At 69.5% G+C, this 94,254-nt stretch carries 88 protein-coding genes and 7 pseudogenes (1 of these 95 cut by a window edge); 49 read left to right on the forward strand and 46 right to left on the reverse strand.

The features are described 5' to 3' along the window. Nucleotides 1-380: the beginning of a LacI family DNA-binding transcriptional regulator gene (locus ACZ7M3_RS12985; protein WP_452973141.1), read on the reverse strand. Its footprint begins 658 nt before the window's first position; only the first 380 of its 1,038 coding nucleotides appear in the window; the start codon lies at nucleotides 378-380; the stop codon falls past the left edge of the window. Between the two features lie 150 nt (nucleotides 381-530). Here ACZ7M3_RS12985 and ACZ7M3_RS12990 point away from each other — a divergent pair, with 150 nt between their 5' ends. After that, complete coding sequence (locus ACZ7M3_RS12990; protein ID WP_472062952.1) at nucleotides 531-1,433, forward strand: hypothetical protein; 903 nt, start codon at nucleotides 531-533, stop codon at nucleotides 1,431-1,433. Nucleotides 1,434-1,528: 95 nt separating this feature from the next. After that, nucleotides 1,529-3,625 carry a HEAT repeat domain-containing protein gene (locus tag ACZ7M3_RS12995; protein ID WP_472062953.1) on the forward strand — a complete coding sequence of 699 codons (2,097 nt, stop codon included), beginning with the start codon at nucleotides 1,529-1,531 and terminating at the stop codon, nucleotides 3,623-3,625. A gap of 75 nt (nucleotides 3,626-3,700) precedes the next feature. Here ACZ7M3_RS12995 and ligD read toward each other — a convergent pair whose 3' ends face one another. After that, entirely contained in the window at nucleotides 3,701-4,717 is a 1,017-nt protein-coding gene (gene ligD / locus ACZ7M3_RS13000; protein WP_067361434.1) for a non-homologous end-joining DNA ligase, read from the reverse strand. A 74-nt stretch (nucleotides 4,718-4,791) separates the two neighbouring features. On the opposite strand from ligD, the gene ACZ7M3_RS13005 reads away from it, so the two are divergent. Together ACZ7M3_RS13005 and ACZ7M3_RS13010 are read left to right on the forward strand one after the other, a co-directional pair. Further along, nucleotides 4,792-5,862, forward strand: a complete 1,071-nt coding sequence (locus ACZ7M3_RS13005) for an ATP-dependent DNA ligase (protein ID WP_472062954.1) — start codon at nucleotides 4,792-4,794, stop codon at nucleotides 5,860-5,862. Between the two features lie 155 nt (nucleotides 5,863-6,017). Continuing rightward, entirely contained in the window at nucleotides 6,018-7,019 is a 1,002-nt protein-coding gene (locus tag ACZ7M3_RS13010; protein WP_472062956.1) for a DUF3048 domain-containing protein, read from the forward strand. A gap of 73 nt (nucleotides 7,020-7,092) precedes the next feature. On the opposite strand, the gene ACZ7M3_RS13015 is transcribed toward ACZ7M3_RS13010, so the two are convergent. The 4 genes from ACZ7M3_RS13015 to ACZ7M3_RS13030 form a co-directional block, all read right to left on the reverse strand. After that, complete coding sequence (locus ACZ7M3_RS13015) at nucleotides 7,093-8,331, reverse strand: vWA domain-containing protein (RefSeq protein ID WP_472062958.1); 1,239 nt, start codon at nucleotides 8,329-8,331, stop codon at nucleotides 7,093-7,095. Then, the gene (locus tag ACZ7M3_RS13020) at nucleotides 8,328-9,590 is read right to left on the reverse strand and encodes an AAA family ATPase (RefSeq protein WP_472062960.1); all 1,263 of its coding nucleotides are present in this window, start codon (nucleotides 9,588-9,590) and stop codon (nucleotides 8,328-8,330) included. The genes ACZ7M3_RS13015 and ACZ7M3_RS13020 overlap by 4 nt, the downstream gene beginning before the upstream one ends. 131 nt (nucleotides 9,591-9,721) lie before the next feature. After that, a complete protein-coding gene (locus ACZ7M3_RS13025) occupies nucleotides 9,722-11,221 on the reverse strand; it encodes a hypothetical protein (RefSeq protein WP_472062962.1) in 1,500 nt (499 codons plus the stop codon). An 89-nt stretch (nucleotides 11,222-11,310) separates the two neighbouring features. Continuing rightward, nucleotides 11,311-11,814: a MarR family winged helix-turn-helix transcriptional regulator gene (locus ACZ7M3_RS13030; protein WP_472062964.1), complete on the reverse strand. Its 504-nt coding sequence runs from the start codon at nucleotides 11,812-11,814 to the stop codon at nucleotides 11,311-11,313. A gap of 221 nt (nucleotides 11,815-12,035) precedes the next feature. Here ACZ7M3_RS13030 and ACZ7M3_RS13035 point away from each other — a divergent pair, with 221 nt between their 5' ends. Genes ACZ7M3_RS13035 through pcaDC form a run of 7 tightly spaced genes read left to right on the forward strand, consistent with a single transcriptional unit; the run spans nucleotide 12,036 to nucleotide 18,469 of the window. Continuing rightward, a complete protein-coding gene (locus ACZ7M3_RS13035; protein WP_472062966.1) occupies nucleotides 12,036-12,791 on the forward strand; it encodes a CoA transferase subunit A in 756 nt (251 codons plus the stop codon). Next, nucleotides 12,791-13,450: a CoA transferase subunit B gene (locus ACZ7M3_RS13040; RefSeq protein WP_472062968.1), complete on the forward strand. Its 660-nt coding sequence runs from the start codon at nucleotides 12,791-12,793 to the stop codon at nucleotides 13,448-13,450. Before ACZ7M3_RS13035 ends, ACZ7M3_RS13040 begins: the two co-directional genes overlap by 1 nt. Next, nucleotides 13,447-14,649, forward strand: a complete 1,203-nt coding sequence (locus ACZ7M3_RS13045; protein ID WP_472062970.1) for a thiolase family protein — start codon at nucleotides 13,447-13,449, stop codon at nucleotides 14,647-14,649. Before ACZ7M3_RS13040 ends, ACZ7M3_RS13045 begins: the two co-directional genes overlap by 4 nt. A 10-nt stretch (nucleotides 14,650-14,659) precedes the next feature. Beyond that, the gene (gene pcaH / locus ACZ7M3_RS13050) at nucleotides 14,660-15,430 is read left to right on the forward strand and encodes a protocatechuate 3,4-dioxygenase subunit beta (protein ID WP_472062972.1); all 771 of its coding nucleotides are present in this window, start codon (nucleotides 14,660-14,662) and stop codon (nucleotides 15,428-15,430) included. Between the two features lie 2 nt (nucleotides 15,431-15,432). Next, complete coding sequence (pcaG, locus tag ACZ7M3_RS13055; RefSeq protein WP_472062974.1) at nucleotides 15,433-15,996, forward strand: protocatechuate 3,4-dioxygenase subunit alpha; 564 nt, start codon at nucleotides 15,433-15,435, stop codon at nucleotides 15,994-15,996. Continuing rightward, nucleotides 15,993-17,336 (forward strand): 3-carboxy-cis,cis-muconate cycloisomerase, encoded by a 1,344-nt coding sequence (gene pcaB / locus ACZ7M3_RS13060; RefSeq protein WP_472062976.1) that lies wholly within the window; start codon nucleotides 15,993-15,995, stop codon nucleotides 17,334-17,336. The genes pcaG and pcaB overlap by 4 nt, the downstream gene beginning before the upstream one ends. Further along, the gene (pcaDC, locus tag ACZ7M3_RS13065) at nucleotides 17,333-18,469 is read left to right on the forward strand and encodes a bifunctional 3-oxoadipate enol-lactonase/4-carboxymuconolactone decarboxylase PcaDC (RefSeq protein WP_472062978.1); all 1,137 of its coding nucleotides are present in this window, start codon (nucleotides 17,333-17,335) and stop codon (nucleotides 18,467-18,469) included. Before pcaB ends, pcaDC begins: the two co-directional genes overlap by 4 nt. 48 nt (nucleotides 18,470-18,517) lie before the next feature. Here the strand turns inward: pcaDC and ACZ7M3_RS13070 are convergent, their stop codons facing one another. Further along, nucleotides 18,518-21,199 carry an ATP-binding protein gene (locus ACZ7M3_RS13070; RefSeq protein WP_472062979.1) on the reverse strand — a complete coding sequence of 894 codons (2,682 nt, stop codon included), beginning with the start codon at nucleotides 21,197-21,199 and terminating at the stop codon, nucleotides 18,518-18,520. A gap of 235 nt (nucleotides 21,200-21,434) precedes the next feature. Here ACZ7M3_RS13070 and ACZ7M3_RS13075 point away from each other — a divergent pair, with 235 nt between their 5' ends. The 3 genes from ACZ7M3_RS13075 to ACZ7M3_RS13085 all read left to right on the forward strand — a co-directional run bounded on the left by ACZ7M3_RS13075 (nucleotide 21,435) and on the right by ACZ7M3_RS13085 (nucleotide 25,000). Beyond that, on the forward strand, nucleotides 21,435-22,727 hold the full coding sequence (locus tag ACZ7M3_RS13075) for an MFS transporter (RefSeq protein ID WP_472062981.1): 1,293 nt from the start codon (nucleotides 21,435-21,437) through the stop codon (nucleotides 22,725-22,727). Nucleotides 22,728-22,731: 4 nt separating this feature from the next. After that, nucleotides 22,732-23,886: an anhydro-N-acetylmuramic acid kinase gene (locus tag ACZ7M3_RS13080; RefSeq protein WP_472062983.1), complete on the forward strand. Its 1,155-nt coding sequence runs from the start codon at nucleotides 22,732-22,734 to the stop codon at nucleotides 23,884-23,886. A gap of 109 nt (nucleotides 23,887-23,995) precedes the next feature. After that, nucleotides 23,996-25,000: a DUF2510 domain-containing protein gene (locus ACZ7M3_RS13085; RefSeq protein ID WP_472062985.1), complete on the forward strand. Its 1,005-nt coding sequence runs from the start codon at nucleotides 23,996-23,998 to the stop codon at nucleotides 24,998-25,000. Between the two features lie 245 nt (nucleotides 25,001-25,245). On the opposite strand, the gene ACZ7M3_RS13090 is transcribed toward ACZ7M3_RS13085, so the two are convergent. Beyond that, entirely contained in the window at nucleotides 25,246-25,860 is a 615-nt protein-coding gene (locus ACZ7M3_RS13090) for a TetR/AcrR family transcriptional regulator (RefSeq protein WP_075030422.1), read from the reverse strand. A 259-nt stretch (nucleotides 25,861-26,119) separates the two neighbouring features. Here ACZ7M3_RS13090 and ACZ7M3_RS13095 point away from each other — a divergent pair, with 259 nt between their 5' ends. Together ACZ7M3_RS13095 and ACZ7M3_RS13100 are read left to right on the forward strand one after the other, a co-directional pair. Beyond that, nucleotides 26,120-27,019, forward strand: a complete 900-nt coding sequence (locus ACZ7M3_RS13095; RefSeq protein ID WP_472062987.1) for a phosphatase PAP2 family protein — start codon at nucleotides 26,120-26,122, stop codon at nucleotides 27,017-27,019. Then, nucleotides 27,016-27,975: a DMT family transporter gene (locus ACZ7M3_RS13100; protein WP_472062989.1), complete on the forward strand. Its 960-nt coding sequence runs from the start codon at nucleotides 27,016-27,018 to the stop codon at nucleotides 27,973-27,975. The genes ACZ7M3_RS13095 and ACZ7M3_RS13100 overlap by 4 nt, the downstream gene beginning before the upstream one ends. 97 nt (nucleotides 27,976-28,072) lie before the next feature. Here the strand turns inward: ACZ7M3_RS13100 and ACZ7M3_RS13105 are convergent, their stop codons facing one another. The 4 genes from ACZ7M3_RS13105 to ACZ7M3_RS13120 all read right to left on the reverse strand — a co-directional run bounded on the left by ACZ7M3_RS13105 (nucleotide 28,073) and on the right by ACZ7M3_RS13120 (nucleotide 32,502). After that, complete coding sequence (locus tag ACZ7M3_RS13105; protein ID WP_472062991.1) at nucleotides 28,073-28,918, reverse strand: LURP-one-related family protein; 846 nt, start codon at nucleotides 28,916-28,918, stop codon at nucleotides 28,073-28,075. Nucleotides 28,919-28,970: 52 nt separating this feature from the next. After that, entirely contained in the window at nucleotides 28,971-31,022 is a 2,052-nt protein-coding gene (locus ACZ7M3_RS13110; RefSeq protein ID WP_472062993.1) for a phosphocholine-specific phospholipase C, read from the reverse strand. 164 nt (nucleotides 31,023-31,186) lie between these two features. Then, nucleotides 31,187-32,095: a hypothetical protein gene (locus ACZ7M3_RS13115; protein WP_472062995.1), complete on the reverse strand. Its 909-nt coding sequence runs from the start codon at nucleotides 32,093-32,095 to the stop codon at nucleotides 31,187-31,189. After that, nucleotides 32,092-32,502, reverse strand: a complete 411-nt coding sequence (locus tag ACZ7M3_RS13120; RefSeq protein ID WP_472062997.1) for a hypothetical protein — start codon at nucleotides 32,500-32,502, stop codon at nucleotides 32,092-32,094. The genes ACZ7M3_RS13115 and ACZ7M3_RS13120 overlap by 4 nt, the downstream gene beginning before the upstream one ends. A 154-nt stretch (nucleotides 32,503-32,656) precedes the next feature. On the opposite strand from ACZ7M3_RS13120, the gene ACZ7M3_RS13125 reads away from it, so the two are divergent. Beyond that, nucleotides 32,657-32,968, forward strand: a complete 312-nt coding sequence (locus ACZ7M3_RS13125; protein WP_351299013.1) for a hypothetical protein — start codon at nucleotides 32,657-32,659, stop codon at nucleotides 32,966-32,968. Next, nucleotides 32,968-35,826 (forward strand): CHAT domain-containing protein, encoded by a 2,859-nt coding sequence (locus tag ACZ7M3_RS13130; protein ID WP_472062999.1) that lies wholly within the window; start codon nucleotides 32,968-32,970, stop codon nucleotides 35,824-35,826. The genes ACZ7M3_RS13125 and ACZ7M3_RS13130 overlap by 1 nt, the downstream gene beginning before the upstream one ends. Before the next feature lie 30 nt (nucleotides 35,827-35,856). Here ACZ7M3_RS13130 and ACZ7M3_RS13135 read toward each other — a convergent pair whose 3' ends face one another. The 4 genes from ACZ7M3_RS13135 to ACZ7M3_RS13150 form a co-directional block, all read right to left on the reverse strand. Beyond that, nucleotides 35,857-36,261: a hypothetical protein gene (locus tag ACZ7M3_RS13135; protein WP_472063001.1), complete on the reverse strand. Its 405-nt coding sequence runs from the start codon at nucleotides 36,259-36,261 to the stop codon at nucleotides 35,857-35,859. Between the two features lie 76 nt (nucleotides 36,262-36,337). Beyond that, complete coding sequence (locus ACZ7M3_RS13140; protein WP_261685201.1) at nucleotides 36,338-36,772, reverse strand: ATP-binding protein; 435 nt, start codon at nucleotides 36,770-36,772, stop codon at nucleotides 36,338-36,340. A 390-nt stretch (nucleotides 36,773-37,162) separates the two neighbouring features. Then, nucleotides 37,163-37,957, reverse strand: a complete 795-nt coding sequence (locus tag ACZ7M3_RS13145) for an anti-sigma factor (RefSeq protein ID WP_472063003.1) — start codon at nucleotides 37,955-37,957, stop codon at nucleotides 37,163-37,165. Nucleotides 37,958-37,982: 25 nt separating this feature from the next. After that, nucleotides 37,983-38,585: a sigma-70 family RNA polymerase sigma factor gene (locus ACZ7M3_RS13150; RefSeq protein ID WP_099944490.1), complete on the reverse strand. Its 603-nt coding sequence runs from the start codon at nucleotides 38,583-38,585 to the stop codon at nucleotides 37,983-37,985. Between the two features lie 629 nt (nucleotides 38,586-39,214). On the opposite strand from ACZ7M3_RS13150, the gene ACZ7M3_RS13155 reads away from it, so the two are divergent. The 4 genes and pseudogenes from ACZ7M3_RS13155 to ACZ7M3_RS13170 form a co-directional block, all read left to right on the forward strand. Further along, on the forward strand, nucleotides 39,215-39,511 hold the full coding sequence (locus ACZ7M3_RS13155) for a plastocyanin/azurin family copper-binding protein (protein WP_472063005.1): 297 nt from the start codon (nucleotides 39,215-39,217) through the stop codon (nucleotides 39,509-39,511). Beyond that, a complete protein-coding gene (locus ACZ7M3_RS13160) occupies nucleotides 39,508-40,509 on the forward strand; it encodes a metallophosphoesterase family protein (RefSeq protein ID WP_472063007.1) in 1,002 nt (333 codons plus the stop codon). The genes ACZ7M3_RS13155 and ACZ7M3_RS13160 overlap by 4 nt, the downstream gene beginning before the upstream one ends. Then, nucleotides 40,506-40,955 (forward strand): hypothetical protein, encoded by a 450-nt coding sequence (locus ACZ7M3_RS13165; RefSeq protein WP_472063009.1) that lies wholly within the window; start codon nucleotides 40,506-40,508, stop codon nucleotides 40,953-40,955. Before ACZ7M3_RS13160 ends, ACZ7M3_RS13165 begins: the two co-directional genes overlap by 4 nt. Nucleotides 40,956-41,035: 80 nt before the next feature. Beyond that, nucleotides 41,036-41,155: pseudogene (locus tag ACZ7M3_RS13170) on the forward strand (hypothetical protein); the annotation flags it as partial. Here the strand turns inward: ACZ7M3_RS13170 and ACZ7M3_RS13175 are convergent. Both ACZ7M3_RS13175 and ACZ7M3_RS13180 read right to left on the reverse strand, forming a co-directional pair. Further along, nucleotides 41,141-41,668 (reverse strand): glycoside hydrolase N-terminal domain-containing protein, encoded by a 528-nt coding sequence (locus tag ACZ7M3_RS13175; protein WP_472063011.1) that lies wholly within the window; start codon nucleotides 41,666-41,668, stop codon nucleotides 41,141-41,143. The pseudogene ACZ7M3_RS13170 and the gene ACZ7M3_RS13175 sit on opposite strands and share 15 nt — an antisense overlap. Nucleotides 41,669-41,779: 111 nt before the next feature. Beyond that, the gene (locus tag ACZ7M3_RS13180) at nucleotides 41,780-44,122 is read right to left on the reverse strand and encodes an alpha-L-fucosidase (protein WP_472063013.1); all 2,343 of its coding nucleotides are present in this window, start codon (nucleotides 44,120-44,122) and stop codon (nucleotides 41,780-41,782) included. 352 nt (nucleotides 44,123-44,474) lie between these two features. Between ACZ7M3_RS13180 and ACZ7M3_RS13185 the strand changes: the two genes are divergently transcribed. Then, nucleotides 44,475-45,914: an RICIN domain-containing protein gene (locus tag ACZ7M3_RS13185; protein WP_472063015.1), complete on the forward strand. Its 1,440-nt coding sequence runs from the start codon at nucleotides 44,475-44,477 to the stop codon at nucleotides 45,912-45,914. Here the strand turns inward: ACZ7M3_RS13185 and ACZ7M3_RS13190 are convergent. Beyond that, entirely contained in the window at nucleotides 45,856-46,131 is a 276-nt protein-coding gene (locus ACZ7M3_RS13190; RefSeq protein WP_472063017.1) for a CocE/NonD family hydrolase, read from the reverse strand. The genes ACZ7M3_RS13185 and ACZ7M3_RS13190 overlap by 59 nt on opposite strands. 99 nt (nucleotides 46,132-46,230) lie before the next feature. Here ACZ7M3_RS13190 and ACZ7M3_RS13195 point away from each other — a divergent pair. Continuing rightward, nucleotides 46,231-47,039 (forward strand): IS5 family transposase gene (locus ACZ7M3_RS13195; protein WP_472063130.1). Its coding sequence is split into 2 segments (ribosomal slippage): nucleotides 46,231-46,545 and nucleotides 46,548-47,039, totalling 807 coding nucleotides; the frame shifts between segments, so codons are not numbered across the junction. Between the two features lie 20 nt (nucleotides 47,040-47,059). Here ACZ7M3_RS13195 and ACZ7M3_RS13200 read toward each other — a convergent pair. From ACZ7M3_RS13200 to ACZ7M3_RS13210, 3 genes and pseudogenes are all read right to left on the reverse strand, one after another. Further along, the gene (locus ACZ7M3_RS13200) at nucleotides 47,060-47,836 is read right to left on the reverse strand and encodes an alpha/beta fold hydrolase (RefSeq protein ID WP_472063019.1); all 777 of its coding nucleotides are present in this window, start codon (nucleotides 47,834-47,836) and stop codon (nucleotides 47,060-47,062) included. A 348-nt stretch (nucleotides 47,837-48,184) separates the two neighbouring features. Next, nucleotides 48,185-50,698: an ATP-binding SpoIIE family protein phosphatase gene (locus ACZ7M3_RS13205; protein WP_472063021.1), complete on the reverse strand. Its 2,514-nt coding sequence runs from the start codon at nucleotides 50,696-50,698 to the stop codon at nucleotides 48,185-48,187. A gap of 156 nt (nucleotides 50,699-50,854) precedes the next feature. After that, nucleotides 50,855-51,219 (reverse strand): annotated as a pseudogene (locus ACZ7M3_RS13210) (alpha/beta hydrolase fold domain-containing protein); the annotation flags it as partial. A 163-nt stretch (nucleotides 51,220-51,382) separates the two neighbouring features. Between ACZ7M3_RS13210 and ACZ7M3_RS13215 the strand changes: the two are divergent. Then, nucleotides 51,383-51,571, forward strand: coding sequence for a hypothetical protein (locus ACZ7M3_RS13215; RefSeq protein WP_472063023.1), 189 nt, complete (start codon nucleotides 51,383-51,385; stop codon nucleotides 51,569-51,571). Here the strand turns inward: ACZ7M3_RS13215 and ACZ7M3_RS13220 are convergent. Further along, nucleotides 51,561-51,896: a winged helix-turn-helix transcriptional regulator gene (locus ACZ7M3_RS13220; RefSeq protein ID WP_472063025.1), complete on the reverse strand. Its 336-nt coding sequence runs from the start codon at nucleotides 51,894-51,896 to the stop codon at nucleotides 51,561-51,563. The two genes, ACZ7M3_RS13215 and ACZ7M3_RS13220, sit on opposite strands and share 11 nt — an antisense overlap. Nucleotides 51,897-51,960: 64 nt before the next feature. On the opposite strand from ACZ7M3_RS13220, the gene ACZ7M3_RS13225 reads away from it, so the two are divergent. Together ACZ7M3_RS13225 and ACZ7M3_RS13230 are read left to right on the forward strand one after the other, a co-directional pair. Further along, on the forward strand, nucleotides 51,961-52,806 hold the full coding sequence (locus ACZ7M3_RS13225) for an SDR family oxidoreductase (protein ID WP_472063027.1): 846 nt from the start codon (nucleotides 51,961-51,963) through the stop codon (nucleotides 52,804-52,806). A 434-nt stretch (nucleotides 52,807-53,240) separates the two neighbouring features. Further along, nucleotides 53,241-53,633 carry a hypothetical protein gene (locus ACZ7M3_RS13230; protein ID WP_472063029.1) on the forward strand — a complete coding sequence of 131 codons (393 nt, stop codon included), beginning with the start codon at nucleotides 53,241-53,243 and terminating at the stop codon, nucleotides 53,631-53,633. Nucleotides 53,634-53,971: 338 nt separating this feature from the next. On the opposite strand, the gene ACZ7M3_RS13235 is transcribed toward ACZ7M3_RS13230, so the two are convergent. Further along, nucleotides 53,972-54,493 (reverse strand): nucleoside deaminase, encoded by a 522-nt coding sequence (locus tag ACZ7M3_RS13235; RefSeq protein ID WP_472063031.1) that lies wholly within the window; start codon nucleotides 54,491-54,493, stop codon nucleotides 53,972-53,974. 339 nt (nucleotides 54,494-54,832) lie between these two features. On the opposite strand from ACZ7M3_RS13235, the gene ACZ7M3_RS13240 reads away from it, so the two are divergent. Genes ACZ7M3_RS13240 through ACZ7M3_RS13250 form a run of 3 tightly spaced genes read left to right on the forward strand, consistent with a single transcriptional unit; the run spans nucleotide 54,833 to nucleotide 57,227 of the window. Continuing rightward, on the forward strand, nucleotides 54,833-55,483 hold the full coding sequence (locus ACZ7M3_RS13240; RefSeq protein WP_472063033.1) for a DsbA family protein: 651 nt from the start codon (nucleotides 54,833-54,835) through the stop codon (nucleotides 55,481-55,483). 44 nt (nucleotides 55,484-55,527) lie between these two features. Beyond that, entirely contained in the window at nucleotides 55,528-56,340 is an 813-nt protein-coding gene (locus tag ACZ7M3_RS13245) for an MBL fold metallo-hydrolase (RefSeq protein WP_472063035.1), read from the forward strand. Nucleotides 56,341-56,342: 2 nt separating this feature from the next. Then, a complete protein-coding gene (locus tag ACZ7M3_RS13250; RefSeq protein ID WP_472063037.1) occupies nucleotides 56,343-57,227 on the forward strand; it encodes an MIP/aquaporin family protein in 885 nt (294 codons plus the stop codon). On the opposite strand, the gene ACZ7M3_RS13255 is transcribed toward ACZ7M3_RS13250, so the two are convergent. From ACZ7M3_RS13255 to ACZ7M3_RS13265, 3 genes are all read right to left on the reverse strand, one after another. Next, nucleotides 57,118-58,059 (reverse strand): helix-turn-helix domain-containing protein, encoded by a 942-nt coding sequence (locus tag ACZ7M3_RS13255; RefSeq protein ID WP_472063039.1) that lies wholly within the window; start codon nucleotides 58,057-58,059, stop codon nucleotides 57,118-57,120. The genes ACZ7M3_RS13250 and ACZ7M3_RS13255 overlap by 110 nt on opposite strands. 132 nt (nucleotides 58,060-58,191) lie before the next feature. Then, entirely contained in the window at nucleotides 58,192-59,073 is an 882-nt protein-coding gene (locus tag ACZ7M3_RS13260; RefSeq protein ID WP_472063041.1) for a M20/M25/M40 family metallo-hydrolase, read from the reverse strand. Nucleotides 59,074-59,134: 61 nt separating this feature from the next. Continuing rightward, nucleotides 59,135-59,923, reverse strand: a complete 789-nt coding sequence (locus ACZ7M3_RS13265) for an amidohydrolase family protein (RefSeq protein WP_472063043.1) — start codon at nucleotides 59,921-59,923, stop codon at nucleotides 59,135-59,137. A 696-nt stretch (nucleotides 59,924-60,619) separates the two neighbouring features. Here ACZ7M3_RS13265 and ACZ7M3_RS13270 point away from each other — a divergent pair. From ACZ7M3_RS13270 to ACZ7M3_RS13290, 5 genes are all read left to right on the forward strand, one after another. Further along, nucleotides 60,620-62,116, forward strand: a complete 1,497-nt coding sequence (locus ACZ7M3_RS13270) for a MarR family transcriptional regulator (protein ID WP_472063045.1) — start codon at nucleotides 60,620-60,622, stop codon at nucleotides 62,114-62,116. Beyond that, on the forward strand, nucleotides 62,113-62,685 hold the full coding sequence (locus ACZ7M3_RS13275) for a helix-turn-helix domain-containing protein (protein WP_472063047.1): 573 nt from the start codon (nucleotides 62,113-62,115) through the stop codon (nucleotides 62,683-62,685). Before ACZ7M3_RS13270 ends, ACZ7M3_RS13275 begins: the two co-directional genes overlap by 4 nt. A gap of 182 nt (nucleotides 62,686-62,867) precedes the next feature. After that, nucleotides 62,868-63,581 carry a ParA family protein gene (locus ACZ7M3_RS13280; RefSeq protein ID WP_472063049.1) on the forward strand — a complete coding sequence of 238 codons (714 nt, stop codon included), beginning with the start codon at nucleotides 62,868-62,870 and terminating at the stop codon, nucleotides 63,579-63,581. Beyond that, entirely contained in the window at nucleotides 63,578-64,351 is a 774-nt protein-coding gene (locus ACZ7M3_RS13285; RefSeq protein WP_472063051.1) for a hypothetical protein, read from the forward strand. Before ACZ7M3_RS13280 ends, ACZ7M3_RS13285 begins: the two co-directional genes overlap by 4 nt. 125 nt (nucleotides 64,352-64,476) lie before the next feature. Then, entirely contained in the window at nucleotides 64,477-64,788 is a 312-nt protein-coding gene (locus ACZ7M3_RS13290; protein WP_472063053.1) for a hypothetical protein, read from the forward strand. A gap of 199 nt (nucleotides 64,789-64,987) precedes the next feature. On the opposite strand, the gene ACZ7M3_RS13295 is transcribed toward ACZ7M3_RS13290, so the two are convergent. Both ACZ7M3_RS13295 and ACZ7M3_RS13300 read right to left on the reverse strand, forming a co-directional pair. Then, nucleotides 64,988-65,611, reverse strand: a complete 624-nt coding sequence (locus ACZ7M3_RS13295) for a hypothetical protein (RefSeq protein ID WP_472063055.1) — start codon at nucleotides 65,609-65,611, stop codon at nucleotides 64,988-64,990. 59 nt (nucleotides 65,612-65,670) lie between these two features. After that, complete coding sequence (locus ACZ7M3_RS13300) at nucleotides 65,671-66,585, reverse strand: SpoIIE family protein phosphatase (RefSeq protein ID WP_472063057.1); 915 nt, start codon at nucleotides 66,583-66,585, stop codon at nucleotides 65,671-65,673. 139 nt (nucleotides 66,586-66,724) lie between these two features. Between ACZ7M3_RS13300 and ACZ7M3_RS13305 the strand changes: the two genes are divergently transcribed. The 3 genes from ACZ7M3_RS13305 to ACZ7M3_RS13315 all read left to right on the forward strand — a co-directional run bounded on the left by ACZ7M3_RS13305 (nucleotide 66,725) and on the right by ACZ7M3_RS13315 (nucleotide 68,169). Then, nucleotides 66,725-66,856, forward strand: a complete 132-nt coding sequence (locus tag ACZ7M3_RS13305; protein ID WP_382028823.1) for a hypothetical protein — start codon at nucleotides 66,725-66,727, stop codon at nucleotides 66,854-66,856. A 417-nt stretch (nucleotides 66,857-67,273) separates the two neighbouring features. After that, nucleotides 67,274-67,645, forward strand: a complete 372-nt coding sequence (locus ACZ7M3_RS13310; RefSeq protein WP_472063059.1) for a phage holin family protein — start codon at nucleotides 67,274-67,276, stop codon at nucleotides 67,643-67,645. Then, entirely contained in the window at nucleotides 67,642-68,169 is a 528-nt protein-coding gene (locus ACZ7M3_RS13315; protein WP_472063061.1) for a DUF3618 domain-containing protein, read from the forward strand. Before ACZ7M3_RS13310 ends, ACZ7M3_RS13315 begins: the two co-directional genes overlap by 4 nt. A gap of 323 nt (nucleotides 68,170-68,492) precedes the next feature. On the opposite strand, the gene ACZ7M3_RS13320 is transcribed toward ACZ7M3_RS13315, so the two are convergent. Beyond that, entirely contained in the window at nucleotides 68,493-69,242 is a 750-nt protein-coding gene (locus tag ACZ7M3_RS13320) for a TetR/AcrR family transcriptional regulator (RefSeq protein WP_472063063.1), read from the reverse strand. A gap of 248 nt (nucleotides 69,243-69,490) precedes the next feature. Between ACZ7M3_RS13320 and ACZ7M3_RS13325 the strand changes: the two genes are divergently transcribed. The 4 genes and pseudogenes from ACZ7M3_RS13325 to ACZ7M3_RS13340 form a co-directional block, all read left to right on the forward strand. Then, nucleotides 69,491-71,731, forward strand: coding sequence for an MMPL family transporter (locus tag ACZ7M3_RS13325; protein WP_472063065.1), 2,241 nt, complete (start codon nucleotides 69,491-69,493; stop codon nucleotides 71,729-71,731). A gap of 199 nt (nucleotides 71,732-71,930) precedes the next feature. Then, nucleotides 71,931-72,353 carry a Dabb family protein gene (locus ACZ7M3_RS13330; protein ID WP_472063067.1) on the forward strand — a complete coding sequence of 141 codons (423 nt, stop codon included), beginning with the start codon at nucleotides 71,931-71,933 and terminating at the stop codon, nucleotides 72,351-72,353. A 114-nt stretch (nucleotides 72,354-72,467) separates the two neighbouring features. Then, nucleotides 72,468-72,839 (forward strand): nuclear transport factor 2 family protein, encoded by a 372-nt coding sequence (locus ACZ7M3_RS13335; protein ID WP_472063069.1) that lies wholly within the window; start codon nucleotides 72,468-72,470, stop codon nucleotides 72,837-72,839. A 304-nt stretch (nucleotides 72,840-73,143) separates the two neighbouring features. Next, a pseudogene (locus tag ACZ7M3_RS13340) lies at nucleotides 73,144-73,722 on the forward strand (winged helix-turn-helix domain-containing protein); the annotation flags it as partial. A 46-nt stretch (nucleotides 73,723-73,768) separates the two neighbouring features. Here ACZ7M3_RS13340 and ACZ7M3_RS13345 read toward each other — a convergent pair. Continuing rightward, nucleotides 73,769-74,464: an ISL3 family transposase gene (locus ACZ7M3_RS13345; RefSeq protein ID WP_472063071.1), complete on the reverse strand. Its 696-nt coding sequence runs from the start codon at nucleotides 74,462-74,464 to the stop codon at nucleotides 73,769-73,771. 197 nt (nucleotides 74,465-74,661) lie between these two features. Then, nucleotides 74,662-75,249: pseudogene (locus ACZ7M3_RS13350) on the reverse strand (ISL3 family transposase); the annotation flags it as partial. A 173-nt stretch (nucleotides 75,250-75,422) separates the two neighbouring features. Between ACZ7M3_RS13350 and ACZ7M3_RS13355 the strand changes: the two are divergent. Continuing rightward, nucleotides 75,423-75,977: pseudogene (locus ACZ7M3_RS13355) on the forward strand (transposase); the annotation flags it as partial. Between the two features lie 184 nt (nucleotides 75,978-76,161). Next, complete coding sequence (locus tag ACZ7M3_RS13360; protein WP_472063073.1) at nucleotides 76,162-77,046, forward strand: transposase; 885 nt, start codon at nucleotides 76,162-76,164, stop codon at nucleotides 77,044-77,046. 119 nt (nucleotides 77,047-77,165) lie between these two features. On the opposite strand, the gene ACZ7M3_RS13365 is transcribed toward ACZ7M3_RS13360, so the two are convergent. The 4 genes from ACZ7M3_RS13365 to ACZ7M3_RS13380 form a co-directional block, all read right to left on the reverse strand. Then, complete coding sequence (locus ACZ7M3_RS13365; RefSeq protein ID WP_472063132.1) at nucleotides 77,166-77,690, reverse strand: recombinase family protein; 525 nt, start codon at nucleotides 77,688-77,690, stop codon at nucleotides 77,166-77,168. Nucleotides 77,691-77,706: 16 nt separating this feature from the next. Continuing rightward, nucleotides 77,707-78,390: a hypothetical protein gene (locus tag ACZ7M3_RS13370; RefSeq protein ID WP_472063075.1), complete on the reverse strand. Its 684-nt coding sequence runs from the start codon at nucleotides 78,388-78,390 to the stop codon at nucleotides 77,707-77,709. 104 nt (nucleotides 78,391-78,494) lie between these two features. After that, nucleotides 78,495-78,752: a hypothetical protein gene (locus tag ACZ7M3_RS13375; protein WP_472063077.1), complete on the reverse strand. Its 258-nt coding sequence runs from the start codon at nucleotides 78,750-78,752 to the stop codon at nucleotides 78,495-78,497. 420 nt (nucleotides 78,753-79,172) lie between these two features. Continuing rightward, a complete protein-coding gene (locus ACZ7M3_RS13380; protein WP_453276756.1) occupies nucleotides 79,173-79,787 on the reverse strand; it encodes a TetR/AcrR family transcriptional regulator in 615 nt (204 codons plus the stop codon). A 92-nt stretch (nucleotides 79,788-79,879) separates the two neighbouring features. Between ACZ7M3_RS13380 and ACZ7M3_RS13385 the strand changes: the two genes are divergently transcribed. Beyond that, nucleotides 79,880-80,599, forward strand: coding sequence for an SDR family NAD(P)-dependent oxidoreductase (locus tag ACZ7M3_RS13385; protein WP_472063079.1), 720 nt, complete (start codon nucleotides 79,880-79,882; stop codon nucleotides 80,597-80,599). On the opposite strand, the gene ACZ7M3_RS13390 is transcribed toward ACZ7M3_RS13385, so the two are convergent. Beyond that, entirely contained in the window at nucleotides 80,487-81,227 is a 741-nt protein-coding gene (locus tag ACZ7M3_RS13390) for a transposase (RefSeq protein WP_472063081.1), read from the reverse strand. The genes ACZ7M3_RS13385 and ACZ7M3_RS13390 overlap by 113 nt on opposite strands. On the opposite strand from ACZ7M3_RS13390, the gene ACZ7M3_RS13395 reads away from it, so the two are divergent. Next, nucleotides 81,112-81,555, forward strand: coding sequence for a TetR/AcrR family transcriptional regulator (locus ACZ7M3_RS13395; protein ID WP_472063137.1), 444 nt, complete (start codon nucleotides 81,112-81,114; stop codon nucleotides 81,553-81,555). The two genes, ACZ7M3_RS13390 and ACZ7M3_RS13395, sit on opposite strands and share 116 nt — an antisense overlap. Nucleotides 81,556-82,070: 515 nt before the next feature. Here the strand turns inward: ACZ7M3_RS13395 and pntB are convergent. From pntB to ACZ7M3_RS13415, 4 genes and pseudogenes are all read right to left on the reverse strand, one after another. Beyond that, on the reverse strand, nucleotides 82,071-83,462 hold the full coding sequence (gene pntB, locus ACZ7M3_RS13400; protein WP_472063083.1) for a Re/Si-specific NAD(P)(+) transhydrogenase subunit beta: 1,392 nt from the start codon (nucleotides 83,460-83,462) through the stop codon (nucleotides 82,071-82,073). Between the two features lie 8 nt (nucleotides 83,463-83,470). Then, a complete protein-coding gene (locus tag ACZ7M3_RS13405) occupies nucleotides 83,471-85,000 on the reverse strand; it encodes a Re/Si-specific NAD(P)(+) transhydrogenase subunit alpha (RefSeq protein ID WP_472063085.1) in 1,530 nt (509 codons plus the stop codon). 584 nt (nucleotides 85,001-85,584) lie between these two features. Further along, nucleotides 85,585-86,701 (reverse strand): annotated as a pseudogene (locus ACZ7M3_RS13410) (IS630 family transposase). Between the two features lie 106 nt (nucleotides 86,702-86,807). Beyond that, on the reverse strand, nucleotides 86,808-87,494 hold the full coding sequence (locus ACZ7M3_RS13415) for an SDR family NAD(P)-dependent oxidoreductase (RefSeq protein ID WP_472063087.1): 687 nt from the start codon (nucleotides 87,492-87,494) through the stop codon (nucleotides 86,808-86,810). Nucleotides 87,495-88,493: 999 nt separating this feature from the next. On the opposite strand from ACZ7M3_RS13415, the gene ACZ7M3_RS13420 reads away from it, so the two are divergent. After that, on the forward strand, nucleotides 88,494-88,889 hold the full coding sequence (locus ACZ7M3_RS13420; protein WP_450489245.1) for an ester cyclase: 396 nt from the start codon (nucleotides 88,494-88,496) through the stop codon (nucleotides 88,887-88,889). Nucleotides 88,890-89,359: 470 nt separating this feature from the next. Here ACZ7M3_RS13420 and ACZ7M3_RS13425 read toward each other — a convergent pair whose 3' ends face one another. From ACZ7M3_RS13425 to ACZ7M3_RS13445, 5 genes and pseudogenes are all read right to left on the reverse strand, one after another. Continuing rightward, nucleotides 89,360-89,824, reverse strand: coding sequence for a nuclear transport factor 2 family protein (locus tag ACZ7M3_RS13425; protein ID WP_450489247.1), 465 nt, complete (start codon nucleotides 89,822-89,824; stop codon nucleotides 89,360-89,362). Between the two features lie 240 nt (nucleotides 89,825-90,064). Then, the gene (locus ACZ7M3_RS13430) at nucleotides 90,065-90,748 is read right to left on the reverse strand and encodes an SDR family NAD(P)-dependent oxidoreductase (protein ID WP_472063090.1); all 684 of its coding nucleotides are present in this window, start codon (nucleotides 90,746-90,748) and stop codon (nucleotides 90,065-90,067) included. A gap of 379 nt (nucleotides 90,749-91,127) precedes the next feature. Next, on the reverse strand, nucleotides 91,128-91,826 hold the full coding sequence (locus ACZ7M3_RS13435) for an NADPH-dependent F420 reductase (RefSeq protein ID WP_472063092.1): 699 nt from the start codon (nucleotides 91,824-91,826) through the stop codon (nucleotides 91,128-91,130). A gap of 110 nt (nucleotides 91,827-91,936) precedes the next feature. Continuing rightward, complete coding sequence (locus tag ACZ7M3_RS13440) at nucleotides 91,937-92,806, reverse strand: helix-turn-helix domain-containing protein (protein ID WP_472063094.1); 870 nt, start codon at nucleotides 92,804-92,806, stop codon at nucleotides 91,937-91,939. Between the two features lie 188 nt (nucleotides 92,807-92,994). Beyond that, nucleotides 92,995-93,102 (reverse strand): annotated as a pseudogene (locus ACZ7M3_RS13445) (SDR family oxidoreductase); the annotation flags it as partial. Between the two features lie 220 nt (nucleotides 93,103-93,322). Between ACZ7M3_RS13445 and ACZ7M3_RS13450 the strand changes: the two are divergent. After that, nucleotides 93,323-93,994: a helix-turn-helix transcriptional regulator gene (locus tag ACZ7M3_RS13450; RefSeq protein WP_472063096.1), complete on the forward strand. Its 672-nt coding sequence runs from the start codon at nucleotides 93,323-93,325 to the stop codon at nucleotides 93,992-93,994. An 84-nt stretch (nucleotides 93,995-94,078) separates the two neighbouring features. Continuing rightward, nucleotides 94,079-94,254: transposase family protein (locus ACZ7M3_RS13455; protein WP_472063134.1), on the forward strand; the 176-nt coding region annotated here is incomplete at its 3' end.

Here is a 94,254-nt window from a genome sequence, read left to right on the forward strand (position 1 = left end):
TCGACATGGCCGCCGGCGAGATACCGGCCGACGCGCGCGTGGTCGTCGCGGCCCTCGGTGAGCAGCAGGACGAGCTGCGAGTCGTGCGCGGTCAGCTCCTTGCTGATGCCGCGGAGCTGGAGGGCGAAGAAGGGGTCGGCGAAGACCCTGGTCTCCGGTTCGGCGATGACGACGGCGACGGCGTCGTGGCGCCGGGTGACCAGGCTTCGGGCGGCCTGGTTGGGGACGTAGCCGAGCTCCTCGACGGCCCGTCTGACCCGCTCGACGAGCGGTTCGCGCACTCCGTCGCCGCCGTTGACGACGCGCGAGGCGGTGGCCCGTGAGACCCCGGCTCGCGCGGCCACGGCCTCCAGCGTGGGGCGCGACACTGTCTCGGTCACCTCAGGGCTCCTCCTCGGCGGTTGCCAAGAAGGATAGCCCCGGGCAGCACGCGTTGAGAGCGCTCCCCGACCGACGTCCACGCCGCCGAAAGTGCGTTGCGCGGGCAGTTCCCCCTGGCGAGGATCACGCCATGACCATGAGAAAGGCCCATGTCGCCTGACCGCCCGGCCACCCGCTTGGCTCCGTACGCCCGTCTCCCGCGTGTCTACCGGGACCGGCATGTCCTGTACAGCACGGTCGACGCCTACGGACGCGTCCACTGGCCGCTCACCGAGCGACCGCCCGACCCCCTCCGCGAGAATCCGTACGACGCGCTCGTCGTCACGGTCGAGGAGGGCGGGCGGCCGTACGAGACACAACTCAGTGCGGTGCGAGCACGGTTCGCCCGGTTCGACGCGCTGCCCGACGGCGTCTTCGTCCTCGCGAACGCCCGCAGTCGGCGCGGTGAGGAGCATGTCCAGGTGTTCGACGTCCTGGGTCGCACCTCGCACACCTTCCGCGTGGGCGACGCCATCGAGGATCTCCTGGTCGACGAGGCCGGTGACATCTGGGTCGGCTACTTCGACGAAGGCGTCTTCGGTGACGACGAGTTGAACCGACCGTGCCTGCGACGCTGGAGCAGCGCCGGCGAACCGCTCTGGGCGTACAAGCCCGGTCCCGACCACGACGAGATCTGCGACTGCTACGCCCTGAACGTCGGCACCCGGGCCGTCTGTGCCTGTCCCTACACCGACTTCCCTCTCCTGGAGATCCGCGACAACCACGTGGTGCGCGCCCGCGCGAACCCGGTGCGGGGCGCGCACGCGTTCGCCGTCCATGCCGACCGCGCTGGTGTTCCTCGGCCCGTACGGCGAACCCGACCGGATCGTCGGCTGCCGTCTGACCGAGAAGACACCGAGAAGACGGTGGAACAGGTCGCACACGGCCGCCTGCTCCGTCCCGACGGCGGTGGCCTCGGCAGCCACCACCGGATCGTCTGCCGGGGCCCGCGTCTCTACGTGCGGAACGAGTCCTCCAGCGACTGGGCGGTGCTGGACATCAGCGTCATCTGAAGCGCCCTCCCGATTCCGCGGGACCCGTTGTCAGTGGCGTGCGGCATGCTGTGATCAGTGGCAGCCGTACGCCATCGACCACGGGGGAGGTTCATGTGTTCACGGGGATCGAGGATGTCGACTGGGCGTCGATGGGACACGCCTATACGGACTCGGCGACGGACGTCCCGGAGCTGCTGTGGGGTCTCGCCTCGGACGACCCTGCCCGGCGGGACATCGCGCTGGACGGGATGTACGGGGCGGTGCACCACCAGGGGGATGTGTACGACAGCACGGTCGCGTGCGTGCCGTTCCTCTTCGAGCTGGTCGCCACACCGACGGTGGCCGACCGGGGCTCGATCGTCGGACTGCTGCGCAGCATCGCGGGAGAGAAGGAGCCGGACCCAAAGGAGTTGGGCGGCGTCTTCGAGGACGAGGAGGAGGACGCCGCGTGGATCCGGCCCTTCATCGAGGCGTCGGAGCTGATCCGCGGGCGCGCCGGTTTCTTCCTCGAACTGCTGGACGACCCCGATCCGCAGTTGCGTGCGGCGCTTCCGGGCGCGCTGGCGCATCTGCACTCCGACCCGGTGCGGGTGTTCGCGGCGCTGCGCGGGCGGCTGCCCGTCGAGGGGAACCCCGAGGCCGCACGCTGCCTGGCTCGCGCGCTCGGCAGACTGTCCGTCGATCACGCGAGGACGCTCGGCGCCGAGGCGGGACCGGTGCTGCGGGACCTCGTGGACCGCACGTCCGATCCCGAGCTACGCATGACCGCCTTGGCCCAACTGGCGCTCTGCGCACCGGACTCGCTGCCGCGGAACACCACGGAGCTGGCGTTGGAGGTGATGCGGCTGGCCTGCGAGGCCAAGCACGGCCCCGACGGGGACGCGGAAACGGAGGCGGAGCCGGAGCGGCCGCGTACGGACACGATGGTGTCGTATCTGCGGGAGCTGGAGGCCGGGCATCGCGAGAGCATCGACGCCGATGTCGCCGACGATCTCCTGGAGGACCTGCACCGGGCACTCGGCGACCGCACGGAGACACGCTTCGAGCTGCTCAACAAGCAGTTGTGCAGCCAGGACTGGGGCCAGCGCATGGCGGCCGTCCGGATGGGCGGAATGCTGCTGACGGGCTGGCGCGCGCCGAACGATCTTCCGGTGTTCCTGCTCGCGCGCCAGGTCATCGAGGAGGACGACCGCCTCTCGAAGAGCGCGCTGAGCGAGCTGGGGTACGTGGCGCCGATCGCCCAGGTCGTCGGGGACATGCTCGCGGCGTGCGCAGAGGTGTGGGCCGACGAGTGGGAGCCCGTGGGGTGGCAGTGGACGCTCTTCGGCAGGACGCTCGAGGCATTGGCCCGGCAGGGGGATGCGCGGGCCGTTCCGGCGCTGGTCGAGGTGCTGGAGGAGGGCGGCGACGTCCCGGAGTATCTGGCCGGATGGATCGAGGCGATCGGTTCCGACACGGCGGCAGCACTGGGGCCGGTGCTGCATCGCAGGCTGTCCGCTCTGCCGCCCGGTGAGTGGAGCCGTGAGAAGGACCGTCTGATCGACGCGCTGCGTGTGCTCGCGCCGCCCGAGGCGTTGCCGCTCTTCCTCGGAATGCTGGAAGTGGAGTCGGGCCGCACGACACACTGGCGAGCTCTACGTGTTCTCGCGCGGTACGGACGGTCGGCTGCCGGAGCGACTCCGCGCATACGGGAGTTGGTGACTGACGCCGCCCTCCCGGCCGACGCCCGGCTGGACGCGGCGGAGGCGCTCTGGGCGGTGAGCGGCGAATCCGGACCCGTGCTGCCCGTCGTACGCGAGGGACTCGACTTGGACTGGTGGTCCGGGAGGTCCGCGGCGCTGCGGATCATAGCCGCGCTCGGCCCGGCGGCCGCCCCGCTGGCGCCGCGCTTGCGGGAGCTGATGGCAGCCGGTGCCGGCGGTGCCCCTGCGGCCGTCGCCCTGTGGAGAGTGACCGGCGACGCCGACGAAGTGCTACCGGTGCTGATCGAGGCATGGACGGCGACCCCTGCCGGCCGCCCGGAAACGGCGGCCTGCCTGGTCGAGATGGGTCCGGCCGCGGCACCGGCACTGCCCCTCATACGCCGGGAGTTGGCATCGCCGCGCCGCCACCGCAACGACAACACCCAAGGGAACATGCGCTACGACGTCGCCTCCGACGAGGCCCTGCTGAGGGACTGCCGCCGGCTGGTGGCGGCGCTCGACGGGTGACACGGCGCCACCACGCCCAGCCATCGACCGCCCCCGAGGCGGGTGACGATCCGGCGGACAGGCCCTAGCCGTGCCCTAGCCGTCCTCGCGCTTGGCTCGGCTCGGCTGTACCCGTTTGGGCTCGCCCGGCATCTTCGGGTACTCGGGGGGATACGGCAGGTCCCCGAGACCGTGGTCGTGTTCGTCGCGGCTGGCCAGCTCCAGGAGCGCTTCGAGGGAGAAGGCGTGGTCGTCCATGTCGGCGTGCACATCGCCGAGTTCGGCGAAGCGCTTGGGCATGGTCGCCAGGTCGAAGTCCCGAGGACGCGCTTCGGCCACCTCGTCCCAGCGCAGGGGCGCGGAGACGGGGGCGTGCGGGCGGGGCCGTACCGAATAGGCGGAGGCGATCGTGCGGTCCCGCGCGGTCTGGTTGTAGTCGACGAAAATCTTCTCGCCGCGTTCCTCCTTCCACCAGGCGGTGGTCACCTGGTCGGGCATCCGGCGTTCGAGTTCGCGCCCGGCGGCGATCGCGGCCCGGCGGACCTGGGTGAAGGTCCAGCGCGGCGCGATCGGGACGAAGACATGCAGCCCTCGGCCGCCGGAGGTCTTGGGCCAGCCGCGCAGGTCGCCGTACTCGTGCAGGACCTCGCGCAGCTCATGGGCGGCGCGCACGGCGTCCTCGTAGTCCGTGCCGGGCTGCGGGTCGAGGTCGATGCGGAGCTCGTCGGGGTGGTCGACGTCGTCGCGGCGCACCGGCCACGGGTGGAAGGTGAGGGTGCCGTACTGCGCGGCCCACACCACGGCCGCGACCTCGGTGGGGCACATCTCGTCGGCGGTGCGCCCGCTGGGGAAGGTGATGTGCGCGGTCGGGATCCAGTCGGGCATGTTCTTGGGCGCCCGCTTCTGGAAGAAGCTCTCGCCCGTGACGCCCTCCGGGTACCGCTCCAGGGTGGTGGGGCGGTTGCGCAGGGCGCGCAGGATGCCCTCGCCGACGGACAGGTAGTACTGGGCGAGGTCCAGCTTCGTGAAGCCGCGCTCCGGAAAGAAGATCCTGCCCGGGCTGGACAGACGTACGGTCCTCCCGGCTGCGTCGAGTTCCACCGCATCGGCCATGCGAGCCACGGTAGGCCCAGCCCGCACAGCTCGCACACCGGGCGAAAGGCATCGTGTCGCCGCAGAATCGAAGCATGGATCTGCCGGTGATGCCGCCCGTGAAGCCGATGCTCGCCAAATCCGTGGCGAAGATCCCGCCGGACATGCAGTACGAGGCGAAGTGGGACGGGTTCCGCGCGATCGTGTTCCGCGACGGCGACGAGGTCGAGCTCGGCAGTCGTACCGGCAAGACGCTGACCAGGTACTTCCCCGAGCTGGTGGCGGCGTTGCGGGAGCGGCTGCCGGAGCGGTGTGTGATGGACGGCGAGATCGTGATCGCCAGGGAGGGCCGGCTCGACTTCGACGCGCTCACCGAGCGCATCCATCCCGCGGACTCCCGGGTGCGGATGCTGGCGGAGAAGACTCCCGCCTCCTTCGTGGCCTTCGATCTGCTGGCACTGGCCGACGAGTCGCTGCTCGACGTGGCCCTCGGCGACCGGCGGGCCCTGCTGACGATGGCGCTGTCCGGGGTGACGGCCCCGGTTCACGTGGCACCGGCGACCACGGACCGCGAGGTGGCGGAGCGGTGGTTCGAGCAGTACGAGGGCGCGGGCCTCGACGGGGTCATCGCCAAGCCGCTCAACCTGCGCTACCGGCAGGACGAGCGGGCCATGTTCAAGATCAAGCACGAGCGCACCGCGGACGTCGTCGTCGCGGGGTACCGCCTCCACAAGAGCGGGCCCGTCGTCGGTTCCCTGCTGCTCGGTCTGTACGACGACGGGGGCACCCTCCAGCACGTGGGGGTGAGCGCCGCCTTCCCGATGAAACAGCGGGCACAGCTGGTGGAGGAGCTGGAGCCGCTGCGCATGGAGGACGTCGAGCGGCATCCCTGGGCGGCCTGGTCGCAGGAGTCGGCGCACGAGTCCGCGCGACTGCCGAGCGCGCCCAGCCGGTGGTCGACGAAGAAGGACTTCTCCTGGGTGCCGCTGCGGCCCGAGCGCGTGGCGGAGGTGGCGTACGACCACATGGAGAACGGCGTGCGGTTCCGGCACACGGCCCGCTTCCGCCGCTGGCGCCCGGACCGGACCGCGGAGAGCTGCACGTACAGCCAGTTGGACGAGCCCGTCGGGTACGACCTCGCGGAGATCCTCGGCCCGCAGAACTGACGCTGTCACCCGCACAACCGACCCGCGGCCCGATCGGTCCAATAAGTGGGCTGATCGGCCCAACTCGACGCGCGCGAACAGAAGTGAGCGGGTATGGCCACCGATGAACCTATGAGCGCACAATCGATGGCATTGGACGGGGTGGCACGTTGAGCATGCGACAGATGGCGCGGACGCGGTGCGGCGCGATGACGGCGGCGCTGCTGACCGTCGCCGCGGCGGGCTCTCTGATGACGGGCTGCTCCTCGGGCAGTAGCGCCACCGACGACGGACGCGCCCCGGCGCCGAGCTTCAGCCAAGGGCAGGAGACGGGGCCGGCCCAGAGCCCCTCCAGTACCGCCGACGCCGGTCCCGTACTCGCCGTGAAGATCGACAATGTGAGCGCGGCGCGCCCTCAGACGGGTCTCGACGCGGCGGACGTCGTCTACGCGGAGCAGGTCGAGGGCGGTCTGAGCCGGCTGATGGCCATCTACGCAAGCAAGCTGCCCACGGCCGTCGGACCGGTGCGCAGTGCGCGCGAGTCGGACCTGGAGCTGCTGCGCCAGTTCGACAAGCCGACGCTCGCCTTCTCGGGTGCCCAGCACAAACTGCTGCCGGTCATCGCCAAGGCACCCCTGCACGCGGTGTCGGCCGATCAGGGCTCCAGCGCGTATTACCGCAGTGCCTCCAAGATCGCCCCCCACAACCTCTTCCTGCACCCGAAGCAGCTCATGCGTTCCGCGCCGGGGGCCGCCGCCCTCACCACCGGGTTCCACTTCGGTGCCGCCCCGGCGGGCGGCAGCCCGGAGACCTCGCGCACGGTGCGCTTCCCCGCGGCCCGCTTCACCTTCGCCTGGTCGGCGAGCAAGCACCGCTGGCTGGTGTCGATGGACGGGACACCGACGGTGACGACGGACGGGAAGCGGGTGGCGCCCGCGACCGTGGTCGTGCAGTACGTGAAGGTGCACAACTCCAAGTACCACGACGTCCTCGGCAACAACACGCCGTACACGGAGACGGTGGGCTCGGGGACGGCGAAGGTGCTGCGCGACGGCAAGGTCTTCGACGTCGACTGGAAGCGCCCGACCGCCGGCGACGGCACGGAGTTCACGACCACCGACGGTGCGCCGATGAACTTCGCGAAGGGGCAGGTGTGGGTGGTCTTCGCCAAGGCATGACGACGTGGCCGTGACGACGAAGCCGTGACCGCGGCGGGCGACGCGACGTGTCGGGCTCATCGGGCGGCGGGGGCTACCCGATGGCCACCACCCGTGCCCACGCGGGCGGTGCGTCCGGTGTGTAGTCGGGATCGTCCTCGCCCCCCGACCCTGCCGCCGGTTCCCGGGGGAACAGACCCACCACCGTCCGGCACGGCGGCCGGTCCGGCCACGGTGTCTGCCCGTCCGTCAGGACCACGACGACGTCCGGTCGGGGCTGTGCCCGGAGCGCCTTGGCGAAGCCCGTGCGCAGGTCCGTACCCCCGCCGCCCATCAGCGGTATTCCCTCGGCACGGCACAGCGAATGCGCGATCGGGGCCGCGGCGTCGCACGGCACCACGGTGACCAGGTCGCTGCGGCCGCCCACGGCGCGGGAGATGGCGGTGACCTCGAGGAGCGCGCTGCCCAGTTCGGCGTCACTGACCGACCCGGAGGTGTCGATGACCACGCAGACCCGCGGCGGCCTGCGCCGCAGGCTCGGCAGCACGACGCCGGGCACCCCGGCCGAGCGCCGCGACGGCCGTCCGTACGTGTAGTCCTCCCCCACGCCGGAGGCCGAGGCCGCCGAGCGGACCGCCGCGCCCAGCAACTCGCGCCAGGGCTGCGGCGGGTGGAACGCTTCGTCCGCCCACCGCCGCCACCCGTTCGGGGTGTCTCCCGGACGGGCGGTGATGCCCTGCGCCACCCGGAACCGGACGGCGTCCCGTTCCTGCGGGCTGAGGCCGTGGGCGCCGTCCGGGCCGAGGTCCCACTCCCGTTCGAGTCCGTCGGCGCCGCTTCCGCAGTCCAGCCAGGCCAGGTTCCGGGTGAGCGTCCCGAGGCGGAACTGGCGCAGGTAGTCCTCCATGAGCTGTCCCTCGGGCAGCTGCAAGAACCGTGGCGTGACGGCGCCTTCGGGCCGGAGCAGTCCGTCGCCGAACGCGTCGTCGTTGATCTCGCAGTCCGCGGCGATGTTCATGCGCAGCCGTTCCCCCGGGCCGGTCAGTCCACGCTCCCGCGCGACCCTGTCCCCGCGTCCGTGGTGGTCGCGCAGGAGGTGCGACACCTCGTGCACCCACACCCCGGCCAGTTCCTCCACCGGGGTCCGGTCCACGAACGCCGGCGAGGCGTAGCAGCGCCAGTGCCGGTCGACGGCCATCGTCGGCACGCGCCGCGACTCCACGGTGTGCAGGGCGAACAGCGCCGTGGCCAGGTAGGGCCGGACCCGGGCGGCGTGCAGCCGGGCGGCGAAGAGCTTGTCGAGGTCCAGTGTCCCCGGTGCGGGCGCGGTCATCGTCGGGCCTTCGTGGCGGCGGCGGTGCGGACCGCCGCCCGGTCCGCCCGCCGGGACAGGGACACCGCGCCGGCCAGCCGCTCGATCGCCGCCGGAACGTCCCAGTCCTCCTGGCGCAGCGAGGCGAGTGTGGTCGCCGGGACGACCACCAGGTCCGGGGCCCCGGTCTCCAGCGCCCGCACCAGGAGCGCCCACGCCGCGTCCCAACGGGACTTCTCCGGACGCCCACGGACCGCGGCCACCACACCGTCGAGCACGGCTTGGCGGAGGTCCCCCCGCTCGGGCAGGTCGGCACCCGCCGGGTCGGCGAGCAGCGTCTCGGGGTCCGGGAGGTCCATCCGGTCCAGGCTTGCCAGCAGTTCCAGCCCGGGACCGTCCCCCACCGTGCCCCTGACCAGCAGGGAAAGCACTTCCCGGGAGGAGCCGGCCGCGGTGGCGAAGGCGACGAGGCCCAGGGTCATCTCCCAGCTTCGGGGCGACGGCCAGGGACCGCCCCGGCGCGTCTCGCTGCTGGGCAGCCGGTGCACGAGCCCGGGGCGGGCGGAGAGGAGCCCGCACACCGCGCGGCGGGCGAAGTCCACGGCCTCCGGCAACCGCTCCGGGTCGAGCCGGGGCAGTGTCGCCCGCGGCCATGTCCCCCCGAGGCCGCGCACCACGACCTCGTGGTCGTGGGTCCACTGAAGGTGCACGAACCGGTTGGCCAGCGGCGGGCTCAGCTCCCAGCCGTCGGCGGCCGAGGACCGCGGATTGGCGGCAGCCACGATCCGGACCTCGGGCGGCAGTTGAAGGGCGCCGATCCGCCGCTCCAGGACGAGGCGGAGCAGGGCGGCCTGGACGGCCGGTGGCGCGGTGGACAGCTCGTCCAGGAACAGCAGCCCGCGGCCCGCCCGTACCAGTCGCACCGCCCAGTCCGGCGGAGCCATCGGGACGCCCTGCTGCGCGGGGTCGTCGCCGACGATGGGCAGTCCCGAGAAGTCGGACGGCTCGTGCACGCTGGCGATCACGGTGGTCAGCGGAAGGTCCAGGGCCGCGGCGAGCTGGGTCAGGGCCGCGGTCTTGCCGATCCCCGGCTCACCCCACAGGAGCACGGGCAGGTCGGCGGCCACGGCCAGCGTCAGTGCCTCCAGCTGGATGTCGGGGCGCGGTTCGGTGCCGGCGTCACGCAGCAGCGCCAGCAACGCGCCGGCTACGTCGATCTGGGAGGCGGGGGCCGGGTCGGCAGGAGTGTCGGTCGCAACGAACGGGGTACATGTGGGCATATTTCATCACCTTCGGGTCGTGGTGGAACGAGTGGGTGGGCGCTCGGTGGATGTGCTTGGTGGGGTGCTCGGTGGGTGTGCTCGGTGGGTGTGCTTGGTGGCCTGGTGGGCGCAGGGCGGAGATCCCCGGGTCAGCGAGCGGCCGTGTGGCGCGGGTGCGCTCGGAGCCAACGGGGGCGGTCGAGGCCTGGGAGCAGGCGGCCGGATCCGGGGGCGGGGCCGGTCATGCCCGCTCTGAACAGGCCGTACGTGATCCGCCGTAGCGCGGCCGCCTCGAGCTCGTCCCGTAGCGGGCCGCTGCGCAGCACCGCGTCCGGACCCAGCAGGCCCTCGACGACATCCAGCGCACCGGCGGTGTCGCCATGGATCAGGCGTTCGCGGACCCCGGTGAGGCAGTCCGGACGACGGTGCGCCTCGTCGATGGCCCGCAGGCAGGGAAGCGGTGTGCCGGTCAGCGCGACCAGCAGTTCCTCCCGACGGATCTCGGCCGGGTCGTGGTCCAGCGCCGCCAGCACCCCGTCGACCAGACCGATACGGTGCCGGGCTCCCCGGCAGTCCACGAGGCGTGGCTGTCCGGCCCAGCCCGGCGTCCGGGAGGGACCGGCCGGGGCGCGCTCCAGCGCCCGGGAGGAAGCGGTCGGCGAGTGATCCGGTACCAGCGCCGAGGCGACCAGCGGATGCAGCCGCTCGACCTCGATCGAACCGGTACGTATCAGTTCCAGGTCGGGCGGCAGCCAGGTGGCCGCGTCGGGCAGGACGGGCAGCGCGGAGACGCTGCCGTCCGTGGGCGCCGTCGCGATCCGCACACCCGGCGGCCCGACGCCGTCCCTGTCCGCGACCACCTCCAGGACCAGCCGGTCCCGGGCCCCGAGCCGCACGGCGACGGTACCGGTCGTCCGCCCCTGGGACTGGAGCAGAATCCCCGCCTCGGCCGCCCAGCGATCCACGGCACACCCGCGCCCCCGCAGCGCGATTCCCGGCGGATCCGGGTTCTCGGGGCGGCCGTCGGCGGGCGCCAGGTCGGCCCCGGACCGCACGCGCAGCTCATCGGTCCTGCGCGCGTCCCACAGATGGCGGTGCAGGTCGAGGCGGAAGCGGCGACTGGGACGGGGGTGCGGATGCCGGCGGACACCGGCCTCGAAGTGGGAGCGGTCGTGCGGTCCGTCGTGAGATCCCACGCGGGGTCCGTCGCGGGGTCCGGCATGCGGTGCGGCCCACACGGCGAGGCTGATCCGCTGACCGCCGTCCGCCCAGGCCGGTGGAGTCCGCACGACGAGGTGCACCGGGCCTACGCCGTCGCACCCTTGGGTGTCGTACCGGGCCAGGGCGATGGTCAGGCCCGGGCGCAGCAGCCCGTGCGGAGCGATCCTCGGCATGTGCCAGCGCAGCAGGTCGGGAGCCAGATGGCGGAGATCGGCCCGGACCCGAGCGGCGAGGTCGTGGCCGTAAGTACGGGCCACGGAACGCAGGTTGAGATCGACATCGATGCCTGCGGCGGCGCATGCCCCCGCCCAGTCCCCGGCACGGCGGCGGGCGGTCGCAGTCTCGATCATGGTGGGCGGCACGGCGAACTGTCGCACGGGCAGCCAGAAGGAAAGGCGGGAATCCCCATTCGCGGTCTGAGTGAGCATCAGCACTCACCTTGCGCGGACGGGACCCCCATTCTGCCGACAGAGTGAGTCATCATCGCGGGGAGCCTAGCGCTCCTGACCGTGATCTGTCAGATGTTTTCGCCTGGCGTCGCCTGCTGAAGGACCGCCCGGCGTTGCGGGGTGAGGGGTTCCGTCGGGTTGCGCAGCCCTTCCGCGGCGTCCGAGACACGCTGGATGAGGTCGAAGAAGACGGTCTGCTCCTCGGCGGAGAGCGGGGCCAGGAAGACCTGGTTCATACGCGCCGTGCGCACGGTGAGCTTGCGGTGCGTACGCGTCCCCTCGTCGGTGAGGCGCAGCAGGAAGCGGCGGCCGTCCTGCGGATCGCGCACTTTGTCGAGCAGGCCCCGGCGGCTGAGCCGGCTGATGACCTCGGCGATGGTCGACCGGTCCAGGCCCACCCGCTCCCCCACCGTGCGCTGATCCAGTCCCGGCTCCGCGACCAGCGCGTTCAGGACCGCGAACTGCGGTGAGGTGATCTCCTCGGAGACCATCGTGTTCCACAGCAGATAGTGGGCCTGCTGGAGTCGCCGGGCGAGGTGCCCGGGGTGGGTGGTGAGGTCCACCGCGGCCATGTGCGCTCCCCCTGAGTGAGTCCGTCATTTCGTTGGTGCACTGAACGATACCGCGCATCACCGGGGTGCGTACCAGCGCGCTCGCGGCCGTACACCCGCTGATCTCATGGAAGTCTTGACGACATGGGCCGCTGGTGGCAGCGTGAGGGAAACCTCGCAGAAATAATCAGTGCCCTGAGTAATTGAAGGTCTGGACGCTTGGAAGAGATGGGGCTTCACGGATGGACAAGGTGGTCGCCACAGCCCTGGAGGCGGTGGCCGATGTGCCGGACGGCGCGACCCTGGCGGTCGGCGGTTTCGGGCTGAGCGGTGTGCCGAACGTGCTGATCGAGGCGCTGTACGAGCGCGGAGTCGGCGGTCTGGGCGTGGTGTCCAACAACTGCGGGGCGATGGAGTCCGGGCTCGCGGTGCTGCTGTCCGCCGGGCGGATCGCGCGGGTGACCGGCTCCTACATCGGGGCGAACAAGGAGTTCGCGCGGCAGTATCTGGCGGGTGAGCTGGAGGTGGAGATGATCCCGCAGGGCACGCTCGCGGAGCGGTTGCGTGCGGGTGGTGCGGGGATCCCCGCCTTCTACACCCCGGCCGGGGTCGGCACCCAGGTCGCTGACGGCGGCCTGCCCTGGCGCTACGACGGCTCCGGAGGGGTGGCGCTGGCGTCGCCGCCGAAGGAGGTGCGCGAGTTCGACGGCACCGAGTACGTGCTGGAGCGCGGCATCCGCACCGACTTCGCGCTGGTCAGGGCCGCGAAGGGCGACCGGCACGGCAACCTCGTCTTCAACAGGTCCACCCGGAACTTCAACCCCCTCGCGGCGATGGCGGGCAGGGTGACGATCGCCGAGGTGGAGGAGCTGGTCGAGCCCGGCGCGATCGACCCGGACGCGGTGCATCTGCCGGGGATCTTCGTGCAGCGGGTGGTGGCCCTCACCGCCGAACAGGCCGCCGCGAAGATGATCGAGAAGCGGACGGTGAGCGGCTGATGGCGTGGACACGCGAGGAGATGGCGGCCCGTGCGGCACGCGAACTCCAGGACGGGCAGTACGTCAATCTCGGCATCGGGCTGCCGACGCTGATCCCCAACCACCTCCCGGCCGACGTCGAGGTGATCCTGGAGTCGGAGAACGGGATCCTCGGTACCGGCCCCTACCCCACCGAGGACCAGGTCGACCCGGACCTCATCAACGCCGGCAAGGAGACCGTGACGGTCCTGCCGGGCGCCTCCTTCTTCGACTCGGCGCTGTCGTTCTCGATGATCCGGGGCGGGCACATCGACGTGGCCGTGCTCGGCGCGATGCAGGTGTCCGCGGGCGGTGACCTGGCGAACTGGGCCGTCCCGGGAAAGATGATCACCGGGATCGGCGGCGCGATGGACCTGGTCCACGGCGCCCGCACCGTCATCGTCGTCATGACCCACACCGCCAAGGACGGCACCGCGAAGATCCTTCGGGAGTGCGCGCTGCCACTCACCGGCAAGGCGTGCGTCAACCGGATCATCACCGACCTCGGCGTCCTCGACGTCACCGACGAGGGGCTGGTGCTCATCGAGACCGCGCCCGGCGTCACGGTCGCAGAGATCGTGGCCAAGACCGCCGCGCAGGTCCGTGTCGCAGCCGAACTCACCGAGGAGACCCAACCGTGAAGGACGTCTACGTCGTCGATGCGGTCCGCACCCCCATCGGCAAGTACAACGGAGGCCTCGCGTCCGTCCGCCCGGACGACCTCGCCGCCCACGCCATCCGGGAACTCCTGGCCCGCACCCCGGACCTGGACCCCGCCCGGATCGAGGACGTCTACCTCGGCAACGCCAACGGCGCCGGTGAGGAGAACCGCAACGTCGCCCGCATGGCCGCCCTGCTCGCCGGCCTGCCCACCTCGGTGCCCGGGGTGAGCGTCAACCGGTTGTGCGCCTCCGGACTCGAAGCCGTCATCCAGGCCGCCCGCGCGATCGCCGTCGGCGACGCCCACATCGCCGTGGCAGGCGGCGTGGAGTCCATGACCCGCGCCCCCTACGTCCTGCCCAAGAACGACCGGCCCTTCCCCGCCGGACACACCGAGCTGTACTCCACCACCCTCGGCTGGCGCATGGTCAACCCGAAGATGGACCCCCAGTGGACCATCCCGCTCGGCGAGTCCGCCGAACTCATCGCCGACAAACACAAGATCAGCCGCGAGCAGCAGGACGCATACGCCCTCGCCTCGCACCGCAAGGCCGCCACCGCGCGGGCGAACGGCCTGTTCGACGGCGAGATCGCCCCGGTCCCCGTCCCGCAGCGCACGGGCGACCCGGTCGTCCTCACGGCCGACGAATCCGTCCGCCCCGACGCCTCCCCCACCGCCATGGCCAAGCTCAAGCCGTCCTTCCGCACCACCGACGGCACGGTCACCGCGGGCAACGCCTCGCCCCTCAACGACGGCGCCGCCGCCCTCCTCCTGACCGACGAGGAAGGCCTCAAGGCCACCGGTCGTGAACCTCTCGCCCGCGTCCGAGCCACCGGCGTCTCCGCGACCGACCCCCAGTACTTCGGCCTCGCCCCCGTCGAGGCCGTCACCCGCGCCCTGGCCAGAGCCGGCAAGACCTTCGCGGACCTGTCCGTCCTCGAACTGAACGAGGCCTTCGCCGCCCAGGTCCTCGGGTGCCTCGCCGAATGGCCCGAGTTCGACCCCGCGATCCTCAACCCCCAGGGCGGCGCGATCGCCCTCGGCCACCCCCTCGGCGCCTCCGGCGCCCGCCTCGCCGGCACCGTCGCCCACCAACTCGCCCGTCAGGGCACCGGCACCGGCATCGCCACCCTCTGCATCGGCGTCGGCCAGGGCCTCGCCCTCGTCCTCGAACGATAGGAAGTCGACCATGGCCTTCACCCAGTCGGACGTCGACGTCGAGATCAAGGATCTCCAGGACGTCTACGGCAAGGCGGTCGCCGGCGGAGCGCCGGTGCGCAACCACCCGTCGCGCGACTACCCCCCGTACCGCAGCTCTTTGCTGCGCCACCCCAAGCAGCCGCTGGTCGCCGTCGACGGCGGTGACCCGGAGACGGTCGAGCTGTCGGGTCCGGTGTTCGGCGTCACCGACATCACCGAGCACGACAGCGACCTGACCATCCAGCATCGGGGCGAGCCGATCGGCGAGCGCATGACCGTCTCGGGCCGGCTGCTCGACCGCGACGGGCGTCCCGTGCGCGGTCAGCTCATCGAGGTCTGGCAGGCCAACGCCGCCGGCCGTTACGCCCATCTGCGCGAGCAGCACCCGGCGCCGCTGGACCCCAACTTCACGGGTGTCGGGCGCACCCTGACGGATGATCAGGGCCGGTACCGGTTCACCACGATCAAGCCGGGCCCCTACCCGTGGGGCAACCACACGAACGCGTGGCGGCCCGCGCACATCCACTTCTCGGTCTTCGGCACGGCGTTCACCCAGCGGCTGATCACCCAGATGTACTTCCCGAGCGACCCGCTGTTCCGCTACGACCCGATCCTGCAGTCCGTGACGGACCAGGCGGCCCGCGACCGTCTGATCGCCACCTACCAGCACGATCTCTCCCAGCCCGAGTTCTCCCTGGGCTACGCGTGGGACATCGTCCTCGACGGTCCCTCCGCCACCTGGATCGAGGAAGGCCGTTGACCATGACCGAGCGGTTGCTCCCCACCCCGTCCCACACCATCGGCCCCTTCTACGGCCACGCGCTGCCCTTTCCCGACGGCGGCCAGGTCGCGCCGCAGGGCCACCCCGAGGCGATCACCCTGCACGGATCCGTGCTCGACGGCACGGGCGAGGTGATCCCGGACGCCCTCCTGGACTTCTGGCAGGCGGCTCCCGACGGCTCCCTCAAGGGCGCCCCCGGTTCGATGCGCCGCGACCCGTCGACGGGCGGCTTCCTCGGCCGGAGCGGCGTCGACTTCACGGGCTTCGGCCGGGTCGCCACGGACGCCGACGGTCGGTACGCGCTGCACACCCTGGCGCCGGGCAACGCCGGGCTTCCGTACATCAGCGTGTGTGTCTTCGCGCGCGGTCTGGTGCACCACCTCTTCACCCGCGCGTACCTCGCCGACGGCGCCGACCCGCTGCTCGACTCGCTCCCTGCCGACCGGCGCGCCACGCTGATCGCGGCCGAGGGCGCGAACCGGACGTACCGTTTCGACATCCGCCTTCAGGGCGAAGGCGAAACGGTCTTCCTGGAGTTCCAGTGACAGCTGCCGGCCCGGTCCGCTCCGAGTCCGAAGCCGATGCCGGACTGCTCGCCCCCGGGTGGGCGGGCTCCCCGGCGGCGTCCGCGACCTCGGACAGCGCGTTTCTGGGGGCGCTCCTCGACGCGGAGGCGGCGCTGACCCGCGCTCAGGCGGGACTCGGGCTCGCGCCGGACGCGGCGGCGTCGGCGGTGTCCGCCGTGGCCGCGGCGGACCTCGACGTCAGGTCGATCGCGCTGCGCGCCCGAGGCGGCGGCAATCCGGTGATTCCGCTGGTCGCGGATCTGACAGCGGCGGTCGGCCAGGAGTACGGGCCCTACGTCCACCGGGGTGCGACCAGCCAGGACATCCTGGACACGGCGATGATGCTGGTCGCCCGTCGCACGCTGGACCTGGTCCTGGCGGATCTGGAGCGGACGGCGCGGGCCCTGGGCCGACTCGCCGCCGCGCACCGGGACACGGTGATGCCGGGGCGGACCCTCACGCAGCACGCCGTACCGACGACCTTCGGGCTGAAGGCGGCGGGGTGGCGGTCGCTCCTGCTGGACGCGCGGGACCGGCTCGCGGGTCTCCGGCTCCCGGCCCAACTGGGCGGCGCCGCCGGGACGTTGGCCGCCTTCGCGGCCTTCGGCGCCGAGGATCCGAGCGCGCTCGTGGCGGCGTACGCCGGTGAACTCGACCTCGCGGAACCGGCGTTGCCCTGGCACACCCTGCGGACACCGATCGCCGACCTGGCCGGCGGCCTGGCCTTCACGGCCGGGGCCCTCGGCAAGACGGCGGCCGATGTGCTCACCCTCTCCCGCACGGAGATCGCCGAGGTCGCGGAGGGGAGCGGTGGCGGGTCGTCCGCGATGCCGCACAAGGCCAACCCGGTGGCGGCCACCGTGATCGCCGCCTCCGCGCGGCGCGCGCCGGGGCTCGCCGCCACGCTCTACGGGTCGATGGTCGCCGAGGACGAGCGGCCGGCCGGTGCCTGGCACGCCGAGTGGGAGCCGTTGCGCGAACTGCTGAGGCTGGTCGCCGGCGCCGCCCACCACGCCGCCGAGCTGGTCGAGGGGCTTCGGGTGAACGCGGACGCCATGCGCGATCACCTCGCTCTCACCCATGGGTTGATCGTCTCCGAGCGCCTGGCCGTCGCGCTCGCCCCGGTGCTCGGGCGGGCCCGCGCCAAGGAGCTGCTGACCCGGGCCGCCGAGCGGGCCGTGGCGAAGAACCGGCCCCTCGTGGACGTACTCGTCGAGGAGCCGGAGCTCAAGGAGCTCGACCTCGTGGAACTCACCGAACCCACCCGCTACACGGGCTCCGCGGGAGCCCTCACCGACCGTGCTCTGGAGCGAACGTGACCCGCACCCTGCTCAACCACCGCGCCGAGGGCCCCGAGACCGCTCCCCCCTTGCTCCTCGGGCCCTCGCTCGGCACCTCCCACGCCCTGTGGGACAAGGTCGCGCCCGAGCTGTCCACCACCCACCGGGTGGTTCGCTGGGATCTGCCGGGGCACGGAGGGTCGGCGCCGGACCTGATCGGGCCGGGAGCCACCGTCGGCGACCTCGCCGCCCTGGTCCTCGGCCTCGCCGACTCGCTAGGCATCGAACGCTTCGCCTACGCGGGCGTCTCGCTCGGCGGCGCGGTCGGTCTGCACCTCGCCGTCCACCACCCGGAGCGTGTGTCGTCCCTCGCCGTCCTCTGCTCCTCGGCGCACTTCAACGGCTCCAAGCCGTGGGAGGAGCGTGCGGAGCTGGTACGCCGGGAGGGGCTGGCCTCGCTCGCCGAGAACGCGAACTCCCGCTGGTTCACGCCCGGTTTCACCGTGCCGCGGTTGATCGAGGACCACCGGAACGCGGACCCGGAGGCGTACGCCGCCTGCTGTGACGCGCTGGCCGCCTTCGACCTGCGCGACCGGCTCCCCGAGATCTCCGTGCCCACCCTGCTGATCGCGGGCCGCCAGGACCCGGCGACGCCGCCCGCCCACCTGCGGGAGATCGCCGACGCGGTGGCGAGCGCCACGCTCGTCGAGCTCCCGGGAGCCTCTCACCTGGCGCCCGCGCAGTGTCCCGCGGCGGTCCTGACGGCACTGCGGGCCCACTTCGACGGAGGCGCCGAGCGGGGCATGGAGGTGCGGCGTGAGGTGCTGGGCGACACCCATGTGGACCGGGCACAGGCCCGGCAAACCCCCTTCACCGCCCGCTTCCAGGACTTCATCTCGCGCTACGCCTGGGGCGAGATCTGGACCGACCCGACGCTCTCGCGCCGCGAGCGCAGCATGATCACCCTGACCGCGCTGGTCGCACACGGTCACTACGACGAGCTGGCCATGCACGTCCGGGCGGCGCGCCGCAACGGGCTGACCCCGGAGGAGATCGGCGCCGTACTGCTGCAGACGGCCGTGTACTGCGGTGTCCCGGCGGCGAACTCGGCGTTCGCGACGGCTCAGCGGGTGCTCGCCGAGGAGGAGGGCGACGACAGCGCCACAGGGTGACCCTGCCCGTCCGCTGCGGACATCTCGTCCTCGCGCACGGCCTGGCGGCTACCTCAGCCCTCTCCCCGTCGCCAGGACCTCTTCCGCCCTCGCCACCAGCCCGTCCGCCCCGCACGAGCGCGCCAGCGTCAGGCCCTTGCCGAGCTCCGAGACGGAGCGCGCCGCGATGCCGTACTCGACGCGGGCCGCCGCGTGTTCGTACTGGCAGGGTGAGGCCTCCAGGTAGGTGACGGCCTGGGCGGCCAGGCGTACCGCACGCTGGCCCGATTCGAGGGCCGCCGCGCAGCGCAGTGCCTCACCGATCGCGGTGTCCGTGCCGAAGCGCTCGGCCTGGCGGCGGGCGTCGGAGGCCAGTGCGGCGGCGCGGGCCGGGTCGTCCGAGGCGAGCGCGCGGGCGAGGTCGAGCGCCCAGGGCGCCATCACCGTGTTGTGGTGGCCGCGCGCCGCGGCGGCCTTCTCGGCGGCCTCGAGTTCGTTGATACCGTCCTTGACACGCCCGACGGCGAGCAGCAGCCGTCCGCGTACGGAACGGGTGTCGGGCAGCACGATGGTGGACGGGTACGGCGGTGCGAAGCCGTACTGCTCGGCGATCGCCCAGGCCTCCTGGACATCACCGCGGGCGAGCAGTGTGTCGACAAGACCGCAGGTGGCGGACCAGTACAGGGGCAACCCGCGCCCGACCCGCTCGGCGATGCGCAGCGACTCGCGCAGGGTGGTCTCGGCGTCCCTGAGGCGGCCCCGCCTGCGGTGGGCGAGACCGAGGAAGGCGTGCGCCAGGGCGAGGTGGCCGCCGCTCCATCCGGCGCTCGTGTAGGAGCGCAGCGCCTCGGAGAAGAGGCTCTCGGCCCGGTCGAGCCGGTCCGCGTAGGCGTACGAACTGCCCAGCATCATGAGGAGTTCGATGCCCCACTCGGTGTCGGTCCAGCCGAGTCCGGGCGCGAGGCGGCCGTTGACGAGGGCGCGGTCGCAGAGTTCCACGACCTCCTCCGCGCTCTCGCCGCGGGTCATCGCGTCGAAGCCGCGCAGTATCAGCAGGGCGCGCTCGGAGTTGTCGCGTCCGGTGCAGGTCTTGACGAGTTCGGCGAGACTTCGTGAGCGTCCCGGAACGTGGTCCTCACCCGCGTGGATGCCCTCCCACATGTAGTGGACGGCCTGAAGCCGCATCCGGGCGGGGCCCGCGTCGAGCCGGGCGGCCTCCGCGTCGACCGTGCGGACGGCCTCGTCCAGCTGGTCGTTGTGGACCAGGGCCTGGGAGAGGCGGAAGACGGCGTCCACCCGCAGATCTCCGTCGAGGCCGGACTGGTCGAGCGCGGTGCGCAGATGGCTGATCGTGGTGGCGGGAGCGGTCAGGAGGGTGGCACAGCCCAGTTCGTAGAGCACGCGCGCCTGGACCTCCGGAAGCGGGGGTTCCGCCAGGGCGCGCTCCAGACAGCGCCTGGCCGCGTCGGGCGCGCCGACGGCGAGGTGCTCGCGGGCGGCCTCGCGCATCTGCTCGACGAGTTCGGGGTCGTCGTCCGGGTGCACTTCGAGGAGGTGGCGGGAGGCGGCAGCGGCTCCGCGACCCGATTCGGTGACCGCCCAGGCGGCCTGGCCGTGCATCGCGGTGCGCAGCGCGTCGGGGATCGAGCGGTAGACGGCGCTGGCGATGAGGGGGTGTACGAACTCCAGGTCACCGTCGGTCAGTTCACGGCTCGCGGATTCGGTCGGGGTGAGGATGCGGGCCGCGCCGAGCAGTTCGGCGCAGCGCGCGGCCTCGTCGCGCTGCATCCCGGCGAGCTGGGCGGCGAGGTCGAGAGAGATCCCGGTGCCGAGGATCGCGGCCGCCCAGGCGAAGCGGGTGGCGTCGATGCCGAGTCCTTCGAGGCGGGCGACGAGTCCGCGCCCGCGTGCCGAGCGGTTCAGGGCACGCAGTTCGGCGGCCGAGGCCTCGACCGGTTCCAGCTCGCTGTCCTGCACCTTGGCGAGCAGTTCGACGGTCTCGTACGGGTTGCCGCCGGTGACCGCCCACACCTCGCGGCAGAACGGGGCGTCCGCGTGCTCCCCGAGCGTGGCGCGGGTCAGTCCGGCGGTGGCGTCGGGTGTCAGCGCGCTGAGCGTGACGATCGGTCGGGCCGCGGCGGCGACGGCCTCCAGCTGACGGGCCCGCTCACCGCTGACGTCACCCGGCCTGCGGGCGACCACGACGAGGACGGGCAGGTCGTCGAGGCGCTCGGCGAACGCGACCAACCAGTGCAGGGTCTCCTGGTCGGCCCAGTGCGCGTCGTCGAGGATCAGGACGAGGGGCCACTCGCGCTTGGCCAGCCGCCGCGCCGCCGCGACCAGTCCGTCGCACACGCCCTGCGGGTCGGCCTGGCGGTCGCCCGGTTCGGCGATGCCGAGCGCGGGTCCGGCGATGTCGTACCAGTCGCCCAGGTATTCGCGGGCCTCTTCGGGCATCAGCGAGACGATGGCGGGCTGGAGGAGTTGCCGTATGACGTTGAAGGGAACGGAGGTGACGGTCTCACCGCCGCGGGCCGACCACACCGTGCAGCCGTGGGCCTCCGCGATCCGGCGCGCCTCGGCGAGCAGCGCGGTCTTGCCGATGCCCGCCTCGCCGCTGAACACCAGCAGACTGCCGGAGGACGAGGCGTCCGCCCGCAAGGCCTTGACGGCCTCCACCACGTCGGCGATCTCCGCCTCGCGCTCCCACAGGGAGGACGAGGCGGCGGGTCCCGGCCGTGCCTCCGTCATGCCGCTGCCTCCCCAGGTCGCCCGTACGACGTACAGACATCGAGCCTAGCCGTCCAGAAGCCGATGTGGATGCCGGTAGGCGCACCTGTTGCCGGGACGGGTGACGGGAGGTGTCCGCAGGCGACGCGAGGGGGCGCCGACCAGCCGTGGTGAAAGTTATCGGCAGTCAAAAGACCTGAAAATGGCGCTAATTTTCCCAGGAACAGCGAGAAGGAACAACGAGGAGGAGGGACTCATGAGCGATGCCCGCGTGCACGACTCCGTCCCGCACACCGCCGGACGCCCGCGCCCGCGGCGCGGGGCCCTGCTGGCGGGCTCGGTCGGCAACTTCGTCGAGTGGTACGAGTTCGGGGTCTACGGCTACTTCGCGACCGTCATCGCGGCCCGGTTCTTCACCCCGGAGGGCGGCAGCGAGACCGAGGGGCTGGTGAGGACGTACGCGTCCTTCGCGCTGGCGTTCTTCTTCCGGCCGGTGGGCGCGGCGCTGTTCGGACGGCTCGGCGACCGGATCGGGCGCCGTCCGGTACTGATCCTGGTGATCGCGCTGATGACGGGCGCCACGACGCTCATCGGCGTGCTGCCGACCTACGCCACGGTCGGTGCCCTCGCGCCGTGGCTGCTGACCTTCCTGCGGGTGGTCCAAGGGCTGTCCGCGGGCGGGGAGTTCGGGGGCGCGGTCTCGGTCATGACGGAGTTTGCGCCGCCGGGCAGAAGGGGGCTGTACGGGTCGTGGCAGTCGTTCACGGTGGCGCTGGGGTTGCTCGGTGGTGCGGGTGTGGCGGCGCTGCTGGCGACGGTGCTGACCGAGGGGCAGTTGAGCGACTGGGGCTGGCGACTGCCGTTCCTGCTGACGCTGCCGCTGGGGCTGGTCGCGCTGTGGCTGCGGCTGCGACTGGAGGAGACGCCCGCCTTCCGGCACGAGGGAAGACAGGAGCGCCCGCCCGGGCGCGAGGTCGCGCGGGCCGTCGTCCTCGGAGCGGGACGCGTGATGGGCTGGTCGGCGGCCGGATACACCTTCCTGGTCGTGCTCCCCTCGTACCTCCAGAACACCCTCCACACCGGCTTCCGGCAGGCGCTGCTCGCCACGGTCCTCGCCAACCTGGGCTTCGCGGCCACGATCGTCCCGGCGGGTCTGCTCAGCGACCGGATCGGGCGGCGCCCCGTGCTGCTCACCGGCGCCGGCCTGGTCGTGGTCCTGTCCGTCCCGCTGCTCAACCTCCTTCAGAGCAGCGGGACTTCAGACGCCTTGAAGGGTCTCGCCGTGTGCGGGGCGGGTGCCGTCGTCGGGTTGATGGCCGGCCCGGGGCCCGCCATGCTCTCCGAGATGTTCCCCACGAGCGTCCGCCACACCGGCCTGGGACTCGCCTACGCCCTGTCCAATGCCGTGTTCTCGGGCTGCGCGGGCCTCATCATCACCGAGACGATGAAGCGGACCGGAAGCGTGGACATCCCCGCGTACTACGCGGCGGCGACGTGCGCCGTCAGTGCGCTCGCCCTGGCCACGCTCCCCGACAACCGAGGGAGTTGAGCACGTGCGGGTGATCGGCCTGATGTCCGGGACGTCGTACGACGCGATCGACGCGGCGGCGGCCGAACTGACCCTCGAAGGTGAGGACCTCACGCTGCGGCCGCTCGGGATGGTCGGTGAGGCGTACGACGGCGCGCTGCGCGAGGCGCTCGCGGCGGCGCTGCCCCCGGCGGCCACCACGCTGGCCGAGGTGTGCCGCCTGGACACCCTGATCGGGCAGGCGTTCGCCGCGGCGGCGGTCCGGGCCGACCGTGAACTGTGCGGCGGCGGAGCCGAGTTGGTCGCCTCGCACGGGCAGACCGTCTACCACTGGGTCGAGGACGGGCGGGCGCACGGGACGCTCCAGCTCGGTCAGCCGGCCTGGATCGCCGAGGCGACCGGGCTGCCGGTGGTCGCCGACTTCCGCCCCAGGGACATCGCCGCCGGCGGTCAGGGCGCGCCCCTGGTGAGCCTGGTCGACCTGCTGTGGCTGCGCGGCAGGGCGGGGACTCCGGTGGCGCTGAACCTCGGCGGCATCGCCAACCTCACCGCGCCGGACGGCACCGCCTTCGACTCCGGGCCCGGGTGCGCCCTCGTCGACGCGGCCGTGCGGGGGTTGACCGGGGGACGTCTGCACTACGACGTGGACGGCGCCCTCGCCGCCCGCGGCACCGTGCACGAACCGTTGCTGGACCGGCTGCTCGCGGAGCCGTACTACGCGCTGCCCGCGCCCAAGACCACCGGCAAGGAGCTCTTCCACCTCGGCCATCTGCGCGACGCGCTGACCGGGTTCGGCACGCTCACCGCCGAGGACGTCATCGCGACCCTCACCCGGCTCACCGCCCGTACGGTCGCCGACGCGGTGCGCTCGGTGGGTGCCACGGAGGTGATCGCGTCCGGCGGCGGCACCCGCAATCCGGCGCTGATGGCGATGCTGGGCGTGGAGTTGCCGGGAGTACCCGTACGCACGTCCGACGCTCTGGGTCTGCCGGCGGCGGCCAAGGAGGCGTACGCCTTCGCCGTGCTGGGATTCCTGACGCTGCACGGCCTCTCGGGCACCGATCCGGTGAGCACCGGGGCCCGGCATCCGAGTGTGCTCGGCTCGATCACGCCGGGGCGCGGCGGGCTGCGGCTGCCGCCGAGGGCGGTGGCGGCGCCGGTGCGGCTGGTCCTGGCATGACACCCGCTGGTCGTGACAAGGCATCCGGCGGCGCTTCCGGGGCGTTCTTGAAACGAATCTTCCGGATCCCTCTCATCCGCCTTTCACCCACGGCTCATACGGTGGGTCCATGACGCAGGTGACTCCTCCCGGTTGGTATCCCGACCCGGGGCAGACAAATGACAGTCCCGCCACCGAACGCTGGTGGGACGGCAAGACATGGACGGACCAGACCCGCCCCGTCGGGTCCGCCGCCGCGTGGGGTCCCCCGACGCACCCGCCGGCCGCCGGACCGTATCCGGCGCTCGCTCCGGGCGCCCCGCGGCGCGGACTGCGTACCGGCATAGCCGTCGCCGCGGCGATCGCGGTCCTCGCGGGCATCGGGGGCGGGGTGTACGCCCTGACCAAGAGCGACGGCGACGGCGGGAACAGCGCCACTTCCCAGGCCCCCGGCGGACAGAACGGCGGCCAGGGCGGATTCGGCGGCCAGGGCGGCGGCAACGGAGGCCTGGAGGGCGGAGCGGGCGGCGGCTCCGGGGGCTCGGGCGGTTCCGGGGGCCAGACCCCGGCACCGGGCGAGTCCGGGCAGCCGCAGCTCGAGGACGGCTACGCCACCGACCTGATCAGCGGCATCAGCGTGCCGGTGCCCGACAACTGGACCGGCGGGAGCACCACGACGGGTGCCGTGCTGTCGACCAAGGACACCTACAAGTGCCCCGGCGACACCTCGCAGGACTGCCAGCGGGGCGGAGCGTACTCGGCAACCGCCGCGGAACAGAAACTGAAGTCCACCACGGCGGAGGCCGCGGCCAAGGAGGACATCTCCAAGAACGCCACCGAGTCGTACGGCAAGGGCTACGGCACGATCACCTCGCACACGGAGCTCGCCTCCAAGGCGGTCACCGTGGCCGGCGAGAAGGGCTACCTCGTCCGCTGGAAGGTCGTCACCAGCAAGGGTGACGACGGTTACGTCGAGTCGCTCGTCTTCCCGTCCCCCGTCGACTCCAAGTCACTGATCGTCGTCCGCTTCGGCATCGACGTCAGCTCCAAGGCGCCCAAGGAGTCCGTGATCGACGACATCACCAAGGGCATCAAGGTGGCGTCGGGAGTGAGCGGCAACGGGCAGAACGCCTAGGTCCTGTCCGGCGGATCAGGTCGCAGGAAACGGGCGGTGCCTCATCGACGCTGCACCGCGTCTGCGGCATGACCCGCCGGACAGGACCTAGCCCGTAAATCCGTCCCCCGGACATGGATCGGCCGGGTGGGGTGCCCCTCCGCTCAAGAGGAACCCCACCCGGCCGGGGTGCGCGCCGCCCCCGTCCCCACGGTGCGGCGCCTGCAGGCCGACGTCCGGTCATCCCGCGGACGGCGACCTGAGTCTCAGGTCAGGCCGAGAGCCGGAATCACGACGGCCTCGACGAATTGTGTGAGATACGCCGCATCGGCGTTCCGCCCTTCCAACACGGGACGAACCCGCACCACACCGAAGAGCTGCGCCGGGATGAACTCCAGCGCCGGGTGGTCCGCGGCGACCTCGCCGCGGGCGACCCCGCGGGCGAGGATCTCCTTGACCGCGCTGATCTCGGGCTCGACGAGCGCGTCGCGCAGCGCCTCCTGCAGTTCCTTGTCCTGGAACACGGCGTGGCCCAGCGCCTGGTGCAGCTGGCTGTCGCGGCCCGACCAGTTCCCCGCGGCCCGCGCCATCGCGCGCAGGTCCCCGGCGAGCGTGCCGGTGTCGATGCCCGAGAAGCGCGGACAGCTGTTGGCGCGCAGGGCGGCGGCCACGAACTGCGGCTTCGTCTTCCACTGGCGATAGAGCGTGGACTTGCTGCACCGGGTGCTCGCGGCCACGCCCTCCATGGTGAGCGAGTCATAGCCGCACTCGCGGATCTGCTCGAGCACGGCGTCGTAGAACTCCTGCTCACGCTCGGGCGTGATCTTGGAGCGGCGCGAGGCGACGACCGTCTCCGGTCCGTCCGCGGCCTGCGACGTCATGGCTCATCTCCTCGCTCGGGTGGGTGGCTCGCCCGGTGTTCCGCTTCTCACAGTGTATATCGATACGCCACTGTACCGGTACGGGTCCGTATCGGTACAGTGGCGTATCGGTACACCTTCGTATCGGTACACTTCCGTATCGATGAGCCTTGGACAGGACCCACTCCGCTGTCGAGTGAGTCTCGAGTGATCGAGTGGATTCTGTCCTGGGCTCACCGCGCACCACCCCAAGCAACACCGTCAGCAAAGGGGCCGGGGGATGGATTCCCGAACCGAGCCTGCGGAAGCAGAACCAGAGCCGGTCGCGGCGACACGGCGGCCGTCGCGGCAGAGCACCGCGCCACGCCCGCCGCTCGTGCGGGAGCTCCTGCTCGTCGTAGGGCTCTTCGTCGTCTACAAGGTCGGCAGGCAGCTGGCCGACGGCCACACCGCCGAGGCCTTCCGCAACGCGAACCGCGTGTGGGACTGGGAGCGGACGCTCCACCTGCCGGGCGAGGGCTCCGTACAGGGCGCGCTGCTGCACAGCGACACCCTGGTGCACCTCGCGAACACCTACTACGCGACCGTGCACTTCCCGGCCACCGTGGCCTTCCTGGTCTGGATGTACCTGCGGCGCCCGGTCCACTACGTGTGGGCCCGCCGGGTCCTGGCCGCGGTCACCGCCGCCGCCCTGGCGCTGCACCTCACCTTCCCGCTCGCCCCGCCCCGGCTGCTGGCCGCCGCGGGCCTGGTGGACACCGGACAGGTGTACGGGCCCACCGTCTACGGGGCGCACCCGGCGACCGACGAGATGGCGAACCAGTTCGCGGCGATGCCCTCGCTGCACTTCGGCTGGGCGCTGATGGTGGCGATCGGCCTGATCGTCGCGACCCGCTCGCGCCTGCGCTGGCTGTGGCTGCTGCATCCGCTGCTCACCCTGCTGGTGATCGTCGGAACGGCGAACCACTACTGGCTCGACGCGATCGTGGCGACCGCGCTGCTCGGCATCGCGCTGGCCGTGATCCGTCTGCCGCGCGGGGCCGGAGCGGCCGAGGCGCGCGGCCTTGTGGCCGCCGACGAGACGTATGACGAAGCCGACGGAGCAGCCGGGAATTCCGGCGGGGCCGGCGGTGCTGGCGAAAAGGAATCCGTACCGGAGCTCGTGGGGGCAAGACGATGAACGCCACACTCGCCGCCGTGGTCCTCTCGCTCTTCTCGGCCGTGGCCTACGCCGCCGCGGCCGTGGCCCAGGAGCGGCTGGCCTCCCGGACGACCGACTCGGGCATGATGCGACTGCTGGGCAGCGGGGCCTGGTGGTGGACCGTCGTACTGAACGCCTCCGCCGCGCTGTTGCACGTCGCCGCGCTGAAGTACGGCACGCTCACGCTCGTACAGCCGCTCGGCGCGCTCACGCTGGTGGCCGCGGTGCCGCTCGGCGCGCGGGTCGCCGGACGGCGGGTCAGCGCGGTCGAGTGGCGCGGTACCGGGCTCACCCTGATCGGACTGTCCGCGCTGCTGGTCACGGCGTCCGGACCCGCGCCCGACGACGTTCTGAGCGTGCCGCAGGCGCTGGGCGTGGCCGCCGCGACGGCCGCCCTGATCGGCATGCTGTCGCGGCCCGGCAGCCGGCCGGGACTGCGGCACGCGACCGCCTCCGGGTTCGCCTCGGGTGTCGCCTCCGCTCTCACGCAGACGGTGACCGTGGCCGTGACGGACCGCTCCGGCTCGCTGCTCAGCGCCCAGGTGATCGTGGTGGCCCTGCTCGTCGCCGCCTTCGCGGCGGGCGGACTGCTCCTGTCGCAGATCGCCTACCGGGGTGGTCTCGGTGCCCCGCTCGCCGTCGTGACGCTCGCCAACCCGGTCGCCGCCGCGGCGATAGGCCTCTTCCTGCTCGGGGAGCAGTTGCAGGGCGGCCCGGCCGGCCTGCTGCTGGCGGCCATGGGCGCGGGCGTGGCGGCGTGGGGTGTGGTGACGCTGTCCCGCTCGGTGCCGGAGCCTGCGCTGCCCGAACCTCTGGCGGGCGCCGAGGACGAGCACCCCGTCGCCGCGGTGCTGGCGCTGGAGCCCGGATCGGCGGCGTACGAACCCTCGTTGCTGCCGAAGCAGCCCGGCTCGGGTCAGCTGACGTCCCTGTAGGGCTCCCGCAGGGTTCTTGGAAGGCTCCAGGAGCGCGCACAACAAAGAAGGGTGGCCGCGGAACTCTCCGCGGCCACCCTTCTTGTCGTGCGCCGGTTCAGCCCAGCCCGCGGGCGTCCTGCTTGAGTGCCGTGTCGACGGTGAGCGCCGTCGCGACGACGAGGCTCAGCAGGGGCTCGGGAAGCTGGTGGTGGATCTGGAGGACGTAGTTGTCCGCCGTGGTGAACATCGTCTTGGCGAGGCCTTCCCAGGTCTTGGTGATCCGGGCGACCTCGTTGTCCGTGTGGTCGACGATGGCGAAGTTCCAGGCGCGCCAGTTCTCCGCCTTGATCGCGCCGACCTGCTGGCCGTTGACGTTGATCGCGAAGTTGATCTTCCCGATCATGTTCTGCTGCACGATCTCGCCGACGGGCTGTCCGTCCGGACGCTCCACGATCACCCGCGACTTGATGAACTTCGCGGGACGCGTGAGCCGCAGCACCGGCTGCCCGTAGGCGTCACGGATCTCCAGCTTGTGCGTCATGTACTGGTCGAGGCTGGAGACGAAGCGGAGCACCTTCTTCAGACCGCTCTGACCGACCTCGACGACCGCGCCGAGCTGGTTGCCCTGCTGGTCCATGACCTTGTACTCGTTGGTCAGCTCGATCAGCTTGGCCTTCTGGTTCACCACCAGGACCGGCTCGGTGAACAGGGTGCCACCGCCGGCACCGCCGCCCGCGACACCCGCCTGCTGCTGCACCTGCTGCTGCACGCGAGGGTCGGGACCGGCCGCCGGCTGTCCGTACGGCTGCTGGGCCTGCTGCGGAACCGTCCGGCCCGCCGGGGCCGCCTGGTCCGCATTGGTGTGCTCGGTCCACTGCGAGCCGTCCCAGTAACGCAACGTCTGGGGCGCCCCGTGCGGATCCGGGTACCAACCTGCAGGAGTGTTCGAATGCGTGGTCACCGGGGCACACTACCGTGAGTTGGCCGGAAATTGACCAGAGCCGAGATATCCATCAGAAGGTGACGATCGCCGGGTCGCTCACACCCGCGTGACCGTTCTCGACATGTCCGGCGAACCGCCGCAGGAACCCCGCGTCGGCCGTGGACACGACGGTCAGGTCGTACCAGCGCCGGCTCGCCCGCAGGTCCACCGTGTGCCGCACGGTCGCGCCCGCCCGCACCTTGAACGAACTCGACCGCCCTCCGTAGCCGCTTGTGAGCTTGAGCTCGACGGTGCCGGAGCCCTTGTTGGTGAAGGTCAGCTCCACGTTCTCGCCGACGTGGCGCACGGTGACCTCGGGTCCCGCGGTCTTGCCAGGGCCCTTGAAGACGCGCAGGAAGCCGTTGGGACCGTGCACCGTCAGGTCGTACGAGCCGCCGGAGTACGCCGAGTTCCAGGTGTCGGAGACGGTCTTGCCGGCCTCGGTGGTGTACGTCCAGGGGCCGTCGGTGCGGTTGCCGGAGGTGACGAAGAAGGCGGCGCCGGCCTTGGCGCCCGAACCGAAGGCGAGCGTGAACTTCCCGGCCGCCGCGTCCGCCGAACCGTCCACGAAGGGCGCGTACCTGAGCGGGCGGGCCGGGCGCGAGCCGCGCTCCTGCCGGGGCAGCACGGGGTTCGCGGGCGGGGTCGGCACATAGTCGGGGTGCCGGTCGTGGTCCGGCGGCTGGTAGCCGTCGGTGTCCGGCAGCGCGACCGGCTTGGTGTCCTTGCACGAGAAGTCGAAGGCGGCGGTGAGGTCACCGCTGATCGCGCGCCGCCAGGGCGAGATGTTGGGCTCGTGCACGCCGAAGCGGCGCTCCATGAACCGGATGATCGAGGTGTGGTCGAGGGTCTCGGAGCAGACGAAACCGCCCTTGCTCCAGGGCGAGACGACGAGCATCGGCACCCGCTGGCCGAGTCCGTACGGTCCGGCGGCACGGCCGGCGTCGCCCTTGTAGAGGTCCGGGCCGACGTCGACCGTGGACTTGCCCTGCGCGTCCGACTGCGGCGGGAACGGCGGCACGAGGTGGTCGAAGAAGCCGTCGTTCTCGTCGTAGGTGATGAACAGGGCCGTCTTCGCCCACACCTCGGGGTTGGAGGTCAACGCGTCCAGGACCTGGGCGATGTACCAAGCACCGTAGTTCGCGGGCCAGTTGGGGTGCTCGGTGAAGGCCTCGGGCGCGACGATCCACGAGATCTTGGGCAGCTTCCTGCCCTTGACGTCGGCCTTCAGCTGGTCGAAGAAGCCCTCGCCCTTGCGGGCGTCGGTGCCGGTGCGGGCCTTGTCGTACAGCGGGTCGCCGGGCTTCGCGCCCCGGTACTGGTTGAAGTACAGCAGCGAGTTGTCACCGTAGTTGCCGCGGTAGGCGTCCGGGATCCAGCCCCAGGAGCCGTTCGCGTCGAGGCCGTCACCGACGTCCTGGTAGATCTTCCAGGAGACCCCGGCGGCCTCCAGCCGCTCCGGGTACGTCGTCCAGTCGTAGCCCACCTCGTCGTTGCCGAGGACCGGGCCGCCGCCCTTGCCGTCGTTGCCCGTGTAACCCGTCCACATGTAGTAGCGGTTCGGGTCGGTGGAGCCGATGAACGAACAGTGGTACGCGTCGCAGATGGTGAACGCGTCGGCGAGCGCGTAGTGGAACGGTATGTCCTCGCGCGTCAGGTACGCCATCGTCGTCGACGACTTGGCGGGCACCCACTTGTCGTACTTGCCCGCGTTGAACGCGGTGTGCCCGTCGCTCCAGCCGTGCGGGAGGTCCTGGATGAACTGCAGGCCCAGGTTGTCGGCGGCGGGCCGGAAGGGCAGCACGTCCTTGGTGCCGTCCGACTGGTGCCAGACCGACTTGCCGCTGGGCAGCGTGGACGGGCGGGGGTCACCGAAACCGCGGACGCCTCTGAGCGAGCCGAAGTAGTGGTCGAAGGACCGGTTCTCCTGCATCAGCACGACGATGTGCTCGACGTCGTCGATCGTGCCGGACCCGTGGTGCGCGGGCAGCGCGGCGGCACGCTCGATGCTGTTCGACAGCGCGGTGAACGCCGCGGTGCCACCGGCGAGTTGGAGGAAGCGGCGTCGGTTCACTTGAGGCATGACTGGGTGACCTCTTGTCCTGACGTGGTGCTGTGGATGGGACCTGCGCGGGGGAGTGTTCCAAGAGGAACGAATGTCGGGGAAGACCCCGTGGCGCTGGTGTGACGCACAGGGGTCTGCGGTGCGAACACCAGCGCGCGTGCTGTCCGCACCGATGCGCGGTCTCAGGCGCCCTTGCGGAGCAGGGCGGTGATCTCCAGGCCGGTTTCCCGCTCCAGCCTGCCCGGGCAGTCCACGCCGAGCACGAGGGCCAGGTCGCGGCCGTGGAGGTCCACCGCGGACTCGACCAGTTCGGCGAAGGCGTCCATCGCCGACCGGCCGCGGCGCGCCCCGAGCATCGCCAGGCCCAGCGCGATCAGGGCGGACGGCCACCACCAGACGGCGACGAGCAGGTACGGCACGCTCCAGGCGGTGAGGCGGAGGGCGTCGTCGTAGACCTCCCGCGCGGTGCGCAGTTCGGTGCGGGTGTCGGCGGACAGGACGAGCCAGAGCCGGGACCAGGCCGATTCGAGGTCGAGCCGGTAGGCCTGGTGGACGCGCAGGTCGAGGGCGCGGACGCGATCGCCGGTCCAGCAGGGGTGAGCGGGCTCCACCAGGGAGATCCGGTTGCGTACCGCGGCGAGTCGCGCGAGCTCCCGGACCGTGCCGGGGTCGAGGGGCGACCCCTGCTCGACGGCTCGCGCGTCCACCCGCGCGTAGGCGTCCTCGGCCGCCCGCCATCTCCCTCGCCGACGCTCGGTCAGCCGCCCGCCGAGCGGCCGCAACGGTGGGGGCCAGTCCCCCGTCCAGAGCCGCTCCACCGCCCCGCCGAGCGCCTGGGCGAGGAGGCCGAGCCCGGCCGAGGCGAGCACCGTCGCGGAGGCCACCAGCACCACACCGCCGGTCGACCGGCTCGCCGGATGCCCGGCCAGGTCGTCGAGCGCGCGCGTGATCCGGCCGATGTCGTACCAGTGCGCCTGGCCCAGCAGCCGCCCCGCCCCGGCGACGGCGAGGAACAGCAGCCCCGAGGGGACGAGGTGGGTGAGCCAGCGCGCGGCGAGGTTCTTGCCCAACTCGGCGAGCACGGCGTTCATGACAGCCTGCGGCGGCGCATCGGCTCGCCGTACAGGCGGCAGGTCTCCGGCACGGGTCGGTTCCGGGCCGGGGCCCGGCGGTCGCAGCGGTCCCCCGGGCAGACGTACGCCTCCACCACCGGGTGCCCTTCCACGGCCGCCGGGAGCCCACCGATCTCCGCACCCCGGGTGAACGCGCGCAATCCGGTCGCCACCCCGCAGCGGCGCAGGAGTCGGTGGAGTGCGGCCTGTGGACCCGCCAGGTCGCCGCTCCCCCGCAGCGCCCCGAGGATCTCCTCCAACTCCGGCCGGCGCTCGGCCGGTACAACGTCCCTGATCTCGTCCAGCCGGGCGCAGATGTCCGACCGCACGGCCCTCGACTCGCCGTCCCCGTCGCTGTCGCTGTCGCCGGTGCGGATTTCCGCCATCCTTGCAACCTCCTTACATGGCAACCGAGTTGAGAGGATACTGGGCGATCACCGACGGTCACGGGGGGTGATGCCGATGTTCTGGCGTCGACGCACGCGGGCACGAAGAGCGGAGCAGAACGGATCGGACGGACCGCGGTTCACGTTCCGGGCGATGCCGTCGGAGGCCGAGTTGCGCCGGGCGGCCGAGACGGGCTCCCCGCAGGCGCTGAACCAGTACGGCGTCAAGCTGCGACTCGACGGGCGCCTCGAGGAGGCCGTCGAAGTACTCACCGAGGCGGCGGAACAGGGCAGCCAGGACGCCACCGCCAATCTCGCCCTGACCCTGCTCTCGCTGGGCCGCGACGACGAGGCCGCCGCATGGTTCGACCGGAACGGGCCGATGGGCGCGCTGATGGCCCGACGCATCCGCGAGAAACGCGCCGAGCGTGACGCTCCGGGATCTCCTGGGCAGCACGGTTCCTGATGCCCGCCCCGTACGACCTGTTCGGCACACCCGGGTACGAGCAGTTGCTCGCGGTGCTCGGCGCCGCCGAGGAGTCGCACACCCGGTACGAGCGCACCGGCCGGCTCCCGGACCTGGAACGGGCCCTGGTCCTCTTCGACGCCGTGCTCGACAGGACGCAGAACATCGACCTCCGCGGCGCCGCCATGAACGGGGTCGGCACGGTCCTGTGGTCCCGCTACGAACGGTTCGGCGAACCGGCCGACCTGGACGGGGCCATCACCCTGTTCCGCGAGGCCCTGGCCCCGTACGGGACGGAGGTCACCGTCACCACGCCCTCCTATTGGACGAACCTCTCCGGCGCGCTGCGGCTGCGGTGGCTGCGTACGCACGACGCCCGGGACCTGACCGCCTCCGTCGACGCGATCCGAACGGCCCTCGACTCGACGCCGCCCGGGGGCGCGCGCCGCTCCAACCGTCTGAACAGCCTGGGCGACGCGCTGCTGAGCCTCTATCACCTGCATGGCGACTCCGCCGCGCTCGCGGAGTCCGTCGCAACCTTCCGGGCGGCGGTGGCTTGCGCCGAGCCGGGCACTGAGGAGCAGACCTGGGCCCGCTCCAACCTCGCCGAGGCGCTGCGTCTGCATCACCATCAGTCCCCCGACGGCGCCCCGGAGGCGCTCGACGAGGCGGCCCTGCTGGCGCGGGCGGTCCTCGCCACAGTCCCGCGGCGCCATCGGCTGTATCCGCGGTTCCTGTCGAACCTCGCCTCGATCCTGGCCGAGCGCCATCAGGCCCGGGCGGACCCCGCCGACCTGCGCGAGGCCGCCCGGGCCGCCCGCCGGGCGGTCGCCGCGACCCCGGCGGGGCATCCCAACCTGGTGCAGCGCAACGCGGTGCTGGCGACCGTACGGCGTCTGGAACTGATCGGCGCGGCAGATGTCGCCGCGCTCGCGCCCCGGGTTCTCGACGGTGTCGGCGGACGCCGTTCGACGCGCCGCGAACGGCGGGCCGTGCGCGCGTGGGTCCGGGCCACCGCCGAGGCGTACGCCACCACTCCCGAAGGGCACGCGCTGCGCGGGCTCGCCCTGCTGAACCACGGTTCCGCCCTGGGCGCGCAGGCGGTGACCGAGGGCGATCCGCACGCCCTAGCAGCGGCGATCGACCTGCACCGCAAGGTCGCGTCCGACCCGACCATGGACGTCAGCGTCCGGGTGGGCTGCGCGCACCTGTGGGCGCTGAGCGTCATCGGCGGCGGCGAGAGCCGCTCGCCCGACGACCACGCCGCGGCCCTGGAGCCGTTCCGGCTCGCCGTCGAACTGCTGCCGCGCACGGCGTCGTTCCGCATCGGACGCATGGACCGCGCACGCCGGTTGGGCGGGTTCGCGGGTCTCGCGCAGGACGCGGCGGCCTGCGCGCTGGAGCTGGCCGACCCCGAACTCGCGCTGCGGCTCCTGGAGCAGGGCCGTGGCGTGCTGCTCGCCCAAGCCCTCGACGCCCGTACGGACACCACGGACCTGCTGAGCCGTCTGCCGGACGAACTCGCCGCCGAGTACGCCCGGTTGATCCCCCAGCTGGACCGCCCCGAAGCCGCCGCCTTCATCTCGTCCGGGCCGGCCGGGACCGGTGCCGGCCACCCGGCCCCTGGCACCCCGCTGGCGGGCGAGGACCGGCACGCCCTGGCCGAACGGTGGGACCGGCTCGTGGCGGCGATCCGACGCGAGCCGGGCTTCGGGGACTTCCTGCGGCTCCCCCGCACAGCCGAGATGCTCGCCGGACTCGGTGACGAGGGCCCGGTGGTGATGGTCAACATCAGCCCGCTGCGCTGCGACGCGCTCGTCCTGCGCGAGGGACGGGTGCGGTGCGTACCGCTGACGGGGCTCAGCCATGCGGAGGTGGTCCGCCGGGCCGACGCCTTCCTCGTCGCCGTCCGTACGGCGGGCGACGCCGGCCGGCCGTTGTCCCGCCAGCGCGACGCCCAGTCCGAGGTCCGGGAGACGCTCGCCTGGCTGTGGACGGCGGTGGCCGAACCGGTCCTGGACGCGCTCGGGCTCCGCGCCGACGACGGGCCCGGCGGGGAGTCCCCGGGACGGATGTGGTGGATCCCCACCGGCCCCCTGACCGCCCTGCCCCTGCACGCGGCCGGGCGCCACGAGAACGACCGGGACAACCTGCTCGACCGTGCCGTCAGTTCGTACGCCCCGACCGTCAACAGCCTCGTCCACGCCCGGCGCCGCCAGACCGCACGAGCGGACCGGCGGCCGAGCGCCCCCACGGCTCCGCTGGTGGTCGCCGTGCCGGCGCCGCCGGGCGCGGGGCTCGTGCCGCTGGAGGGCGCGCGGGCGGAGGCCGCCCTGCTGGCCGCGCGACCGGGCGCCCGTCTGCTCCTGGACGAGCAGGCGGTACGCCAGGCCGTGCTCGACGCGCTCCCCCACCACCCGTGGGTGCACTTCGCCTGCCACGCCGTCGCCGCCGACGACGGGGCCGCGACCGGCCAGGTCCTGCTGCACGACCACGACACGGCCCCGCTCACCCTCACCGACATCGCCCGGCTCCAACTCCCTGCCGCGGAGCTGGCGTACCTCTCGGCGTGCGAGACCACCCGCGGCCGCGGCGAGTACGCCGACGAGGCGCTGCACATCACCGGCGCCTTCCACATGGCCGGCTTCACCCATGTCGTCGGCACCCTCTGGGCCGTCGACGACGAGACCTCCCAAGAGCTGGCCGACCACTTCTACTCGGCCTTCGCCCCCCGACACCCCTTCCCCGGCCGGACGGCATACGCCCTGCACACCGCGGTCCGCGCCCTCCGCGACGCCGACGAGGGCTACCGCCTGAACCCGAGCCTGTGGGCGCCGTACATCCATGTGGGGCCGTAGGCGTATCGGCCTGAAGCACGCGTATGTCACTCACCGCCGCCCGGCGGACGTCCATGCGGCGTACTCCTGGCGGACGTAGGGGCGGTGGCTGGGGTCGAGCGTGATCGCATCGGGGTGGTGCGGGCCGGCCACCAGGTCGGGATGGCGGCGGTCGTACAGCACGAGTTGTTCGGCGGTTCGTGCGGCGGCGCCGACCGGGCCGGGGCCGTCCAGGGCCATCCGGTCCATGAGAGCAGCCCTGCGCAGCAGCCAGGCGCGCTCGGCGGCCGTCGCGTCGACCGGCGGTCCGGTGACGGTCCGGACCCGGCGGCCGTCGCGTTCGGCTCCGAGGGCGAGCACCTGATGCATCTCGCGGCGCAGGTCGGGGGCGTTCGCGTACGCCTCGTGCGGAGGCGGCGCGTCGATGGCCTCGGCCGTCTTCGGGGTGACCCTCATGCTCACGCCTCCGCCGGTACACCGAGGCCGCAGCGTTCGCAGAGCACCGTGTCATGGTCAGGTGATCCGGGGCCGGTCATGCCGAGCACCTCAGGCAGGCGCGGACTTCGCGGCCGCTGCCCGTCTGGTGGACCTCGGTGGACTGGGCGAGGTACTGGACGATGCCGGTGCCGCGGCCGTGTTCGTCCGGGGCGATGTCGGGGCGAAGGTGCTCCACGGCCATTCCGGAGTCACTGACCACGATGTGCAGAGTGCCGTGGTCGAGGACGAGCAGCAGGGTCATGCGCTCGCGTCCGTACTGGGCGGCGTTGGCGGCGAGTTCGTCGACGATGAGGACGGCGGAGTCCCGTTCGCTCGCGGGTACGCTCCAGGTCTCCAGCAGATCGGCCGCGAAGTGACGAACGGCGGAGACGTGCGCCTCCTGCGCGGGCAGGGTGAGCAGCGCCTGGTGACTGCAGTGCCGGGTGGGCAGCGAACTCGGGCGGGGGGAATCGGTGACAAACATGGTCATCTGGCTCTTCCGTGGAGGTGCGGAGACCGGAAAGTGGAGGACCGCCAACGGCTTCGAGGGGCGGTCGGTGGGCCGGATCCTGCAGGGGAGCGCTCATTCAGTTCCACGGGCGGCGCATGCCGAACGGTTCGGGTTATTCGCGCCTTTTGCTCACCTTCTTGCGGGTCAGGTCAATGCCGACGGCCGGGACGGGCTCACTCGCCTCTCCAGGAGCTCGATGCCGAATCCGGCGAGCAGGGCACCGGCAGCACCTCGGCCAGGCCCTTTGAGGCCCAGGGCGCTGTCACCCACATACGCAGCCGACGCGCCTTTCCTCCGGGCGCACCGTGAGGAGTCGGCCGGATACGCCGGGAGCCCGCCCGACGCATCGTCGGGCGGGCTCCCGGCTCCTCACGCCTGCATCGTGACCAGCTTCTGACCGTTGCCGGCGACGATCTCAAAGTGCTCGATGGCTCCCGGAGACATGGCAACCGCCCCGGGGATCGTGGTGCCGGGAGGGTACTCGCCTGCCCGCCAGGTAGCACCGTCCGCCCTGGCCCCGCCCGGCCCGACCGCCTGCAGCCGGCAGGTGATTCCGGCGGGCGCCCCCTTGGCGGAGACCTGCAGGACACTGCCCCAGGCAGAGGGCGAGACCTTGACCGAGGCGGTGACGCCGGTGACGGGGTCGCTTCCGGAGAAGGTGCGCCAGGCAGTCGGCGCGGTCGGCCCGGGCTGCGTCGCCTGACTGCCGACCGTTCCGGTAGCCGCCAGCCATGTGCCGCCGACCGCTGCCGCGATGAACGTCAGCGAGGCGGCGGCGCCCGCCAGTTGCAGACGCCAGGTCCTGCGGCGCCGGGCCGCGGCCTGCTGGAGCAGCCGCTCCAGCACACCCGCCTGCGGCACCTGCGGCACCGCAGGCACGGCGGGCCGTTCAGGCGAGGAGCCCTGAGCGCTCTGCGCTGCCCGCGCCACCAGCCGGTCGGCCAGGTCTTCGCCGGCCACCGGCGCCGTCCGGCCCGCGGCTTCGGCTTCGGTCACCGTCGCCATCAGCGCGGGCAGTCCCGCCAGCTGGGCGTGTTCCGCCTGACACTCGGCGCATCCCGCGAGGTGGGCGCGCGCTTGTTCCATTTCCGCCGGGGGCAGCGTGCCCAGGACGTACCCTCCCAGCGCCAGCCGGAGGGCGTCGTGCTCCGCGCTCATGCTCATGGTCGCCACCTCCTGCATGTCACGGTCATGGCTCGATGCCCCGTTCCAGCAGCGCCAGCCGCAGGGCGTGCAGGGCGTAGTACGTCCGCGACTTCACGGTGCCCAGCGGGATGCCCAGCACCCGGGCAGCCTCCGCCATGGTCCGGCCCCGGTAGTAGGTCTCCAGCAGGATCGCGCGATGGTCCGGGGACAGCGTCCGGATGGCATCGGCGACCGCCCAGCTCTGCAGTACCTGCTCGATCTCGTCCTCGCCCGGTGCCTGCTCGGCGGCTCGCTCCAGCGCCTCGCCGCCGACCTCGGCCGGTCTGGCCTGCCGGGCCCGGTGGGCGTCGATGACCAGGTGCCGGGCCACCGTGCACAGCCATGCCCGGGCCGGGCCGCGTGCCGGGTCGAACGCGGCGGGATGCTGCCACGCTCGCAGCAGCGTCTCCTGCACGACGTCCTCCGCCCATTGCCAGTCTCCTGAGGTCAGTCGCAGCACGTAGTGGAACAGGGGCCCTGCGTGCTCCGCGTACAGAGTGCGCAACAGTTCCTCGTCCGCGGTCGAAAGAGTCCCTTTACCAGAGACACGGTGCGCGGAGTCGTCCGGATCGGTCCTTTGATCACGTTTTCGGGAACTCCAGGGCATAAGCCGATCATTGCGCATATATATTGCTTTGTCCTGTAACGCACGGCGCGGAACAGGTGACACTCCGCGAGCGGAGCACCCGGGGCCGACCGATCTACGGCGATCACCAAGAAGTGTCATAAAAAGTGCATATCCACCGAACCAAGCGCCCCCGCCGCCCGTGGAGCCATACAAGAGCCGATTTACGCGGCACACCCGCTCAGGGCGCCGACCACGCTCGCCCCGCGCACACCACGACGACGGTCCTACGGAGCGCTCGACGCGCACGACGCGCCGCTTGCGGCCCCGGATGAGGAACTGCCGCACGTCACCGGCGACTTCGCGGCACGCAAGGGCGGATGTGCAGCTGCCTTGATCAGTGAGGAAGAAGCACCATGCACCTGAACTTTCGTACACCAGGCCGACGATCACGCTTCGCGGCCGGTCCTGCCGTCGCCACCGCCGTCGCGTTGGGGCTCCTCAGCTCATGCGGCCAGTCGTCGCATTCCTCGTCCGCCGGAACCGGCGCCATCACACCCGGAACAGGTCAGCACCAGACGGCCGGGATGCCCGGCGCCGCCGGACCGGGGAAGACGGCGGGCTCCGCTCCCGGTACCTCAGCCACGCCCATGCCCAGCATGAGCATGCCCATGAGCCCCCCGAGCACGGGCGCGGCGGCCGCGCCGGTGAGCGGGGACACCGTGGCGATCAAGAACTTCGCATTCTCCCCGGCCACACTCAAGGTCACAGTGGGCACGACGGTGACCTGGACCAATCAGGACACCGACGCCCACACGGTCACCAGTGCGGGATCGGGCGGCCCGTTGCATTCGGCAGCCCTGAACACCGACGCAACCTACAGCTACACGTTCACCAAGCCCGGCACCTACTCCTACCTCTGCACCATCCATCCGTTCATGACCGCCACCGTGGAGGTGACCCGATGACCGGCTCCTACGACAGTCACGACGGTGCACCGGCCGGCAATACCGAGCGGCCCGCCACGGAGCACGGCATGTCCCGGCGCCAACTCCTCCGCCACGCGGGGTGGTTCGGCGGCGCCGTGGTGCTGACCGTGGCCAGCGGAGAGGTGATCAGCCACATCGCCGACTCCCGGGAGACCAACTCCATGGCCACCGCCGGCGCCACCGCGGCGGCGAACAGCTCGCTGCGGTTCGTGCAGGTCTCCGACAGCCATATCGGGTTCCAGGGCCCGGCGAACACGGACGTGGTCGGCTCGTTCACCGAAGCGATCAACCAGGTCAACTCGCTCGGATTCAGACCCGACTTCGTCATGCACAGCGGCGACCTGACCCACCTGTCCACGGCAGGCCAGTTCGACCAGGTCAAGCAGATGCTGACCGGTATGCAGACAGACCGTGTCTTCACCGTACCGGGCGAGCACGACTCCATCGGCGATGCAGGGCGCGCCTACCGGAAGACCTTCGGCATGGGCACGCTCGGCGATGGCTGGTACAGCTTCGACACCCACGGCGCGCACTTCATCGCCCTGGTCAACACCCTGAGCCTGGAAAAGCTCGGCCATCTCGGCAACGACCAGATCGACTTCGTCCGAAGGGACATCGCCGGACTGTCGTCGGACACCCCCATCGTGGTCTTCAGCCACATCCCGCTGTTCGCCATGTACCCGCAGTGGGGCTGGAGCACCGATGACGCCCTCAAGGTCATCGCCCTCCTGCGCCGCTTCTCCTCCGTCACCTGTCTCAACGGGCACGTCCACCAGCTCTTCACCAAGACAGAGGGCAACATCACCTTCCACTCCGCCACCACCACCGCCTACCCCCTGCCCAAACCGGGCCATGGTCCCGCCCCCACTCCGCAGGTCGTCCCCGCCCGGCAGCTCAAGGACGCACTCGGCATCCGCACCGTCGGCTACCGCCAGGGCGACCGCGAGCTGGCCATCAAGGATCAGAGGCTGGCATGAACACCCAAAGGCTCCTCGTCCCCACCCTGCGATCGGCGAGCGCCGCCACCCTCGCCGCCGGCGGATACATACACGGCCGGCTCTACGTCGACGAGTACCGCTTCATCCACGTCATCGGCCCCCTGTTCCTGCTCCAGGCCAGCGTCTCCTTCGCCCTCGCCGCCCTGCTGCTGATGGGAACACCGCCCCTGCTTCTGAGGGCCGCCGCAGCCGGCGTCACGCTCGGCGCCCTCGCCGGCTTCATCGCCTCACGCACCGTGGGCGTCTTCGGATTCACCGAACACGGCCTGCAGCCTGCGCCACAAGCCCTCCTCAGCCTCCTCACCGAAACCGGCACGCTGCTGTTCCTCTCGATCTGGCAGCTGACCGTGACGGAGCAGCACCGCGCGGGATGGCCCAGAACCAAGGAGCGTCCGCGACCACCAACAGCCAGAGCAACTCTCTGACGCGTAAATAGAGCCTGGTCAGGGTGGGTGCGGGCAGGGCTTGGTGCCCGGTGGCCGTTGAAGACCGCCGGGTGTCCGGGGTGCCGGCCCTCGTACGGCCGGACGGCACCATCACCCTGCCTGAGCTGCCGCCGGGGCCTCCCCCAGGGCTGGGGGCGCTCCCGTTCGAATCCGCCGAGGTGGAACTACCTGAAGGCACCGTGATCGCCCTCTACACCGACGGTCTCGTCGAATGCGGCGACCGGGACATCGACGAGGAGGTCCCGGCTGCGCACCGCCCTCGCCCGTCCCGGCCCGACGCTGGACGCGGCCTGCGGCAGGCTCCAGCCGTTCGCGAAGGTCGTCTGCGCCCCGGCGTAGTCCCCCGCCAGCGCCTTGTCCCGGGCGGACTCCAGCTGGCCGGAGATCACCGGTGGCTGCAGGTCGCGGGTTCCGTTGGGCAGAACGAACCGGTGGTGGTTGAAGATGACCTTCTCGAGCGTGGGGGCTCCGTACAGGATGGCGCCGTACTCGCCGTTGCCGGTCACGAAGCCGTCGGTCCACGCTGACGCGGCCGTGGTGTCGTATATGCCGCGGTCGTGGAGGGTGACCTGGGGCGGCACGGCGGCGGATGCCCGGCCGGCCGGCACTCCGGGCAGTACGACGGCACCGGTCGCCAGCGCGGCGGCGGTCAGGAATCGTCTGCGGTCCATCGGGAATTCGAGATGGCCCATGGCGCACGCTCCATCGCGTTCGAGGGGAAGGTGGGGGCCGCGCGGCGGCCGGAGGCAGGGGAGGCCGAGGGCCGGTGCGGCGCGGCACCGGCCCTGTCGCGGCGTCGCCGGCTACAGGGCGACGAGCTGCCATTCCTGGTTGGTGCCGCCCGTGTTGGGCCACTGGATGATCGAGGCGCCGTCCGCGGTGGAGGCGTCCTTGACGTCGGCGCACCAGCCGTTGCCGACGTTGACGATCCGGTAGTAGCCGGTGGAGGCGGGCACAAGCTGCCACCACTGGTTGCTGCTGCTGGTGTCGGTCCACTGGTCGAGAGCGGCGCCCTGGGCGGAGCCGCCCGGGCTGTCCATGACCTTGCCGCTCTTGACGTTGGCCAGGCGGTAGGAGCCATCGGTGTTCGGCAGCAGCTTCCACTGCTGGTTGGTGCCGGTGTTCTGCGGCCACTGGATGAGGGACCCGCCGTCGGCGGTGGAGCCTCCACTGACGTCCAGCACCTTGCCGCTCTTGTGGTTCACCAGCCGATAGGTACCGAGGTCGGTGGAGAAGGGACGGTCGTAGATCTCCAGGTTGCGGATGGAGGCCCACACTCCGGTGGGAAGTCCGGTCACCGTCACCCGCACGTAACGGACCTGTGCGTTGAAGACGGAGGCCTGCACCTGGCTGGTGCTGGTGGTGCCGGTGCGGTCGGCCAGCATGGTCCAGGTGGCGTTGTCCGTGGAGCCTTCGATCTTGTACTTGTAGTTCGTGGCGTCGAGCTCCCAGGCGATCCGCGCGCCGGTGACCGCCTTGGTCGACCCCAGGTCCACCGTCAGCCAGGCCCCGGTGTTCGAGTTGTTGGCGCACCAGCGCGTCGCGGTGGAGCCGTCCACCGCCTTCGCCGCGGTGTTGCCCTGGGAGGACTCCTGGCTGCTCGCCGTCACGGAGCGGCCCGAGGCGATGTCGGCCGGCAGCACCGTCCGGTCCAGGGTGACACCGACGACGCTGTCCTCGGGGTTGCGGGTGCGGTTGATGCCGGTGATCGTCACCGTGCCGTCCGCATTGACGGTGTACGACAGGTCGGTACCGGCCGCGACGTCGAACACGCGGGTGACCTTGGCGTCCCCGATCGGCTGGGTGGTGAAGCTGGTGCCGCTGTAGCCGGGCAGCAGGTGGACGTAGAAGGTGCTGTCCTTGTAGGTGTAGCCGTACTTGCCGTCCACGGGGTTCCACGGGCCGCCGTGGGTGGCGTAGATGGCCTGGCCGTAGGTGGTCATGAAGGAGCCGATCTGGCGCAGCAGGCTCGCCTGCCCGGAGGGCACGGTGCCGTGCCGGTCCGGGCCGATGTTGACCATGGCCGTCATGTTCCGGATCCAGCAGTTGACCAGGAGGTTCATGGCGGTGCTGTAGCTCATGACCTTGCCGTCGGAGTTGTAGCCCCAGGTGGTGCCGACGGTGAAGACCTTCTCGGTGACCTTGCCGGTGCGGATGGCCCCGCTCGGGACGGAGGGACCCTCTTCGCTGGCGTAGTCGCCGATCCAGCCGGAGCGCGAGGTGGCGACGATGTCGGGCTGGTGTGCGCGCACCATGCCCATCAGCCCGAGCGGCTTGCCGGAGCTGTCAGTCTCACCGTAAGTGGAATCCACCGGCCACTGGTTGGCGGTGTCCCGCAATTGGCCGGGCTCCCAGAAGAACGCGGCGTCGGCGTCGCTGCCCTGCTCCGCGATCCAGCCGCCGTCCCACCACAGGTCGTCGATGACGCCGTACTGGGTGACGAGTTCCTTGATCGACTCGTACACTTCGGTCTTCATGATCCGCGCGTTCCCCTTGTGCGCGGGGTCGGTGGTGTAGCCCCACGGGTTGGTCGCGCAGTTGGTGCCGTACACGTCGTAGTAGCCGGGGTAACGCCAGTCGATGGGCGAGTAGTAGAGGCCGACCTTCAGCCCTGCCGCCCGGGTGGCGGCGACGTAGTCCTTGACGAAGTCGCGGCTCAGGGGTGCCTGGCCGGAGTTCCAGCTGTTCGGGTGTTTCAGCGGCCACAGGGCGAATCCATCATGGTGACGGGTGGTCAGCACCGTGTACTTGGCGCCGAAGTCCATGGCCAGTTGTGCCCACGCCTTCGGGTCGTAGGCATCCGCGGTGAACTGCTCGCTGGTCGCGTCGGTGACGTACTTCTGGTAGTCGGCGGGAGTGACGGGTGCGTTGTGCATCCACCACTCGCCCTTGGCGGGGCCCGAGTAGACACCCCAGTGGATGAACATCCCCAGCTTGGCGTCCTGCAACCACTGGACCTTTGCGTCGGGCTGCTGCTCGAGGCCCATGTCGGTCTTGGGGATGCGCAGCGGGGCGAGCGGCAGGGGCTGGGACGCGGAGGCGGCGGCATGGGCGGAGGCCGTCCCGAGGGTCGGCGTGACGACGGCGGCAACCGTCATGGCCGCCATGCCCATCAGCACTCTTCGTCGAGTGAGCGATTCTGACAAGGAGTTCTCTCCTGACTGTCCACAGGACAGTACGGACCGTGCTGCGGCTCAGCGTTCGGACCGAACGATTGGGGAAGTCATCCGATGAATAGCGGGTGCGCCGGGGAACCACACGGAAGACACGCACCGCGCCGGATGACGTTGGGTGTATTAAGGACTCAGAGGTCGGCCTCCGTCTAGACGTTGGACGAGTTTTGACGGAATTGAGTGGTCAGCGCGAGCAACCAGGAACCCAGCGATCGGCAAACATCGGAGTTCTTGCTCTTGACGGGAGCATGCCCCCCTCCTAGCGTCACTCAACGGGACCGCACACAACCAAACAGACAACTCAGTACCGTCGTTGAGGAACCCGATGCTCCGACGCACCCTCACGCTCATACTGGCCGCCACGATGAGCGTGTTCGCCCTGCTGGTCACCGGATCGCCCGCTCAGGCCGCCCCGGTCACCGTGGCCAACGCCACCCAGTTCACCGACACCGCCGGCGCCGTAGTGCAGGCCCACGGCGGTGGAGTGATCAAGGTCGGCTCCTATTACTACTGGTTCGGCGAGAACCGCAACCCCGACAACACCTTCAAAGCCGTCTCGGTCTACCGCTCGACCGACCTCAGGAACTGGGAGTTCCGCCACAACGTCCTGACGCAGAGCAGTGATCCCGAGCTGGCGGTCGCCAACATCGAACGCCCCAAAGTCATCTACAACAGCACGACCGGCAAGTACGTGATGTGGATGCACAAGGAGAACGGCAGCGACTACACCCAGGCCCGCGCCGCCGTCGCCGTGTCCGACACCGTCGACGGCGACTACACCTACAAGGGCAGCTTCCGGCCGCCCACCGGCACCACGTCCCGCGACATGACGCTGTTCAAGGACGACGACGGCGCCGCCTACCAGATCACCTCCGCCAACAACAACGCCGACCTGCAGATCTTCAAGCTGAGCGCCGACTACACCTCCTACGACAGCCTGGCCGCCAACCCCTGGCCGGGCACGTTCCGCGAGGCTCCCGGGCTGTTCAAGCGGAACGGCGTCTACTTCATGCTCACCTCCGCCAACAGCGGCTGGAAGCCCAACCAGCAGAGGTATGCGACGGCCACGAGCATCGCGGGTCCCTGGACTGCCATGACCGACGTCGGTGACGACACCGCCTACGGCTCCCAGACCACGTTCGTGCTGCCCGTCCAGGGCACTCAGGGCACCTCGTACTTGTACATGGGCGACCGCTGGGGCAACTCCATGGGCGGTACGGTCAACGACTCGCAGTACGTCTGGCTCCCCCTGGCCTTCCCCACCAAGACCACCATGGACCTGCCGTGGTACCCGCAGGTCGCCATCGACACCGACGCCGGCACGATCAACGGGGTGGGCGGCGGTCCCTACTACAAGCTGATCGCCCGGCACAGCGGCAGGTGCCTCGACGTGTCCGACAACTCGGCCGCCGACAGCGCGGTCGCCATCCAGTACACCTGCACCGGCGGCCTCAACCAGCAGTGGCGGCTGCAGGACGCGGGAGACGGTTACGTGCGCGTCCTCGCCCAGCACAGCGGCAAGTGCCTGGACGTCGCGGGCGCCTCCACGGCAGACGGCGCCTATGTGAACCAGTACCACTGCGGCACCGGCACCAACCAGCAGTGGATGTTCCAGGACCAGGGCAATGGCTACTACCAGCTGATGGCCCGGCACAGCGGCAAGTGCCTGGACGTGGCGAACGTGTCCACCGCCGACGGCGCCCGGCTCATCCAGTGGCCTTGCGGGACCGGCACCAACCAGCAGTTCCAGCGTGTGACCGCCTGACCGCGGAAAAGCCCGGGAAATGACGGTGGTGACACGCCGTCCACCGCGTCGAGTTCACGGGGAGCGCGGCGGCCCAGCGGACCGTGTCGTAGCCGTCGTCCTCCTCGTACGTCCACGGCTCCCACTCGCCGGCCGAGGCGAACCGGCCCCGGGTGTCCTGGAGCACGACGATAAAGCCCGAGCGGGCCAGACCGAGCGGGTCGAGAAACCCGGCCATGACGCTCTTGCCTTAGAATTCCTAACAGAAAGGCGTTTCTCGCCTTGGAATAGCGGCTCCTGATGGAGCGTTAGCCTTCATGCGAGAAGAGGTGAGCAGCTGCCGTGGATCGTGTCCGACGAGCTGTGGGCACGGATCGAGCCGTTGCTTCCGGTGGTACCGCGCCGCGCGGATCATCCGGGCCGCAAGCGTCTGGATGACCGGAAGGTGCTGTCCGGGATCCTGTTCGTGCTCTATACCGGCATTCCGTGGGAGTTCCTGCCCCAGGCGCTGGGCTTCGGCTCGGGGATGACCTGCTGGCGGCGTCTGCGTGACTGGAACGAGGCAGATATCTGGCAGCGTCTTCACGAGTCGCTGCTGGCCGAGTTGCACGCCGCAGGCGCTCTGGACTGGTCGCGGGCGGTGATCGACGGCTCTCACGTGCGGGCCATGAAGGGCGGCCCAAAACCGGACCGAGCCCGGTCGACCGTGCCCGAGCAGGCTCGAAGCACCATCTGATCACCGAAGCGCACGGCATTCCGCTGGCAGTGTCACTGACCGGCGGCAACCGCAACGACGTCACCCAGCTCATGCCGCTGATCGAGGCCGTCCCGCCCGTGCGGGGCCGGCGCGGACGGCCCCGCCGACGGCCGGACACCATCTACGCCGACCGCGGCTACGACCACGACAAGTACCGCAAGCAGGTCCGCGCGGTCGGGATCACCCCGGTCATCGCGCGGCGCGGCACCGAACACGGATCAGGACTGGGCGTCCACCGCTGGGTGGTCGAGCAGAGCTTCGCGCTGCTGCACTGGTTCCGCCGGTTACGCATCCGCTGGGAGATCCGCGACGACATCCACGAAGCCTTCCTCAGCCTCGCCTGCAGCATCATCTGCTGGCGACGACTCAAGAACCTCGCACTTTGTTAGGAGTTCTAAGGGCAGACGCGTCAGCAGGACGGGGTACGGGCCGCCCGTCGCGCTGAACAGGCTGCGGCCGGTGCCACCGACCGCACCATGGAAACCGCCATGGGTGATGCCGGCGGGTCACAACCTGCTCGCGATGGTGTCCAGGTAGGCGGCGAGTTCCTTCGCCCGGGCGTACATGGGCCCGTGCCCGGTCGCCCACTCCGTGGTCGTCGCGCCGGCGCGGCGGCGAGTTCACGCTGGGTGGCTGCGGGCAGTGCGCGGTCGTCGGCGGCGACGAGGTAGTGGCTCGGTCGGTCGCGCCAGGCGGGGGCCCCGGACGGGGCCTGATCGATGCCTAGGCGAGGGTACTTCTGCACGGCGCCCGCGAGTGCGGTGCGCTCCTCGGGGGCGTCGGCGGCCATGATCTCGCCGTAGGCGGCGTGGTCGATGTAGGAGCGGCCGTCCTCGGTGACCTTCAGGTTGTCAGATAGCAGGCTGCCGGGATGGCGATGGGCCAGGTCGCTGACCGACTCACCCTCGTCGGGCATGAAGGCGGCGATGTATGCGAGTGCCTGGACGCGGTTCTGGTCGCTGACGGCGTTGGTGATCACGGCTCCGCCGTACGACCAACCCACCAGCAGTACCGGCCCGTCCACGGTGGACAGCGTCGCACGTACGGCAGCGATGTCATCCACCATTGATTCCAGCGGGAGTTGAGCGGCAACGGGCTTGTGGCCGAGTGCCTGCAACTCGGTGATCGTCTCGCTCCAGCAGGAGCCGTCGGCCCACAGGCCGTGAACGAGAACTATGGCGGTCATGGAACGAACCTCCGGTGGTGCGAGAGATGGCGGATGCTCGGCACGGACGTCGGGGCCGGCGAACAAATGGCCTTGACCTTTCCGTCGCTGTTTCGCGGACCGACCCCGAGGTCTGATCAGCGTACGAAGCCGACGTGCTGCTCTCTTGATCCACAGACGACTCCTGATGGTGAAGAACGGACACTGGCTGCTCGGCAAAGCCCCCAAGCCGGCCGAACTCGTCCGCTGGGCGAACCGGTTCCGCCGGGAACCACCCCACCCGGGGGCCGGTCGGCGCAAGCGTCGGCTTGCCGCGAGCGACGCCTTTCAACGCGAGCGACGCCTTTCAAAAGGACGCCACGAGGCTGATCAGGATCCCGGCGGTAGTTCCTGCTCGGTCCAGATGCACTTGCCGTCGCCGAGGAAGCGGGTGCCCCAGCGCTGTGAGAGCGCGGCGACCAGGTGCAGACCCCGACCGCCCTCGTCCGTGTACCCGGCGCGCCGGATACGCGGGGTGGTGAGGCTGTGGTCGTAGACCTCGCAGATCAGTGACCGGCTGCGCAGGAGACGGAGGCGGGCGGGTCCCTGGGCGTGCCGGATCACGTTGCCGACCAGCTCGCTCACCAACAGCTCGGTGGTCATGGTCAGTTCGTCCAGGCCCCAGTCCGCGAGCTGGTGACGGACTTCGGCGCGGGCCTGTCCGGCTGCCTTGGGGTCGTCGGGCAGGTCGTACGTGACGACGTCGCCCGCGGCCGTTCCACGGGGGCGGATGATGAGCAATGCGGCATCGTCGGTGGTCTGCTCCTGGTCGGGCACCAGGTCCGCGACGATGCGGTCGCACAGCTCGTCAAGGCCGCCGCTGTCGGCGCCCTGCTCTTCCGCGGAATACGGGATAGGGAGTACTTGGTCGGCCAGGATCCCTCTCAGCCGGTCCAGGCCTTCGTCGATGTCCCTGGTGGCGGACTCGACAAGGCCGTCCGTGCAGAACACCAGGAGGCACCCGTCGGGCAGATCCACCTCGTGGACGTCGAAGGGCGGTTCGGCGGCCCCGAGCGGTGGGTTGACGGTCAGCGCAAGTCTTCGCACGGTGCCGTCCGGGTGCACCATGAGCGGCGGCGGATGGCCGGCCAGTGAGAACGCACAGGTACGGGTGACCGGGTCGTACACGGCGTAGGCGAAAGTGGCGTAGTGGTCGTGGCCGAGGTCGCCGACGAGTTCGTTGAGGTGGCCGAGCAGTTCCTCCGGCTCCTTGTCCAGGTCGGCGAGAGTACGGACCGCCGTACGCAGCCGGCCCATGGTCACTGCTTCGGTGATGCCGTGCCCCATGACGTCACCGATCACCATGGCCACGCGGTCGGCGGACAGCGGGATCACGTCGTACCAGTCGCCGCCCACTTCCTCCCCGCCGTGCCCTGCGGGGAGGTAGCGGGCCGCGGCGGTGACCGCGGGCAGGGAGGGAAGTGTTCTGGGCAGCAGGTCTCGTTGGAGTCCCTGAGCACGGGTGTGCTCGACGTCGTAGAGCCGGGCTCGTTCCAGGGCCTGGGCGACCAGGCCGCTCAAGGCTGTCAGCAGGGTCCGTTCCTCCTCGCTGAAGAGGCGCGGCCGGGCGAAGGAGATCACGCAGCAGCCAATGGCGTGCCCCGAGGCGATGAGCGGCAGGAACGCCCATGCCTGCATGAGCGACGTCGCGGTCAGGTTCTCCAGATTCGGATAGAACTCGATGAAGTCCGCCGGGGACTGTACGAATGCGGGAGTTCGTGTACGCAGCACCCCGGTGACCGCGGTGTTGGCGGCTAGGGGAATGCCGTCGACCTTGCTGAGGAAGTCCTGTGAGTAGCCGACGGAGTCGACGACGCGCACCCGTCCGGCCTCCAGTGCCTCCACCACAAGTCCGTCGGCGCCGAGGGGCGGCAGCACGTGCTCAGCGACCGCCCGGACCACGTCCCTGGACGTCACGGCCTCGGCGAGGGCCATGGTCAGCTCGCTCATCCGGGCGGTGCGCTCGGTCAGCACCCGCTCCGTCGCCGGGGGGCCGGTCAGCCCCAGACGGCGGTCGTTGACATCGACGAACAGGACCCCGTGCCCGCTGCCCGGCACGGGGGTGAGCCGGACGTGGTAGAGCCGCTGGTCAGTCGGCCAGCGCACGTCGAACCCGACCGGGCTGCCCTCCGCGGCCGCACGTCGGCACTGGGCCTCCAGGCCGTGCGCATAGGTGGCGGAGAGGTCCCACAGTACGGTGCCGAGCCGTACCCGATCCGTATCGAGCAGGCGCTCGGCCTCCTCGTTGGCGAAGGTGATCCGCCAGTTTTCGTCGACTGTCAGGAAACCGTCCCGTAGACCCCGCAGCGTACGAAGAACTGGGTCCCCCACGGCGTGCGTGCCCTCGGACGCCGGGCGGGCCGGTCCGGCGAGACGTTCGGCGGCCCATACGGCCATCGACCGGAGCAGGGACCACTGGGCGGGATCAGGCTCCGTCGGCTCCAGGGTGAACACCGAAAGCGCGCCTGCCGGACCGCTGGGGCCAGGCAACGGTACGGACGCCGTGCCCGATGCCCGGATCCCCGTGCGGTCCCCGGGCAGCCAGACACCGGCGCCCCCTCGGACGGCACGGGCGGGAGCGCTGTCGCCATCTTCTGGGAGCACGGCCCAGGCCTCGGCTGCAGCCGGGGCAAGCCCGCTCACCGCCATGAGCTGCAGGGCCCCGGCGGCGTCCCGTCGGTGGGCCGCACCGCCGAGCCCCCTGAGATCTGCGGTCGCCTGTTGCAGAGCCAGCAGCAGAGCCTGGGTGCCAGACAGTCCCTCGTCCGCCGAGGCCAGCAGCGCAAGCCGGGCCGACTCCCGTGCCCCGGCAAGGGCCGCACGCTCCGCGGATTGAGCCGACATGGTCGCCTCCTGCTCCCAGCCTGCCCGCGGGGCGGTGGCGCACCCATGTCGCGTGTGCCCACGGCCGCGAGCCTCAGGTCACCCACGGTAGTTCCAGACGGCTTCCATGGCACCGCGCCGCGGGATTCCCCTCCGTATGCCGGTAGTGCCGTCAGTTCATGCCTGGACCGGAGCCTGAGGCAGGAGGGGGCAGTCAGAGTGCAGGGCCGTGCGCAGAGTGACGACGGCCTGATTGATCGCGGCCTCGGCCGCATGGGTTTCGCGTAGGGCGTTGAGCATCACGCAGTCGTGGATGATCCCTGGTAGCGGACCGCGGTGACGGGCACGCCCGCCTGGCGGAGCTTGTTGGCGTAGGCCTCGCCCTCGTCACGCAGGACGTCGGCCTCGGCGGTGATGACGAGGGCCGAGGGCAGATCGCGCAGCTGCTCGACCGAGGCGCGGAGAGGGCTCGCGGTGATCTCGTCGCGCTGCTTCTCGTCGGACGTGTGCTGGTCCCAGGACCACCGCATGGCGTCTCGGCGATGTGCACCGGCTGACGCCCCGGGCGTTTCGCCTGTGGGTGGATGTGGGCCTTCGGGGACATGACGCGCGCGGCGTCCCTTCCAGCGGGAGGGGTCGGCCGGAGTCGCGCAACACGGCCTTCGCAGAGTTCCCGTTCTCCTCGAGGGTCCGCCTGGCTGAGGGGTGGCGCGGAGGGAGGAGCATCGTGAACGGCTCGACGCGATCGTGGCGGAGCTGCTGGGCGAACACGGTCTGCTGCTGCGCTTCGAGGAGGTCGTTCACCACGACGACAACGACTCCCTGCGGCAGAGGCTCATGTCCTCGGCGTGGCTGCGTTTGCACCGCCAGGCGGGGAGCCATGTCAGGCCGTGACGTCGGCCTCGGGATCCGGCACCGCCGTGGCCCAGGTGCCCATGGCTTCCAGAACATCGCGCAGCCCCTCGCCGAGAGGGGTCAGGGCGTACTCGACGCGCGGCGGGATCTCCGCGTAGGTCGTGCGGGTGACGATGCCGTGCCGCTCGAACTGGCGCAGTCGGCTGGTCAGGGTGTGCGGGCTGATGCCGGGCAGGGCCTCGCGCAGCTGGGTGAAGCGGTGGGGTCCGTGCAGCAGCTCGCGCACGATCAGGGTCGCCCACGGCCCGTTGAGGAGGACGAGGAACCGGGCGACACCGCACTCAGGGAGGCAGGGATCAGTCACAGTTTTGACCGTACCCCATTAGTGCAGTTGATGCAACTGGTGCACCTCATGCACTAATGGCGCCATGACCTACGTGATTCATGGCGCGACTGGTGCCCAGGGTGCCCCCGTCGTCGCCACCCTCGCCGCCGCGGGCAAGTCCGCGACCGCTCTGACCCGAAAGCCCGACGTCGTCGTGGACGGCGCCCAGCGCGTCGTAGCCGCCGACTACGGCTCCACCGCCGAACTGACCGAGGCCTACCGCGGCGCTGACGGAGTGTTCGTCCACTTGCCGGTGGTCTCCGAAGAGGACCGCCAGGCCTACGCGCGCAACATCGTCTCCGCTGTCCGCGCGGCCCGCCCGGCCCGAGTGGTGTTCTCCACCAGTGGTGCCCCCGTCGACCCCGAAACCGGCGGCGCGGCCGCAACACTGGCCAGCGGCCTGGCGGACACCGGGGTGTCCCATGCGGTGATCACGCCCACGCTCTACCTGGAGAACCTGCTCATGCCCTACTTCCTCGACACGGTCCGCGAGCGAGGCGTGCTGCCCTACCCGATCCGTGCCGACTTCCCGGCTTCCTGGGCGTCGCACCTGGACATCGCCGATGCCGTCGCCTCGCTGTTCGACCGCCCGGACATCACCGGCGTGGTCTCCGTCGGCCAGTACCCGGCGATCACCGGACCGGACCTGGCCGAGGCGTTCGGCGCCCACTTCGGCAAGGACGTGGTCTTTGAGCAGATCACCCCCGAGCAGTTCCGCGGCTCTGTCGCACCTTTGATCGGCGAAGGCCCCGCCGCCGACGTCGCCGGATTCTACGCGGCCATGAGCACGCTTCCGGACCGCTCGATCACACCCGAGAACTCCGCCCAGACGCTGCTCGGCATCACCCCCCGCACCACCGGACGGTGGCTGACCGACATCGGCCTCTGACCGTAACCACTATCGGCTTCGGCCGAGTTCGTCAGGCAGGGCTTGGCAAGCCGCCGTATTCGTTGGACGGTCTGCCAAGCCCTCAAGTCACGCTGAATGCCTACGTCAAGGCTCGCCCGCTTCAACACGCCGAACTTGACAGGGAACGCCGCAGAGCCGACCGAGGGGTCACTGCTCCTGGCCGACCAGTTCTGCTTCACCCTGTACGCCGCTTCCTGGGCGGTCACCACCCGCTACCGGCCGCCTGCTGGACGGATTCGGTCTGCCCCCCGCAGTACCTGGCGATGCTCGTCCTCTAGAAGCAGGACTCGATCTCGGTGAGCGATTTGGGGGCAGCTCTGCACTTGGAGTCCAGCGCGCTGTCGCCGCTCCTGAAGCGCTTCGAAGCGGGGGCCTGCTGCGACACGAGCGACGCCCCAAGGACGAACGTTTCTGTGGCTGTCCGCCTCACCGAGGCCGGCATCGAACTCCGGGACACAGCGCACACGGTCCCTGTCGCGATCGGTCAGGCGGTGGGCCTGACCGCGGAGCAGGACATCGCAGCCAAGGAGCCGAAGGAGCGCAGGACCGCGTGGGTGGCGATGTTGGGGACGCTGATGAACTCGTCGGGTGGATCGCACGCCTGGGCACCCGTCGCGCACACCGAGGGATGTGAGCTCGCGACAACGCTCTTGGTTCGCGCTCTGCACGCCTGTGCCGCAGACGGCCTGACGGCGGTCGGGCTCGAGGTGGACCCCAAGAACCCCACCGACCCCTTGACGATCTATCCGCGCACGGGTTTCGCAGTCACGGCGCGACTCACCGAGTACCAGCTCACCGAAGACTGACGTGATATTGCAACCGGGGATGGGCAGCGGCCGACGCGACCGGCATGGGCAAGCTCCTACCTGTGGCCATCTCCGGCTGCACACAGCCGGCTGCGAAACGCCGGACCATCGCGCAGCGTCCGGCCAAGCGGGCCTCGATTTGAAGAGGTAACCAAGGGGGCCATCCCTGATCGAAGCGCGAGCCGGCGAAGCGGGCGGGATCTGACCGGCCAATTCGCTGCGGGCCCAGCAGCCTTCGGGCTCAGCCATGGTCACACGTGACTTCAGGAACTCCCCGGCCTCCTGGTGACCGAGGGGGCCCGTCAGGTGGTCGGGCGCGCCGTCGGCGAACCCGGATCTCAAGTCGTGCCGGGTGAACCGAGCCCCTGTCCCCAGTATCCGACGTGCACGGCCGCCGCTTCCTCGTACAGGTACGGCCCGGACACCTCCACCGTGCTCCCACCTGCCTCGAAGACCCGGCGGCACGGCAAGTCGAGCAGCGGTTCGCTGGGATCCGCTCCCGCGAGGACATTCAGCTCTGTGGCCGCCAGCGCGTACACAACTCGGCCGACACCGCTCCAGTAGACGGCGCCGGAGCACATCGCACACGGTTCGGTGCTGGTGTACATGGTGGCCTCGACGAGCTGACTCGGTTCCAGCGTGCGCGAAGCCAGCCGCACCAGATTGGTCTCCGCATGACCAGTGAGGTCGCGCTCGGTCAGCACCGTGTTCTCGGCCGTGAGCAGGACGCTTCCAGTGGAGTCGGCCAGCAGCGCGCCGAACGGATGGTTGCCGTTCTTGCGCGCCTGGGCCGCAAGCTCGATGGCTGAGAGCAGGTGGGTTCGGTCCAGATCGGTCAGCGTGTTCAGCGATGGCTGCATTACGCACTCCTCAAGATTGCATCTGGACGGAGGTTATACGTATGACCTCGTCTGCGCCAGAGCCTTGGCTTTCTTTGGGGCAGCCCGTGGGGTGAGCCTGGGGCGTCAGAGCCCCCTGGCGGTACCACCGCGGATTACGCATCCGCGCCACGAAAACCGGGGCAGAGGGCGGCTGCCGGGCGGGAGGCACGGAGAAGGGAGCTCACGAAGCTGTCAGTTTTTCACCATGGCATGTCGTCCTCGTATCCGAGCAGGCCCACGTTCTGACCATAGCTTTGAGCGTGTCAGCCCGGCCGAGACAGGGAGCCGGGTGACGGAATCCGGAAAGGACGACACGCGATGGACTCCGTGGAGCGCATTCCACTGACCTACGCCTTCGATGCCTACTGCGGCTGGTGCTACGGCTTCGGCCCGGCCCTGCACGAGTTCGCCGCCGCCAACGAGGACCGGATCGAGCTGCGGGTGCTGTCCGGCGGCCTGTTCACCGGCTCGCGCGCCCTGCCGGTGTCGGCCTACGCGCACATCCCGGGGGCCAACGAGCGCATCGCCCAGCTGACCGGTGTCACGTTCGGCGACGGCTACCGTGCCGCGCTGGCGGACGGCACCGCGGTCATGGATTCGGCCGATGCTGCCACGGGCCTGGTCGCGCTGCGCAGCCGGCCGGGCGCGAACGCCCTGGATGCCGCCGCCGCGATGCAGCGGGCCTGGTACGTCGACGGCCGTAGCCTCTCCGACGCCGAGGTCTACCGGGACATAGCCGCCGAGCTGGGCCTGGACGCCGACGCGGTGGCGGCCGCATATGCCTCGCCCGCCACCCGTGCCGAGGCGGCGGCCGACTTCCTCAAGGTGCGGCGTCTGGGCGTCGACGGCTACCCGACGCTGCTGCTGCACACCCCACACGGCACCGACCGTCTGGGCGGGCCGGTCTCCTCGGCGGACGCGCTCACCCGCGCTCTGGACCAGCACCTGGCGGCCGTCACAGGCGCCTGAACCCCCACTCCACTCTTTGCAACACCCTGAAAGGCGATACCACCATGTCGACCACCCTGACGTACTCCGTCCACACCGCCGGTGACACCGGCCTGCACAAGTCGTCCGTCCTGATCACCGGCGAGCGCGAGGCGCTCCTGGTCGACGGCCAGTTCACGCTGGCCGAGCAGCACCGGGTCCTGGCGGACATCATCGACAGCGGCAAGGAGCTGACCACCGTTGTGGTCACCACCTCGGACCCCGACTACTACTTCGGCCTGGAAGTGATCCGCAAGGCGTTCCCGGATGTCCGGATCGTCGCCACCGCAACCACGGTGGAGCGGATCAAGGCCAGCTGGGAAAAGAAGCTCAAGACCTGGGCGCATCTGGGCAGGAACCTGCCCGCCGAGGTGATCATCCCCGAGGTGCTGGACGGGGACCGCGTCAGCCTTGAGGGCCACGACTTCGAGCTCCGCGGAGGCCACCCGGACCTGGTGTGGCGCACCGAGTACCTGTGGCAGCCGGAGGACCGCGCGGTCGTGGGCGGGGTGCTGCTCTTCGCCGGTCTGCACGTGTGGACCGCCGACACCTCCACGCCGCGTGAGCGGGCCGCCTGGGCCGAGACGCTCGAGGAGATGGAGCGGCTCGCCCCGCGCTTCGTGGTGGCCGGCCACCGCTCCGCCGACTCTCCCACCGACGCCTCCGTGATCGCCTACACCCGCACCTACCTCGCCGAGTTCGAGAAGGAACTGGCCGCGAGCGGCAATAACTCCGAGGCGCTGAAGGCCGCGCTCCTCGAGCGTTACCCGGACCTGGGCCTGCTGGTGGCCCTGGACCTGGGCACCAAGGTCGCCACCGGCGAGATGACCTGGGGCTGACGATGCTCACCTCTGCCCGTGTGTCCGCGCGGCGGGCCACCGGGACGACGTCCGGCGGCACCGGCACAGCCGGCGCCGCCGGGAGGCCCGCGGCCCTGGTCGGCGCGACCGCCCGGGCCGCGGCCGCCGTGGAGTTCGCGCTCACCGGCGGCGTGCTGTTCGTCCTGGTCACCGCCGTCCGATGGGTGATGGCCTCCCCGCTCAGCCGGGCCCTGCCGGAACCACACCTCCAGCTCACGGCCGTGGCCGTGATCGTCGGGACGGCGCTCGCGTGGGCGCTGTCCTCCCCGTGGGGCCGTTACTCCGGGGGCCACCTCAACCCGGCCGTCACCCTCGCCCTGTGGCTGACCGGCGCCTTCCCCGGCTGCCGTGTCCTGCCCTACGTCACCGCCCAGCTCACAGGTTCCCTGGCCGGCACCGGCCTGGCCCGCCTCGTGTGGGGCCCGGTCGTCGGCGCCCGTATGGACTACGCCGCGGTCCAGCCCACCCCCACCTGGCCGACCGCCGCCGTGTTCCCCGCCGAAGCCGCGGCCACCGCAGCGATCCTCAGCGTCGCCCTGCTGCTGATGTCCCGCCCCGCGTCGGCGCGCTGGATCCCGCTCGCCCTGCCCGCCGCCACCGCCGTCGTCATCGTCACCCTCGGCGCCCTCACCGGCGGATCCGCCAACCCCGCCCGCCAGTTCGGCCCCGCCCTCTGGGCCCACCAGCCCGTCTACTGGTCACACCTGTGGGTCTATCTGGTGGCACCCCTCGCCGGGGCGGCCCTCACCGCCCTGGTCACCCGATACTGGGCACATCGCCCCCGCCACTCTCCGAGGAGCGGCCCCGCATGGTCGCACGGAAAGCGATCGGAGACTGACCGGTGCGCTGATGGAAGAACTTGCTGAAATTGGTGGCGCTGGTGAAACCGAGCTGCGCCGCGATCCGGGAGGCCGACTGGTCGCCGTGCGCCAGGAGGCGTCTGGCCTCCAGGATCACGCGCCGGTCGATGAACTCCTTCGCTCCCACCCCCGCGCCGGCCAGCGTGGCCCGGGACAGCGTGCGGGGCGAGTAGCCCAGAGCCCGGGCGTAGTCATCCAGGCGGCGCGTCCGGGTGAAGCCGCGTTCGACCGCGTCACGGAAGTGCACGAAGCTCTCCCCCGGCTCCGGGGCCGGGCTGCCGACCGGCGCGGTGCGCTGCGAAAGGCGCAGCACCACAACCGCCAGCAGATGGCGCAGCACCGCCACATGAGCTTCCAGCGGAATGCCACGCAGCGCCTGGAACTCGAGTGCCAGATGATTCACGGCCATCTCCAACGCGTGGCCGTCCTCGGGGTCGGGAATCTGGAGCACGGGTGCGTGCGGATCATCCACGCGCGCTGCTGCCACGGTGCCCGGATCGACGAAATCGCGCTCGAAGAGAACCAGGGTGCCCTCGGCGTCGTGCAGATCACCCCACTGCTGCACCTGGCCGGGCCGGACCCACAGCCACGAGCCCGGCTTGAGGGCGTAGCCGGTGAAATCCACCGTGTGCCACAAGGAGCCACTGGAGAGAGTGATCAGGTGGTGGAACGTCGGCCGCTGAGGTGCCTGCAGCCCCGCCCCGCCCATGCGGACGGCGGCCCGCTCCCGCAACTGCGCCAGAGACATGACCTCGACGCCGGTCGGAACGCCGACCGGCGGAGCAAAGCCGACGTCCGCGATCTCGCGCGGACCGTCAGGTCGTTTTCTCACCGTCACCAGTACTCACCATGTAAGGAGCCCAGCCTGTCCAGCCCTCAGTCTGAGGGGCGGGTGGCCGGTACAGGCTGCGGTCGGATGCCACCAACCGCAGCATAAGAGGTCCTGACAGAAGTGGTTGATCATGCAGTGTCACGAAGTCAAGGACTCGATGACGGTGTTTCTGACGCGCCTTCTGCCACTCGATGTCGCCGGTAGCAGCGGCCGCAGCAGGAACGTGAACGCCCTGGCAGCACGGGGCGGGCAGACGCGGCGCCTCGGGCATGTCGGTGCGTTCTGGTCCACCGGACGAGGCAGGCGTGCTGGTGTGCCTGTGGCCCCGGCCGGGGCCACAGGCAAAGGCCACCCTGCTGTCAGGCGGCGAAGGAACTCGTCCAGGACCCGGACCCCGAAGCGGATGGAATCCACGGGCACACGCTCGTCGACGCCGTGGAAGAGTCCCGCGAAGTCCAGGTCGGGAGGCAGCAGAAGGGGGGAGAACCCGAAGTTCCGGATACCGAGTCGTGCGAAGCGTTTCGCGTCGGTCCCGCCCGACATCATGTACGGCAGCACGACCGCGTTCGGGTCGTGATGGAGCAGTGCGCCGACCATGGTGTCGACGATGTCGCCGTCGAACGTCGTGGCGAGGCTCTCCTGTTCGTGCCATTCCAGCTCGATGCCGGGGCCGAGAAGCTGGGCCAGTTCGGCGTCGAATGCCTCCCGGCGGCCGGGTAGTACGCGGCAGTCGACCTCGGCCTCCGCGATCGCCGGGACCACGTTCGACTTGTAGCCGGCGTTCACGACCGTGACGTTGGCTGTGTCGCGGATCGTCGCCCCGATGATCCGCCCGATTCCACCGAGGCGAGCCACGATGTCCTCGGCCTGCCTGTCCTCGGTGAAATCCCATCCACCGGCCTTGCTGATCCCTTCCAGGAACTGGCGCACCGTCGGGGTAAGGGTGAGGGGGAACCGGTGTTCGGTCAGTGTGGCGAGCGCTTCGCCGAGCCGGCCGATCGGGTTGTCCTCGGCCAGCATGGAGCGTGACCGGCCACTCCGCGGGTGCGGATTTTCAACGAGCGCTTGCTTTTCTCGGCGGTCATGATGAGATACGCCCGGGCCCCGTTGTCCAGGCTGTGAGAGAAGCCGCCGACCTCACCGATCGCCTCGGTGACTCCGTCCAGTAGGTCCCGGTGCTTCTCGACGAGATACACCGATCCATGCTGGTCGCGCTCAGGAAGTCGGCGTGAATGACGTAGTGCCGAGGATCCGCGTTCGGGGCGTCGCGCTGGGCCTTCAGGAACCCCGCGACGACCGCGTCGATCGCGCGGTCACCGGTGACATGGACGCCGACCTGATAGCCGGACCGATGTGCGTGCGCGATCATCTCGTGAAGCTCGGCGACGCGTACGTCGTCGGTCGGTCCGTGCGTCGTGAGGCCCCCGTGTCCGCCGTCCTCGTACGGCTCGCTCATCCACGATGTGCGGTTCGGCGGGATGCCGTCCGCGAAGATCTTCACCCCGGCGATGTGGAAACGAGAGCGGTCCGCGACGCCTTCGCTGGGCCACCCGTCCAGGGCGTTCCTGAAATCGGCGGCGGTGTCGACCGGCCATTGCGGCAGCAGGAGCCCTGCGACACGGGCCGAAAGTCTGCTCTCAGCGGCCAGCTTCTCGTAGGCGCGGACTTCGGGAACCGTCAGCCCGGGGTCGGTGAAGCTGGTGATGCCGCGCCGGTTGCACTCGGAAACCGCGGCCTCGATGGTGGCGCGGAGTTCGTCTTCGGTGGGGGCGGGGATCGCCTCGTTGAACACGGCGACCGCGGCTTCCCGGACGATGCCGCTCGGCCCGCCGTCGTCCGTCTCGACGATGCCACCGGGCGGCGATGCCACCGTGGAGCCCAGACCGATGGCCGCGAGCGTGGCCTGCCGCTGACGGGGTCAGCGCGCCTGCCAGACCGGGGTGCGCTTCTCGGCGAAGGCCCGGGGGCCGCCCGAAGGAGTCCGAGGTACTTCTCGTTGCCGAGCGCGGCTCACCAGGGACTCTCCAAGCACTCTTCCGTGACACGGAAGCCGTATTGCGCCCCCGTGCGACCGGTCCCGACGATGTCGCCACGACCCAAAGACGGGAGCCGAACGCCATGCCTCACATGACCGCCTTCGCCAGGAACCAGTGGTACAGCTAGCGCATCTTTCTGACCTGCGCTTGTGTGGGGGGCGATGAGGCTGTGACCTGCTAGGACGGGTTGCAGAGGCGAGCGGAGGCAGTCAGAGGAAATCGCTCTGATTCGACCCCGGTTCGACCCGGTCCGCTCAGAGGCAGTCAGAGGCAGCGACCTCTGCAACTGGGCTCTGAGGGACCTGAGTTGGCCGGTGTGGATCAGAGTGGACCATTCTGGCGGTGCTCTGTTTCGACCTCGGTCGAGCTGTGATGGGGACGCCTGCCTCCGCTCGGAGCCGGGCTTACAAAAGCCTCCAGGACGGCCATCCTGGGGACCTTGCCGGGGTCGACGGAGGTCGGTTCCGGATGCCGCCCGTGGTTTTTAGCGGGCCTGGGTGGCGTCCACGTCTTTGCGAGACGACCTCACCGTGCCAGACAGCACCCATAACGCCCTCTCTCGACGTCACTCGACCCAATTCCACGGCATTAGGGAACACGCCCAACTGCCGTCGGCTGCGACCGATCTCATTCTGCTCGGCGACCTCACCGGCCGCTACGCCACCGGCAGTTACAGCAGGCTCAACACTGACGGCCGAACCGTGGCGCTGCGAGACGACCGCCAGGGCTCGGCCGAGCACGGACACCGGATCACCGCGGCCATCGCCTGCCACGTGGCCCGCGCCGGCGGCCCGGTCGACCAGCTCACCCGACTTCTGCTGCACCCCGACCACGAGGGCGGACGGCACGCCCGGAACATCGCGCTGCGCTCTGGGCAGGCCAGGGCCCTGGACTACATCCGCCGGGTGTGGGCCAGCGCTACAAAAACGGTCAGCACCACCACGGCGCTGGGCTCCCGTCACGACGTCTACGAGGCCCTCGCCGCCCTGCGCGACCGCATCGAAACCACGCCCTGGCGCGGGGAGCGAGGACGGACCGCGCTGCGGGTGCTGCGGGCCCATCTGACCTTCGCCGAGATCGCGGGCGGCCCTCTGCACCACGCCAGCGAGCGGCAGACCGCGGAGGAAGCGGGCATCTCCCGCACCACCTTGCGGGCCGTCTACGACACGGTCCTCAAACCAGGCGGCTGGCTGCGCAGGCTGCGGGTCGGCCACGGCCGCGAGGGCTCCACCTGGTACCTGGACCACGGCAGCGCCGACGGACACGGTGTCTCTGCTTCGTTGTCTCGTGGCCGGACCACTCAGTTCCCCCCCGACCTGGCACTTGAGGAGTGGCCTACCCCTGAGACCGCCACGGCCGACATTGACTCCACGGTACTCGGCCGTCTGATGGGCCACGACGCCTTCGCCCACCACGCCCTCGGCAACGCCGCCCTCATGCTCATCAGCGCCCTGCACCAGCACCCCGACCAGACGGTTGCTGAGCTCGTCGGCACCTCCTCGGTCTCCCGCGCCACCACCTACCGGACCCTGAAACGCCTCGCCGACCACGGCCTCGTCCAGCACACCGGGGAGATCTGGACCCTCGCACCACGTGCGCTGGAGGGCTTCGGTATCCGCCTCCCGGACGCCGACAAAGGCCACACGCCCGCGCAGGGCTGGACCAACATCGCCGAGCAACACGGCACCTGGGGCGTCGCAGCCCGGCGCAAGGCCCTGCACACGGCGGAGCGTGAGGCCTACCAGACGGAACTGGGCCGGCTCGCGGAACACCGCAGCAGGGCTGTCGTGATCGTCCGCGACGGCCGTCCGGTCCTGGTGCCCGTGCCGCGCCCCGACGAAATCCCGGCTGCGTGGCACACCCCGGACGGGCGTGTCCTCGACCCGGTCACAGGCCGTCCGGCCGCTGACTGGCGGGTCGCCACGGACGGCCGCCTGATCCTCATAACCCCAGCCGACCAGCGCAGTTACAACGAGCTGGCCGCCGCCCATGCCGAAGCCCTCAGCGAATGGGAGTCAGTCGCATGAACCCAAAGCCCCCGGTCACCTCCACCGCAAGCGAGGCCGTGACGCCCCAAGCCCTGCGCAAGCAGTACGAGTCCGGCGCCACGGTCGAAGAACTCGTCACCGCCAGTGGCCTGTCCTACGGCACGGTCCTCAACCGGCTGCATGAGGCCGGAACCGTCATGCGCACCTCCTGGCAGACCCGCAGGATGCGCCAGAACCCGCAAGCCCGCCAGCGCCTCGCGGCTCGTCTTCGCACCCTGTACGAGCAGCACGGGGCCACCCTGGCCGAACTCGCCGCAACAGCGGGCGAGACAAGGCGTGGTGCCCGGCGTCTGCTGATCGAGGCCGGCGGCAGCGTCCGCACCACGCAGCAGACGCTGCGGATTCGCGCTGCAGCGCGGGCTGCTGAGCGGCAAAAGCTCGCGCTATCCCTGCGGGCACGGTACGAGGCCGGCGCCACGGTGCCGGACCTCGCCAAGGAGTGCAACTACTCCCTCGCCACGGTCTACCGGCTCCTGCAGCAGGCGGGCACCCGCATGCGGCCCAAGCACAACCACGGCCCGGCCCGCAGCCCGAGGAAGCGGTCATGAGCGCGCCCGCAGGTGTTCACGGCGGGGCCCCGCAGAACAAGGGATCAACGGTGCGCCATCCCGGACACGGCACGGCAGCACGGGCCCCTCCGCCGTCGGCCGACACCCCCCACCGAACGTCGGCCATCACGCCGGCGCACGCAAGTCAACGAACCTTTCCAGATTCAGGAGATCAAGCACACGTGAGTGAGAACACTCGTACCAAGACCCTGGCCGCGGCCACGGCCGGCGCCTGGGACGCCTTCGTCATCGTCGTCGGCATGCTCAAGGGCGGCACCGGCAAGACCACCTCCGCCTGGTTCATCGCCCTCTACTACGCCGTCGTCCTCGGCCTCCCGACTCTGCTGCTGGACGCCGACGCCACCAGCCAGTCCGCCTACGACTGGTTCAAGGTCGCCCAGGCAGCCGGCTACGACATCCCCGCCAACCTGGTCGTCGAGCGCTACCCGTTCGACGACATCGCCGAGTACATCCGCACCCAGCGCGCCGAGTTCGGCGCGATCGTAGTCGACGCCGGCGGCGGCAGCGCCCGCATCTTCCACGAGGCCGTCACCGAGGCGAACCTGCTGCTGGTACCGGTCGCCCCCACCAAGATCGAGCGCCGCAAGCTCGTCGCCACCTTCGACGAAGCCGAGCGCGCAGCCGCCCGCAACGAGCACGGCGTCACCGCCCACGTCGTCATGGTCAAGGCCGACGACCGCACCAGCCTGCCCAGCCGCGCGAAGGAGCAGCTCCTCGACCCCGCGCAGGGTGAGGGCATCGGCCCGGACCGCGACGAGCCGTTCCCGCTCGCCGAGACCGCCATCCACTCCTGGGTGCACTACATGGAGGCCTTCGGCGAGATCCCGACCGAACTGAGCGAGTACGCCAACCTGATGAAGGAGCTCACCGCATGAGCGAGAAGAACGAGCGGCCGAAGCCCCCGGCCCGCCGCACCGGCGGGCGTGCCCTGGGCGGGGCCAAGAAGACGACCCCGCCACCCCCTCCCCCGGCCGCCGAACTCACACCCGAGCAGTACGCCGCCGAACAGGCCACCACACAGGGCGAAGTGATTGCTGCTGGCGCACCGCGGGTTCAGCACGCTCTTCCTGCGGCGGCCTTCGAGACACAGGCTCAGGATCTGGCGCAGACCGTCGATACTGCCGAGGCGGGGACGGAATCCGCCGACGGCCTGGCCGAGCGGCAGCCACCGCCGGCGGCCTCGGCTCCCCAGTCCGGAGCGCTTGGGAGCCAGCCCGATCAGTCAGCCGAACTCGATGGGCTGCACAGCCCGTTCCATGCCGCGTCCGCAGTTTCGGGCACGGCGCCGACCGCCGAGGTGGCCATCCGCCCGGCGGTCCCTCCGGCGGCAGCCGGTACAGCGTTCCCGGTCAGGGCCGCTGGTCCCGGGCCCTACCAGGCACAGGACGCGCGACCGCAGGAAGCGCCCAGCGAGGGAGCACCGTACGCTCACGGTCCCGGCCGTCCCAAGGACATCCCCGAGGCCGCCGTCATCCTCAACCAACGCATCATCACGCGCGAGAGCCTCGACTCGTCGGTCCCCACTGCGCTGAAGCTGAAGAAGCGGATCAAACGCTTCGCGCTGGACAACGAACTCGATCACCTGCCCCTTGGCGACATCGTTTCCGTCGCGCTGGACGAGTGGCTCACTACTCGCGGGTTTTGAACCCGAACACGGTGCACGAGGCGGCCGCCCCCATGTCGGGGTGCGGCCGCCCCTTCTGCCGACTATTCCAATAGCCCAATAGGCGGCTAGCTATTCACCTAGCCGGACCGACTGGAGCAGCTCTCGTGCCTGATCACTCCCTGTACGCCCGCCGCCTGCGTGAGATCGCCGACGCGCTCGACGCCGAGGCACAGCCATTCGAAGACGTTCTCGCACCGCACCCGGACACGATGGACACCATCCGCAACCGGCATGCCAGACGGGGGCAACTCAACTACGCCGTTCCTGATGCCCTGCAACTGCAGCGCCGTATCCGCCGCTACAACGCCGACCACGACATAGCTCACGGCGACGTCGTCGCCCTCGCCCTCGACATCTGGCTGCGCGCCAAGGGCTACCCGCCTGATCTCAAACCGCCCGAGGGAGACGCACCGTGAGCCGGCCTCCACGGTTGAGCCCCGGCGGATGGCATCGCCTCAGAGGTCGTGCCACGCCCTGCGCCGAGGAACATTTGCCCCTTTTCAGGCGCCTGCCCCTTTCACGTCCTCAGCGTCGGCGGCGCCCTCCGCTTCCACACCATCGGTGTAGGCCTCGGGCTGCGGCGCGGCGTTGCCAGGCGTGACTGCCCCCTGTTGTCTACCGGGCGCGGTACGTCAACACCGTGCGCGCCGCGATGGCCTTGTCCTCCTCGTCGGTGAGGGCGAACAGACCCATGAGCGCGCTCGCGGCGGTGACATGGTCGACCTGGTCGATGAGGGCACCGTAGTACTGAGTGAGGGCGGCCTGCAGCGGGGCATCGGTATCGGCGACTGCCTCCCTGCCGGCGCGCAGGCCGGTCAGCACGAACGGGAGCGAGGGTGGCGAAATCCAGGGCTGGGTGAGGATCTGCCAGCAAAGCACCTGAAGGTTGCGGTGCCGGTGCGAGGGCAGCGTTGCCCGATGCAGGCCGGCGTACGCGTTGCTGAGCCATGTCGAGGCCTCATACGGCAGAGAGTCAACGATCTGGGAGGCGGCATGCAGCGCGAATGCCGCGGTGGCTTGTGCGTCCGACCATGCACCTGAACGTGACAAAGCTACGGCGACTGCCTTTGCCTGCCAACCGTCAGCCTGCGCCGCAGCCGCGTAGAGATCAACGGCGAACGGGATGTCGACGTAGTAGTGGCGCAGGAGCTCGGCTTTGATGACCAGGGACTCCTGGGGTGCCATCAGCTCGCTTTGCAGGCAGGCGTCGACGAGAGCCAGCGTGCCAAAAGAAGGCACGCCTTGCGACCGTGCGACAGCGCGCACTCTGTACAGCCAGCGACCGCGTTCATGACTGCTTAATGAGTGGACCATTGCGGATCTTCGCTGCAGGGTGGGTCTGTTTCTGCCGGTCGGCGGCGATCGCCGTGCCAGTCCAGTATCAGGACCGTGGCATCGTCTCTGAGGCCGCCATGGCAGGCGTCGAGCACCGCGGCGGTCAGGCTCCGGACGGCTTCTCGCGGGTGCAGCGCGCGGGTGTCGTGAACGAACCCCGCCAGGTCGAGGGCCGCGGCGCCGCGCTCCTGCATTCCGTCGGTGAGCAGGACCAAGCGGTCTCCGGGAAGCAGTTGCAGTTCCTGCACGCGGTATGGGTTGGGTGCCGCCACGCCGAACGGCAGGTTGACGGCCAGTTTGACCTCTTCGATGTCGTCAGCCGGGACCAGCCCGGCGGCGAGGGTGAACTGCTCCGCCTCGCAGCAGGGGGCCGACGGAAGCAGCTGGTGCTGGATCTCCGCCGCCAGGCTGGTCTCGGTGGTGCGCCGGCTCAGGTGGTACAGATCGGTGAAGCGGCCATCCGTGACGATGATGTAGGCCAGCGCGTGTGCCGCGTCGCGGACCTGCCGCAGCACGGTGTCGTCGGCGGACTGCAAGGTCACCTCCAGAACGCCGATGCAGTCACCCCGGTTGGTGACCGGCGTGATGACGCGCCGTCCGCCCTGGCCGTCCGGCTCGACATGCTGGCGCTGGCTCTGCAGAACGCTGTCGTAGACGCTGCCCTGCAGGTCGATCGGCTCGCCCTGGTCGGCGGCCTCGCTGCCGGCCGCGGCGAGGCGTACCAGCCGCTGGCCGATGAGGTCGACGAACAGGAAAGACACACCCTCCGCACCGAACCGCTTCTGCAGATCGCGCGCCACCACGTCCACGGACTCACCGGGCGGGGCCGCTTCCGCAGCGGCCAGCAACTCGCCCAGTTCCAGATCTCCACCCTCCATGGCAACCTCCTATCGGCTGCCGCAACTTCTTCCCCGCATCTCCGCAACGTCACCTGATCTGCCCATCTTGCCTGGTCAGAGGCGGATCCTCTGCGGAAGTCGCTACGCCCCGCCTGACGCTGCAGCTCTGACGGGAGCGGTGGAGGAGCTGGAAATCGTCGCGCTGCGGGTGGTGCCGTGGCTGTGGGAGCTGCCGCTGACTCACCGGCTGTACCACCCGCTGTACGCGGCCTGCGTAGCACTGGGCGTCCCCTTCTGCACCCAGGTCTGACACACGCTCAAGCCTTCGGAGACTGGACGGCCCATCCCCTACATCGACCAGGTGGCCCTGGACTCGGAACCTGCTCGAGCGGGCCGGCCCTGTGTGCCAGGCAGCCCCAACCGCCAGGCACACGCACCTGGGACAAGCCGTCCGGGCTGCCGCCGCAAACCGTCAGGCCGCATCCTGCGCCTCACCCGCACCGCCTCGGTTCAAACCCCACCAGCACCGAGTGCGGTGAAATCAGGGTCACGTCACCTGCCCTGAACTCGGCTGTCGGGGGTACCCGCGCGCTCATCAGATCGTTGGGCGCCATGACGGAGCCCGGCCCATGCGAACAGACAGGGACGGGAGGTGAGGGCCGTGTCGAGCACAGAGCCGCACTACGCCGGATCCGGCCACAGCACAGACCGCTCCGGCCAGGAGCCGGTGAGCGAGCTGGTGCAGCGGGCCTCGCAGCAGCTGACCGAGCTGGTGCGCGGCGAGATGAAGCTGGCGCAGGCGGAGATGAAGGAGAAAAGCAAGCGTTACGGCGAAGGCGGTGGGCTGTTCGGCGCCGCCGGCGTCGTGAGTTTCCTGATGCTGCAGACGCTGGTCGCCACCGCGATTGCCGCGCTGGCGGTGCCGCTGCCGGTGTGGGCGGCGACGCTGATCGTCACCGCGGTGCTGGGTGTGATCGCCGCGGTGATGGCCATGAGTGGAAAGAAACAGGTCGACCACGCCGCGCCGCCCGCACCCGCGCAGACCATCGAGAACGTGAAGGCCGACATGGCCGAAATCAAGGGGAGCGCACACCGATGAACAAGCCGCCTCACGACGAGCCCACCGCCGCCGGCCCCGAGGAACTGCGCGAGCAGGTCGAGCAGACCCGGACCGAGCTCAGCCAGACGGTCAAGGCACTCGCAGCCAAGACCGACGTCAAGGCGCGCACCCAGGAAAAGGCCACCCACGTCAAGGACCGGGCAGCCGCGAAGGCCGGCGAGCTGAAGGACAACGCCGCGCTCAAGGCCGGACAACTGAAGGCAAAGGCCGCCGACTTGGCGCACCAGGCACAGGACGTGCTGCCCGACCCGGTCAAGGACACCGCCGCGAAGACCACCGAGCACGCCCGGGCGAAGGCGGCCCAGGCCAGTCAGATGTGGCAGGAGAAGGCGCCCGAGCCGGTACGCCACAAGACGGCCCAGTGCACGCGACTGGCGCGGGACAACCGCAAGATGCTGCTGGCGGCAGCGGGCGGGGCTGCCGCGGTGTGGCTGGCCTGCCGAAACGGTCGGCGCAACTATGAAGCTTGTCGCCGACCACGTGGAGAGCATCGTCCTCCCTGAATGTGGCCACTACCCTGCCGAGGAAGCCCCAGAGGCGATGCTGTCGGCGCTGACCGCCTTCCTGGCGCCCTACCGCGATAGGGCGAACGCATAAGACCTCGCGCAGGTGGGCGGTATGGGGAGCCGCCTCCCACCGGCGCAGCCGCGTCAGTGCCATCACCGAGCCGGTGATGGCACATCGCCACCCAACACCTCATACCCTTGCGATCCGCACGCTCCCTCGGGCACCGACTGTCAGATGGGTGGCCAGTCTCGCAGCGCCGCGTCGGCCACCTGTCGGAGTCCGGAGCGGTCAGACAATCATGGTGGGTCGTCGAGGTTTCTCACCGAAGCTCGGCGTGGGGCGGTGCGGTGATCCGGCGATGAACGTCCTCGACCAGGTCCCGCATCGCCATGTGGAAGATCTCGGCCTGGTGTTCGCCGACAAGGGTGGTGTGTCCGAAGACTTCCAGGACGACCATGCCGTGCATGTGCCCCCATGCGCTGACGAGGAGAGCGGCCGCAGGAGGCGGCAGGGTGCCCGGGCCGTGCGGAATCAAGTGTTCCAGATCCGCCTGGAGGGCTGACGAGAGGACCCGGGTGTCGGCCGCGGCCAGTTGTGACGTGGTGAACCTGCCGAACATCTCGCGCTGGAAGACCTCGCCCACCCGGCGCATCGCCTGAGTGGTCGGCCCCTCGGCCGGTGCCTCGTAATGCCGCAACGGCGCCCCGTACAGCAGCTGGAATCGCTCGGGGTGGGTAACGGCCCATCGGCGGTAGCCCTCGGCGGCGGCCAGGAACCGCAGAGCAGCCGGTTCGTCCGCCATCGTGTCGACAGCCGCTGTCACGGCGTCGGCCAGGTCCTCGTACGCCTTGGCGACGAGAACCGTGACGAGGGCGTCCCGGTTCGGGAAATAGTGGTAGAGCCCCTGCACGGTCATACCGAGGCTACGGGCGACCGCTCTCAGAGACAGGGCGTGCAGCCCGTGCTCGGCGAGGTGCCTCTCGGCGGCGGCCACGATCTCCTGGGTGGCGAAGGCCCGGCGTCGCTGGCGCAGGGATGGCAGGACCGTCGCGGACGCGTCTGCGGACATGCGGCGATCCTAAGGTGACGACCCGACGAGGTCTCAGAAACATACGACTTTCTGAATACCTAACAGTGTCAGGTAAATCTCCTCCTGCTCAAAGGCCGATCGCCTGACTAGCGTCGTGTCCTGGCGATGAAGAGCGCGGCACCGCACCCCCTCTGACGGGGCGAAGGAACTCTGCGCCGCACTGCGCCGGCCCATGCCCGGCCACCCCCTCGCCTTGCCCCCAGAAGAAGCTTAGAAGGAGATCACCCGTGTTCGAGCGTGTGGCCGGATTGGCGATTCGCCGATCCCGGCTGGTCCTGGTCGTCGCCGCCCTGGCCGTGGCCATTATGGGGGTCGTGGGAGCGGGCGCCTTCGACAAGCTGAAGGGGGGTGGCTTCGATGACCCGGCCTCTCCCTCCACCCGGGCATCGAAGGTCATCGACGAGAAGTTCGGCGGCGAGACCAACCTCGTTCTGCTGGTCGGCTCCCCCGTCGGCCGCATCGACACCCCCGCCCACCGAGAGACCGGCCAAGCCCTGGTGGCCGAGATCAAGAGGGACAAGCGGCTCAGCAACGTCGTCTCGTACTGGGAAACCAACAGCCCAGAGCTGCTCTCCAAGGACGGCCGCGAGGCCATGGTGCTCACCCACGTGAGAGGCGACGACACCCAGCAGCGGAAATACGCCAAGGCGATCCTCGACGCCTACAGCGGCACCTACAGGAACACCCTCACCGTCCAGGCCGGAGGGGGCGCCGCCGTGGGCGCAGACCTGTCGAACCAGGTGGTCGAGGATCTGATCCTCGCCGAAGGGATCGCCATACCGCTGACTCTCGTACTGCTCCTGTTCGTCTTCGGCAGTGTGGTCGCGGCCCTGCTGCCGCTGATCATCGCGCTGATCGCCATCATGGGATCGTTCGCCCAGCTCTTCCTGCTCGGCAGCGTCACCGATGTCGCCGACACCGCGACCAACCTCACCACCGCCCTGGGCCTGGGACTAGGCATCGACTACGCCCTACTGATGGTCAGCCGCTTCCGGGAGCAGCTCGCGGCCGGGGTGAGCGTGGACGACGCCGTCCGGCGCACCGTACACACAGCGGGCCGCACCGTCGCCTTCTCCGCCGCGACCGTCGCGGCCGCCCTGGCGGCACTCCTGGTGTTCCCGCAGTACTTCCTGCGCTCCTTCGGCTTCGCCGGAGTCGGCGTCGTCGCGATCGCGGCCCTGAGCACCCTGTTCGTGATGCCGGCCCTGCTGAAGGTTCTGGGGCACCGGGTCAACAGCGGGCGGCTGCCGTGGGCGAAGACGCGGAACTCCGCCGCCCGCGCACCCCTGTGGGGACGGGTGGCGCGCACCGTCATGCGGCGGCCCGCGCTCACCGCACTGCCCGTCCTCGCGGTGCTGTTCTTCGCGGCCAGCCCGCTGCTGAACATCACCTTCGGCACGCCGGACGAACGCGTGCTGCCCAAGGACGCCGAAAGCCGCCAGGTCTCGCAGGCACTGCGCGAGAAGTTCGGCGGCAGCGAGGACTCGGCCCTCCACATCGCCATCAACCAGCCCGTGGACAAGACCCCGCTGGCGTCGTACGCGGCCCGACTGGCCGCGCTCAAGGGCGTCGAGCGCGTCGAGACCAGCACGGGAACCTACACCGCGGGCCAATCCACGGCGACCGGGCCGGGCGACCCGACCCTGGGCCGACCCGACGCACAGCAGATCAGCGTGATGAGCGGCCTGACACCGAAGTCGGACGCGGCCCAGAGCCTCGTCGAGCAGGTGCGCGCGGCCACCCCTCCCCCAGGGACACACCCCCTGCTCGGCGGAACGGACGCCGAACTCGTCGACTCCAAGGAATCCATCGGCGACCGGCTCCCCGTGGCCGTGGCCCTGATCGTCGTCACGACCTTCCTGCTGCTCTTCCTGTTCACCGGCAGCATCGTGCAGCCGCTGCGCGCACTGGTCCTGAACGTGATCAGCCTGGGAGCCACCCTCGGCGTGATGACCTGGATCTTCCAGGACGGCACCCTCTCCTCACTGCTCGGCTTCACCGCACAGCCGATGGAGATGACGATGACCGTGCTGATGTTCTGCATCGCCTTCGGCCTCTCGATGGACTACGAGGTCTTCGTCACCAGCAGGATCAAGGAACTCCACGATCAGGGAGCGGACAACGAGACCGCCGTGGGCGACGGACTCGGCCACACCGGAAGCATCGTCAGCGCGGCGGCCTGCCTGCTCGCGGTGAGCTTCTTCGCCTTCGGCACCTCCAAGCTCAGCTTCATGCAGATGTTCGGCCTCGGCAGTGGACTGGCCATCCTCATCGACGCCATCGCCGTACGCGGCGTCCTGGTCCCCGCCGCGATGCGGATGCTCGGCCGCTCGGCCTGGTACGCGCCCGACTTCCTGCGCAGACTCCACAACCGCTACGGCCTCAGCGAGGGCGGACCCGAGCCGACCTCCGCATCCGGACGCGCGGCGGTGGCTCCGGCACCCACGGTGAACTCGACCAGGGGCTGACCAGCAAGCGCCGCCCAGCGCGAGTCCGGTTCCCGTCTGTCCCCGCGCCACCGCGAGGCGGCAGACGGCGGCGAGCTGCCTGTCCGGATGGCCTGATCATGCAGGACCACTGGTAACACGGGGCACGCTTCAACACCGCCGGGGCCCGGTACGGGCCCCGGCGCTTAGGAATCCAAAACCGAGTTTTGAGGAGAAGGCCGTGATCTTCCACATCATCCGCTTGACGCCCAAGCCCGACCTGAGCGAGGAGCAGCTCACGGCTTGCCTCGACCTTCTACGCCAGGTCGGTGAGACCAGTCCCGCCGTGAAGTCGTACGTGGTCGGCCCACACCCCACCGGAGGCTTCGCATACGGAGCCGTGTTCGTGATCGAAGACCTCGACGGCTACTACCATTACCTGAACCATCCCGCGCACGTCCGCCTTGAACTCGAAGGTATCGGATATCTCGCGCGGTTTGAGTCCTTCGACATAACGGACTCCGCCGACCCCGAGATCAAAGCAAAGATCGAGCAGGTACAGGCTCGCCATTTCACCGAACACCCCGAGATCGCCGCACTCGTGGCACAGGCCACCTCTCTCACCATGCCCGGCGGTGAAGACACAACGATCCCGTCGTCCTGAGCGGAGAAATCCTGCCGGGCGCTCCACGGCCACACCCCTGACGAGGCGCCAGGCGTAAAGCGCACATTCAGACCGCGCCCAGCGCGCTACAACCCGCGGAAGCAGGAGCTCGCGATGAACACGAACGACCCGATCGACCGGCTCAAGGATGCGATCAACTCGCACGACCCTCACCAGGTCGCTGACTGCTTCACCACCAACTATCGGTCCGAGACCCCGCATCGGCCCCAAGACGGCTTCACCGGGAATGACCGAGTGCTCATGAACTGGACCGCCATCTTCGGTCGGCTGCCCGACATCCAGGCCGAGGTTCTTCGCCGCGCCACGGCCGATGTCGAACTCTGGTCGGAATGGGAGATGGTCGGCACAGCCCCGGACGGCACCCAGGCCGTCATGCGTGGGCCAGTCATCATGACGACCCGCGACGGACGCATCGACTGGACACGTTTCTATCTCAGCCCTGTCGCGGTCGACGTCAATGGATGAGCTGGCTGAGGGGCCTCGCGCCTTTCGGATAGGGATCTGACCGTTCATTTCACGCGACTGTTCGCAGCCCCGCACTCTCGGCATGGACTTCTCGCGGAGGACGGTAACCGACTGTCGGCAACGGGTGAAAAAACTGCCGTTGCCGATAGCTGGGGCGAGTTATCTTCGACTTGGCGTCCCAGGTGCGAGTGGTGCCGTGGCCGGTTGCGTCCCATCGGGAGCCCGCCTTCATGCCCGAGTCGAGGACCGTCTTTCGGGTGAAGCGGTGTTTGGCGCTCGTGCCGCTCTCCTTCCTCCGCGCGTAATGCTGGGCGAGAGTTGTTTACGCCGGGCTGGAGTGACGCGGCGGCAGGCCGAGGATTGCGGTGGCCTGAGCGATGAGCGCAGGCAGTTTCGTGAGGGCATCCGGATGAGGGCCGCCGAGCGGTTCGCCCTGGGCGAGCCGCTCGGCGATCGCCAAGGAGTTACGGGTCAGCGTGCGCTCGGTCCAGCGGTGGCGGCGGACGTGGTCCAGGGGCGGACCGCGGGCCCTGGCCTCGGCCGGCTCCGCCTCGCATCCCCGGTTGAGCGAGGCACAGTTCGCGGTGCTGGAAGCCGAACTGGCCAAGGGCCCAGTGGCGCACGGCTGGCCGGACCAGCGATTGACCCTGTCGAGGATCAAGACCGTGATCGGGCGGCGCTTCCACAAGCGCTACACCATGTAAGGGGTGCGCAAGCTGCTGATCCGGCACGGTTTCTCCTGCCAGGTGCCGGCCAGACGGGCCGTCGAACGTGACGCAGACCGGGTCACTGGATGGGTGAAGGAGACCTGGCCGCAGGTGGAAGCCTCGCGGCGGCGCTCGACGCCTGGATCGTCTTCGAGGACGAGTCCGGCTTCTCGATGGGCTCAGTCAAGATTTCCGTGACGGGGTGACGCAGCGTCGCCTTGTTCAGGTCAGCAGGACGCGTTTGCGGAGGAGTGCGAAGCCGGCTCTGCCGTACATCTGTCGCTTGAGCATCTTGATCCGGTTGACGTGACCTTCGACAGGGCCGGAACTCCAGGGCTGCGTCAGGCCCGCGGTGACTGCCTGGTGATCGTGTTGAAGGCCGTCGGCGAAGGCGTGCACAGCGGGCAGTTCGTCGGCGCGGACGGCATCGGTCCATGCGGGGAGGCGGTGCCCGCTGAGTTCGTCCATCATTCGTGCGAAGGCATGGACGTGGCCGCGGGCGGTGGTCAACTCCGGGCATCGGGCGAGCACTTCGCTCAGTTGCCGTGCTTCATCATCGCGCAGACACTCCGGGTTCCACATGATCCAGTTGGTGATCTGCTGCGGTTTGAGTACCGGGGACGGCGACCGGATCGAGCCGAGACTGGTGCGAAGCGGTCGGAGATAGCGCCGCACCGCTTGCGGGGTGCGTCCCGGATAGCCCTGAGCCTGGATTTCCAGGAAAAGACAGGCGGCATCGGTGCATCCCTCGTTCCAGCGCCGGATCAGGTAAGGCATGCAATCGTCCAGGCGCGTGGTGCGCAGGGCCCCGTCGATGAGGCCGTCGAGGTTCGCGCAGTGGGCATAGCGTTCCGCGGTGTGCCGGGCCAGGCCCAGCTCCCGCCCGATGGCGCTGATCGTCCAGCCCTTCGCCAGCAATCGGTGAACTGCTTTGTGGCGCTCGCGTGTCCGTGTGACCAGCCATTTCTCGATGCCGGTATCCGGATTGAGTGTCGAGGGCGGCGCCGCGGCCAGGCGCCGGATGGAAGGGGGTTGGGCTCAGGTGCCTGCAGACAGGGACGGTGAGCGATCACCGTGCGCTCGATGGCGGTGGCGAGGTTGTCCCACAAATGCCACCGGTCGGCGACCTGCAGGGCATCTGGAGCTCCTGCGTGGGCCGCCTCGGCATAGGCGCCAGCTCGGTCCCGGCAGTTCACCTCGATCCCGGGGTGGCCGGCCAGCCAGGCGGCGACGGGTTTCTTCTCCCGGCCGGGCAGCAGGTCGAGGACGTCATGGGACTCGACGTCGACCAGCACCGTTCCATACCTGCGCCCGCGCCGCGTGGCGAAGTCGTCCACCCCCACCACCTGCGGCGGGCGCGAGCACGGGTCTGGCAGCGCCATCAGCACATTCAGCAACGCGACTCGGCTGACGACGATGTGGAGCATGGCAGCCAGCCGTACACCGGCCCGGCCGGCCAGTGCCAGGGCAATCGCCTGCACTATGCCCAGCAGGTCAACAGTGCGGCGTCCATATGGGATGGTCAGACCCTCGACTTGCTCGGCAAAAGTGCGACGCGCGTAGTCGGTGACGTCGCAGAACAGCCGGCGCACTGACAAGTCGATGACCACCGGGCGCCCGCCCACGGCGGCATCAGCCAGGCACCGCTGATACCAACTGTGGACCCGCCGCGAGAGAACGCCGCAGTCCGGACACGGCAACATCCCGTCTTGAGTACGGCCCTTGACCCGCACCAGACCGTCCTCCACCAACACCTGTTCCACCAGCACCTTCTCAAGGTGCGGAAACACAATGCCAAGCAAGTCGTCACACACTGCAGACCATGCCACCAAGGTGACTCTCCGTCACCCCGTCACGGAAATCTTGACTGAGCCTCTCGATGACGCCGCCCACCGCCCGCACCTGGGCCCACCGCGGCCAGACCCCAGTCATCCGGGTCCGCGGCCGATCCCGCCGCCGCATCTCGATCGCCGCACTGACCTGTTACAAACCCGGCGAACGCTCCCGGCTGATCTACCGGCCCCGCCGCGACGACGGCCGACGCGACGGACGCAAGAGCTTCGCCTGGACCGACTACCGCGACCTGCTCATCACCGCACACCAGCAACTTGGCGGCACGATCGTCCTCATCTGGGACAACCTCAACGTCCACCTCACCGCCAGAATGCGGCAGTTCACCGCCGGACGGGACTGGCTCACCGTCTACCAGCTGCCCTCCTACGCACCCGACCTCAACCCCGTCGAGAGCATCTGGTCCCTGCTGCGACGCGGCTGGCTGTCCAACACCGCCTTCACCACACCCGAGCACCTGATCCAGACCATCCGACACGGCCTGAGAACGATCCAGCACCGCCCCGACCTGATCGACGGATGCCTTGCCGGAACCGGACTATCCCTCACACCCACGACAACCCGAGTTCAACCTCTGTAACGACCTCGTGCACGGTTGGCCGTGGCTCGGCGTCCGGTTGGCTCGTTGAACTGTGCATGGGGGGGCTGGAGCGCGTGAGTTGATCGTGGCGGAGTACCGGGTCACTGGGCTGTCGCCGGATGTGATCGGTGAACTCATCACTGAGGTAGAGCCGTTGTGGCACGAATGGCATCAGGCTCGGCTCATGACTCGGCCGCGGCGGCGGGCTGTAGAAGCCGGGGCGAAGCACCAGTCCGTCTTCGTCGATCGGCTGCTGGCCACCCTGGTGAATCTGCGTCATGGCACCACCCATGACGTGCTGGCCTGCTGGTTCGGCGTGGACCGCTCCACCATCACCCGCGCCATCGGCGAGGTGCGGCCACTGCTCGCGCAACGGGGCTGCACCGCCGCGCCGGGCGTCCGGCTGTGCACTCTCGCCGAGGTCATCGAGCACCTGGGCGCCGACGTTCAGACCGGGATCACCGACGGCACGGAGATCCGTGTGCGACGCCCGGCCGCAGGCCGCAAGGACCGGGACAAGTTCGTCTCGGGCAAAACCAAGCAGAACGCCGTGAAGTCCATGGTCCTCACGGACTCCGAGGGGCGCGTGCTCTTCTGCAGCCCGCTCCGGCCGGGCAGTTGCGCCGACATCACCCAGACCCGGCAGCTCGGACTGGTCGAGTTCCTGGTCGACGGCCCCTTCGTGGAGATCCTCGCGGATGCCGGCTATCAAGGCATGGGTGCGCAGACCGGCGGACGGGTAGTGACACCGCCACACCGCAAGTTCAAGAAGAACGTGTCAGCTTGGTATGAGGAGGGGCACGAGCAGCAGCGCAAGGCGCACTCCTCACGGCGTATTCACGTCGAGCATGGCATCGCGCACCTGAAGAACTGGAGCGCTCTTGCCCGCCACCTCAGCCGCCGCGAGCACATGAGCGACATCGTCCAGGCCGTCGCCGGACTGCCCTCACACCAGCAGACCGCTGCCCTCTCCCGCGGCCGTCGGGCACGAACCGTCAGCACCGCAACCGCAATCCTCGACGCGCCACGGCTAACCGTGCACGAGGTCGCTAGCCTCGATCTTCCGTGAGTCCCCGGCAGCTTGCTGACGGGGACTCTGCGCTGGTGTGCCCAGCATAGGAGATTGCTTGGGGGTGGAAGTCCCCTGGGGGAAGAGGTGGTGCTGACCCCGAGCCGGAGGCAAGGGCGTCATCGTGAGGTGGGGTCTGGAGGAAGCCCGAGGCGAGACCTGGGTACCGAGGAACACGAATCGCGTATGAGGCGTACTGGCGGGTGAGCCTGCCGGCTTCGGTGATGCCCGTCTCCACCAAGAAGGCCAGTGCGTAGGTTCGGCCGTCGCCACTCCAGCTCGCCCTTGTCGAGGCCCCGGCGCAACCGGACCGGCAGTTCGATCCCGTGCTCGACCAGCCAGCGCGGCACCGCGTGCAGAGTGCCGAGCTCGGCGAAATTCGTGAACACCAGCCGCACCACTCTCTGTGCCTGCTCGTCCGGGTCGCAGACCGCCTCGCCGGACGGCCGGCGCACGTAGCCGATCGGCAGCGGCACGGCCAGTTCTCCGCGGCGGGCCTTGTTCACCCGGCCGGTCTGCATGCGCTGCTTGATCAGATGGAGTTCGGCCTCCGCCATCGTCCCCTTCAGCCCTAGCAGCAACCGGTCATTGTGCTCCGCCGGGTCGTAGACCCCGTCGGTGTCCGTGAGCAGCGCACCGGACAGGGCGCAACGGCACCGTTTACATCAGCTCGGTCCAAGAGCCGATCTCGCAGCTGCTCCATGGCCTCCTCCATCCCTGAAGGGAACGCGCCCCTAGGTCAACGGGAGTAGTTGGAGAGGAAAGGTCGGACTCGCATGGGGCGGTTACCTTCCCGTGCTCGGGGCAGTGTGTTGCGTTACGCCAGATTGTCGGAGAGGGCGGTTCGGGCCCCGGCCGGCAACGGCGCCACCAGCTCGCGCGTCGGGCTGAACCTGATGGCTCCTCAGCCACCATCACGGCCTCGACCTGGGCGAAACCGTGCCGGGCCAACAGGGCGAGGACTGCCTGAACCAGGATTTCCGGAGCGGAGGCTCCCGAGGTGAGGCCGAGCGAGGTGGCCTGTCGGAGCCAAGCGGCATCGACGTCCTCGGTGTTGTCGACCAGATTTGCGGCGTCGGCGTCGGCATCGAAGGCGACCTCCACCAGACGAAGCGAGTTGGACGAGTTGCGCGAGCCCACCTTGTCCCGGTAGGGATCGGCACGAGGGCTGTCGATCACCTGGATCGGTGGGAGGGCAGGAGACGGCTGAGTGGGCATGGATTCCCCCAGGTGGAAAGGGGTGAAGAGGTCCCGCCGGCGTGGGCCTTGGCAACCACGGGCGCCACCGTCTGCGGCCGGAACAGCCGCTGTGGCTCCTGGTAAGTCAGCGAGGCTCGGGGGCATTCGGGCCGCAGCCCCTGGTGCGGCAGCATCGTGGGCGGTTGGGCCGGCTGTCTTGGTCCGTTCAACTGGCCGATGTTTCAAGCTGACTTCCAGCAGGCGGGGCGCTATACGCGCCACCACCAGCTGATCGAGTCGATGTCGAGCGGTTGATGGGAGGTTGCACCGCACTGGTCGGTGAACCCGGGCGGGGTGAACGTCTCGGCGCTTGCGGGGCTGCCGTCCTGGTAGCGGTAGCGGTGGGTCTCCTGGTTGAACTGCATGCCGCCACGGATGTACGCGCCGAGCGCGCACAGGTACGTGTCGACGATCGGGGGAGGGTCGTCGTGCAGCACCTGTTCGCGTAGGTCCAGGAACCGCTTCACGATGCGTTCGTAGATGACGACCGCTTCGGCGACGGCGTCGGCGATCGTGGCGCAGCGCTTCGAACAGTACCGAGCCGTCGGTGAGCGAATACGGGCCAGCTACTCCGCCGACCTCCCCGACCCTGCCGTTGTGGCCCGCCACCCGTCTGCGGGCCACAACGGCAAAGGAGGTCGCCGTCCTGGCGGAGCTTCGCGCGCTGTGGCCGGTGTCGGAGATCCGCGCGTGGAGGGAGAACCCGGTGACGACGAGGGAGCCCAGCCCTGGGGCCGTGAGGCCACTCATGAGGGTGTGTCATTTCTGGAGTCCGGATCGGTTGCAGCCGGACGCGAAGGGATTCGGGAGCGGGAGGAGAATGCGAACGGGGGTGTTCGACGGCAGCGCGCGGCCGCTGGCACACCCTCCTCCGCTTTGTGCCACGGTCAGGAGCCGTCCAGAGGCCAGTTACGCAGAGCCATGTCGGCCACTAGCTGAAGCTCGTCACGGGCGGTGCCGCCTGCGGCCTGGACGGCGATCCCATTGGCTACGGTCATCAGGTATCGGGCGAGCAGGCCGGGATCGGCGTCAGCCGGCAGGTCGCCCTCGTCCACGGCCCGCTGGAACCTGTGTCGCAGGTGGACTGCGCCCTCCTCACGCCAGGCGGTGAGGATGTCGCGAGCCTGGCGACCGGCCCCACCGGCCGCCAGGGAGCCCTGCACTCCAAGGCATCCGGCGGGGCAGTCCGGCTGTGTGGTGGACCGGACCGCACCGCCGAGGTACGCGGCAGCCACCTCGCGGGCGGTCGCCCGCCCCAGAGCCCGGGCGAAGTAGGACGCCGGACCCTCGGTGTAGCGCTCCAGCGCCTTGCGGAACAGGTCCTCCTTGTTACCGAAGGCCCGGTACATGCTCGTGCGGGTGATACCCATCGCAGCGGTCAGATCGTCGAGGCTGGCGCCCTCGTAGCCCTGGGCCCAGAAGACCAGTACCGCCCTTTCGAGGGCCTCGTCGACATCGAACCCCCGCGGTCTGCCGACCGACGCCGCCCGCTTGCTCTCCATGGCTCCAGCATACCCTTTCGGTACCGACCGGTTCGGAAGTGCTACGCTCCCATTCGGTACCGACTGGTTCCGAAATCTATTGGGGTAGAGCCATGACAAGAGTCGTTCTGATCACCGGCGGGACCTCGGGCATCGGTCTGAGCCTCGCGGAGTCCTTCTTGGGAGAGGGGGCTTCCGTGGCCGTGTGCGGCCGATCGCGGACGGCCCTCGACCGCTTCAGCCGAGAGCATCCGGAGGCGCTGGCCGTCCAGGCCGACGTGATCGCCCCGGAGGCGAGAGCCGCCATGCTCGATGCGGTCACCGAACGGTTCGGCCGGCTGGACGTGTTGATCAACAACGCGGGCACGTTCGTCGAACGGGACTTCGCCGCGGACGAGGATGCAGCCGTGGCACTCGACCAGGAGATCGCCCTGAATCTCACAGCGCCCATCCACCTGACCGGCGAGGCGTTGCGGCGCTGGCCGTCCCTGGACGCGATCGTGTTCGTGACGTCCGGCTTTGCCCTGGTCTCCCCCACCCGTGCCCCGACCTACGGCGCCGTGAAAGCCGGACTGCACGGCTTTGCCGACGGACTGCGCCGCCAACTCGCACCCCGCGGCACCCACGTGCTCGAGGTCCTCCCGCCGACCACGGACACGCCCATGAACGCCGCTGCCACGGGGCCCAAACTGGCACCCGCCGAGGTTGCGGCCGTCACGCTCAAAGCCCTCCGGGAACGTCGGCCGATGGCCCTGCCGGGTCAGGCGAAACTGATGCCGCTGATGCTGCGGGTCGCGCCGCGCACCCTCGACCGCATGGTCGGGAAACTCTGACGCGTAAATAGGTCCAGGTCAGGGGCTGTTTGGGCAGGGCTGGGTGCCCGGTGGTCGTCGAGGCCGCCGGGCTCTTGGTCTGTGAGCGGTCAGGCTGCGCCTTCGATCGGGTTGAGGGTGACGGTGTAGCCGAGCTGGTTGAGGGCGGTGATCGCGTGCCGCGTTCGGGGTTGCGCTGGACGAAGTAGATGCCGCCGAGTTCGCGGTAGGGGACGTTGTCGGTGAGCATGTGCCAGATCGCGGTGATGATCGAGTGCTCCACGGCGACCAGGACCTTGAGCGGTCCGCGGCGGGCGGTCAGCCGCTTGTAGCGGGCTTGTAGGTAGGTGTCCTTGGTTCTCGCCGCGCCGAAGGCAGCGAGTCCGAGGGCTCCTTTGAGATACGGGTTGCCGGGGCGGACCTTGGTGTTCTTGGTGCGGCCGGCGGACTCGTCGTGGCCTGGGCAGACCCCGGCCCAGGACGCCAGGTGCCCGGCCGAGGCGAACCGGGTCATGTCCCCGCCGGTCTCCGCAATGATTACTTCGGCGACGGCCTGGTTGATCCCGGGGATGGTGTCGAGTAGGTCGAGGGCGCCTCGAAAAGGGGGCCATTGCCTCCTCGATCCGCTGGTCGAGCTGTCCGATGGCATCAGTGACCGGCTGTCGACCGAGATCGAGTACAGCCAGCCGGTGATCTACAAGCACTTCGCATCAATGGAGGATCTGGTCGAGGCCATCGCACTGGAGGGCTTCGCTGAACTCGCAGAAGCCCTCGGCGATGCTCGACGCCACGCAGCACCGGCCGAGGCGGTCAGCGCGGTTGTTCGCGCATACAACACTTACGCCACGGAGAATCCGGCGCTGCATGAGGCGATGTCCACCCGCGCCATGCGGCTCCGATTCGGTATCGAGAGCCCTGCAGCACAGCCGTCAGCCGCGTACGCCGAATTGCGTACGGCCGTGGCCACGATCGCTTGAGAACAAGACGTCGACACCCTCACCGAGGTTCTGTGGGCAGCGCTGCATGGATTAACGACACTCAGTCGCAATGACCGCCTACGTTCAGACCTCGGCATCGACCGCCTTGATCTTCTTGTCGCCCAGTTCTGCGCCACTGGCTCTCGACACCTGACACGCAACCATGGTGATTCCTCTTGCCCAACCACCTCGTACACGCTTGGCCGTAGACCTTTGAGGTGACGGTGCTGGCAGTGGTCCCGCTGGAAACCCGAGGAAAGAGCGGTCCGTTGGGGCCGGGCTGGTCACGTGGAAGCATACGTCGACTCCACCATCTGAGATTCACCTGGCCTGCGGCCGTTGTCGCTGCTGGCTGCGGGTGGTTGACCCTTGTGCGCGGGGCGCGCGGTGTGCCCGGCGCGCACGGGGACGGTCGGGGCGGTCGGGGGCGGGTCGGGAAAGGCACGAAGCGCCGCCCTGCCCCTGTTCGGGGCGGAAGGACGACGTCTTCGAGGCGAACGGACGGCGTCCCGTCCTCAGGCAGGCACCCGTGAGAGCGCGCCCACGATCTCATCTACGCGGGTCTTGGCATCGCCAAAGAGCATCTGGGAGTTCTCCCGGAAGAACAGCGGGTTCTGCACTCCGGCGTAGCCCGCGGCCATGGACCGCTTGAAGACCACCACGTTCTTGGCCTCCCACACCTTCAGCACCGGCATGCCGGCGATCGGCGATCCCGGGTCCTCGGCCGCAGACGGGTTGACGGTGTCGTTGGCTCCGATGACGAGCACTACGTCGGTATCGACCAGGTCGTCGTTGATCTCGTCCATCTCCAGGACGATGTCGTAGGGCACCTTGGCCTCGGCCAGGAGCACATTCATGTGGCCCGGGAGGCGGCCGGCGACCGGGTGGATGCCGAAGCGCACGTCGACGCCCTTCTCACGCAGCAGCCGGGTCAACTCCGCGACCGGATACTGCGCTTGCGCGACCGCCATGCCGTAGCCGGGGGTGATCACGACGGACGAGGCCGACGACAGGAGCTCAGCGGTGTCCTCCGCGGAGATCTCACGGTGCTCACCGTAGTCCTCACCGCCTGAGGGGCCGGCCTCGATTCCGAACCCGCCGGCGATGACCGAGATGAACGAGCGGTTCATGGCCTTGCACATGATGTAGGACAGGTACGCACCCGAGGAGCCGACCAGTGCGCCGGTGACGATCAGCAGGTCGTTCTCCAGGAGGAATCCCGAAGCGGCGGCCGCCCAGCCGGAGTAGCTGTTGAGCATGGAGACGACCACAGGCATGTCACCACCGCCGATGGAGGCGACCAGGTGCAGGCCGAGCGCCAGCGCCAGCGCCGTGACCGCGATCAGCAACCCCATCCCGGGGGTGATGACATAGAACACGGTGAGCACTACGAAGGCGACCAGCGCCCCGACATTGATTACGTTCTTGCCCGGCAGGACCAGCGGAGCGGACTTGATCCGGGCCGAGAGCTTCAGGAAGGCGATGATCGAGCCGGTGAAGGTGACCGCGCCGATGAAGACGCCGACGAAGACCTCCGTACGGTGGATTCCGTCCGCGTCCGGGACCGCCTCCAGGTGACCGTTCCAGCCGATCAGTACGGCGACGAGGCCGACGAAGGAGTGCAGCAGCGCGATCAGCTCGGGCATGCCGGTCATCTCCACGACCTTTGCGCGCCACAGGCCGATGACCGCGCCGACCGCGATGGCGGCCACGAGGACGATGACAGAAGTGGCCGAACCGGCGTCAGTGACCTGCAGGATCGTGGCGGCGAGCGCGATCACCATCCCCGCGACGCCGTACATCCACCCCTGGGAGGCGGTCTCGTGCTTGGAGAGTCCGGCGAGCGCCAGGATGAAGAGGAGAGCGGCGATGAGGTAGGCCGCACCGGAAATTGAAAGAATGTCCATTTTTCAGCTCATGCCTTCCGGAACATGGTGAGCATCCGGCGAGTCACGGCGAAGCCGCCGAAGATGTTGATCGAGGCGAGCAGCGTGGCGACGCCGGCAAGTACCAGAACCACGTTGTCGGTCGAGGTCAGTTGAAGCAGTGCACCCACCACGACGATTCCCGAGACCGCGTTGGTCACCGACATCAGCGGTGTGTGCAGTGCATGGTGCACATGCCCGATCACATAGAGGCCGACGACGACGGCGAGGGTCAGCACGGTGAAGTGCTGGGTGATCCCCGAGGGCGCCCACGCGTTGAGCAGGAAGAGGGCCAGTGATCCCACACCGACCAACGCCACCTGCGCCTTCGGGGAGAGCTTCTTCGCCGCCTTCGTCTCCGGCGGCTGCACCGCGGCGGCCGCCTCCGGGGCCGCCGAAACCTGCACCCGCGGCGGCGGCCACAGCACGTCGCCTCGGTGAACCACCGTCAGTCCGCGCTGCACGGCATCCTCAAGGTCCAGCACGACCTGCCCGTCCTTGCCCGGGGCGAGCAGCTTCATCAGGTTGACCAGATTGGCGCCGTAGAGCTGGGACGCCTGGTCCGGAAGGCGCGCCGGGAGGTCGGTGTAGCCGATGATCGTCACACCGTTGCCGGTCGTGATGACCTCGTCCTTGACCGAGCCCTCGACGTTGCCCCCTTGCCCGGCGGCCATGTCGACGATGACGCTGCCCGGCTTCATGGAAGCGACATCAGCGGCGGTGATCAACCGCGGCGCCGGCCGCCCCGGGATCAAGGCCGTGGTGATGATGATGTCCACGTCCGCGGCCTGCTCGGAGTAGATCTCCGCGGCCCGCTTGTCGTACGCCTCGGATGTCGCCTTCGCGTATCCGTCGGTGGACTGCTCGACCTCGACATCCACGGGCAGATACGAACCGCCCAGCGACTTCACCTGGTCGGCCACCTCGGGCCGTGGGTCGGTGGCGCGAACGATCGCGCCCAGGGAGACGGCCGCACCGATCGCGGCCAGGCCCGCCACACCGGCACCGGCGACGAGCACCTTGGCCGGCGGTACCTTGCCCGCCGCGGTGACCTGCCCTGTGAAGAACCGGCCGAAATGGTGCGCTGCTTCGATCACCGCACGGTAGCCTCCGATGTTCGCCTGGCTGGAGAGGATGTCCAGTGACTGCGCCCGGGATATGCGCGGCACCGCGTCCATCGCAAAGGCGTCGATCTTATGAGCGGCGAGTGCCGCCAGCAAGTCGCCGTTGACAGCCGGGGCCAGCGGGGCGACGAGCTTCGCCCCCTCCTTGAGCCGCTCCACTTCTGACAGTTCCGGCGCGTTCACCCGGAAGACCAGATCGGCCCCCCACGCCTCCTCGGCCGTGCAGATCGCGGCACCGGCTTGGGTATATGCCTCGTCCGAGATTCTCGAACGGGCACCCGCACCCGTCTCGATCACCACTTCGAAACCCAACCCGGTCAACTGTCTGACCGTGGCGGGCGTGGCCGCCACCCGGGTCTCCCCGGACTTGGTCTCTCGGGTCACTCCAATGCGCATCCTGAGCTCTTTCGTCTAGTAGTTCGTACGTTGTGTTGTGCATGGAGAGGACTGCCCAACGTGCCCCGGCCTCAGCACTCACATGCTTTCTCGTAGCCCGTAGCCCGTAGCCCGTAGCCCGTGGCGCGAATGCAGGAACAGCCGTCGCGGCTGACCGAAAGCAGACAAGGCCTCCGGCCGGCCGCGACCTGCGCCACGCCGGCCATCGTGCCGCTCAGACCTTTCGCCGCCCAGCCGGGCATCGCGCCAGGCCGAGCCATGGTAGGACCTCACGTCTGTGTGCCCGGCGGCCCCTCCTCTCGGCGCCAACCCCAGGTCATCGGCTTCGACTTGGAGTACAGGCCATGCCGGGCCCGGGACCGGCGGCTCGTGTGCAGGCCGCGAAACACAACGGCCGACCGCTCACCCATGGACCGGGTCGGCCGTTGGTCCCGGGGGCGGGGCTTCGGTCGTTTCAGCGCCTGGCCTCAAGAGAGCCACGCAACGTCCGGGACCGGACGCGGGGTCCTCGACTCACGCGGCCGCGGCACCTCCGGCCCCTGCTTCGCCGCCAGTGCTCTGACCGCATAGGTTCGCCGGGTTGCTCAGGCTGCGGTGGCGAGGGGGCGTCCGCCCCAGCGGATTCCCTTCTCGCTGCGGATGCGGGCACGTTCACGTCGTTCGGCGGCCAGGACGTCACGGTGGCGGGCATTGGCGTTGCGCCAGTGCAGATAGGCATGCAGGGCCCGGGTCTGCACGGTGTGGTTGGGGTGGTTGGAGTTGGCGATGGTGAACTGCCGCAGCGTTCCGAAGTGGGCCTCGATCGGGTTCGCCCACGAGGCGTAGGTCGGGTGAAGCACAGCTCGACCTTGTTCTTCTTCGCCCAGCGGCGGGTGTCGGCGCCCTTGTGCGCGGACAGGTTGTCCAGGATGACGTAGATCGGGGCGCCGTCCGGGCGGGCGGCACGGAGCGACTTCAGCGCGGTGAGCGTGTTGGCGGCACCTTTCCTGCGGCGGTTGACGCCCCACAGGGTGTCGTCGCCGACCGAGTATCAGCCATGGAAGTAGCGCACGCCGTGGGTACGGTGGTAGGTGGCGGGCAGCCGGCCGGGGTGCTTCTGGACGGTCCAGCCCGAGCCCGCGGTGGGACGGATCCCGAGCGGGCCGAACTCGTCGAAGGCGAAGACCCGGTCCGGGAAGCGGTCCAGGACCTCCTCGATCCGGTCCAGCTTCGCCTCTCGCTCGGGGTCGGGGGATTCCTTCCACGTTTTGGTGCGCTGGAAGGTGACACCGCGGCGGGCAAGCAGGCAGCGTAATGCCTCGCGGCAGATCCGGATAACCCGGCCGTGGACTCTCCTCAGGTAGGCGATCAGCTTGCGCAGCGACCAGCGGGTGAAGGGCTGACCGAGCTTGGTGGGGCGTGTGGTAGCCGTCCGGATGACGAAATCCTTGTCGTCAGGGCTGAGCAGGCGGGGACGGCCTCCCGCCCACTGGTCCAGGCAGGCCATGCCGATCTCGTTGAACCGGTGGATCACATCCGGACGGTGTCCCCGTCGGCCTGCACCAGCTGGGCGATCACCGGCACCCGGTTCCCGCCGGCCGACGCCAGCAGCATCATCGCCCGCCGGTAGCGCACCGAACTGGTGCTGCCCCGGCGCACGATCTGCTGCAGCTTCTGCCCCTCCTGGTCCATCAGTCTGCGCACACGGACAGGCTCAGCCACCGCGCCTCCAGCGGTCGGATCGGACGTCACCCCACATCCAACCGCCACGACCACCAAACCGGCGAACCTATGCGGTCACAGCACTAGCAAGCACTCTCAAGGAGGGCTACCAGGACAGCTCTCCTGACTCCTCCTGGAAGGTTCCTGTCGGGCCGTCCGCGTCGAGAGTCGCCCAACGCACGACGACCTTGGCACTCTCCTCCGGCGTCCGTCCGACGCCGAATGCCGCCGTGAGGTCGGTCGCGGTGGTGCCCGGCTCGATCGCGTTGAACTTGACGCCCGGCTCAGACTTGGCGTACTGGACCGTCAACATGGTGACAGCTGCCTTGCTCGCGGAGTAGAAGGCCACCGGCAGGTTGAATTCCGGCCGCTCCGGATTGGTCACGGCCCAGAACGACCCGGCGCTGCTCGACAGGTTGACCACGGTGGGGTTGGCGGACTTGCGCAGCAGGGGAAGCCCGGCCTCGGTCACACGGACCACGCCCACCACATTGGTGTCGAAGGCGTGGAGAGCCGTCGGGCCGTCGACGGCTCCGTACCCCAGAACTCCCGCGTTGTTCACCAGGATGTCGAGCCGGCCCTCAGCGGCGTCGATCGTCGCGAGGGCCTTGCTCACCGACGCGTCGTCGGTGACGTCGAGCTGCACGAAGCGTGCGCCGAGCGTTGCCGCGGCCTTCTCGCCTCGTTCCACATCACGAGCACCGACATAAACAAGGTGGCCCAGCTCGCGAAGCTGCTTAGCAGTCTCGAAACCGATTCCCTTGTTGGCTCCTGTGATGAGTGCGACGGCCATGCTTTCTCCTCCTGAAATAAGTGGTAAGAGCGGACCCGTGGGAACGCTCGTCGGTACTTGGCAGAGCCACCCGGTTCGCGCACGATATGTTGCACGGCTCGGCTGGTGAAGCCATCGGCCACGTTATTGCACGTCTTTCTACGCGACCAGAGCCCTCCGCAGCCTGGGGAGTCACAGGACCCCCTTTGGGCGGCACCGACCCGCCTGTCAAGGCCTATGCTGGCTTTATGAGCACGACGTCCAATGCCCTTGGTTCCCATCTGCGCGCCCGGCGCGAGCCGGTGGCGGCCAAGCAAGCTGGAATCCCCGTATCGGTGTACGGCGTGTGCCTGGATGACCCCGGGAAGACGTCGCCGTACTCCTCGGGGCCGGCACCGGCTACTCCCAGCGGCTGGGGCGCGGCCGTGACCGCAACCCGCCCCCGCAGGTACCCCCATGCAGCGTCCGGGTACCGCACCTGGGCGAGGAGTGCCGCTCTGACCTGAGTAAACCGTTTTCATAGGCGCCTGGGCGGCGCGGGCTCCGACCCGCGAGGAAGCACGCCCATGCGTCTCGACCACCCCCAGGTCGATACGCCGGCGCTGCACCGCGATGGGCGGGGCATGGGGGCGGGCCGCTGGCCCCACGCTCGTCGTATACGGCCCGGAGCCCGGGTCGGGCGACGGGGGAAACCAGGAAGCCTTTCCCTCTCGGCTTCCGCGGGCCGACCGTCATTGCTCACATCACAGGGTGATGAGCGTCACCGAGCACTGCATCACAAAGCGGTCATTTCAAACAGATTATCGTCCATTTCTTCTGACCTCCCATGGCGATCTCGGACTTGGCCGGGATTGCCGCCCAGGGTGAAATCGCAGAATCTCAGCGGCGATCGGAATAGAGGCCGTAAGGGCAGAGTTGGAAGATGGTGAATCACGGCAAAACCGTGAAATCCAGGCGCCGCATCAGCAATGCGGTCGCGAGCGGCCCCGCCCCGGGACTGTCACACAGAAAGGGTATCCAATGTCTGAAAACGAGCTGCGCGCTTTTTACCTGCGCTACATCGACCACCTCAACGCCCACAAATTCGACGGCATGGACCAGTTCATCAACGATGAGACGACGCTGAACGGTGTGCCGGCCACCCGGGATGATCTCCTCGCGGTGCAGAAGAACGACGTGGACGCGGTTCCCGACCTTCACTGGGAGCTGCAGGAACTGCTCTTCGACGGTGACCGTATCGCGGCGCGTCTGATCAACACGGGAACTCCAGTGAAGGAGTGGCTGGGGGTTCCTGCCACCGGCGCCTCGTTCGAGATTGTCGAGTTCGCCATCTATCAGGTGCGCGACGGGCGGTTCATCCACATGACGGCGCTGCATGACGCCGCCAAGATGCGCGAACAGCTGACGGCCGCCTGACCGTACCTCAACGGTCGGGGCCCCGCGCCAAGTCGGGGGCGGGGGCATGAAGTGCGCGCTCGGCTTTCCGAGGATTCCATCTCCTCGGGAAGCCGAGCGCTTTTGCTGCGCTACGGGGCCGTCCGCACCCGCTGTCGGCCTCCTCACGCGCACGATTGCTCGTCGGCAGGCGCATGATGCGTTTCACGAGCCAGAGTTGACCACGCGGCGGCTCGGGCATCGATGAGCCCGGTCTCCTGAGATCTTCGGATGTCCCCCACTCCCCGATGGCGACGTGTGCGGGTCTGGGCTCCCCCGTGAAGCCGCGTCCCAAGCCTTGCTTACCCTCCTGAGGGCTTCACGTGCAGTCAGGACCGGTTGCGCACGCATCAGTCCGCAACGGGGCCCCATGGGTGGGTCGCCGCCGCTCCGCGCGTACCTGACGAGAAGAGGCCCGGTTCGGAAACCGGGCCTCCATCTGGTGGGACTCCTCAGCCGTGATGAAGTTGCTGGATCCTCTCCTCGTGGCTGCTGGTGAAGTCCGGGTCCGTATAGACGTGGATCTTGCTGATCAGGTGGCCGCGGAACGTGAAGACGTTGCAGAAGAGACCCAGCGAAACCTTACCGTCGGGCCAGGGCTTGCCGTCGCGGGTGGTACCCCATTCGCGTCCCTCGACGATCACGCGATCGCCGCTCGTCATGATGTCCAAACCCTCGATGTCGTGTTCCAGGGTTTGCAGATCCAGGCGTCGAGCCAGCTCGGCGATGGCCTCCTTGCCGTGCCCAAAACCGTACTTGGGGAAGTAGTACTCAATGTCACCCGTGAGGAGATCCCCGAAACCCGGGTCCGCCCGGTCCACGCGCCTGAAGAACTCTCTGACGGTTTCGTGCCGCTGAGCCAGCGTTTCATCGTCCACATTGCTGATCAACACTGCCGTGACCTGCCTCTGTTCCATTCCGACTGGTATCCGAAGGGGTTTGCTGGGGTGGGTGACGCATCCGCCGGACCGGCCCGCATCAGAGTTGACCGCGCGACGGGAGCCGCATGCATACGCAAGGTCCTCGCCGGAACCAGGGGCGAGTGCCGTTTGGCGGCCAGGTCCGGCAGGGTGATTCTCCCGACATCACCCAGGCCCGACAGCCGGCAATCCCTGCTCCGGAAAAGGCGGTTGGAAACGGACCCAGTTCGCGCATGCCTACCAGGCAAGCTCCCCTGCCTCATCCTGAAGGGTTCCCGTCGGACCGGACGAGTCGAGTGTCGCCAGGCGCACGACGACTCGGGCGCTCTCTGTGACGGGCCGTCCGATTCCGAAAGCGGCGGTCATGTCCGTGGCAGTGGTGCCGGGCTCAAGGGCGTTGAACTTGATGCCCGGCTGGGACTTGGCGTACTGCAGCGTCAGCATGGTCACGGCCGACTTGGATGTCGCGTACAGGTGAAGAGGCATCGCATATTCAGGACGCTCGGGATTGGTCACCGCCCAGAACGATCCCATGCTGCTCGAAACGGTGACGACGTTGGGATTGGACGACTTGCGAAGCAGTGGCAGTGCCGCCTCCGTGACACGCACGATTCCCACCACGTTCGTGTCGAACGATCGCAGGGCCGCGGGGCCGTTCACTTCTGTCTCAAGGATGCCCGCGTTGTGCACCAGGATGTCGAGCCGGCCTTCGGCGGCGTCGATGGTTGTCAGCGCGCTGGCCACCGACGCGTCGTCCGTCACATCAAGCTGGACGAATCGTGCTCCGAGTTGGGCTGCGGCCTTCTCACCCCGCTCGGCGTCTCGGGCGCCGATGTAGACCACGTGTCCCAGCTCCAGAAGCTGTTTGGCCGTCTCGAAGCCGATCCCCTTGTTTGCGCCGGTGATCAATGTGATGGTCATGGTCGTACTCTCCGATCTGTCGTGGCTGCAGGTGTTGTGCTGCCGTACGGGGTTTCCTGTGGCTGTAGCCGGGGTGATTGCGGGCGTCGCCATGTGTTTGCTGAACGCCGGGCACGTCACACCGACGTGCCCAGGGCCCTCTTGAGTCAGGGTTCGACAATCCCTCTGCCCGCTTCACGCGGCCTGGCGACGCAGGGGAATCGAGTGGCCTGAATGGCCTCCGGGGCGAGATCGGGTTACGCGCGAAGGCCCCGGTCGTGCAGAGCACGGTCGGGCAGGGCTGATCGTGCGGGACCGATCGTGCACGGAAGGCGGTGTCGACGCTGCTGATCGGAGAGGCTCGGGAACCAGGTGAGCCGAATCGACCAGCTTTTTGGTTTCAGCGCAGGCGCTGGTGAGACGGGTGCACTGCGCGGCTCAGGTTGGTGACCAACTGCTCCCGGGTCTGTCCCTCCACGATGTGCCTCCACATCGGCGTCCCGGGAGCGCTGCGCCATGACTCACTCAACGGACTGTTGTCCACGGTGTCGTACCCGAACTTGTCGAACAGCTTGGTGACGAGCTCGACGGCTTCACGGTAGTCGCTGGAAACCGCCAGGGCCTTGCGGTCCGGCGCGCCGGCAGGCCTGGCCAACTGGATCAGACCGGGAAGAGCGTCGGAGAGAGCGTTTGGGCGCGGGTGGTGCTGGACGTGGGTGAAGGCCTTGGCGATTTTCGAGGCGGGCAGCGTCTCCTGACGCAATTCATGGACGGACTTCGCACCGGAATCGACCTCCGGATAACTGCCGTCGCGCCAAGGCATGTAGTTGTTGGTGTCGAGTACGACCTTGCCCGCAAGCTCCTCGACGGGCAGCTTTTCGCCGCGTGTGTACTGGAACGCAAGGACCACGAAGTCGCCGGCCGCCGCAGCCTCCGCCGCTGTCGCGGCACGGACCCGTGGGCCCAGATCCTCGGCCAGCTGCGTCAAGGTGTGCGGTCCTCGTGTGTTGGCGATCACGACGTCGTAGCCGTGGATGATGGCTGCGCGGGCGATCGAGCGGCCGACCTGGCCAGAGCCGAGGATCCCGATGGTTGTCATGCGTATCTTCCTTCTGCGGGTGATGCCGCTACTGGGCGCGCTTGATCGGCGCGATGACTCGGCGCATCGCGCACCACGCGCCGGCGAGTGGCCGAGCCGGTTCGTCCGCCTCAGTTGTTGCTCAGTTGAGCCTGCTGACCCTCGTGTCGGGTGTATCGAGCCGGCATATCCGCGGAGGCGAGAAGTGACAACTTGTCAGCGTCGGTGGACCCGGCGTCGGCGTGGTAGATGACCAGCATCAGGCTTTCGGTACCGCTGATCGCCAGGCGTTCCCGGTTTATGCTCAGCTCACCGACCTGCGGATGATTGAACCGCACCTGTGTGCCGTACTGTGCGCGGACCTCGTGGCGCGCCCAGAGCTGGCTGAATCGCGGGCTTGCCAGCGACAGTTCTCCGGTGAGTTCGATGAACCGCGGGTCGTCGATGTCGGTGCCGACTGCCTGCCGCAGATTGGCGACGAAGCACTCCGTCATGGATTCCCAGTTGGGGTACTGCGCCTGCTCGGCCGGATCGAGAAAGAGATCCCTCAACTGGTTCCTGCCCACGGTCAGCCCCGGATCAAGGGCCCCGGCAAAGCCGTTCGCGGCGAGGATGTCGAAGTACCGCCCCTCGATGAAGGCCGGCTGAACGAGCGAGTCCAGCAGCTTGAGCGCACCGGGAGGCACCGTCTCCGTACGCGGGCGGCGACGACGCGCGCGGGGAGTCTCACAGGCCAGAGACAGCAGGTGCTTCAGATGCTCGTCATCGAGTTGCAGTACGCGCGCTATGGACTCCAGCACCTGGACCGACGGGTTGCGATCGCGACCTCGTTCCAGGCGCAGGTAGTAGTCGACGCTGATACCGGCCAGCATCGCCACCTCTTCGCGACGCAGACCAGGCACACGTCGTGCGCCACCGGCGGGGATGCCTGCCTGCTCCGGTGTCACAAGTTCCCGACGCGCCCGTAGAAAAGCACCCACAGGATTCGATTTCTCGTTCACGCAACTCACCATAGTTCGCTATAGGGCGCATATAGGGGGCCCTGTCGCACCCCCCTCCCGGGGTCTCTTCGTCGGACCCCTACGAGGAGGCCGGCCTGCATGGGGCTGGTCGCACGTGAAAGGTCCAGGAAGCTTGAACCAGTGTCAGCCCGGTTCCAGTCCGCACGAGCTGTCCCGAGCGAGCGGAATCAGATCTGCGCGTAGCCGCCGTCGATGAACCACTCGGCGCCGTTGACGTAGGTCGTGGCGTCCGACGCCAGGAGCAGCGCCACCTCGGCGACCTCTTCGGGCCTGGACCGGATTCGGCAGGAGATGGCCGCGTAACTTGATCTCACCCCAGAGCAGTATCGGCTGGCATCGGTCGTCCGACTTGAGGAACGTGGTCATGAGCCCATCGCACCGTGCTACGAAGCCGTCTACCAGGGGAATTCAGAGGGGGAAAAGTCTGTCAAGGGGGGAAACTGAGAGGGGAATTGAGGCCATGATTGGATTCCGCCCACTGCAGAGGTCACACTCATGCCAGATCCGTTCGCGGAACTGATGCTCCGGCTCCGGAAGGACGCAGGCCGGACACAAGAGCAGCAGGCAGACGCGGTCAACGCTGTCTCCGGCCGGGCAACCCTGACCCGCCGCGAGATCAGCCGCTATGAGAAGTTCGAGAACATCCCTACGAACCACACACTGGCCCACATCGCAGTGGCCTGCGGCGTCCCCTTCGAAGAACTGCTGCGGGCGGCTGAGGCCGCCCGCGCGCGGCGGAGGATGGAGAACGTCCATGAAGAGGAGGACCAGGACGACGTGAAGCGCCGCACGCTGCTGGGCAGCACCGCCATCGGCGTAAGCGCGGCTGCCGAGCCATGGGGGCGGCTGGCCTTCGCTCTCAGCAAGGGTTCCCGCATCGATACTCCCGCTGCGGTCGCGCTCATCAATCGAGCTGCTGACCTGCACGTCCAGGAACTCAATGTCAGTGCCCGCCGCCTGCAAGGCACGGTTGAGTCGCACCTTGACGCGATCACGGCGGCCCTGACTCACGCCGGCGAGCACGAACGGGCTCTCACCATCGCGGCCGGGGAGACCGCTGCCCTTGCCGGGTGGGTGGCCTGGGAGCTGGGCGAGTACGACAAGGCCGGCGCCTATTACGACGTCACGACTGAGTGTGCGTTTTCAGTACGGCCACTGATCGGGTGACGCCGACGGGGTGCGCAACGCACGAGGCTCCCGTGCCGTTGGGGGAGGTGTTCGAAGTCTCAACCCACAGGCACAGGAGCCGCGTTGGTTCCGCATTCTGCCGCACTCGACCTGCCCCACGCCCTGGTCGAGTGGGTGACCATGCTCATCGTCACCCGCGAGGGCGACCGCCGCTGCAAACTCCCGCCGCACCAGCGTGCGCTGGTCGGCCTGGTGTATCTGCGCCGACACGACACCCTGGCCCAGATTGCCTCCGGCTT

It is taken from the genome of Streptomyces sp. NPDC111656 (assembly GCF_055656965.1).

Bases quoted from the DNA above. Each gene is read 5' to 3' on its own strand.
- ACZ7M3_RS12990 (WP_472062952.1), top strand. From the start codon at position 531: ATGTCGCCTGACCGCCCGGCCACCCGCTTGGCTCCGTACGCCCGTCTC.
- ligD (WP_067361434.1), bottom strand. From the start codon at position 4,717: ATGGCCGATGCGGTGGAACTCGACGCAGCCGGGAGGACCGTACGTCTG.
- ACZ7M3_RS13005 (WP_472062954.1), top strand. From the start codon at position 4,792: ATGGATCTGCCGGTGATGCCGCCCGTGAAGCCGATGCTCGCCAAATCC.
- ACZ7M3_RS13010 (WP_472062956.1), top strand. From the start codon at position 6,018: ATGCGACAGATGGCGCGGACGCGGTGCGGCGCGATGACGGCGGCGCTG.
- ACZ7M3_RS13015 (WP_472062958.1), bottom strand. From the start codon at position 8,331: ATGACCGCGCCCGCACCGGGGACACTGGACCTCGACAAGCTCTTCGCC.
- ACZ7M3_RS13020 (WP_472062960.1), bottom strand. From the start codon at position 9,590: ATGCCCACATGTACCCCGTTCGTTGCGACCGACACTCCTGCCGACCCG.
- ACZ7M3_RS13025 (WP_472062962.1), bottom strand. From the start codon at position 11,221: ATGCTCACTCAGACCGCGAATGGGGATTCCCGCCTTTCCTTCTGGCTG.
- ACZ7M3_RS13030 (WP_472062964.1), bottom strand. From the start codon at position 11,814: ATGGCCGCGGTGGACCTCACCACCCACCCCGGGCACCTCGCCCGGCGA.
- ACZ7M3_RS13035 (WP_472062966.1), top strand. From the start codon at position 12,036: ATGGACAAGGTGGTCGCCACAGCCCTGGAGGCGGTGGCCGATGTGCCG.
- ACZ7M3_RS13040 (WP_472062968.1), top strand. From the start codon at position 12,791: ATGGCGTGGACACGCGAGGAGATGGCGGCCCGTGCGGCACGCGAACTC.
- pcaH (WP_472062972.1), top strand. From the start codon at position 14,660: ATGGCCTTCACCCAGTCGGACGTCGACGTCGAGATCAAGGATCTCCAG.
- pcaG (WP_472062974.1), top strand. From the start codon at position 15,433: ATGACCGAGCGGTTGCTCCCCACCCCGTCCCACACCATCGGCCCCTTC.
- ACZ7M3_RS13070 (WP_472062979.1), bottom strand. From the start codon at position 21,199: ATGACGGAGGCACGGCCGGGACCCGCCGCCTCGTCCTCCCTGTGGGAG.
- ACZ7M3_RS13075 (WP_472062981.1), top strand. From the start codon at position 21,435: ATGAGCGATGCCCGCGTGCACGACTCCGTCCCGCACACCGCCGGACGC.
- ACZ7M3_RS13085 (WP_472062985.1), top strand. From the start codon at position 23,996: ATGACGCAGGTGACTCCTCCCGGTTGGTATCCCGACCCGGGGCAGACA.
- ACZ7M3_RS13090 (WP_075030422.1), bottom strand. From the start codon at position 25,860: ATGACGTCGCAGGCCGCGGACGGACCGGAGACGGTCGTCGCCTCGCGC.
- ACZ7M3_RS13095 (WP_472062987.1), top strand. From the start codon at position 26,120: ATGGATTCCCGAACCGAGCCTGCGGAAGCAGAACCAGAGCCGGTCGCG.
- ACZ7M3_RS13100 (WP_472062989.1), top strand. From the start codon at position 27,016: ATGAACGCCACACTCGCCGCCGTGGTCCTCTCGCTCTTCTCGGCCGTG.
- ACZ7M3_RS13110 (WP_472062993.1), bottom strand. From the start codon at position 31,022: ATGCCTCAAGTGAACCGACGCCGCTTCCTCCAACTCGCCGGTGGCACC.
- ACZ7M3_RS13115 (WP_472062995.1), bottom strand. From the start codon at position 32,095: ATGAACGCCGTGCTCGCCGAGTTGGGCAAGAACCTCGCCGCGCGCTGG.
- ACZ7M3_RS13120 (WP_472062997.1), bottom strand. From the start codon at position 32,502: ATGGCGGAAATCCGCACCGGCGACAGCGACAGCGACGGGGACGGCGAG.
- ACZ7M3_RS13125 (WP_351299013.1), top strand. From the start codon at position 32,657: ATGCCGTCGGAGGCCGAGTTGCGCCGGGCGGCCGAGACGGGCTCCCCG.
- ACZ7M3_RS13130 (WP_472062999.1), top strand. From the start codon at position 32,968: ATGCCCGCCCCGTACGACCTGTTCGGCACACCCGGGTACGAGCAGTTG.
- ACZ7M3_RS13135 (WP_472063001.1), bottom strand. From the start codon at position 36,261: ATGAGGGTCACCCCGAAGACGGCCGAGGCCATCGACGCGCCGCCTCCG.
- ACZ7M3_RS13140 (WP_261685201.1), bottom strand. From the start codon at position 36,772: ATGACCATGTTTGTCACCGATTCCCCCCGCCCGAGTTCGCTGCCCACC.
- ACZ7M3_RS13145 (WP_472063003.1), bottom strand. From the start codon at position 37,957: ATGAGCATGAGCGCGGAGCACGACGCCCTCCGGCTGGCGCTGGGAGGG.
- ACZ7M3_RS13150 (WP_099944490.1), bottom strand. From the start codon at position 38,585: ATGCCCTGGAGTTCCCGAAAACGTGATCAAAGGACCGATCCGGACGAC.
- ACZ7M3_RS13155 (WP_472063005.1), top strand. From the start codon at position 39,215: ATGAGCCCCCCGAGCACGGGCGCGGCGGCCGCGCCGGTGAGCGGGGAC.
- ACZ7M3_RS13160 (WP_472063007.1), top strand. From the start codon at position 39,508: ATGACCGGCTCCTACGACAGTCACGACGGTGCACCGGCCGGCAATACC.
- ACZ7M3_RS13165 (WP_472063009.1), top strand. From the start codon at position 40,506: ATGAACACCCAAAGGCTCCTCGTCCCCACCCTGCGATCGGCGAGCGCC.
- ACZ7M3_RS13175 (WP_472063011.1), bottom strand. From the start codon at position 41,668: ATGGGCCATCTCGAATTCCCGATGGACCGCAGACGATTCCTGACCGCC.
- ACZ7M3_RS13185 (WP_472063015.1), top strand. From the start codon at position 44,475: ATGCTCCGACGCACCCTCACGCTCATACTGGCCGCCACGATGAGCGTG.
- ACZ7M3_RS13190 (WP_472063017.1), bottom strand. From the start codon at position 46,131: ATGGCCGGGTTTCTCGACCCGCTCGGTCTGGCCCGCTCGGGCTTTATC.
- ACZ7M3_RS13200 (WP_472063019.1), bottom strand. From the start codon at position 47,836: ATGACCGCCATAGTTCTCGTTCACGGCCTGTGGGCCGACGGCTCCTGC.
- ACZ7M3_RS13205 (WP_472063021.1), bottom strand. From the start codon at position 50,698: ATGTCGGCTCAATCCGCGGAGCGTGCGGCCCTTGCCGGGGCACGGGAG.
- ACZ7M3_RS13225 (WP_472063027.1), top strand. From the start codon at position 51,961: ATGACCTACGTGATTCATGGCGCGACTGGTGCCCAGGGTGCCCCCGTC.
- ACZ7M3_RS13235 (WP_472063031.1), bottom strand. From the start codon at position 54,493: ATGCAGCCATCGCTGAACACGCTGACCGATCTGGACCGAACCCACCTG.
- ACZ7M3_RS13240 (WP_472063033.1), top strand. From the start codon at position 54,833: ATGGACTCCGTGGAGCGCATTCCACTGACCTACGCCTTCGATGCCTAC.
- ACZ7M3_RS13245 (WP_472063035.1), top strand. From the start codon at position 55,528: ATGTCGACCACCCTGACGTACTCCGTCCACACCGCCGGTGACACCGGC.
- ACZ7M3_RS13250 (WP_472063037.1), top strand. From the start codon at position 56,343: ATGCTCACCTCTGCCCGTGTGTCCGCGCGGCGGGCCACCGGGACGACG.
- ACZ7M3_RS13260 (WP_472063041.1), bottom strand. From the start codon at position 59,073: ATGCTGGCCGAGGACAACCCGATCGGCCGGCTCGGCGAAGCGCTCGCC.
- ACZ7M3_RS13275 (WP_472063047.1), top strand. From the start codon at position 62,113: ATGAACCCAAAGCCCCCGGTCACCTCCACCGCAAGCGAGGCCGTGACG.
- ACZ7M3_RS13285 (WP_472063051.1), top strand. From the start codon at position 63,578: ATGAGCGAGAAGAACGAGCGGCCGAAGCCCCCGGCCCGCCGCACCGGC.
- ACZ7M3_RS13300 (WP_472063057.1), bottom strand. From the start codon at position 66,585: ATGGAGGGTGGAGATCTGGAACTGGGCGAGTTGCTGGCCGCTGCGGAA.
- ACZ7M3_RS13315 (WP_472063061.1), top strand. From the start codon at position 67,642: ATGAACAAGCCGCCTCACGACGAGCCCACCGCCGCCGGCCCCGAGGAA.
- ACZ7M3_RS13320 (WP_472063063.1), bottom strand. From the start codon at position 69,242: ATGTCCGCAGACGCGTCCGCGACGGTCCTGCCATCCCTGCGCCAGCGA.
- ACZ7M3_RS13335 (WP_472063069.1), top strand. From the start codon at position 72,468: ATGAACACGAACGACCCGATCGACCGGCTCAAGGATGCGATCAACTCG.
- ACZ7M3_RS13360 (WP_472063073.1), top strand. From the start codon at position 76,162: ATGACTCGGCCGCGGCGGCGGGCTGTAGAAGCCGGGGCGAAGCACCAG.
- ACZ7M3_RS13370 (WP_472063075.1), bottom strand. From the start codon at position 78,390: ATGCCCCCGAGCCTCGCTGACTTACCAGGAGCCACAGCGGCTGTTCCG.
- ACZ7M3_RS13380 (WP_453276756.1), bottom strand. From the start codon at position 79,787: ATGGAGAGCAAGCGGGCGGCGTCGGTCGGCAGACCGCGGGGGTTCGAT.
- ACZ7M3_RS13385 (WP_472063079.1), top strand. From the start codon at position 79,880: ATGACAAGAGTCGTTCTGATCACCGGCGGGACCTCGGGCATCGGTCTG.
- ACZ7M3_RS13395 (WP_472063137.1), top strand. From the start codon at position 81,112: ATGATTACTTCGGCGACGGCCTGGTTGATCCCGGGGATGGTGTCGAGT.
- ACZ7M3_RS13390 (WP_472063081.1), bottom strand. From the start codon at position 81,227: ATGCCATCGGACAGCTCGACCAGCGGATCGAGGAGGCAATGGCCCCCT.
- pntB (WP_472063083.1), bottom strand. From the start codon at position 83,462: ATGGACATTCTTTCAATTTCCGGTGCGGCCTACCTCATCGCCGCTCTC.
- ACZ7M3_RS13405 (WP_472063085.1), bottom strand. From the start codon at position 85,000: ATGCGCATTGGAGTGACCCGAGAGACCAAGTCCGGGGAGACCCGGGTG.
- ACZ7M3_RS13415 (WP_472063087.1), bottom strand. From the start codon at position 87,494: ATGGCCGTCGCACTCATCACAGGAGCCAACAAGGGAATCGGTTTCGAG.
- ACZ7M3_RS13420 (WP_450489245.1), top strand. From the start codon at position 88,494: ATGTCTGAAAACGAGCTGCGCGCTTTTTACCTGCGCTACATCGACCAC.
- ACZ7M3_RS13425 (WP_450489247.1), bottom strand. From the start codon at position 89,824: ATGGAACAGAGGCAGGTCACGGCAGTGTTGATCAGCAATGTGGACGAT.
- ACZ7M3_RS13430 (WP_472063090.1), bottom strand. From the start codon at position 90,748: ATGACCATCACATTGATCACCGGCGCAAACAAGGGGATCGGCTTCGAG.
- ACZ7M3_RS13435 (WP_472063092.1), bottom strand. From the start codon at position 91,826: ATGACAACCATCGGGATCCTCGGCTCTGGCCAGGTCGGCCGCTCGATC.
- ACZ7M3_RS13450 (WP_472063096.1), top strand. From the start codon at position 93,323: ATGCCAGATCCGTTCGCGGAACTGATGCTCCGGCTCCGGAAGGACGCA.